Source organism: Pseudomonas jilinensis (genome assembly GCF_003586265.1).
GTDB lineage: Bacteria > Pseudomonadota > Gammaproteobacteria > Pseudomonadales > Pseudomonadaceae > Halopseudomonas > Halopseudomonas phragmitis.
In genome coordinates this window covers 1-113,586 of the sequence record NZ_QJSA01000012.1, presented here as the reverse complement: position 1 = coordinate 113,586, position 113,586 = coordinate 1, and the positions used below count along the sequence as shown (strand labels likewise).

Sequence of the window (113,586 nt, the reverse complement as noted above, 5' to 3'; positions counted from 1 at the left end):
ATCAACCCAGACCCGCATGACGAGCTGGAGGAGGCCTGGGAGTCGGTCATTCAGTTGCTGGTAGTGTTTGCCATTGCCTTTGTTCTGTCGCTGCTGGTAATCCAGCTTGGTCTGCGCCGTGGGCTGCGGGCCTACAACGAACTGCTCAGCGGCTTGCAGCAGATCCGTACCGGCGATCTGGATGCCCGGCTGATGCCCAGCCAGCAGCCCGAGCTCAACCATCTGGCCGAGCGTTTCAATGGCATGGCTGCCGCCTTGCAGCGGGCCGAGGCCAGCAACCGGCAACTGACCCATGCGCTGATGAATCTGCAGGAGCGCGAGCGTACCGAGCTGGCGCATACCCTGCACGACGACTTGGGCCAGTACCTGACCGGTATCCGTGCCCAAGCCTTCATGTTGCGCGAGGCCGCAGATCGCCCTGAGCATGTGCGCGATCACGCTGGACGCCTGTTGCAGGCCTGTGACGGCCTGCAACAGGGTTTTCGCCGACTGGTACGCGAGCTGCATCCGGTGGTGCTGGAGCGGTTGGGGTTGGAACAGGCGCTGCGTCAGCTGACCGAGCAGTGGCAGCATCAGCAGGTCATCGACTGCCATCTGGAACTGGATGAGGATCTGCCGGAACTGCAACCGCAGGCCCGAACCCATCTGTACCGGCTGTTGCAGGAGGCGCTCAACAATGTTGCCCGGCATGCTCAGGCTGATCAGGTCTGGGTACGCTTGCAGCGCCGAGGCGACAGTCTGCTGGTCAGCGTGCAGGACAATGGCTGCGGGCTGTCGGCTGAGCCTGAGTCGGGATTGGGGTTGCGTTCGATGCAGGAGCGTGCCCGTTGCCTGAATAGTCTGCTGCGGATCATTACCCGGCCTGGAGAGGGCCTGTTGCTCAACCTGAATATTCCTCTCAAGGGAGTACTCTGATGAACATTCTGTTGGTTGATGATCATGCCATTGTGCGCCAGGGTTACAGCAGCCTGTTGGCGATGATGCTGAGCCAGGCGCAGATCGAGGAGGCAACCAGTGGCGAGGATGCACTGGCGGCAGCCCAGCGGCAAGTGCCGGATCTGGTGATTCTGGATGTTGGCCTGCCGGGCATCAGCGGCATTGAAACCGCCCGCCGGTTGCTGCAACGCTGGCCGTCGCTGCGGATTCTGTTTTTCAGCATGCATGACGAGTTGCCGCTGGTGCGTCAGGCACTGGCGACCGGCGCTTTGGGATTCATCACCAAGAACGCGGCGCCGCAAGTGCTGCTGGAGGCGGTGCGCCGCTGTCTGGGCGGGCAGCGTTATATCGAACAGGAGCTGGCTACCCAACTGGCCTGTGCCGGCAGTGATGACCAGCTCGACCCACGCTTGCGGGAGATGACCCAGCGTGAGTTCGAGATCTTCGTCATGCTGGCCAAGGGCATGCCACCCAAGCAGATCGCCGAACGGCTGTGCATCAGCGGTAAAACCGTGTCGAACAATCTCACCGTGCTGAAGCAGAAACTGGCGGTCAGCTCACTGACCGAACTGGTGCACCTGGCCATCGATGCCGGAGTGATTCGGGTGCAGGCGGCGGGGTAGTTGCGGGGTTCGAGGTAGCGCCGGGGCGTTCAGGTCCAGCATCGCGCCGGCGCGCGACGCTCCCCGGACGGTCTGCGCAGAAGTAGTTAGCCTGGCCTAGGGGTGTCGCGCGCCGGCGCGACACAGAACGAGCAGGCAACGCCTCACTTACCCAACTGAGTCATCGGCAACTGCTTTTCCCAGTCGAACGGGCAGGCGGTGCAGCCGGTCATGTGCAGGTTCAGATAGGTGCCATAATGCAGTCGGGCACCGGTCATGTCGGCATTCTCCAGATTGGCGTGATTCATTTTCGACTCCTGCAGATTGGCATCGCGCAGATCGGCGCCGGCCAGATCGGTTTTCGGTAGCCAGGCCATCTCCAGATTGGCCGCGCGGAAGATCACCTTGTGCATGATCGATGAGCTGAAACGGGCGAACTCCAGGTTGGCGCCGGTGAAATCGGCGTCGTTGAAGCGGGCGTTCTGGGCGGTCAGATTCCAGCCCTGCACGCCGACAAAGCTGGCATTGCTGGCGTTGACGCCACGCATAGCGGTCTGTTGCAGGCTGGCGCGGTTGAGGTTGGCGCCGCGCAAATCGGCACCGTCAAGTCGAGCCTGATCGAGCCGGGCGTGACGCAGATCGGCATCACGCAGATCGGCACCAGTGAAATCAGCTTTGCGCAGATCCTGGTGGCGCAGGTCTGCACCGCGCAGATCCTTGCCAGCGCACTGGGTACCGGGCATCAGCAGGCAGCCGTTGATGGCTTCGGCATCAGCCTGATCGATATCGGCAAACTGGGCGCTGACCGGCAGGCTGCTCAGTGCCAGCAACATCAGAGGGTAGTTAAGGTTTGGCATGCTATGTCTCCTGTGACGACGCCCGGCGGGCCGGGCGCGTCATGTGGTGGTCAGCGTTTGGCGGTGGACTGGCTCCAGCCCGGCAGCTTGAAGACCCAGAACGAGCCACCCTGGGCGACCGGTTTGGTCAGCTCGGCCATATCGCCACCCCATAGCGGTACAGCGCCGCCATAACCGGTGGTCACGCCAATATACTGTTCACCATCCATCTCCCAGGTGATCGGCGGCGAGATGATTCCGGTGCCGGTCTGGAATTGCCACAGCTCATTGCCAGTCCGGGCGTCGAAGGCCTTGAAATAGCCGTCGCTGGTGCCGGTGAAGACCAGATTGCCGGCGGTGGCCAGCACCCCGGCCCACAGTGGCAGCGGTTCCTTATGCTCCCATTCGACCTTGCCGGTAGTGGGGTTCATTGCCCGCAGGATGCCAACGTGATCGTCATACAGGCGCTTGATCCGGAAGCCCATGCCCAGGTAGGCCGAGCCCTTGTTGTAGCTGACCTGCTCGGTCCAGTAGTCCTCTTTCCAGTGATTGGCCGGCACGTAGAACAGACCGGTGTCCTGACTGTAAGCCATGGGGTTCCAGTTTTTGCCACCCAGGAACGGCGGAGATACCTCGACTGCCTCACTGCGCTCCTGTCCGGGTAGCAGGCGGGGTGGGCGCTGGCCTTCGACTTCTACCGGGCGGCCGCTTTCCAGGTCGATGTGGCTGGCCCAGGTAATGCCGTCGACGAACGGGAAGGCGTTGACCAGTTTGCCATTGCTGCGATCGACTACGTAGAAGAACCCATTGCGGTCGGCGTGGGCGGTGGCCTTGATGGTCTTGCCCTTGGCGTCCTTGTAGTCGAACAGCACCAGCTCGTTGTTACCGGAGAAATCCCAGGCATCGTTGGGGGTGTGCTGATAGAACCACTTCACTTCACCGGTGGTCGGGTCAACACCGACCTGACCCGAAGTGTAGAGGCTGTCGTAGTCGGCCGGGTTGCCGTTTGGTGACGTTCTGGCCCAGCCGTTCCAGGGCGCGGGGTTGCCGGCGCCGACGATGATGGTGTTGGTTTCCGGGTCGAAACTGGCGCTCTGCCAGGGCGCGCCGCCACCGTGACTCCAGGCCTCGACCTTGCCGGTCGGTGAGTTGGGGTCGTCCGGCCAGCTCGGTGCTTTAATGTCGCCAGTCGGTGTGCTGTCCTTGCCGTTCAGCCGACCCATGTGGCCTTCAACGAAAGGCCGCATCCAGATTTCCTTGCCGGTGTCCGGATCGCGGGCAAACAGTTTGCCAATAATACCGAATTCATCGCCGGAGCTGCCATGGATCAGCAGGACCTTGCCGGTTTTCTTGTCTTTGACGATGGTCGGTGCGCCGGTCATGGTGTAGCCGGCGCGATGGTCGCCGAATTTCTCGCGCCAGACTACCCGGCCGGTGTCCTTGTTCAGGGCTACGATGCCGGCATCAAGGGTGCCGAAGAACACCTTGTCGCCATAGATGGCGGCGCCGCGGTTGACCACGTCACAGCATGGGCGGATGTCATCGGGCAGGCGGTGGGCGTAACTCCACAGGCGTTTGCCGGTCCGGGCGTCAATGGCGAAGATGCGCGAATAGGAGCCGGTAACGTAGATCACGCCGTCATGAACCAGGGCCTGGGATTCCTGGCCGCGCTGTTTTTCATCGCCAAAGGAGAAGGACCAGGCCGGGGTGAGCTGAAACACGTTGTCGGCATTGACCTGCTTAAGCGGGCTCCAGCGCTGGGCGCTGTTGCCCAGACCGTACATCAGTACGTCGTGGGTGGTCAGGTGATCGTTGGCAATGTCGTCCCAGGTCACCGGCTTGGCCAGAACGGCGCCGCTGGCCAGGCCCAGGCTGGTAGCAAGAATCAGGCTTCTGACGGCGTGGGCGACAGGCCTCGGGTTGTGCTGGTTTTTTGTTGTCATGGCATCTTTCCTGTTGGTTGAGCGGTCAGCGAATGCTGTGCCTCGCCTTCATCTTCGGGAGCGCGGCTCAATCAAGAAACGGAAAAACACCCGGTCTACGCAGGAAAATAACACTGGACGGCCAACCACCGGGGGAGGCTGATTTATCTACTACCAAGGAACTAAACCCCGACCACCAAAGCAGGATTGGGCTACTACCCGGGGCTTCCTACCATGCTCACGACACTTGAAAAAATTCCGTGAACCACACGGCCGCGAGGTGAGCAGTATGAATCATTACAAGAACCTTCTGAAAGTTTCCGCCCTGGGGCTGTGTCTGGCAGCCGGTCAGGCCTTCGCTCATGGTGATGTGACTCCCCAGCCGGTGGATACCAAGGGCCTGGAGAAGCTGGGTGATGAGTGGCATGAAAGCAATCCCTACCGCGAGCCGCATCCGGATCATGATCTGGCGGTGCGGATCGGGGCTTCAGCCTATAACCAGAACTGTGCAGCCTGCCATGGCCTGGAGGGTATTTCCGGCGGCATGACCCCGGACCTGCGCTACCTTGAGGTCGGTGATTACGGCGACGAGTGGTACAAGGAGCGGGTAATCAACGGTGCAGTGCGCGATGGCCGGGTATATATGCCGAAAATGGCCGATATCCTCAGTCAGGAAGCCCTGTGGGCCATTCGGACCTGGCTGGAAACCGTTGCCGTGGAGCAATAAGTCATGAACCTGCGGCGATGCTGGTTGTGGCTGTGCCTGTTGGTATGTCTGCCGGCACAGGCGCTGAACATTACCCATATCCGCGAATATGACGAGATCATCGAGTCGGGTGTGCTGCGGGTAGCCCTGTATCAGGACTTCCCGCCGTACAGCTTCATGGATGGTGATACCCCTCGCGGCGTCGATGTCGAGCTGGCTCAGGCGTTGGCCGATGGCCTTGGCACCCGGCTGGAGATCCAGTGGATGCTCGCTGACGAGAGCATCGATGGTGACTTTCGCAATCATTTGTGGCGTGGTCACTACCTGCGTCCCGGGCAAGTTGCCGACGTGATGCTGAGGGTGCCCAATGACCGGGCCTTCAGCAGCAAGCGTGATGACCTGGGGCATCCGGCGTTCGAGCTGGTGCACATGTTTGGCCCTTACCAGCGCGAGCGTTGGCAGGCTGCCTACGACCCGCGCAGGATCGATGAGGTCAAGAGCATCTCGGTGTTCCAGTACCATCCGATCGGGGTCGAGGAAGACACCGTGCCGTCGTTCTACCTGACCACCGTGATGAACGGTCAGCTCAGCAAGATGACTCGCCACTATCGCAGTGTTCGTGCGGCTTTCCAGGCCATGATTGATGGTGAAGTGCATGCGGTCATGGGGACCCAGGCCGAGATCGACTGGCTGTTGGCCCAGCACCCTGATGCCGGCATGCAACTGACCGAGAATGCCTATCCCAGCATGGGCAAGCAGGTCTGGGATCTGGGTATGGCGGTGCATGAAGCCAACCGCCAGCTAGCTTATGCGCTGGCAGATGTGGCCGAGGAAATGATTCTCGATGGCCGCATGGCGGAACTCTATGCGCGCCACGGCCTGCGCTATATGCGGCCCGGGCTGTACGAGGACATTTGAACCTATCGTTAGTGTGACTTGGGCTTTATTTGCCGCCGGCTTGCGTATTCACCTCCTCACGCAAGCCGGTTTTTTTTGCCTGCTATTCAGCCGCTCTGGCTGGTGGCTCCCAGCTCGGTACTGCTACCAAGTGATGAGATAAATCACCCCTGGGTTGAATTGTTGCCAAGCCCCTTGCGGCGAAGAATCACAGCCAGAAGCAGGAAAATTTCCCGTTTCGCCGCTGACATGAACAACACACAACAATCACTCAGAGGTAGCAGCAATGACACAACGTGTACGCTCGCCCTTCATCCTCACCGCCTTGGTGAGTGCCATGACTTTCTCTGGCATGGCCGCCGCCAACGTGACCGATGAAGACATCCTGACGGATGCCACTACCACCCACCAGATCGTCACCAATGGCATGGGCCTGCAGGGCCAGCGTTACAGCCCGCTGACCGCGCTCAACGCCAGCAACGTCGACCAACTGCAACCGGTCTGGGCGTTTTCTCTGGGTGGTGAAAAACAACGCGGCCAGCAAGCCCAGCCGATGATCAAGGACGGGGTGATGTATATCACTGGTTCCTATTCGCGGGTATTTGCCGTGGACGCCAAGACCGGCCGCAAGCTGTGGCAATACGACCACCGCCTGCCCGATGGCATCATGCCTTGCTGTGACGTGATCAACCGCGGTGTTGCCCTGTACGGTGACCTGGTGATCTTCGGTACTCTGGATGCGCGTCTGGTTGCCCTGAACAAGGACACTGGCCGGGTGGTCTGGCGCAAGACCGTGGAAGACTACAAGGCCGGTTACTCGATTACCGCCGCACCACTGATCATCAACGGCAAGCTGATCACCGGGGTATCCGGTGGCGAGTTCGGGGTAGTCGGCAAGATCGAGGCCTATGATCCGACCAACGGCGAACTGCTGTGGACCCGTCCGACCGTGGAAGGTCACATGGGTTATGTCTACAAGGACGGCAAGGCGGTTGAAGCTGGTATCTCCGGCGGTCAGGCCAACAAGACCTGGCCGGGCGACCTGTGGAAGACCGGCGGCTCGGCACCCTGGCTGGGCGGCTATTACGATCCGGAAACCAACCTGCTGCTGTTCGGTACTGGTAACCCGGCTCCCTGGAACTCGCACATGCGCCGCGGTGACAACCTGTACTCTGCCTCGCGTCTGGCACTCGACCCGGATACCGGTGAGATCAAGTGGCACTTCCAGACCACCCCGAACGACGGCTGGGATTATGACGGTGTCAACGAGCTGATTTCGTTCAACTACCGCGATGGTCGCAAGGAAGTGAAAGCCGCTGCCACCGCCGACCGTAACGGGTTCTTCTACGTCCTGGATCGTACTAACGGCAAGTTCATTCGCGGCTTCCCATTCGTTGACAAGATCACCTGGGCCAAGGGGTTGGATCGCAATGGCCGGCCGGTGTTCGATGACAGCAACCGTCCAGGTGCGCCGACTGCCGAGGGCGAAGCCGGCCGGACTGTATTCAGCGCGCCAGCGTTCCTGGGTGGCAAGAACTGGATGCCGATGTCCTACAGCCAGCAGACCGGGCTGTTCTATGTGCCTTCCAACGAGTGGGGCATGGACATCTGGAACGAAGGCACCGCTTACAAGAAAGGCGCCGCCTATCTGGGTGCGGGCTTTACCATCAAGCCGCTGCATGACGACTACATCGGTGTCCTGCGTGCCATCGACCCGGTTCAGGGCAAGGAAATCTGGCGCGTGAAGAACCCGGCACCGCTGTGGGGTGGGGTACTGAGCACAGCCGGCAACCTGGTATTTACCGGTAACCCGGAAGGCTACCTGATGGCGTTCAACGCCCAGAACGGCGAGAAACTCTGGGAGTTCAACACCGGTTCCGGGGTTATCGGCTCGCCGGTGACCTGGGAAATGGACGGCGAACAGTATGTATCTGTCCTGTCCGGCTGGGGTGGCGCGGTACCGCTGTGGGGAGGCCAGGTGGCCGAGCGGGTGAAGGACTTCAACCAGGGCGGCATGCTCTGGACCTTCAAACTGCCGAAATCGGCGGCCGTGGCCCAGCGTTGATCTGAAGTAAAACTGCTCCTGTTGTTTTTGGGGCCGGCTTGCCGGCCCCTTTTTTGTGTCTGGCCAAAAGGCTTATTGGCCGTTATCACTGACTGTGTTCGATGATGACGCAACGCCCAAGGGCCGCTAGGCTGGATGCAAACAACAATGACAATGGGAGTTGTCCATGCGTCTTCGTCCTCTGGCTCTGTGTGTGTTGCTGTCCAGTTTTTCCACTCCGCTTCTGGCCCAATCGCCAGCCTTGCCCAGTCCCGATAGAGTGCGTCTGGACCGCCTGCAACTGATGCAGGGCTTCCCGCCACCGGCTGAGCGTCAGGTTACCGCGGCCAATTTTCTGTCTCAGTACCCGAATGTTCGTTGGGCCTTCCACCATATGCGCGAGCTGTTGCCCAGTCGCAATATTGCCCGCGGTGCAGGGCCGGTATCCGAGCTGCCAGTTGGTGAGGACTGGCGTGAGCGGATCGAGGCGCTGCGTTTTACCGGACCCGATGGCAATGAACTGAGCTTTATCGAATACCTGACCGACAGCTACGCCGATTCGACCCTGGTCATGAAGGACGGCAAGGTTATTTACGAGACCTATCACCAGGGCCAGACCGCCCATCTGCCGCACCAGCTGTGGTCGGTGACCAAGTCCTTTACCGGCCTGATTGCCAGCATGTTGATCGAGGAAGGTCTGATCAAGGCAGATGCGCAGGTGACCGATTATCTGCCGGAACTGGAAGGCAGCGGCTGGCAGGGCGCGACCGTGCAGCAGGTGCTGAACATGACCGCTGACATCGATTACAGCGAAATTTACGGTGATGAGCGCTCCGATGTGCTGCAGTACGCCGTGGCCGCCGGTATGGTTCCCGCTCCGGCCGATTATCAGGGGGCCCGTGAACTGTACAGTTACCTGCCCACGATCGGCGCCGCCGGTGAGCATGGCCAGGGCTTTATCTACCGCACCGTGCACACCGAAGTGCTGGGCTGGCTGGTACGGCGGGCTAGTGGTCAGCGCCTGTCCGATCTGATCAGCGAGCGGATCTGGCAACCACTGGGGGCCGAACAGGACGCCTACATGCTGCTGGATCGGCATGGGACCGGCTGGGCCGGGGCCGGGATGAATGCCACGCTGCGCGATCTGGCCCGCTTCGGCGAAATGATGCGCAACGAGGGGCGCTTCAACGGTCGGCAGATCGTCAGTAGCAGTGTGGTGCGCAGCATTCTTGAAGGTGCTGATCGGGAAGCCTTCAAGGCCTCGGGTCGGGATTTCCAGCCGGGTTATTCCTATCGCAACCAGTGGTGGATCAGCCACAACGCCGATGGCGGCTATGAAGCGCTGGGGGTGCATGGGCAGATGATTCACGTCAATCCGACGGTGGGCCTGGTAGTGGTGCGCCTGTCATCCCACCCGATAGCCAGCAGCGGTTACACCTTCCCGACTACTCGTCCGGCGATGATGGCGTTGGCGGATTTGTTGCGCTGAGGCGCTGTCGTGCCCGCGCAGCAGAGATTGGACCTACTCCAGTTCGTCCAGCATCTCGCGCGGGACGTCGCGGCGGTGAGCCAGGCTGGTATCGCCGGTGTCGGGGTGGAATACGATCAACACCTCACGCCGTTCCAGCATGGTGCGCAGACGGGCGACGCGCTGTTCCAGCGTGTCGTCATAGCCGTTGTCGGTGCCGTCGCGGGTGACGAAATCCTCCAGCAGACGCTGTAGGGTATCGGCTTCGAGCATTTGATAGGGAATCAGCATGGTCTACTTCTCGGATGATGCCATGGTCGGTTTAGTCATAGATGATACACTGCCGGGCCAGTTATTCAGGTATGCCCTAAGCCCGCTTTGTCATGATCACCGATCCGTTTTTCTATCTCTGTGCCGTTCCCGCCGTCCTGCTATACGGTCTTGCCAAGGGTGGGTTTGGCGGCAATATCTCGATTCTGTCGGTACCGCTGATGGCCCTGGTGGTTTCGCCGCAGGTGGCAGCGGCCATTCTGCTGCCGATTCTCTGTGCCATGGACCTGATGGCTCTGCGGACCTTTCGTGGCCGCTGGGATGCGGTCAATCTGCGGATCATCATTCCGGCGTCGTTGGCTGGCGTGGTGATTGGCGCGCTGACGTTCCGGATGCTCAATGATGCGCACATCCAGATCATCATTGGCGTCATCGCACTGGCCTTCACCCTCAATATCTGGTTGCGCCGCGGCGAGCCGCCCAAGCGTGGACCGAGCAGGGCCCGTGGCGGTTTCTGGGGTGCAGTAGCCGGCTTCACCAGTTTCGGGATTCATGCCGGTGGGCCGCCGATCAATGTTTACCTGCTGCCACAGAAATTGGAAAAGACCATTCTGATGGGCACCATCGCGGTGTTCTTCGCCATCACCAACCTGGCCAAGGTGCCGGCCTATATCTATCTTGGCCAGTTCAATACCGCCAACCTGCTGACCGCGCTGGTACTGCTGCCGTTAGCGCCAATCGGAGTGCGACTGGGCTTTTGGCTGCTGCAACGCAGCAATGAAAAGCTGATCTATCAGTTGTGCTACATCTTCCTGTTCCTGACCGGCGGCAAGCTGTTGTATGAGGGCGTGACGGCTCTGGTTTAATACCTCAAGTCTGACCCGCACGGCCTCGTCCGCGAATCAGTTCGCGCAGCAAAAACCGGCTTGGGTGTACTGCTTCGGCCAGGTCGCGGGGCAGGGGCAGGGGTTCATCACAGATCCAGGCCGCCACCAGCTCGCCACTCAAGGGCGCGCTGATCAGCCCGCGTGAACCATGCGCTGCGTTGACATGCAGCCCGGCCAGCCAGGGCGCGCCTGCTGTCGGCTGGCGTGAGGCGTCTTTGGCCAGTTCGACATAGCGTTCACGGAAAACTTCGGCATCCACCAACGGACCAATGACCGGCAGATAGTCCGGAGTCGTGCAGCGCAGCGCGGCCCGCGCCGGCAGGCTGGCGGGGTCGAGTTGTTCGGTCTGGAGGCTGGTCGCCAGGGCCGGGGAAAGCTGCTGCAGCAGCTCCAGATTGCTTTCGGTCTCCTCCTGGCTGGGCTCGGTGTCCAGCCGGTCGAAGCGGAAGCTGGCACCGACGTGATGCTCGCCCAGCCGGGCTGGTGAAACGTAGCCTTCGGCGCAGAGCACGGTGCGCAATGCCTGGCTTGCGGTTGTGGCTGGCAGATGAGTGACTTGCCCACGAATGGCCTTGAGTGGCAGGTGCGCACTGGGTGCCAGACGCAGGCTGTCGGCAGCGCCGCAGATCACGACCTGAGGCGCAATGGCCAGTATCTTCCCTTCATGGTCAAGCGCCTGCCAGCCGTGTTCGCTGGCGGCAAGGCTCAGCGCCTGATGGTGGGCCAGCAACTGAATGTTTGGATGCTGTAACAGCGCCTGACACAGGCTCGGCGGATTGACCCAGCCGCCGCCTTCGAACCACAGCCCGCCACTGGGCGTTGCTACCCCGGCCAGTTGGCTGGCCTGGGCCTGGTCGACCAGTCTGAGCAGTGTATCGGGCCAGCCCAGATCGGCCAGCGCCTGCTGGCGCTGGGCTTCCTTGTCACTGGTTGGCAATTGCAGAACACCGCAGGACTGCCACTGCCGGCCGTCCTGTTCAAGCAGTTCATGCAGTACCCGCAGGGCGTAGGCGTAGCTGCTCAGGACAAACCGTGACAGCGGTGTTTGATGCGCCGACAGCTTGCAATAGAGAATCCCCTGAGGGTTGCCCGAGGCCTCCTGTGCCGGCTCGGCATGGCGTTCCAGCACAGTGACCTGCCAGCCGCGCCGGGCCAGGGCAAACGCCGTGGCACAGCCAGCCAGGCCCGCGCCGATCACCAGCGCCTGGCGCTGAGGCAGGCTGGGAGCAGCCGGTCGGGCATACCAAGGGGCTTGCCAGGCCGCGCTGGCTGAGCCAGCAAACTTGCCCGCGAGCATTTCTCGCTTGCGGCCATAGCCTTTAACCTTGCGCATGACAAAGCCGGCGTCCTGCAGGCCACGGCGTACAGCACCGACGCTGGTGAAGGTTGCCAGTGTCGCTCCCGGGCGCGACAGCCGGGCCATCTGGGCATAGAGCGCTGGTTGCCACATGTCCGGATTCTTGGCCGGGGCGAAGCCGTCGAGGAACCAGGCGTCAACGCTGGCGTCGAGCAGCGGCAGGCTGTCCAGCAGGTCGCCGATCAGTAGGGTCAGGGTGATCCGCCCCTGATCAAGCTGAAACTGGTGCCAGCCGGGTGTCAGGTCGCTGTACTGAGCCAGCAACTGCTCTGACCAGAGCGCCAGCTCCGGCCACAGTACTGCGGCGCGCTGCATATCCGCTGCGCTCAGGGGGTATTTTTCGGTACTGACAAAATGCAGGTGGGTATCTGGCGGGGCGGACTGATCCCATAGCTGCCAGGCACAGAGAAAATTGAGGCCAGTACCAAAACCGGTCTCGGCAATGCAGAAGCGCTCGCCAGCCCTGAGCTTCTCCCAGCGTTCGGCCAGTTGGTTGTTGGCCAGAAACACATGCCGGGTTTCTTCCAGGCCTGATTCGCGTGAGAAATACACGTCGTCGAACTGGCTGGAATAGGGCTGGCCATCATCGGACCAGACCAAATCGGCAAAAGGCTTTGAGGGGTTCACGGTTACTCCGGCACAAAATAAAGCGCCATTTTAACCGTGAACCTCAACAGCGTCTTTCAATGGATATTTGGCAGGATCAACAGCAGTCCGGTTGCCAGAAAAATCAGCGTAATGGTGGGCAATTTGCCCTTGATAAGTTGTTTCATAGTGGGTGCCTTCTTATTTTTAGCAGTGACCTTGTGGGTTCCTTGCCACGTTCCGTCATTGGTGTGATGGAACGATTCGTCGTCGATGACCTTGTACGCTGCTCGTATACGGCTGGTCACAGATTCGGACCATAGTTTTCGCGGTCCTTTCACTGATGTTAGCCCCGTTGTGGGCTGGTAATTAGACAATTTGGCTACAACAGATTTCAGACTAGTTGCCATGCACTATGAGCAGTGGCCGCAGGTGGAGAAACTGTGATGTGGGTCACGTTGTGCGCCCGGTATTTGGCTGGAATGCCATCTTGCCGCCCTCAATCCGCCAGCTGTTCGGTGCGCGCCGCCATGATCAGGTCGTTGCGATGCAGGCCGCCGAGGAAGTGGGTCCACCAGCTTACCGTGACCTTGCCCCACTCGGTCAGCAGTGCCGGGTGGTGGCCGGTTTGTTCGGCCAGCTCGCCGATCCGGTTGGTCAACGCCAGCGCTTGGGCGAAATCCTTGAGCTTGTAGGTTTTTTCGATTCTGGGAATGCCATCGACCTGACGCAGGGTCCAGCCGGGCAGTCGTTCGAGCAGTTCATCGATCTGCTCCTGAGTGAGCAGCACGGCAGCGGCATCACTCATGTTCAGGGGTTCGTCAGCCAGCGCGAGCATGGTTGTTTACCTCATACAAAGTCATTTCTCAGAGCATAGGTCATTCTGGTGTTGCGTGTGATTGCCCCAAAATGGTGCGATCAGTGGTCGCAGCCGTTATCATGGTCGCTTTTTTGGGGGCGTGCATGGGGCGTACAGGTTTTCGCTGGCTGCTGAGCGGGATCGGCTGGACTCCCGACAGTACCAGCTACCAGGAAAAACTGATCTCCGCTGTTGGTGCCACCCTGGCATTGCTGCTGGTCTACTGGATCACCCATCAGGCACTGGGCGGTGATACCGCACTGTGGGTGACCGGTTCAATGGGGGCGACCACGGTGCTGGTTTTCGCCATGCCGCACGGGATGTTGTCGCAGCCCTGGTCGGTGGTGGGTGGTCATCTGGTTTCTGCCGCGGTAGGTGTAGCCTGCGCCACCTGGCTGCCGTTGGGAGCCTGGGTTGCGGCGCTGGCGGTTGGTGCCAGTATTTTCCTGATGATGGTTTTACGTTGCCTGCATCCACCGGGTGGGGCAACGGCGATGATTGCGGTGCTCGGCGGCCCAGCTATCCAGCAGGCCGGTTTCGGTTTTCTGCTATACCCGATTCTTCTCGATGCGCTGGTAATCGTGGCAGCCGCGCTGCTGTTCAATAATCTGTTTCACTGGCGTCGCTATCCGCTGGCACTGGCTCGTTATCAGGTGCAGCGCACACCGGGGATTGCTCCGGAGGACTTTCACTATGCCCTGCGGCAGATGAACGCTTATGTCGATATCGAGTTCGATGACCTGCTACATCTGGTCGAGCTGGCCAACGAACATGCCAAAAGCCACGGGGTGAGTGAGGCCGATCTGGTCGAGTCAGGCTGCTACAGCAATGGCCTGCCGGGCAGCAATTGGGCGGTGCGCCAGATATTGTTCATTCTGCCACGCCGGCCCGGTCGCAGTGGCCGGGTACGCTATCGGGTGGTGGCCGGCAATGGGCTGGGAGCCGAGGGTATTTGCCGGTTGTCCGAGTTTGCTCTTTGGGCGCGCTATCGGGTTGAGCGCGCCGACGATGGCTGGCATCGGATCAAGGGGGTAGATCCGGCCGATCACGGGCGCTCCTGAGGCTCAGGAGCGCAGCTGCGGCAAGTCGCGAAACAGCTCCAGCGCCTCGGGGTTGGCCAGTGCCTCGGTGTTTTTCACCGCCCGGCCATGGACTACGTTGCGTACCGCCAGCTCGACAATCTTGCCGCTCAGGGTGCGTGGAATGTCGGCCACCGCCACGATGCGCGCCGGTACATGGCGCGGCGTGGTGTGGCGGCGGATCTGCTGGCGGATGCGCTCGCGCAATGGTTCATCCAGCGTCAGGCCGTCACGCAGGCGCACGAACAGCACCACCCGGACATCGCCCTGCCAGTCCTGACCGATGGCCAGGGATTCCAGCACTTCGTCGATCTTTTCCACCTGGCGATAGATTTCCGCCGTACCGATGCGCACGCCGCCGGGATTGAGCACTGCATCCGAGCGGCCATGAATCACCAGCCCGCCATGTTCGGTCACCTCGGCATAATCGCCATGGGCCCAGACGCCCGGGAAGCGCTCGAAGTAGGCAGCGCGGAATTTACTGCCGTCAGCATCGTTCCAGAATCCCACCGGCATGGAGGGGAAATGCCGGGTACAGACCAGTTCACCCTTGCCCTGGCTCAGCGGCTGGCCGGCGTCGTCCCAGACCTCGACTGCCATGCCCAGGCCCTTGCATTGCAGCTCACCGCGCCACACCGGCAGGGTAGGGTTGCCCAGGGCGAAGCAGGAAACAATGTCAGTGCCACCGGAAATCGAGGCCAGACACAGGTCGGTCTTGAACTCGCGGTAGACATAATCGAAACCCTCGTGGGCCAGCGGTGAACCGGTCGAGAGGACTGTCCTGAGCCGCTCCAGACGATGACTCTGGCCGGGACGTACACCGGCCTTCTCCAGTGCCGCCAGGTACTTGGCGCTGGTGCCGAATACGCTGATGCCTTCGGCATCGATCAGGTCGATCAGACGCTCGGCTCCGGGGTGAAAGGGCGAGCCATCGAACAGCACCAGGGTGGCGCCCAGCGCCAATCCTGAAACCAGCCAGTTCCACATCATCCAGCCGCAGGTGGAGAAGTAGAACAGGGTATCCTCGGCGTCCAGGTCGGTATGCAGACCGAGTTCCTTGAGATGTTGCAGCAAGGTGCCGCCCACACCATGCACGATGCATTTGGGTACTCCGGTGGTGCCGCTGGAGTAGAGAATGTATAGCGGCTGCTCGAACGCTACCGGAGTGAAGTCAGGCTCACCGCCGGGCTGGTAGAAGTCCTGCCACAGGCTGACGGCGGCGCGGGTGTGAAACTCGTCAGCACGGGTCTGTGCGCGGGCGTAGGGCACGACCAGCAACTGCTGCAAATCCGGCAACTGGGCGAGAATCTCGTTGAGCTTGGCGCTAACATCCTGGGTCTTGCCGGCGTAACGGTAGCCGGCACAGGCAATCAGGACCTTGGGCCGGATCTGGCCGAAACGGTCAATCACGCCCTGGGTACCGAAGTCCGGCGAGCAGGATGACCAGGTGGCGCCGAGACTGGCCGTGGCGAGCATGCCGACCACGGTTTGCCAGGTATTGGGCATGAACGCCGCCACCCGGTCGCCGACCCCGACGCCGATGGCCTTGAGCCGCTGTTGCAGCCCGGCAACTTCGGCGGCCAGACCAGCGTAGCTGAGCACCTCGCGGCTGCCGTCTTCGGCCACTGCGACCAGCGCCGGATGCTGGTCGCGGCGGCGCAGCAGGTGCTCTGCGAAGTTCAGGGTGGCGCCAGGGAACCAGCGTGCATCGGGCATCAATGGGCCTTCTTCAAGCGCCTGCGCAGCTGGCTGGTGGAAATTCACAGCGAAGAAATCGGTGATCGCCTGCCAGAACGCGGCCCGTGACTCGATGCTCCAGGCATGCAGGGCCGGGTAATCGCTCAGTTGCAGGTTGTGGCGCTGATTGACGAAGTGGCGAAACGCGGTCATCCGGCTGGCCGCAACCCGTTCGCTGCTGGGGGTCCATAGTGGCGCGTTCAAGGCGATCTCCTAAGCAGGTTCCTCAGGCTTTGGCCAGCCAGGCGCGGGCTACCCGTGAGCCGTTGGGTTTGTCCAATACCGCGCAGATCCGCTGGCCGGCGGCAATCAGGCGGTCCAGGTCAATACCGGTGTCGATACCCAGGCCATTGAGCAGGTAGAGCACATCCTCGGTGGCGACATTGCCGGTGGCGCCCTTGGCGTAGGGGCAGCCGCCCAGCCCGGCGACCGAGCTGTCGAACACGCTGATGCCTTCGAGCAGGCTGGCGTAGATGTTCGCCAGGGCCTGACCGTAGGTGTCGTGGAAGTGTCCGGCCAGCTGTTCGCGGGAAATGTCACGGGCGGCGATATCGAACAGCCGGCGAGTAGCGCCGGCGGTGCCCACGCCAATGGTGTCGCCGAGCGAAACTTCATAGCAGCCCATGGTGATCAGCTCGCGGGCGATGCTGCTGACCTGTTCGGGGGCGACTTCGCCGTCGTAAGGGCAACCGAGTACGCAGGAGATATAGCCGCGTACGCGGATGTCATGGGCCTTGGCCGCGGCCATAACCGGGGCAAAGCGCTCCAGGCTTTCGCTGATCGAGCAGTTGATGTTCTTCTGCGAAAACGCCTCGGAGGCGGCCGCGAACACCGCAACCTCTTTGACCCCGGCAGCTAGCGCCGCCTCGAAACCTTTCAGGTTCGGGGTCAGAGCGCTGTAGTTGACGCCGGGGCGCTGCGTGATGGCGGCGAATACTTCGGCCGAGCCGGCCATCTGCGGTACCCACTTGGGTGAGACGAAGCTGCCCACTTCAATACTGGAAAGACCGGCGGCGCTCAGGTCATCGACCAGTCGGACTTTGTCGGCCACGCTGATCGGTTGCTGTTCGTTCTGCAGCCCGTCACGCGGGCCGACTTCGACCAGGCGGACGTGCTGGGGTAGGGACTGGGTCATGGGGTTCCTGATAGTTGTAGGTTCATAGTTCTAGTGTTTCGCATAAGCGGCGCACAGGGAAGGGGCACAGCACACCCGCCCCCTGGATTGCCGCACCGCTGCGCGGCTCGCAATGACGGTTTGGGGTGGAGGGTAGGGCACGGTGTATTGGTTCCACTGCGTCATTGCGAGGGCCACCGGCCCGTGGCAATCCAGAAAGCGCTGGGCACTCAGTCATCCCCCAGCTCCACCAACGGCTCACCTTCACTCACCAACTGCCCCTCGGCGCAATATACCGCCTGCACGGTGCCAGCCTGCGGGGCCCGGATGCTGTGTTCCATTTTCATCGCTTCGAGAATCACCAGCGTGGCCCCGGCCTCGACCTGATCGCCTGGGTTGACCAGCAGTTTGACGATGCTGCCGTTCATTGGCGCACTCAGGTCTCCGGGATGCTGATGCCGTTCGGCGGCTGCCAGAGCATCGACCTCGGCAAGCTGATACAGCTCTGCGTGCCAATCCAGATAGAGGTGCCGGTCCTGGCGTAGCACGCGATAACGTTGGCCGTCGTCAGTGATCAGCCAATTGCCCTCCAGTCGGCTGTGCAACCCTGGCATCACCCGGCGCTGCTGATTGCGGCACTGCAGATGCAGGGCTTGGGTGCAGGGCAGGCCGGCGCGCCAGCCGCTCCGGGCGGACCAGGGTGAGTAGGGGTCATCCGGTCGGGTCTCGGCGGGCAGGGTCAGCAACCAGGCGTCAGCGGCCAGCGCCCAGAAGTTGTCTGGCAAGTCCGTGGCGGCTGGCAGCAGTTCGGCCTGATGGCGTGGGATGAAATCGGTGTCCAGTTCACAGGCGGCGAAGGCTGGATGCGCGAGCACCCGCCGCAGAAAGGCCAGGTTGGTGCTGACGCCGCCAACCAGAGTTTCATCGAGCATGGCCAGCAACCGGCGGCGGGCCTGTTCGCGGTCTTCGCCCCAGGCGATCAGCTTGCCCAGCATCGGGTCGTACCAGGGCGAGATACTGTCACCTTCGCTCACGCCGCTATCAATACGCCGGCCTGGGCCGGGGGACGCTTCACGGTAAAGCTCCAGGGTACCGGTCGACGGCAGAAACTCGTTGGCCGGATCTTCGGCGTACAGGCGCACTTCGATGGCATGACCGTTCAGCGGCACCTGCTCCTGGCTCAGGGGCAGGGGGTCGCCGCTGGCGATGCGCAGTTGCCAGTCAACCAGATCCAGACCGGTAATGGCCTCGGTGACCGGGTGTTCTACCTGCAACCGGGTGTTCATCTCCATGAAGAAAAAATCGCCGCGCTGATCCAGCAGAAACTCGACGGTGCCAGCCCCGACATAACCAATGGCCTGGGCCGCGCGTACTGCCGCCTGGCCCATGGCCTGGCGCTGCTCGGGGCTGAGGCCGGGAGCCGGGGCTTCTTCCACCACTTTCTGGTGACGGCGCTGGATCGAGCAGTCGCGCTCGTTGAGATACAGGCAGTGGCCATGCTGGTCGGCGAATACCTGGATTTCCACATGCCGCGGCTTGAGCAGGTATTTTTCCACCAGCATGCGGGCATCGCCAAAGGCCGCCTGGGCTTCGCGCTGGGCTGAGGCCAGGGCCTGCTCCAGTTCGGCTTCGCGTTCGACTACCTTCATGCCTTTGCCACCGCCCCCGGCGGCGGCCTTGAGCAATACCGGGTAACCGATGTGGGCGGCTTCGGCGCGAAATCGCTGCAGGCTCTGCTCGTCGCCGTGATAACCGGGCACCAGTGGCACTCCGGCCTCTGCCATCAGGGCCTTGGCCGCTGATTTGCTGCCCATGGCTTCAATTGCGCTGGCTGGCGGGCCGATGAAAATCAGTCCGGCCTGTTCGCAGGCGCGGGCGAAACCGGCGTTTTCCGAGACAAAGCCATAGCCAGGGTGGATGGCTTCAGCCCCACTGGCCCGGGCCGCCTCGATCAGGGCTGTGCTGCGCAGGTAGCTATCGGCGGGTTTGGCTCCACCCAGGCTGATGGCGCGGTCGGCCTCACGGACATGGCGGGCATTGCGGTCGCTGTCGCTGTGGACGGCTACTGTGGTGATGCCCAGCGCCCGGGCGGTGCGAATGATCCGGCAGGCGATCTCGCCACGGTTGGCGATCAGCAGGGTTTGGATCATGGGGACTCCTTGACCAACGATACCGTTGGGATGAGCAAGCCATTAGGGGAAGAGGCCGTGGTGCTGGGGTAGCAGCGCTCCGCGAGCGCGAATGACGGCGTTGAGGGGGCTGGCGGAGTCTGTTCGCGGCCGCAGGCCGCTCCTACCGGGGGGCGGGGGATGCTCTCCGGTGCGTTCGGGGAGCGGACCATACCGTCACTGCGCGTAGCATAGCAACGACGAGACATCCCACCGTCATTGCGAGGGCCAATGGCCCGTGGCAATCCATGCGCCGGCCCCAGCAGAACCGTACCCTGGATTGCCGCGCCGCTACGCGGCTCGCAATGACGGTTTGCGTGGAGGCTAAAGTATCGGCACGGGCTCTTTACCCCGTCACTGCGCGGGGCACAGCGACGACGAGACACCCCATCGTCATTGCGAGGAGCGTAGCGACGTGGCAATCCAGACTGGCGCACGCTCATGACTGCTGCCACCGTGGCGGGCGTTTTTCCAGAAACGCCTTGAGCCCTTCCTGACCTTCGGGGCTGACTCTGATGCGGGCTATGGCCTCCTCGGTATAACGGCGTAGCGCCGGTGACAGTTCGCCATGCTTAACCTCCCGCAGCAGCGCCTTGGTACTGCGCAGCGCGGCCGGGCTGTTGAGCAGCAGGTTGTCGGTCCAGCGTTGCACTTCAGCTTCCAGCTCCGCGGCAGGGTGACACTCAGCCAGCAGCCCCAGCTCGCGGGCGGTTTCACCGCTGAAGCGTTCGGCGCTCAGGGCGTAGCGGCGCATGGCACGCTCGCCAATGGCCTTGACCACGAACGGGCTGATCACTGCCGGGGTTAGGCCAATACGCACTTCCGACAGGCAGAACTGACTGTCCGGGGTGCCGATGGCCATGTCACAGCAACCGATCAGCCCCAGCGCCCCACCATAGGCGGCGCCTTGCACCACGGCCAGGGTCGGGACCGGCAACTGCTCAAGGCGGGCCATGACGTCGGCCAGCTCTTGGGCATCCTCCAGGTTGGCGTTGTAATCAAGCGCGGCGGCGGCCCGCATCCATTCCAGGTCGGCCCCGGCGCAAAAATGCTTGCCACGGGCGCGCAGCAGCATGAAGCGCACCGCGTCGTGCTGCTGCACGCAATCAAAGGCCCGCAGCAGCTCAGCAATCATCTCGGCATTGAAGGCATTGTTCTTCTCTGGCCGGTTGAGCCACAGGGTCGCCACGCCACGCGGGCTGAAGTCGAGTTCGAGGGTGTTGAAGGTGGTCATGCGCTGTCTCGCTCGTTAGCTTTACATCCGGAAGACCCCGAACCGGGTCGGCTCGATCGGCGCACTGAGCGCTGCTGACAGGGCCAGGCCCAGGACCTCACGGGTTTGCGCCGGGTCGATGACCCCATCGTCCCAGAGCCTGGCGCTGGAGTAGTAGGGGTGGCCTTGGTGTTCATACTGGTCGAGGATCGGTTGGCGAATCGCGGCGTCCTGTTCGCTGCTGAAGCTTTCGCCGGCGCGTTCGGTCTGCTCGCGCTTGACCTGGGCGAGCACACCGGCGGCCTGTTCGCCACCCATGACCGAGATCCGCGCATTGGGCCACATCCACAAAAATCGCGGGTCGTAGGCGCGCCCGCACATGCCGTAATTGCCGGCACCGAAACTGCCGCCAATGATCACCGTGAATTTCGGCACCTGGGCGCAGGCCACGGCGGTGACCAGCTTGGCGCCATGCTTGGCGATGCCGCCTGCTTCGTATTTTTGGCCGACCATGAAGCCGGTGATGTTCTGCAAAAACAGCAGCGGGATGCCGCGCTGGCAGGCCAGTTCGATGAAGTGCGCACCTTTCTGGGCAGACTCGCTGAACAGGATGCCATTGTTGGCCAGAATCGCGACCGGGTAGCCGTGCAGGTGGGCGAATCCACAGACCAGGGTGGCTCCGTACAGCGCCTTGAATTCATCGAACTGACTGTCGTCGACCAGCCGGGCAATCACTTCACGAACGTCGAACGGCTGGCGGCTATCGCTGGGGATCACGCCGTACAGTTCTTCGACCGGGTAGCGCGGCGGGCGAGGGGGCTGCACCTGCAACTGACCCTGCTTGCGCCAGTTGAGGTTGGCGATGCAGCGCCGGGCCAGCGCCAGAGCGTGTTCATCGTTCTCGGCGTAATGGTCGGCCACCCCGGAGGTCTTGCAGTGCACGTCAGCCCCGCCCAGTTCTTCGGCGCTGACCACCTCGCCGGTAGCTGCTTTGACCAGTGGCGGGCCGGCGAGAAAAATGGTCGCCTGGTTGCGGACCATGATCGCCTCGTCGGCCATGGCCGGCACGTAGGCTCCGCCGGCGGTGCAGGAACCCATGACCACGGCAATCTGTGGGATGCCGGCGGCACTCAGATTGGCCTGATTGAAGAAAATCCGGCCAAAGTGCTCGCGGTCAGGGAACACCTCGTCCTGGCGCGGCAGGTTGGCGCCACCGGAATCGACCAGATAGATGCATGGCAGGCGGTTCTCGCGGGCAATCGCCTGGGCGCGCAGGTGCTTTTTCACGGTCAGCGGGTAGTAGGTGCCGCCCTTGACCGTGGCATCGTTGGCGACGATGAGGCACTCGACCCCCGAAACCCGACCGATACCGGCGATCAGCCCGGCAGCCGGCACCTGCTCGTCGTAGACCTCATGGGCGGCCAGCGGCGCGATTTCCAGAAACGGCGAGCCGGGATCAAGCAGGGTGTCGATGCGCTGGCGCGGCAGCAACTTGCCGCGTTCCAGATGGCGCTGCTGAGCTTTGGCGCCGCCGCCTTCAGCGATTTGTGCCAGTTGCAATCGCAGGTCCGCGACCAGCGCCTGCATGGCGCTGCTGTTGCTGGCGAACTCGGTAGCGTGCCGGTTCAGATACGAAGCGAGTATGGTCATGGCCGGCTCCGGGCTTCAGCGGGTCTCATTGAACAGTTCCCGGCCAATCAGCATGCGCCGGATCTCGCTGGTGCCGGCGCCGATCTCATAGAGTTTGGCATCGCGCAGCAGACGTCCACAGGGGTAGTCGTTGATGTAACCGTTGCCGCCGAGAATCTGGATCGCATCCAGCGCCATGCGGGTGGCTGCTTCTGCGCTGTAGAGGATTACCCCGGCGGCATCCTTGCGGGTAGCGTCGCCGCGATCACAGGCCTGGGCGACTGCATAGAGATAGGCGCGGCTGGCGTTGAGCTGGGTATACATGTCGGCGACCTTGCCCTGGATCAACTGGAACTCGCCAATGCTCTGACCGAACTGCTGGCGGTCGTGGATATAAGGCACCACCACATCCAGACAGGCCTGCATGATGCCGGTTGGGCCGCCAGACAGCACCACGCGCTCGTAGTCCAGCCCGCTCATCAGCACCTTGACCCCGCCGTTGAGCGCGCCCAGGACATTCTCGGCCGGCACTTCAACGTCGTCGAAGAACAACGGGCAGGTGTTGGAGCCGCGCATGCCCAGCTTGTCCAGCTTGTCGCCCCGGGAAAAGCCCTTGGCGCTACTCTCGACGATGAAGGCGGTGATGCCATGCGGACCCAGGTCTGGTTCGGTCTTGGCATAGATCACGTAGACATCGGCGTCCGGGCCATTGGTGATCCACATCTTGCTGCCGTTGAGCACGTAGTGGTCGCCGCGCTGTTCGGCCCGCAGTTTCATGCTGACCACATCGGAGCCGGCATTCGGCTCGCTCATCGCCAGCGCGCCGACCTGTTCGCCGCTGATCAGTTTGGGCAGGTAACGGGCTTTCTGTGCGGCTGTGCCATTACGGAAGATCTGGTTGACGCACAGGTTGGAGTGGGCCCCGTAGGACAGCGCTACCGAGGCCGAAGCCCGGCTGATTTCCTCCATGGCCACCACATGGGCCAGATAACCGAGCCCGGCGCCGCCGTACTCTTCGCTGACCGTGATGCCCAGCAGACCCAGGTCGCCAAATTTGCGCCACATGTCATGCGGAAAACTGTTGTCACGGTCGATCTGTGCCGCCCGTGGAGCCAGTTCGGCAGCCGCCAGGTGCTGGACCTGCTCGCGCAGCATGTCGATGGTTTCGCCCAGGGCGAAGTTGAGGCTGGGGTAGTACATGGCGGCTCCTGTGCTTGTAGTTGTCAGAGTTTTTTCCAGTACCGGTAATTTTGCTTACCTTTACGTTAACGTAAACCTGCTTGCGCCCAACGTCAATGGTTGTTGATAGGGAAACACTGATTAAAGCAGTTTCGGACACTCTCAAGGAATTGCACGGAGATTGATGCCTGGTCTGGGAAGCGTCGCGCGCCCGCGCGATGCTGGAACTGGCGGAAAGCACCGTGTTGCAGGATAGCTCTGTGTCGCGCCCGAGCGCGGACCGGGGCACGACACCCCCAGAGGATTACGCGTCCCTGAGGCGTTGCGCCCAGCCTGGGGTGGCGTCGCCAGGGTGTGTAGGCGATGGGAGCCAGCTGAAACGGGCTCAGGCGCTGGTCTGACCCCCAGCCAGTGCCGCCAGACAGCGCTCTTCAGCGGTGTCCAGCTCCAGTTGCATCTGCTGGATATCCAGCAGTTGCTGGGCCAGTTGCTGGCGTCGTTGGCTGATCTTGTGCAGGAAGGTTTCCAGCTGTTTGCGATTGCCATGGCTGGGGTCGTACAGCTCGATCAGCTCCTTGCACTCAGCCAGGGAAAAGCCGATTCTTTTGCCGCGCAGAATCAGCTTGAGCGTGACCTTGTCGCGTGGGCTGTAGATGCGCTCCTGGCCGCGCCGCTCGGGGCTGAGCATGCCCTGTTCCTCGTAGAAACGGATGGCGCGGGTGGTGATGTCCAGTTCGCGGGCCAGATCAGAAATGCTGTAGGTTTCGGGCATCGGTGCCTCGGGTAGCCAATGGGCTGCGAGCCCGGTCTATATTGACGTTAACGTAAGCTGGAAGCCGCTGCAGGTCAACCGCGTGGCACCCGTTCACCAAAGGTCTAATCCCGCTAAGACCTTGGTCGAATGGAACGGGAGGGGTGTGGCTACGACACTAGGGCCACAATTTTAAAACTCTCCCATGAGGTGCCCATGACCACCGAGACCTTGCATCCGGTATCCCCGGAGTTTGCCGCCAAGGCACTGATCAACGAGCAACGCTACCAGCAGATGTATCAGGCCTCTGTCAGCGATCCGGAGGCGTTCTGGGCCGAGCAGGCCAAGCGCATCGACTGGATGAAGCCGTTTTCCAAGGTCAAGCAGACCTCCTTCGATGACCACAACGTCGACATCAAGTGGTTTCTTGACGGGCACCTGAACGTCTCGGCCAACTGCCTGGACCGCCACCTGGAAACCCGTGGCGATCAGACCGCGATCATCTGGGAAGCCGACGAGCCGGGCCAGTCCAGGCACATCACCTACCGCCAACTGCACGAGCAGGTCTGCCGCTTCGCCAACGCGCTCAAGCACCAGGGTGTAGCCCAGGGCGACGTGGTGACCATCTACATGCCGATGATCCCCGAGGCCGCGGTGGCCATGCTGGCCTGTACCCGGATCGGCGCGATTCACTCGGTGGTGTTTGGTGGTTTCTCGCCCGAGGCACTGGCCGGCCGGATTCTCGACGGTCGCTCGAACGTAGTGATCACCGCTGACGAAGGCGTGCGGGCGGGTCGCAAGACCGGACTCAAGGCCAACGTCGATGAAGCCCTGACCCATCCCGAGATCAAGACCGTCGACAAGGTCATCGTGGTGCGCCATACCGGTGCCGATATCGCCTGGCACGATCACCGCGATCTGGATTACGCCGAACTGATGGCCGCCGCCGACGCCGAGTGCGCGCCGGAGCCGATGGACAGCGAAGACCCGCTGTTCATCCTCTACACCTCCGGCTCGACCGGTAAGCCCAAGGGCATTCTGCACACCACCGGCGGCTATCTGCTGTACGCCTCGCTGACCCACCAGTACGTGTTCGACTATCAGGACGGCGATGTCTACTGGTGTACCGCCGACATTGGCTGGGTCACTGGTCACAGCTACCTGATCTACGGCCCGCTGGCCAACGGGGCGACCACCCTGATGTTCGAGGGTGTACCGAACTACCCGGACGTGACCCGCATGGCTCAGGTCATCGACAGCCACAAGGTCAATATCCTCTATACCGCACCGACCGCCATTCGCTCGATGATGGCCCTGGGTGATGCCGCCATGCGCGGCGCCGATGGCAGCAGCCTGCGGGTGCTGGGCTCGGTCGGTGAACCGATCAACCCGGAAGCCTGGAACTGGTATCACCAGACCGTCGGCAAGGGCAACTGCCCGATCGTCGACACCTGGTGGCAGACCGAGACCGGCGGCATTCTGATCACCCCGCTGCCGGGCGCCACCGCGCTCAAGCCGGGCTCGGCCACTCGTCCGTTCTTTGGCGTACAGCCGGCATTGGTCGACAACGAAGGTCAGGTGCTCGAAGGCGCCACCGAAGGCAATCTGGTACTGCTGGATTCCTGGCCGGGGCAGTCGCGCTCGATCTTTGGCGACCATGACCGCTTTGTCGAAACCTACTTCAAGACCTTCAAGGGCACTTACTTCACCGGCGACGGCGCACGCCGCGACGAGGACGGCTACTACTGGATCACCGGCCGGGTCGATGACGTACTCAACGTCTCCGGGCACCGCATGGGCACCGCCGAAATCGAAAGTGCACTGGTCGCGCACAAGCAGGTGGCCGAAGCCGCAGTGGTGGGTATTGCCCACGACATCAAGGGCCAGGGCATCTACGTCTACGTAACCCTGAACTCCGGAGTCGAGCCCAGTGAAGCACTGCGTCTGGAACTGAAGAACTGGGTTCGCCGCGAGATTGGTCCGATTGCCTCGCCCGACTGCATCCAGTGGGCTCCAGGCCTGCCCAAGACCCGCTCGGGCAAGATCATGCGCCGCATCCTGCGCAAGATCGCCGCCAGCGAGTATGAAGGGCTCGGCGATATCTCCACCCTGGCCGACCCAAGCGTGGTCGAACAGTTGATCAACGAGCACAAGGCAATGATGTTGCAATCAGCGTGATGCTCTGCTCCCCCCGATAGCGGATATCTCCTGCTCTCGATTAGGCTGCCAACGCAAGAAGGCAGCCGTTTTTTTGCCCTGGATACGGGGTAAACCCACGCCCCTTGGCAACAACGTCCGTGCAAGGCACACTGATATCATTCAACGCCACCGGCACAGCTCAAAAACAGGGATGGTTGATTGCATGAACAAAATAGAGACGTCACGCGATTACACGATAGAACAATACGTGACTGCCTAGATGATTGATTTTGTTGGGGATTGTTTGAAAGTGGCCATCGGGGGAAGTGTGATCATAAAGAAGCGAATGATATGTGGTCATAAAGCCGTCGATCCATCCCAATGTTAATGGGCAGGAGCAAGTAAGTGGCAGCAGAAGATAAAGAAAGCTTCGTTCGTTGGCAAGGTATTACACGAGATTACTTTTCATCCGTCTCGAACCTTGTACTTGGGCTATCTATAGGCATTCTGGCATTTCTAGTTTCTAGTTTCTAGTTTCTGGTTTGGTTGGTACTCAGCCGACTAGCAAATGCATGCTTATTATCGCGACAGGCGCAATGGCCTCTTTGGCCATTTCAATTAGTCTAGCTGTTTGGTGTGCAATCAATCGCCTGAGAGATTTTCGTGCTACCACGCAAATTGCGAGATCCCGCTGGAAAGATGAACCGGTGAGCTCTACCCACCGGCAAGAAACCAAAGCGCTGGGAAACTTATCTTGGTGTCTGTTTTGGTGGCAGCTATTTCTGTTTGGTCTGGGCGCAGGCGGGGTAGCCATTACGGTTATCGTGCAAATGTGGTCATAGCTAATGCCCATTAACAAGGCCAGTCACAGCGACGTCTTTTTCGTTGCGGCTTCGCCTCCACTACAAAGCCGCGCGTGCTGGCGGCGTTAAATCAGTAGTGATACCGAGGCTGGGTGATAAGCAAAGCGTCACCTGCGACCTTGTAAACCAACCCGGCGTATGGGATGAGTGTTAAAGGTGCTGCTCTCAAGCTGTGCTGGTTTGTTGTTCCGCCGCAGTGGTGCGCTCTGTGGTATTCACGACTTTTATTTTTGATCCTGATCAAAATCAGAATTAATTGACTGAATTAATGTGAGTTCAACCCCTTCGATTGGAGTTGACCACATGAATTTTGCATACAGTGAACGGACCCAGGCGCTGATGACTCAGTTGCGTGGGTTCATGGAGCGCTACATCGTGCCGCGCATCCCCGAGTGGCACCGGGCGGTGGCGGCGGGTGACTATCCGCCGCCGTTTATGGCTGACCTCAAGGCCCTGGCCAGGGAAGAGGGGCTATGGAACCTGTTTCTGCCTGGGCTGCGCGAGGATGAGCCGGGGACTGGGCTGAGCAATCTGGAGTACGCTCCGCTGGCGGAAATCATGGGCCGGATTCACTGGGCTTCGGAAGTATTCAACTGCAATGCGCCGGATACCGGCAACATGGAGTTGCTGCACCTGTTTGCCACGGATGCGCAGTACCAGCGCTGGCTGCTGCCCTTGCTTAATGGTGAGATTCGCTCGGCCTTTGCCATGACCGAGCCGGATGTACCGTCCTCGGATGCCAGCAATATCCAGACGCTGATCCGCCGTGATGGCGATCACTATGTGATCAATGGGCGCAAGTGGTTCATCACCAATGCCGCTCATCCTGATTGCGCGTTTCTTATTGTAATGGGCAAGACCGACCCGGATGCGGATCGGCACCGCCAGCAGAGCATGGTGATCGTCCCGTTCGACACCCCCGGCGTTGAGTTGGTGCGCAATATTCCGGTGATGAACCACGTTTCGGCCGAAGGTCATTGTGAGCTGCTGCTGCGCAATGTTCGGGTGCCGGTCGAGAATCTGCTGGGCAATGAGGGGGATGGGTTCATGATGGCCCAGGCCCGGTTGGGGCCGGGGCGAGTCCATCACTGCATGCGTGCCATCGGGATGGCCGAGCTGGCGCTGGAACTGATGGTTGACCGGGCTCAGGAGCGCAAGACCTTTGGCCGCTATCTGCATCAGCATGGCAGCATCAGTGAGTGGGTCGCCCGTTCACGCATGGAGATTGAGCAGGCCAGGTTGCTGGTACTCAAGACCGCCTGGATGATCGATCAGGCCGGCGCGCGCAAGGCCCGCCGCGAAATTGCCATGATCAAGGCGGTGGTGCCGGCGATGTTGGGTGGTGTGGTTGATCGCGCCATGCAGGTATTCGGCGCCATGGGCCTGACCCCGGACACCCCCCTGGCCGATCTGTGGACCAGCGCCCGTTCACTGCGGATCGCCGATGGCCCGGACGAGGTACACCTGCGCAGTATTGCCCGGCTGGAGATTGATGACAGTGCCGAACGGCGTGGCTCCAGCAGCGATTACCTGACGCCGCCGGATGTGTTGCGGGTGAGCTGAGTTGGGGGCTCATTCGTGGGTTATGGATTGCCGCGCCGCTTCGCGGCTCGCAATGACGGTTGAGAGTGAGGGGGTAGAGCGCGGTGGGTCGGTTTTACTCCGTCATTGCGAGGGCCGAAGGCCCGTGGCAATCCATGTGTCCGGATGAGCAGAGCCGTCCCTTGGATTGCCGCGCCGCTTCGCGGCTCGCAATGACGGTTTAGGGTGAGGGGTGGAGTACGGTGCGTTGGTTCTACTCCGTCATTGCGAGGGCCGCAGGGCCGTGGCAATCCAGGTGTTCGGGTGAGCAGAGCCGTCCCTTGGATTGCCGCGCCGCTTCGCGGCTCGCGATGACGGTTTGGGGTGAGGGGTGGAGTACGGTGCGTTGGCTCTACTCTGTCATTGCGAGGGCCGCAGGGCCGTGGCAATCCAGGTAACCCCCTCGTTAGAGGTAATGCCCGGCCTGGGCGGTTGCGGTAGAGTAGAGGCATGACGACGTTACAGGAATCATCGATGCTTACTCACCTCGACAGCCAGGGCCGGGCCAATATGGTCGATGTCACCGACAAGGCGGTGACTTTCCGTGAAGCCGTGGCGCAAAGCCGGGTGCGCATGCTCCCGCAAACCCTGGAGCTGATCCAGACCGGCGGCCATCCCAAGGGGGATGTATTTGCCGTGGCCCGGATCGCCGGTATCCAGGCGGCCAAACGCACCCATGAACTGATCCCGCTGTGTCACCCGTTGCTGCTGACCGGGGTCAAGGTCGAACTGTTTGCCGAGGCGCCGGATGCGGTACGGATCGAGGCGCGCTGCAAACTGGCCGGTCAGACCGGGGTAGAGATGGAAGCCCTGACCGCCGCCAGTATCGCCGCACTGACCCTGTACGACATGTGCAAGGCGGTGGACAAGGGCATGGTGATCGAATCGACCCGGCTGCTCAGCAAGCACGGCGGCAAGAGTGGCGACTACCAGGCGGAGCCGGACTGATGCTGACCCTCAACTATTTCGCCCGTTACCGGGAAACCCTCAATTGTGATCAGGAGCAACTGCCCTGGTCGGCTGAACTCGATAGCGTTGCTGCGGTGCGTGACTTGCTGCTGGCCCGGGGTGAAGCCTGGCAGGTGCTGGCCGAACCGCGTCTGATGTGCGCTCGCAATCAGGAATTGTGTGGTTTGGATGAGCCTTTGGCCGATGGCGATGAAGTGGCGTTTTTTCCGCCGGTAACCGGAGGCTGATATGGCGATACGGGTGCAGACGGCCTGCTTCGATCCTGGCCAGTTACTCAACCAGTTGCATGCCGATCAGCTTGGGGTTGGTGCGGTGGTCGGGTTTGTTGGTTATGTGCGTGATTTCAATGACGGCCAGGAAGTGGCCGGCATGCTGCTTGAGCACTATCCAGGCATGACCGAAAAGGCGCTGGGCAAGATTGTCGATCTGGCCCGTGAGCGCTGGCCGCTGCTGACCGTTGAAGTGTTGCACCGGGTTGGACGCCTGGAGCCGGGTGAGCCAATCGTGTTTGTTGGCGTCAGCTCTGCTCACCGAGAGGCAGCTTTTGAGGCCTGTCATTTCATCATCGACTACCTCAAGACCCAGGCCCCATTCTGGAAAAAGGAAGACACCCCGGACGGCCCACGCTGGGTCGATGCCCGTGAGAGCGATGATGCGGCGTTGAAGCGCTGGGTTTGAGGTGGAGTGCTGTGTAGCTGCCTATGGATTGCCACGGGCCTGCGGCCCTCGCAATGACGGGGTTGGGCGGGGGCGGTGTGTGGTGGTTGGGTTTGTTACTCCCAAGCCGTCATTGCGAGCCGCGTAGCGGCGTGGCAATCCAGGGGTGTTGTTGATGCGCGCTTGGATTGCCACGGGCCTTCGGCCCTCGCAATGACGGGGTAGGTGGGGGCGGTGTGTGGTGGTTGGGGCTGTTACTCCCAGCCGTCATTGCGAGCCGCGTAGCGGCGTGGCAATCCAGGGGTGTTGTTGATGCGCGCTTGGATTGCCACGGGCCATTGGCCCTCGCAATGACGGGGTTGGGCGGGGGCGGTGTGTGGTGGTTGGGTTTGTTACTCCCAAGCCGTCATTGCGAGCCGTGTAGCGGCGTGGCAATCCAGGGGTGTTGTTGATGCGCGCTTGGATTGCCACGGGCCTTTGGCCCTCGCAATGACGGGGTTGGTGGGGGCGGGGTGTGGTGATTGGGTCCGTTACTCCCAGCCGTCATTGCGAGCCGTGTAACGGCGTGGCAATCCAGGGTTTCGCTGCCCCGGTTTTACAGGCTCGTATACAAATCGTTCCAGTGTGGGTTGCTTTCTTCGATCAGGCGGATTTTTCCTGCGCGGTTGCCGGCTTTTAGCTGTTTCTCTCGACTTATGGCTTCTGCCATTTGTTCATGTCTTTCATACCAGACCAGTTTGGTGAGTCCGTACCGGGAGGTGAAGCCGGGTACTGCTCCGGTTCGATGCTGCCAGACGCGGGCAGGTAGGTTGGAGGTGACGCCAACGTACAGTGTGCCGTTGGGTTTGTTGCTCATGATGTAGACACAGGGTTCCCTGATCATACGGCCATCCTTGGGGTGCTTTCGGGAGGGGCAGTGTTGCGCAGGTTTGATGGTGGGTGCAACCGGGGTGCGTATGAGGTGGCCTATGGATTGCCACGGACCTGAGGTCCTCGCAATGACGGGTAGGTGGAGGCGGTGTGTGGCGATTGGGGTTGTTACTCCCAAACTGTCATTGCGAGCCGCGTAGCGGCGTGGCAATCCAGGGTGGGGCTGGTGTGAGGGGGTAGGGTCATACCCCTCCAATGCTCCGGGTATGTACCTCCATTGGGCACTATCGGTCAGTGCTGATCAACTGCATGCTCAAAGCCAGACTTTCTAGGAGGTTTGGCTTATGGCCCACCTGGCTTCTCAGGCTTTTATTCCCTTGCGCATCGCTGTGCTGACGGTCAGCGATACCCGTACTCTGGAAACCGATGACTCCGGTCGCACTCTGGTTGAGCGCTTGCAGGCTGAAGGCCATGTGCTGGCTGACCGGCAATTGGTGATCGACGATATCTACCTGCTGCGGGCCCAGGTGTCGCAGTGGATTGCTGCGCCGGACGTTCAGGTGGTGCTGATCACCGGGGGGACCGGGTTTACTGCGCGGGATAATACACCCCAGGCCATCAGCCCGCTGCTGGACAAGAGCATGGATGGCTTTGGCGAGCTGTTTCGTCAGTTGTCGTTCCAGGAAATTGGTACTTCGACCGTGCAGTCCCGGGCGCTGGCCGGTTTTGCCAATGGCACGCTGGTGTGTTGTTTGCCGGGCTCGCCGGGTGCCTGTCGCACCGCATGGGATGGGATTCTGGCGCTGCAACTGGATAGCCGGACCCGACCGTGCAACGCGGTGCCGCACCTCAAGCCGATTGAACATCAGGCGGTATGCTGCGGGAGTCGGTCATGAGCCAATGCGACTGTACGACCAGCCAGCATCTGTTGCCGCTGGAAGTAGCGCTGGCCCAATTGCTCGAATGCATGCCGGACCCGCTGGTCAGCGAGCCGGTGGAGCTGCACCAGGCGCTTGGCCGGGTGCTGGCCATGGATCAGCACGCGTTGCTGGATGTGCCGGCCTGGGACAATAGTGCGATGGACGGTTACGCGCTGCGGGCCGGTGATCTGCCGGCTGCGGGTGGCTGGTTGCCGGTTCTGGGGCGGGTGGCGGCAGGTGATCAGGCTGATCTTCTGGCGCCGCAGACAGCGGTGCGGATCTTTACCGGTGCACCATTGCCACCTGGGGCCGATAGTGTCGTGCCGCAGGAACAGTGCCGGGTCGAAGGTGGGCAGGTTTTGCTGCCGGCATTGACGCCGGGTCAGCATGTTCGCCGTCAGGCTGAAGAATTGCGCTGTGGGGATCTGCTGGTGCCCAAAGGGCAGCGCTTGCGGGCTCAGGACATTGGTTTGCTGGCCAGTCATGGGCTGGCCCGGATACCGGTCTACCGGCGTCTGCGGGTCGCCTTGGTGAGCAGTGGCGATGAGCTGCGTGAGCCGGGGCAGCCGGTGGCCGGCGGGCAGATTTACGATGCCAATCGCTATACCTTGCTCAGTCTGTTGCAGGGCTGGGGGATGGAGGTGATCGATGGCGGATGTCTGGCCGATGATCTGGCGCTCACCCGCAACCGCCTGGCCGAACTGGCCGGGCAGGCTGACGTGCTGCTCAGTTCGGGTGGCGTCTCGGTTGGTGAGGAAGATCATCTGAAACTGGCAGTGCAGGATCTGGGCAGTCTGCAACTGTGGCGGCTGGCGATTCAACCGGGCAAGCCGCTGGCCTTTGGCGAGGTGGCCGGGACGCCGTGGATCGGTTTGCCGGGGAACCCGGTGGCGGTTCTGGTTACCGCATTGATGGTGGCGCGGCCCTGGTTGCTAAAGGCTCAGGGCTGCCTGACCGACGACCCCATGCCGTATTTGCTGCCGGCCGGTTTTGACTGGCCCAAGGCCCGGCCACGACGTCAGTTTCTGCGTGGCCGCCGCGAGTCCTGTGCAACTGGCCAACAGGCGGTGCTGCACGAGAACCAGGGCTCGGCCATGCTCAGCGCAGCCTGTTGGGCCACAGGGCTGGTGGAGATCGAGCCGGAGCGGACTCTGAAACAGGGAGATCTGGTGCGCTACTGGCCATTCGAGCAACTGCTTGTCTGACTCTGTTACATGTAACCTCAGCGAGGTGACAAACATGTCGTCTACATCTGAACACCCTTTGATCTACTCCTGTTCCGGCTGCTCCAATGTCGCGCAGTTGGCCAATAACCTGGCGCTGCGCCTGGATCGGGCCGGAGTGGCGGAAATGTCCTGTATTGCCGGCGTTGGTGGTGGCGTTGCGGCGCTGGTCAAGCTGGCCCGCTCCGGGCGTCCAATCGTCGCCATCGATGGCTGCCGGCTGCATTGCGTTAAAGCCTGTCTGGCTCGCTGCCAGGTGCAGCCGGATGAACACATCGTGCTGAGTGACCTGGGTTTGCGCAAACGCTTTGGCACGGACTGCACCCAGGAGCAGGCTGACCTGCTTGAGGACCGGCTGGTCGAGCAGGTCTGGGAGTTGAAGAACCGTATCGCCAGCGGCTGATCAGTTCAGGTGGTTTTCCACTACCCAGACCGCCGCTTCGGTGCGTGAGCGCATGCCCAGCTTGTTGAGCAGGCGTTTGACGTGGACCTTGACCGTACCTTCGGTGATATCCAGGCGGCGCGCGATCATCTTGTTGCTGTGGCCCTTGGCGATCAGCTTGAGCACATCCTTTTCCCGCTTGGTCAGCGACGCGGCTGAACTCGGCTGATGCTTGCTGGGGCGCTCACGAATGGCCTGGGCCAGCACCATGGTCAGGTCCGGGCTCAAGGCCAATTGACCGTGGGCGGCCTTGCGGATCTGCTCGACCAGGTGATCGGCGTCCATGTCCTTGAGCAGATAGCCGTCGGCCCCCTGGCGCAGGGCCTCAAGCACATGGCCGTGCTCGTCGGAAACGGTGAACATCACGATCCGGGCATCGCAGCCGGCATCGCGCAGTTGGCGGACGGTTTCGATGCCATCCATGCCGGGCATGTTCAGGTCCATCAAAATCAGGTCGGGCTCGTGCTGCTCGGCCAACTGCAGGGCTTCTGCGCCGCTGCCAGCTTCACCGATCGGTTGCAGGTCGTCTTCCAGTTCCAGCAGGTCACGCAAACCGCGGCGCATCATCGGATGGTCGTCGACCAACAGAATGCGGGTGATGTCCTCTTCACTCATTTCAGACTGACTCCTGTCTCAGGGGGATTCGTCGATAGTCGGGGGCAAAGCGCAACCAGACCCGGGTGCCGCCAGCTTCGCGTGGGTCGATGCTGACCTCGCCATGCAGACCTTCGGCACGTTCACGCAAAATGGTCAGCCCATAGTGACCGCTGGGGCTGACGCTGTCGCCAATGCCGATGCCGTTGTCCTCGATCTGGACATGGATCATGCCCTTGCGGTCCTGATACAGGCTCAGCCAGCACTGGCTGGCCCTGGCGTGTTTGAGCACGTTGCTCAGGGCTTCGCGCACCACCTGCAGGCAGTGGATTTCCTCGTTGGGGGTCAGCGGGCAGTGATCGAGCTGGTAGCTGAAATGAATGTCCAGCCCGGAGTTGCTGCTGAACTCTTCCACGGTGGCGTGCAGGGCTGGCTTGAGTCCGGGGGCGTTGACCTTGATACGGAAGGTGGTGAGCAGCTCGCGTAGTTGTCGATAGGCGGCATTCAATCCCTGTTCAATCTCGCCAGCGGTAGCGCTCAGGGTCTCGCTGTCGGCGCCACGTGCAGCCAGGCGCTTGAGTCGTGCCAGCTGCAGCTTCTGCGCCGACAGTGCCTGGGCCAGCGAGTCGTGCAGTTCGCGGGCGATGACTGCACGTTCTTCCATCAGCGCCATGCGTGCCTGTTGTTCGCCCTGACCAGCAAGGCTGAGTGAGGCGGCAAACAGGTCTGCCAGGGTGAGCATCAACTGTTCCTGCCAGGGTTGCAGTGCCTGATCGGCCGGATGCTCAACCCGCAGGGTGCCCAGCTCGCTGGCCCCGGAGCGCATGGCAAAGCTGATCAGCCGGTTGCCGTTGGCCAGCAGCCCCTGGTTGGCCTGCGCCGGGCAGGCTGCACACTGGGGGAGGTCGCAATAGTAGGGTGGCAGCATATCGAGCGAACTGATAGCGGTGTGACTGCCGGCTTCCCCGGGGCGGTTCAGGCACAGGCTGACCGGGCCACTGCCCAGCGCTTCCTGCACTTTGCTAAGCAACTGGCCCATCATCTGACCGGGGTCCTGGGGTTGGCTGTAGAGCATCTGCGCCCCGTTGAACAGCAGTTGCAGGCTGGTGTTGCTGCGTTGCAGCTCGGCGGTCTTGTCGCTGACTTTCTGCTCCATTTCAGCGTAGAGCTCAGCCAGCTCCTGACTCATCTGGTTGAGTGTGCGAGCCAGCAGACTCAGCTCGGTATCACCCGCGACCTCGACCCGGCTGCTGAAGTTGCCGCGTCCGATTTGCCGGGCCATGGCGGTCAGCGCGCGCAGCGGTGTCGCCAGGTTGTTGTGCAGGCGGTTGATCAGCAAAAAGGCGATCAACACGATGATGAACAGGGTGCCGACCTGCAGTACCCGAATCACCCCCAGTTTGCGTTCCGAGGCTTCCTGCAGGCTGCGCACGAAACCGTCCAGTTCCTGGGTAAAGGCATCCAGTTCGCTGAGATAACGCGCCAGATCGCGGGGCTGGTCGGCCAGTTGCGGGCGCATGGTATAGGCCCAATGGCTGACGATGGTGGCGTAGCGCTCCGGAAGCGGGCTGTTGGGGTGGCGGCGCACGGTCAGCAGTAGAGCCGGCGAGGTCAGGGTGTCGTCCAGCCGTTGCAGGCGTTCGGTCAGTCGCTCGTCATCGCCCTGGGTCGCAGTCAGGGCCAGACGGTAGGCCTGCATGCGCAGGCTGCCGGCCTGGTTGATGGCGGCGGCGTCACCTTCCAGGGCATCAGCCATGTACAGGTTGCCGAGCAGACTCAACACCGACACGCCGATGATCACCACAAACGCCAGCAACGTGTGGAACACCACTGAATGGCGGGGAGTGAGCGGGTCAGGCGGGGTGTTGGGCATGAGAGCTTGGCAGGTTCTGGCGGCAGGTAGAACCAATTGTGCGCCAGACGCCGATTTTTGCAATCACCGGCGGTAGGTATCTCCAATAAGCCGGGCTGCTGGCGGGCTACTCCCTATGTTGTGCAAGCATCTTGTAATTGTTTGATTTTAATGAGTTTATTTTGTCTTAAGTAGGTATCCAAAAAGAGGTACGAGCCAGATTTTGCCCGCCAGTGCGAAATGGTCGTGTTGATCCAGATCAAGTTTTGCCAGGCCACATCCCCTTAGCGTGCGAGCCATGGAGCCGGTATGGCCGGTCCCGACTTGCACCAGACAGAGGATGCGCCATGAGCATGATCAAGAAATGGGATGTGGAGGAACCGGTTTTCTGGGAATCCACCGGCAAGAAAATTGCCAACCGCAATCTATGGATTTCTATCCCAAGTCTGCTGATGGGGTTCGCCATCTGGCTGATGTGGGGCATTGTCACCGTTCAGATGATCAACCTGGGCTTTCCCTTTGCCCCGGCTGAACTGTTCACCCTGACCGCCATCGCCGGCCTGACCGGGGCGACCCTGCGGATTCCGGCCTCGTTCATGATTCGCATCGCTGGCGGTCGCAACACCATCTTTCTGACCACCGCGCTGTTGATGATCCCGGCTGCGGGTGCTGGCATGGCGCTGCAAAATCCCAATACGCCGTTGTGGGTGTTTCAGTTGCTGGCCTTTCTCTCGGGTATCGGCGGCGGCAACTTCGCCTGCTCGATGAGCAACATCAGCGGTTTCTTCCCGAAGAACCAGCAGGGTCTGGCCCTGGGCCTGAATGCCGGGCTGGGCAATTTCGGGGTGACCACCATGCAGATTCTGATTCCGCTGGTAATGACCGCCGGGGTGTTTGGAGCTTTTGCCGGTGGTTCCATGGTGCTGACCCAGGACAGCGGCACCTTGATCGGACGAATTCCGGCCGGGACTGAAACCTGGATTCAGAACGCCGGTTGGGTCTGGCTGGTGTTCCTGATTCCGCTGGCGTTTGCCGGCTGGTTCGGCATGAACAACCTTGAGCCAATTACCCCGAATCCGGGCAGCGCCCTGGGTGCCTTCGGCAAAATTCTTGGCCTGTACGGCGTGGGCTTCATTGCCGCTGCGGTGGGGCTGTATTTGTATCTGCCGGCTCCGGTGGGGCTGGGTGTACTCAATATGTGGCTGACCATGATCCTGATCATGGGACTGACCCTGGGCTTGTTGCGGCTGCTGCCGGGCAGCATTCAGCCGAACATCAAGCGCCAGTTCGCGATCTTCCGCGACAAGCACACCTGGTCGATGAGCGTGCTGTACATCCTCACCTTCGGCTCCTTCATCGGTTTCTCGATGGCGCTGCCGCTGTCAATCACGGTGATCTTCGGCTTCGTTACCGAGGCGGCAGCCGACGGCACTGTTACCCGGGTGGCCAACCCTAATGCGCCCAGCGCGCTGACCTATGCCTGGATTGGCCCGTTCATCGGTGCGCTGATCCGCCCGCTGGGCGGCTGGATCTCCGACAAGGTTGGCGGCTCGATTGTCACCCAGGTGATCTCGGTGGTGATGGTCGCAGCCTCGGTGGCGGTTGGCTACGTGCTGCAGCAGGCCTACAGCTCCAGCCAGCCTGAGCAGTACTTCTTCCTGTTCCTGGTGCTGTTCCTGGTGCTGTTCGCTGCCAGCGGCATTGGCAACGGTTCGACCTTTCGCACCATCGGCGTGATCTACGACCGCGAGAAGGCTGGCCCGGTACTGGGCTGGACCTCGGCGGTAGCCGCCTACGGCTCCTTCGTTGCCCCGATCGTGATTGGTGAACAGGTCAAGGCCGGCACCCCGGAGGTGGCCATGTACGGGTTCGCGGTGTTCTACGCCCTGTGCCTGGTACTCAACTGGTGGTTCTACCTGCGCCGCAACGCCTATGTGAAGAACCCCTGAGCGGAGACAGACCATGAGAATCATGATCGCTTACGACAACTCACGTAATTCCCGCAAGGCGCTGGATGCCACCATCGCCATGTTCAAGCCGCTCGACCCGCTGATCATCTTGATCGGCGTGGTTGAAGGCGCGTTGGACACCAGTGACGCCAGTTCCGAACTGTTCAATCAGCAGCGTGCCGAGTTTCAGGGCTTTCTGCGCGAAGCGGCCGAGCGGGTCGGTCAGGCCGGCCTTAATGCCGATGTGATTCTGGCCGAGGGCGACGCCCGCAAGATGATCCTCAAGGCCGCCGAACACAAGAAGCCCGACCTGCTGGTGATTGCCCGTCACAGCAACGAGCCGGACGGCGGCTTCATCTCGCGCTCGCTCAACCTGCTGGTCGATGAACTCGACTACATGACCTTTGGCAGTGTCAGTGCCTTCCTGGCGCGCCGGGCCCCGTGCCCGGTGCTGATCCAGGCTTGCCCCTGAGTTGCAAGGAGTAACGGAACATGAAAGTTGCTGATGTGTTCAAGTGGAAGAACCCGGAAATCAGGGCACTTCATCTGACCTGGATTGCTTTCTACATCACTTTCTTCGTCTGGTTCGGCATGGCGCCGCTGGCTTCGAGCATGCTGAAAAGCCTCGACTGGCTGACCCCGGACGATATCAAGCTGTTTGCCATCGCCAACGTGGCGCTGACGATCCCGGCGCGGATCATCGTCGGGATGGCGCTGGACCGTTGGGGGCCGCGCCGGGTGTTCTCGGTGCTGCTGGTGGTGATGGCGCTGCCGGCGCTGTTCTTCGCCTTTGGTGACAGCCGCGTACAACTGCTGGTATCACGCCTGGTGCTCAGCTCGATTGGCGCCAGTTTTGTGGTCGGTATCCACATGACCGCCATGTGGTTCAAGCCCAAGGACATCGGTTTTGCCGAAGGCTTCTATGCTGGTTGGGGCAACTTCGGTTCGGCTGCTGCAGCCATGAGCCTGCCGGCTATCGCGATCCATATCTTCGGCGGTCCGGAAGGCTGGCGCTGGGCGATTGCCAGCTCGGCGCTGATCATGGCGGCCTACGGGGTCTACTACTGGTTTGCGATTTCCGACGGCCCGCCCGGTACCGTGCATCACAAGCCGAAGAAGGCCAGTGCCATGGAGGTCAGTACCTGGGCCGACATGATCAAGCTGATTCTCTGGACCATCCCCATGGTCGGCGTGCTGGGCATCCTGGTCTGGCGGATTGAGGACATGGGCTACCTGTCAGCAACCGGCGCAACGATCTGCTACGTGGCTATTGCTCTGGTGGTGCTGTACCAGATCATCCAGATCCTGCGGGTCAACGTGCCGATCCTGAGGAAGGGCGTGCCGGAGGATGACAAGTATCCGTTCAACAGCGTCGCCGCGCTGAACTCCACCTATTTCGCCAACTTCGGTGCCGAACTGGCGGTGGTGTCGATGCTGCCGATGTTCTTCGAATTGACCTGGGGGCTGACTCCGACCACCGCCGGGATCATTGCCGCCTCGTTCGCCTTCGTCAATCTGGTTGCCCGGCCAATGGGCGGGCTGGTGTCCGACCGCCTGGGTAATCGCCGCTTCGTGATGCTGGCCTACATGTTCGGTATCGGTGTCGGCTTCCTGATGATGGGGCTGATGAACGAGAAGTGGCCGTTGCTGGTTGCCGTGGCGGTGACTGTGGCCTGTTCGGTATTCGTGCAGGGGGCTGAGGGCGCGACCTTCGGCATCATCCCCTCGATCAAGCGGCGCATCACCGGGCAAATCTCGGGGATGGCGGGCGCGTATGGCAATGTCGGGGCGGTCTGCTACCTTACTCTCTATACGTTCGTATCCCCGTCGCAGTTCTTCATGATCATTGCCGCCGGGGCCTTCATCAGCTTCGCCCTCTGTTTTGTCTGGCTCAAGGAACCTGAGGGGGCGTTCTCCGAGGAGTACTACGTGTCCTCGGTGGATCGTGAGCTTGAGGCCCTCCGTCAACAGGAAGTGACGATCAAATAAAGCAAAAAACGGCAGCAGTTCCGCTAGTAATCCCGATAGCCACTGAACGGCTTATCCGTTCGGAATGAGGAGAACCACCATGAGCCATCTGCTCGATCAACTGCGCTTCTTCAAGAAGAAGCAGGGCGAATTCGCTGACGGTCACGGCGAGACCCGCGAGGAGTCGCGTGACTGGGAGAACGTCTACCGTGCGCGTTGGCAGTACGACAAAATCGTCCGCTCGACCCACGGGGTCAACTGTACCGGGTCCTGTTCCTGGAAGATCTATGTCAAGAACGGCCTGATCACCTGGGAAACCCAGCAGACCGACTATCCGCGCACCCGTCCGGACCTGCCCAACCACGAGCCCCGTGGTTGTCCGCGCGGCGCCAGCTACAGCTGGTATATCTACAGCGCCAACCGGGTCAAGTATCCCAAGGTGCGCAAGTCGCTGCTCAAACTCTGGCGTGAGGCCCGGGCGGGCAAGACCCCGGTCGAGGCCTGGGCCAGTATTGTCGAGGATCCGGCCAAGTCCCGCTCGTACAAGAGCAAGCGTGGTCTGGGCGGCTTTGTGCGCTCCAGTTGGGAGGAAGTGACCGAGATCATCGCCGCTGCCAACGTCTATACCATCAAGCAGTACGGCCCGGATCGGGTGATTGGTTTCTCACCGATTCCGGCCATGTCGATGATCAGCTACGCCGCCGGCAGCCGTTACCTGTCGCTGATTGGCGGGGTGTGCATGAGCTTCTACGACTGGTACTGCGACCTGCCGCCGGCCTCGCCGATGGTCTGGGGCGAGCAGACCGACGTGCCGGAGTCGGCCGACTGGTACAACTCCAACTACATCATTGCCTGGGGTTCCAACGTACCGCAGACCCGGACCCCGGATGCGCACTTCTTCACTGAGGTGCGCTACAAGGGCACCAAGACCGTGGCGGTAACCCCGGACTACTCCGAGGTGGCCAAGCTCACCGACCTGTGGCTCAACCCCAAACAGGGCACCGATGCGGCGCTGGCCCAGGCCATGAACCATGTGATCCTCAAGGAATTTCACCTGGAGAAACCCAGCGCCTATTTCACCGACTATGTGCGCCGCTATACCGACCTGCCAATGCTGGTGTTGCTTGAGCCCCTGGCCGGCGGCTATCAGCCGACCCGGTTCCTGCGCGCCTCCGATCTGGATGGCAAGCTTGGCCAGGACAACAATCCCGAGTGGAAAACCGTGGCGGTTGACGGCCCGACCGGTGAGCTGGTGTCGCCGTTGGGTTCGATCGGCTATCGCTGGGGCGAGTCCGGCAAATGGAATATCGAGGCCCGTGAAGGGCGTGACGGCCGCGATGTCGAGTTGCAACTGTCACAGCTCGATGGCGGCGAAGCGGTCGAGGTGGCCTTCCCGTATTTTGGCGGCCAACTGCACGAGCATTTCCAGCACGTCGAGGGCGAGCAGATTCAGTTGCGCCGGGTGCCGGCCCGCAGCCTGACCCTGGGCGATGGCCGGGCGGTCAAGGTCGCCACGGTATTTGATATTCAGGCCGCCGGTCTGGGGATTGATCGTGGCCTGGGTGGTGGCAACGTTGCCAGCAGCTACGACGATGCCAGCGTACCTGGCACCCCGGCCTGGCAGGAACAGATCACCGGTGTTGCGCGTGAGAAAGTGATCCAGATCGCCCGCGAGTTCGCCGATACCGCCGACAAGACCCATGGCCGGTCGATGATTATCGTTGGCGCGGCGATGAACCACTGGTACCACATGGACATGAACTACCGCGGCCTGATCAACATGCTGATGTTGTGTGGCTGCGTGGGTCAGACCGGGGGTGGCTGGGCGCACTACGTCGGTCAGGAAAAACTGCGCCCGCAGTGTGGCTGGCTGCCACTGGCCTTCGGCCTGGACTGGAGCCGTCCGCCGCGGCAGATGAACAGCACCAGCTTCTTCTACAACCACAGTTCGCAGTGGCGCCACGAGAAGATGAGCATTCATGAGGTGCTCTCGCCGCTGGCTGACAAGAGCCAGTTCCCCGAGCACATGCTCGACTACAACATCCGCGCCGAGCGCGCCGGCTGGCTGCCCAGCGCGCCGCAGCTCAATCGCAACCCGCTGCAGATCTGCCGTGAGGCGGCAGCCAAAGGCCTGGAGCCGAAGGACTATGTACTGCAATCGTTGCAGGACGGCAGTCTGAAGTTCGCCTGTGAGCAGCCCGATAACCCAGATAACTTCCCGCGCAACCTGTTCATCTGGCGCTCCAACCTGCTGGGCAGCTCCGGCAAGGGCCATGAGTACATGCTCAAGTACCTGCTGGGCGCCGAGAAGCATGGCGTGCTCAACGAGGATCTGGGCAAGCGCGACGGCTTCAAGCCGCATGAGGCCGAGTGGGTCGATGAGGGTGCGATCGGCAAGCTGGATCTGGTCACTACGCTGGACTTCCGCATGTCCAGTACCTGCGTGTATTCGGACATCGTGCTGCCGACCGCCACCTGGTACGAAAAGGACGACCTCAACACCTCGGATATGCACCCGTTCATCCATCCGCTGTCGCAGGCGGCGGACCCGGCCTGGGAGTCGAAGTCGGACTGGGAAATCTACAAGGCCATCGCCAAGAAGTTTTCCCAGGTGGCCGAGGGTGTGCTTGGGGTCGAACAGGATCTGGTCACCGTGCCGCTGCTGCATGACAGCCCCGGCGAACTGGCTCAGCCGTTCGGTGGTACCGATTGGAAAACCGCAGGTGAAGCGCCGGTACCGGGCAAGAACTGCCCGAACATGATGGTGGTCGAGCGTGACTACCCCAACACCTACAAGAAGTTCACCTCGCTTGGGCCGTTGATGGACAAGCTGGGTAACGGTGGCAAGGGGATCGGCTGGAATACAGAGCATGAGGTCGAGTTCCTCGGCAAGCTCAACCATGTGGTGCAGGAAGAGGGTGTCAGCCAGGGCCGGCCACAGATCAATACTGCCATTGATGCTGCCGAAGTCGTGCTCAGCCTGGCACCCGAGACCAATGGTCATGTGGCGGTCAAGGCCTGGGCGGCACTGTCGAAATTCACCGGCCGCGATCACACCCATCTGGCACTGGCCAAGGAACACGAAGCGATCCGCTTCCGTGACATTCAGGCGCAGCCGCGCAAGATCATTTCCAGCCCGACCTGGTCTGGCCTGGAAGACGAGAAGGTCAGTTACAACGCCGGCTACACCAACGTCCACGAGCTGATTCCATGGCGCACCATCACCGGTCGTCAGCAGTTCTATCAGGATCACCCGTGGATGCAGGCGTTCGGTGAGCAGCTGATGAGTTATCGCCCGCCGATCAACACCCGCACCATTGAGTACGTCAAGGGCAAGAAGCCCAACGGCAATACCGAGATCGTGCTGAACTGGATCACCCCGCACCAGAAGTGGGGCATCCACAGCACCTACTCGGACAACCTGATCATGCTCACTCTCAGTCGGGGTGGGCCGATCATCTGGCTGTCGGAAATCGATGCCAAAAAAGCCGGTATCGAAGACAACGACTGGGTCGAGTGCTTCAACGCCAACGGTGCGCTGGTCGCCCGGGCGGTGGTCAGTCAACGGGTCAAGGAGGGCATGGTGATGATGTACCACGCCCAGGAGCGGATCGTGAACATGCCGGGCAGCGAAATGACCGGCACCCGTGGCGGTCACCACAACTCGGTCACCCGGGTGGTGCTCAAGCCGACTCACATGATCGGTGGTTATGCCCAGCAGGCCTATGGTTTCAACTACTACGGCACCGTGGGCTGCAACCGCGACGAGTTCGTTGTGGTACGCAAGATGAGCAAGGTCGACTGGCTGGATGGCCCCAATGGGGACGCTCTGCCGCAACCCTTGCCGCGTGATATCGACTGAGGAGACAGCCATGAAGATTCGTTCACAAGTGGGCATGGTGCTGAACCTGGACAAGTGCATTGGCTGCCATACCTGCTCGATTACCTGCAAGAACGTCTGGACCAGCCGTGAAGGCATGGAGTACGCCTGGTTCAACAACGTCGAGACCAAGCCAGGCATTGGCTATCCCAAGGAGTGGGAGAACCAGGACAAGTGGAAGGGCGGCTGGGTCCGCAACAAGGACGGCTCGATCAACCCGAAGATCGGTGGCAAGTTCCGGGTGCTGGCGAACATCTTCGCCAACCCCGACATGCCGACCATCGACGACTACTACGAGCCGTTCGATTTTGACTACCAGCATCTGCACACCGCACCCGAGTCGGCCCACCAGCCGACCGCCAGGCCGCGTTCGGCGATTTCCGGCCAGCGCATGGAGAAGATCGAATGGGGCCCGAACTGGGAAGAAATTCTTGGCACCGAATTCGCCAAACGGCGCAAGGACAAGAACTTCGACCAGGTCCAGGCCGACATCTATGGTGAGTATGAAAACACCTTCATGATGTACTTGCCGCGCCTGTGCGAGCACTGCCTGAACCCGGCCTGTGCGGCGGCCTGCCCGAGTGGCGCGATCTATAAGCGCGAAGAGGATGGCATCGTTCTGATCGACCAGGAAAAGTGCCGCGGCTGGCGCATGTGCATCAGCGGCTGCCCGTACAAGAAGATCTACTTCAACTGGAAGAGCGGCAAATCCGAGAAGTGCATTTTCTGTTACCCGCGGATCGAGTCGGGCATGCCGACCGTCTGCTCGGAAACCTGTGTTGGCCGGATTCGCTACCTCGGCGTACTGCTGTACGACGCCGACCGGATTCATGAGGTGGCCAGTACCCCGAACGAGCAGGACCTGTACCAGAAGCAACTGGAGATTTTCCTTGATCCGCATGATCCCAAGGTGATCAAGCAGGCGCTGGCCGATGGCGTGCCGATGTCGGTGATCGAGGCGGCGCAGCAATCGCCGGTGTACAAGCTGGCGGTGGACTGGAAGCTGGCGCTGCCGCTGCACCCGGAATACCGCACGCTGCCGATGGTCTGGTACGTGCCGCCGCTGTCGCCGATCCAGAACGCAGCCGAGGCCGGCAAGGTCGGGATGAACGGCATTCTGCCGGATGTCGACAGCCTGCGCATTCCGCTGCGCTATCTGGCCAACCTGCTGACTGCCGGTGATGAAGCGCCGGTCAAGCTGGCGCTCAAGCGTCTGCTGGCCATGCGCGTGTACAAGCGGGCCCAGCAGGTCGACGGGGTGGAAGACCTCAAGGCACTGCAAGAGGTGGGTCTGACCAAGGCGCTGGCCGAGGACATGTACCGCTATCTGGCGATTGCCAACTACGAGGACCGCTACGTGATTCCCACCGCGCACCGCGAAGAGGCGCTGAGCGAAGTCTTTGCCGAACGCAATGGCTGTGGCTTCAGCTTCGGCAGCGGCTGCAATGGCAGTTCCGAGGTCAACATGTTCGGTGGCAAGAAGGCCAGCCGCCGTGACGTGCTCAAGACCGTGCAGATCTGGGAGAACTGAACATGCGGATTCTCAAGGTAATTTCCCTGTTGCTCGATTACCCCGAGGCCGCCGTCCAGGCGGCCCGGGATGAGCTGAACCAAGCGATTGCCGCTGCCCGGGAGATCAGCCCGGCCCAGCGTCAGGCCTTGCAGGCGCTACTGGAACGTGTCGCCGGCCAGCCATTGCTGGACGTGCAGGAAGCCTGGACCGAGCTGTTCGAGCGTGGCCGCTACCTGTCGCTGTTGCTGTTCGAACATGTGCATGGCGAGTCGCGCGACCGTGGTCAGGCGATGGTTGATCTGATGGCCCAGTATGAGGCCGCCGGTTTTGCCATCGGGGTCAAGGAGCTGCCGGACTACATCCCGCTGTACCTGGAGTTTCTTGCCAGTCGAGAGGATCTGGAGGCCCGCGAAGGTCTGGCCGATGTACAGCACCTGCTGGCGCTGCTGGCTGCCCGGTTGGCCGAGCGTGAGTCGGACTATGCCGCCTGCTTGCAGGCGCTGTTGCAGATTGCCGGGTGTGAGCCGGAAACGGCCACCGCCGGTATCGAACCGGGCCAGCCCGATCACAGTCTGGAAGCACTCGACCGGGACTGGCAGGAAGAGGAAGTGACCTTCCTCAATGGCGACAGCCAGGGTGCCTGCGGCACCAGCCGGGCACCGGGCAAACCGCGCGAAGAGCAGGCGGTGCCGGTGCATTGGGTCGGGTTCAACGATAACGCCGTATCGGCCGGCAAGGCCTAGGAGGCAAGCATGTCAAACTTCAATTTTCTTCTGTTCGGCGTGTATCCCTACATTGCCCTGGCGGTGTTCGTGATCGGCAGTTGGGCGCGCTTCGATCTGTCGCAATACACCTGGAAGGCGCACTCCAGTCAGCTTATGCATGACAAGGGCCTGCGTTTGGCCAGCAACCTGTTCCATATCGGCATCCTGTTCATTCTGGCCGGGCACTTCGTTGGCCTGCTGATCCCGGAGGCGATTTATCACCATGTCATCAGCACCTCGAACAAGCAGTTGCTGGCGATGGTGTCGGGCGGGTTCTTCGGCATCCTGTGCCTGATCGGTCTGCTCATGCTGATTCACCGGCGCATGACCAACCCGAGGGTACGTGCCCAGTCGAGCTTCTCGGACATCATGATTCTCTGGGTGTTGCTGGCGCAACTGCTGCTGGGTCTGGCCACCATTCCGGCCTCGGCCGGACACATGGATGGCTCGGTGATGGTGTTGCTGGCCAACTGGGCACAGTACACCGTGACCTTCCAGCCGTTCCTGGCGGCTGCGTCGATCGAGCCGGTCAGCCTGGTCTACAAACTGCACGTGTTCCTCGGCCTGACGCTGTTCGTGCTGTTCCCCTTTACCCGGCTGGTGCACATCATCAGTGCCCCGGTGTGGTATCTGGGTCGCCGTTATCAGATCGTCCGTCAACGTGGTTGAGAGCCTGGTGCGTGCGGGGCAGTTACCCGCACGCTTTCAGACCCGTACAGGAGTAGAGCGATGAACAACGCTGCGATCATTGCCAGCAGTGAGCGTGCCGAGTGGCCGCAGGTCAGGGTCAACGGTATCGAGCTGGACCCCGAGGCGATTGCCCGGGAAATGCAGTATCACCCGGCCGAGAATCGTGAGGATGCGATTTATCTGGCTGCTCAGGCACTGGTGATTCGAGAGTTGCTGGACCAGCGGGCTGCCGAGTTGGGTGTGGAAGTACGGCCCGCTGCGGGTGAAACGGCCGAAGAGGCCCTGATTCGTGGCTTGCTGGAGCGCGAGGTGCAGGTGCCGGAAGCCGATGAGGCCAGCCTGCAACGTTTCTACCAGGCCAATCAGGCGCGCTATTGCAGCGCCCCACTGGTGGCGGCCAGTCATATCCTGCTGGCCGTGCCGGCCGAGGATGCGGTGGGGCGCAGCCAGCAGCGTGAAGTGGCGCTGCAGTTGATCAGTCAGTTGCAGGAAGCGCCCGAGCGGTTTGCCGAACTGAGCAAGCGGCATTCCGATTGCCCATCCAAAGAGCAGGGTGGGGCGCTGGGCCAGATCAGCCAGGGCCAGACCGTACCCGAGTTCGAGCGGCAGTTGCTGCGTCTGCCAGAAGGCTTGTCGGCGCAGCCACTGGAGTCGCGTTACGGCCTGCATATCGTCAGGGTCGATCAGCGTATTGATGGCCGCCAACTGCCCTATGAGCATGTTCGCGACAGCATCGCCCGGGAGCTGGGTGAGCGGGTCTGGCGCAAGGCGGTAGTACAGTATCTGGAAACCCTGATGGCTGAGGCCGAGATCAAAGGCATCGTTCTGCGTGCCGCTGATTCGCCACTGGTGCAATAGGAGGTCGTCATGACTGAGGCAGCGCTGATCGACGGCCTGAGCCGACGTATCGATTATCTGCGGCTGTCGGTGACCGACCGCTGCGACTTTCGCTGCGTCTACTGCATGGCCGAGGATATGACCTTTCTGCCACGCCAGCAGGTCTTGAGCCTGGAGGAGATTGAACGGCTGGCCCGGCTGTTCGTCGCCCGCGGGGTGAAAAAAATCCGCCTGACCGGCGGCGAGCCGCTGGTGCGTCAGGGCATTGTCGGGCTGTGTGAGCGCATCAGCGCGCTGCCCGGCTTGCGTGAACTGGTTATGACCAGCAACGGCTCGCAACTGGTCAAGCTGGCCCGGCCGTTGGCCGATGCCGGTGTCAAACGCCTCAACATCAGTCTCGATAGCCTCGACTCCGCCCGTTTTCGGGCGATCACCCGCACTGGCGAGCTGACGCAGGTGTTGGCCGGGATCGAGGCCGCGCGCAGTGCGGGTTTCGAGCGCATCAAGCTCAATGTGGTGGTGATGAAAGGGCGCAATGCCGACGAAGTCCCGGCGCTGGTCGACTACGCCCTGAGCCACGGGCTGGATATCAGTTTCATCGAGGAGATGCCACTGGGCGAAGTGGGCCGTTCACGCGCTGAGTCACTGTGCAGCAGCGATGAAGTCCGTGTCCGGATCGCTGAACGCTACAGTTTGCTCGACAGCACCGAAAGTACCGGTGGCCCGGCCCGTTATGTGCGGATAGCAGATTACCCGGACTCGCGTATCGGTTTCATCTCGCCGCACTCGCATAACTTCTGTGCCAGTTGCAATCGCGTGCGGCTGACTGCTGAAGGTCGACTGCTGCTGTGCCTGGGGCATGAAAACGCCATTGATCTGCGCGCGCTGGTGCGCCGCCACCCGACCACTGACGCACCGATTCATCAGGCCCTGGACCGGGCCATGCAGCTCAAACCGGCCCGTCACCAGTTCGAAGTGGATCAGGTACAGATTCTGCGGTTCATGAACGCCAGTGGTGGCTGACCGGCAAAGATCATCTCCCTTGGGGCCGCATCAGCGGCCCATTTTTTACCTCCTTCAGCCCGGCGCGGGTGCTCCGCGCCGGGCATAGAACCACCAGGTTATGGCAATGCAGCTGGCGTAGAACAGGATGAAGCCGATGAAGGCCGCGGCCACGCTGCCGGTGAGTTCAATGGAGCTGCCGTAGGCCTTGGGGATGAAGAAACCGCCATAGGCGGCAATCGCCGAGATGAAACCGATGACCGCCGCCGATTCACGGTTGGCGGCCTTCTGGGCCTCTTCGGCGCGTTCGTTGCCCAGCTCGCGCAGTAGCAGATCATGGAAAATCACCGGAACCATGCGGAAGGTCGAGCCGTTACCGATACCCGAGCAGACGAACAACAGCAGGAACATGGCAAAGAAGCCCCAGAAGCTGCCACTCCCTTGGTCGCTCGGCAGAAAGCTCAGCACACCGATGACCCCGCCGATCATGACCACGAAAGCCCATAGGGTGACCCGCGCGCCACCGAGCCTGTCTGCCATGGCGCCACCGACAGGGCGTACCAGAGCGCCAACCAGAGGTCCAAGGAAAGCATACTTGACCGGGTCCATTTCCGGGAATTGCATGCCAGCCAGCAACGGGAAGCCGGCGGCAAAACCGATGAAACTGCCGAACATGCCCATATACAGCCAGCACATCAGCCAGTTGTGCTGACGCTTGAAGATCACTGCCTGATCCTTGAAGCTGGCCTTGGCGTCGGCGATGTCGTTCATGCCGAACCAGGCGGCAAGAGCCGCGACCACGATCAGCGGCACCCAGATGAAGGCGGCGTTTTGCAGCCAGACCGGATTGCCAGCGTTGCTGCCCTCCTGAATGATCAGCGGCTCACCGGCCATGCCGCCGAAGACGCTGCTGGCAATGGCCAGCGGTGCCAGCAACTGCATGGCGGACACCCCGAGGTTGCCGAGCCCGGCGTTCATGCCCATGGCCGCACCCTTGTGTGCCTGCGGGTAGAAGAAGCTGATATTGGCCATGCTGGAGGCAAAATTGCCACCGCCAAAACCGCACAGCAAGGCCAGGATCAGCATGATCAGATAGGGCGTATCCGGATTCTGTACCGCCACCCCGATCCACAGGCAGGGCAACAGCAGGCTGGCGGTGGACAATGCCGTCCAGCGCCGACCACCGAAGATCGGCACCATGAAGCTGTAGAATATCCGTAAGGTAGCGCCGGACAGTGCCGGTAAGGCGGCCAGCCAAAACAACTGGTTGGCGCTGTAACTGAAGCCCAGGGCCGGCAGCTTTACTACCAGAATGCTCCAGATGGTCCAGACCGCGAAGGCCAGCAACAGGTTGGGGATCGAGATCCACAGGTTGCGAGTGGCGATGCGTCGCCCCGTTGTGTCCCAGAACTCTGGATCTTCCGGACGCCAGTCGTCCAGCACAAAGGCCTTGGGTGTGGCCAGCTCCGGCAGATCGGTCGAGACTTGTTGGGTTTGCCATTCGACCCGCTCGGCCCGGCGAATACTGTAGTGCATCCAGCCCAGTGCCGCAGCGACGATCAGAAACAGCAACATGAAGCTGCTTTGCCAGATGCCGATGACGTCATTGAGCATGCCGAAGGTCAGTGGCAGGCAAAAACCGCCCAGCCCCCCAACCATGCCGACCACCCCGCCAACCGCGCCGACATGCTTGGGATAGTAGACCGGAATATGTTTGAACACCGCCGCCTTGCCCAGCGACATGAAGAATCCGAGGATGAAGATCAGCACGGTGAAGGCATACAGGCTGATTTCAAGATGAAAGCGAACCTCGCCCTGAACGCCAGCGATGATGAAGTCGGTAGCCGGATAGCTGAGCACAAAGGTGCAGGCTACCGAAGCCAGAAAGGTCCAGTACATGACCTTGCGGGCGCCGTAGCGGTCTGACAGCACCCCGCCGAGAATGCGAAACAGCGAGGCAGGTACGGTATAAAGCGCGGCAATGATCCCGGCGGTCTTGATGTCGACTTTATATACGCCCATCAGATAGTGCGGCAGCCACAGGGCCAGGGCGACGAAGGCGCCAAACACGAAGAAGTAATACAGCGAGAAGCGCCAGACCCTGGGGTCGGCCAAGGGCGAGAGTTGCTCGAGCATTCCCGGCGCGCCTTGTTGTCTGCGTTCGGCGGCCAGAGGGTCTTCACGGGCGGCGAGCAAAAACACCACGCCCATGATGGCCAGGATCGCTGCATAGACCTGAGCCGTTCCCTGCCAGCCGAGGGCGACCAGCAGAAAGGGGGCGGCGAAGTTGGTGACCCCCGCGCCGACATTGCCGGCGCCGAAGATGCCCAGCGCCGTGCCTTGACGCTCGGGCTCGAACCAGGCGGCGGTGTAGGTCACGCCGACAATGAAGGCGCCCCCTGCCAGGCCTACACCCAGTGCGCCGAGCAGCAGCATGGGGTAATTCTGTGCATAGGTCAGCAGGTAGGTGCAGGCGGCGCTGGTCAGCATCAGCAGGCCGAATACCCAGCGGCCGCCATAGCGGTCGGTCCAGATCCCCAGAAACAGCCGGCTGATCGAACCGGTCAGTACTGGCGTGGCCATTAGCAGGCCGAGCTGGGTATCACTCAGGCCGAACTCGGTTTTCATGCTCAGGCCGATGATGGAAAACACCGTCCAGACCGCAAAGCACAACGTGAAGGCCAGGGTGGACAGGCCCAGAGCCTGATATTGCCGGCTCCGTGGCACAGGGGTGGGCAAGGCCATGAAGTTCTCCTTTCCTTCATTACACAGTCAGATATGAACGCCGTCAGGTCTAACTGTAGTAGAGGCAGGCGATCTATCCAGTGTGGCTGGAGGGCTCCGGCCGGGTCCAAAGCCACAGCGCGACGCACAGCAGGAAGGCCGGCAACAGCCAGCGCAGTAGTTGTGGTGCTGGCAGCAGCCAGATCATCAGCACGCTGCTGAGCATCAGGGTACTGGCCAGCCATTTGGCCCGGCGCGGAACAGCCCGGTGCTCGCGCCAGTTACGGATCAGCGGACCGTAATGCGGGTGGGCGAGCAGGCGGGCTTCCAGTTCTGGCCAGCCGCGAGCGCCAGCCCAGGCCGCTACCAGAAGAAAGGGCGTGGTCGGCAGGCCGGGCAGTACTACGCCCAGGGTAGCCAGGCCGAGACACAGGGAGGCCAGGGTGCGCCAAAACCAGAACATGGGTGGGGTTGGTTCTCCGGGTCAGGATCTGTCGCTGCAAAGTATAGGCTTTCCAGAGTCTGCTGGAACGTTCGAGCAGTCTCCCTGGGAGAATTCGTTAAGCAGCCGTGACAGGCTGGGAATCCGGATATGCCGGGCCTTGCTCTCGATCAGCCCGCGTTCGCGCAGGTTGGCCATGGCCCGTGACAGGGTTTCCGGCTTGATCGACAGCCGCGCGGCGATCAGACCCTTGGGCAGCATCAGGTCGATGGCGGCGCTGTCCTGCGAATGGTCCTTGACCTGGCCAGCCAGGTACAGGGCCAGGCGTTGAGTGGCATTTTGCAGCGTCAGATTTTCCAGTTCGTCCAGGCGTTGATGCAGGCGAATGCTCAGGTGGCCTAGCAGGTGCAGACAGGTTTGCGGGTTTTCCTGCAAGTGATGCAGCATCAGGCGGTTGGAGAAGGCGACCAGTTTGACCGCATCCAGGGTTTCGGCGCAGACCGGATAGACCGACTTGCGCATGAACATCACCGCTTCAGCAAAGGTGTGGCCCGGCTGGATGATTTCCACCACCTTTTCCTTGCCGTCGGCAGATATGCGGTACAGCTTGACGCGGCCCTCCAGCACCATGAAGAAACGCTCGGCAGGATCGCTCTGGCGCAGAATCTGCGCGTGGGAGTGATACTCACGGTAGTGAGCGTCGGCCAGCAGCTGGTCTTGCACTGCGGGGCTGAAATGAGCCAGCAGTGGGTGGTGGAGGACCTGCAGGCGCTGCGGTTTGCTGAGTGGCATGAGCGTTCCATCATCGAAGGCAGAGTTTCAGAGTAAATTCTTGACGGCCATCAAGCCATGCCCCCAAAGAGGTAACCGGTTCGCAGCTCAGCCTGGCTTTCCATCTGCACGTGGGGCCCAGAGCATGGGTGCGTAATGGCAGAGAAACAGGACAAAGGCTGCTGTCCAGCACAGGCTACTCAGCCAGAAACCGGCCAGCGGCTGACTGGGCGCCAGCCAGACGCGCAGTGGTACCGCCAGATTGAGCAGGGCGAAGGCCACTCCCATGCTGACGGGTGGCTGCAGCGGCCGGCCTGTGTGGCCGAGACTGACTCTGGCAATCATGGCCAGAATCATGCCGGCCATGGCCCCGATGGTCAGCAGATGCAGGCCCTGGCTGAAGCCGGGACGCCAGCCCAGATGCCAGAAGCCGTTGACCAGCAGGGCCAGCACCAGCCAGGCATAAGCCAGGTGCAGGGACCAGAGCAGCGGCACGTGCCAGATGCCCGGGTGATGCCAGCGCAGCAGGCGAATCAGGTGTCCCGCGGCCAACACCAGAAACAGTACGGCTTGCCAGGGAGCGGCAACCAGTCCGATACCGCTGAGTATCAACAGTGCCAGCAACAAGCCGCCGAGCAACAGGGCATGATCAAGCCAGGGCCAGGCCGTGACCTGGGCGTTCAGCCCCAGCCCGCGACTGGTGAAGAATGGGATGACCCGGCCACCGATCAGGCCGATCAGCGCGGCAATTAACCAGATGGCCGCCAGCGCGCCTTGGCGTTGCAGGCCGTGATCGCTGCGTTCCAGGCCGATCAGGCTGATCAGATTGCACAGTGTCAGCAGGCCGAGCACCAGCACGATCGGGTAATTGCGTACCTGACGCACTTGCCACAGACGCAGGCCAAGCACGATCGCCACGGCCGGCAGGAAGATCAGGTCCAGGGGGATCAGCAACCAGTTGGGCGCGCCGACCAGCCAGGCGAGGCGGGCAGCCAGCCACAGCCCGGCCAGGAGTGCCAGAGGACGCCCGGCCAGGCCAGCGATGCCGGTCCAGTTCTGCACGGCAGTCAGCAGAAAACCGGCCACAATGGCCACGGCGAAGCCGAAGGGCATTTCATGTCGGTGCCAGGCCAGCCAGCCACCGGCCGGCTGCCAGTCGATCAGGCCGAACAGGGCGGCGATCCACAAGGGGACCGCCAGTGCGGCGTACAGGCTGCCGGCCAGAAAAAAGGGGCGAAAGCCCAGACCGAATAGGGCCATGGAAATCTCCTTGCTATGGTTGCATGCTCGACCCTGGGGACGAGTGCGACAATATGTCCTTGGGGGTACCTCGGTAGCAGCCTTTATTCGGGAGGTACTTCTAGTAAGCTGAAACCAGCCATGGCCGACGGACCCGAACAATGACCTATCTGCTACTCAAGAGCCTGCATTTGCTGATGGCTATCGCCTTCATCGGCACACTGTTTTTCCAGGTTCTGATTCTCTGGCCTGCTGCGCGCGAACTGGAGCCAGCCAGCCGAACCAGACTAGCAGAGTTGCTGGGCCAGCGTGCGCGTCATGTCATCCATTGGGTGGCCTTGCTGCTGTATGGCGCGGGTATCGCCCTGGCCTGGCCCTATCGGCGGTTGCTGGCCGACCCGCTGGCGACCACCTTCGGCACGCTGCTGAGTCTTAAAATTCTGCTGGCGCTGCTGATCATCGGTCATTACGTGGCGTTGATCGTGTTGCGCCGCCGCCAGTTGATTGCCGAGCGCGGCATGCACTGGCTGAACGTCAGTCTGTTGCTGCATGCCGTGCTGCTGGTTATCTGTGCCAAGGCAATGTTCGTGCTGTAACGCCGGTCAGGCCTGGAACAGGATGTTGTTTTCCAGATGAATGTGTTGCATCAGGTCCTGGCGCAGTTCTTCCAACCCACGGTACAGCGCCTGCCAGGTGTTGCAGGCGCCGGGTGGCGGGGTGATGTCGTTGGTCAGGTTGATAACCCCTTCGAGCGCATCGCCATGCTGCTCATGCTCGAAGCGCATCACGCTGATGGGGCCGGAGGCCATGGCGGCATGCCCGCGGGCCAATAACGGGAACAGGATCTGCTCCTCTTTCAGCATGTGGCTTTCCAGTTCCTGAAGCATGGCGCACAGATGATCGGCCAGGCCGTTGGGGCACTCGGGCCGGTCACCATGTACCTGTTCGACCCGGCGGGCCAGGCGAATCAGTTCCGGCAGTTGCTCGCGGTGCCGGGCATGATAGCGATGCAGAATGTGATCAATCAGTTGCGCGGCACTGGCGCTGCTCCAGTCCTGGGCATCGCCGGGGCCGGCGCTCAGGCGCTGCAATTCATTGATCACGGCATCTGGCTCCAGGCCTTTGCGGGCACTGGCTTCGGCCAGGGTTCGATGACCATTGCAGCAGAAGTCCAGGCGGTAGTCGTGAAATACCTTGGTGGCGCCGGGAATACTGCGGGCCAGATCGCCCAAAGGGCTGTTGAGGTAGTCGATGTTCATGCACTTGCTCCGTTCAGTGGATCTAACTGAACCAAGGCAATCTCTGTGCCAGTATTTAACTTATTGATATTTATGGGTATTTTAATTTTTATGGTCATTATTACCCATCAAAAGTAGGGTTTATTTGACCGTCATAGGGTAAATTGAACCATGATCGACAAGCTGCTTTTACCTGACCTGGTTGCGGATCTGCCCGCTGCGGTACGTTTGCAGCGCCTGGTGCACGTATTGCGCGAGGCGTTTGCCTGTGGCGCGGTGGTGCTGCTACAGCGCGAAGATGACTGCCTGCGGCCTCTGGCGGCGGTGGGACTGGTGCAGGATGCGCTGGGCCGGCGTTTCGAGATTGCGCGCCATCCACGTCTGGCAGCCTTGCTGTCGCGCCGTGAGCCGACCTGGTTCGAGCCGGGCAGCCCGCTACCGGATCCCTATGACGGCTTGCTCGACGACAGCCCCGGTGCACCGCTGCCGGTACACGATTGCATGGGGGTCAGTCTGTATGTGGAAGGTGAGTTGTGGGGGGCTCTGACCTTTGACGCACTGCGTGCAGGCACCTTTGACGAACAGGCCAGGTTGCGTCTTCAGGAGTTGTTGCCGCTGGTTGAAGCGCTACTGCGGGTAACACGCCTGGAGCAGGAAAACCGGGCCTTGCGCCTGGACCGGGTGGCTGCGCCCGAGACGCTGCCTGGTCGCTTCGAGCATGGCATTGTCGGTCAGAGCCCGGCGCTTACCCGCTTGCTCGAGGAGCTGGCAGTGGTGGCCGATTCAGACTTGCCGGTACTGTTGAGTGGCGAAACCGGGGTGGGCAAGGAGTTGTTTGCCCATTGGCTGCATCGCCACTCGGCGCGTGCGGATAAGCCGTTGGTTCAGGTCAACTGTGCGGCGCTGCCGGAGTCGCTGGCCGAAAGCGAGCTGTTCGGTCATGTCAAAGGCGCATTCTCCGGGGCGGCCAACGATCGAAGTGGCCGATTCGATGCCGCTGACGGCGGCACCCTGTTTCTCGATGAGGTGGGTGAGTTGCCTCTGAGTGTCCAGGCCAAGCTGCTGAGAACCCTGCAAAATGGCGAAATTCAGCGTTTGGGCGCTGACCAGCCGCTGCGGGTTGATGTGCGTATCATCGCAGCCACCAACCGTAACCTGGCCGACTCGGTGGCCAAGGGCGACTTCAGGGCTGATCTTTATCACCGGCTTTCGGTCTACCCGGTGCCGATCCCGGCCTTGCGTGAGCGCGGTAATGACGTCCTGCTGCTGGCCGGGCGCTTTCTTGAACTCAACCGGGCGCGTCTGGGCGTACGTAGCCTGCGTCTGGCCAGCGATGCCGAGCAGGCGCTACTGGCCTATGACTGGCCCGGCAATGTGCGTGAGCTTGAGCATGTGATCAGCCGTGCAGCGATCCGGGCGCTTGGGCGTGAAGGCTCGCGCCAGGCCATGCTGGTCCTGGACGCGGCAGTATTGGATGTGCCGGCCAGTATCGCTCCGACGCTCAGGGACGAACGCAGTGCTGGCGCGGCTCCTGCGGGTGTGCAGCCCATGCGTATCAGCGTGGACAGTTGTCAGCGCGAGCAGATTCGCCGGGCACTGGCGGTGACCGATGGCAACTGGAGCGCCGCGGCGCGAATGCTGGATCTGGACCCGAGCAACCTGCACAAGCTGGCTCGGCGGCTGGGGCTGAAAAGCCTTGGTGAGTGACCGGTGGTCCAGGCAAGTGGTGCACCGTTGATATGCGTCAAGGTGTCGGCACGGCGCTGGCGGTAGGCTGTACGACATCAGAGTCATACATTCGGAGCGTCCTCCCATGTTCAATACCATCCGCTGGGATGCCGAACTCATCCGTCGTTACGATACCGCAGGGCCGCGCTATACCTCCTATCCTACCGCTGTGCAGTTTCATGATGGTGTTGAGCCTGCCGATCTGCTTCAGGCGCTGGAAGGCAGCCGCTTTGCGCGCCGGCCGCTGTCGCTGTACGTGCATGTGCCGTTCTGCGCCAACATCTGCTACTACTGCGCCTGCAACAAGGTCATTACCAAGGACCGCAGCCGCTCTCAGCCTTACCTCAAGAGCCTGTTCCGCGAGATCGAGCTGATCTCGGCCCATGCCGATCCGGACCAGCAGGTTGAACAACTGCATTTCGGCGGCGGCACGCCCACATTCCTTGGTCATGAGGAACTGCGTGGGCTGATGGCCAAGCTGCGGGCGCATTTCAACCTGCATGATGATGATATCGGCGACTACAGTATCGAGATCGACCCGCGCGAGGCGGACTGGTCGACCATGGGCATGTTGCGTGAAATTGGCTTCAACCGGGTCAGTTTCGGGGTCCAGGATCTGGATCCCGAAGTGCAGCGGGCGGTCAACCGGCTGCAAAGCCCTGAACAGACCCAGGCGGTAATGGATGCGGCGCGCACACTGGAATACCGCTCGATCAACATCGATCTGATCTACGGCCTGCCCAAGCAGAGCCCGGAGAGTTTTGCCAAGACCGTGGAGGCGATCATCGCGCTCAAGCCGGATCGGTTGTCGGTATTCAACTACGCTCATCTGCCCGAACGTTTTCCGCCGCAGCGGCGGATCAACGCGGCCGATCTGCCCAGCCCCGAAGCCAAGCTGCAGATGCTGGAAACCAGCATCCGGCAGTTGACCGATGCCGGCTACCGGTATATCGGCATGGACCATTTTGCCTTACCCGACGATTCCCTGAGCCTGGCCCAGGAATCGGGTGAGCTGCAGCGCAACTTCCAGGGCTACACCACCCATGGCCACTGCGATTTGATCGGTCTGGGAGTTTCATCCATCAGTCAGATCGGTGATCTGTATTGCCAGAACACGGCCGACATCAAGGTTTATCAGGACAGCCTTGATCAGGACCGGCTGGCGACCCGGCGCGGCTTAAGCTGCAATGCTGACGACCGGCTGCGCCGGGCCGTGATCGGCCAGCTCATTTGTCATTTCAAACTGCGTTTCAGCGATATCGAGCGGCGTTTTGGCATCGACTTTCAGAGCTATTTTGCCGATTGCTGGCCGATTCTTCAGCAAATGCACCGTGATGGCCTGATCCGGCTGGATGTCGACAACATCGAAGTATTGCCAGCCGGACGACTGCTGGTGCGCTCGGTGTGCATGGTGTTTGACGCCTACCAGCAGGTTGATGGTAATCAGCGGTTTTCGCGGATTATTTAGCTCCGGCATCGTCATGGCGAGTCGCGTAGCGGTGTGGCCATCCATGAGTGTGCATGGATCACCACACGGCTAGGCCGCTGGTAATGACGAGTGGCTGGTCGTGCCCGTTGCAAAATCGGGTGGCTTGGGGTATTGATATGCAACCAGTTGCATAAATATTCCAACAACAGGAGCCGCCCATGTCATCCAATACCCTTGCTCCGGCTGCCCAGGCCACCCTTGATACCTGGCACCGGATTCTCGAACGTAATGCAATGGAAGAGCTGGACCCGTTGCTGGCCGATGACATCGTGTTTCGCTCGCCGGTAGCCCATACCCCCTATCCAGGGCGAGCGGCCATCAAGCTGGTACTCAAAAACGTCAATCAGGTTTTCGAGAATTTCCGCTATCATCGCAGCTTCGTCAGTGACTGCGGCTCCAGCGTAGTTCTGGAGTTCAGTGCCGAGGTCAACGGCAAGGCGCTCAAGGGCATCGACATGCTGCGTTTCGATGACCAGGGCAAGATTCTTGAATTCGAAGTCATGGTACGGCCGCTGAGCGGACTGCAGGCACTGGGTGCGGAAATGGCCCGGCGCATGGAGCCCTACAAGGCGATTCTGGCTGGCCAGGCCTGATCAATTTCCACCTGTTTCCGGAGGCTTCATGGCTCTTCCCGCAATTCTGCAAAATCTGTCGTTGCCGGCGGTCTGCTCGCCGCTGTTCATCATTTCCAACCCTGATCTGGTAATTGCCCAGTGCAAGGCCGGGGTGGTTGGCTCGTTCCCGGCGCTCAATGCGCGTCCCGGACCGGTGCTGGAAGAGTGGCTGGAGCGCATTACTCGCGAGCTGGACGAATACAACGCGCAAAACCCGGACAAACCGGCCGCGCCGTTTGCGGTCAACCAGATCGTGCACAAGTCCAATGACCGGCTGGAGCACGACCTGGCGCTGTGCGAGAAGTACAAGGTGCCGATCATCATCACCTCGCTGGGTGCCCGTGAGGATCTGAATCAGCGGGTTCACGCCTATGGTGGCATCGTGCTGCACGACATCATCAACAACAAGTTCGCCAAGAAGGCCATCGAGAAAGGCGCCGATGGCCTGATCGCGGTAGCCGCCGGTGCCGGCGGGCATGCCGGTACCCAGTCGCCGTTCGCGCTGATCCAGGAAATTCGCGAGTGGTTCGACGGCCCGCTGCTGCTGTCCGGCTCGATTGCCAACGGCAATGCGGTGCTGGCAGCCCAGGCCGCCGGGGCCGATCTGGCCTACATCGGCTCAGCCTTCATTGCCACTGAAGAAGCCCATGCCGACCAGGCCTACAAGGACATGATCGTTGCCAGTAGCGCCGAGGACATCGTCTACTCCAACCTCTTCACCGGGGTACACGGCAACTACCTGCGCCAGAGCATCGTCAACAGCGGTCTGGATCCGGAGAGCCTGCCTGAGTCGGATCCGTCGAAGATGAGCTTTGGTTCCGGCGGCAGCAGCAAGTCCAAGGCCTGGCGCGATATCTGGGGGGCTGGTCAAGGGGTTGGTGCAGTCAAGGAAGTAGTGCCGGCGGCACAACTGGTTGAGCGGCTCAAGCGCGAGTATCAGGCCGCGCGGGAACGTCTGGCGCTGTAATCCTATGGCTGGTTTTGGCGCAGCAGGGGCAAAACCTGCTGCGCCCAGGCCAGCCAGTTTTCCTCGGTCATGATGCCCTTGCGCAAAATGGCATATTGCAGTTGTTGGGCCCTGCTCAGATTGGCGGCGGCAAAGTCGCGCTGCTCGATTTCGCGGTAAACCTCCAGCCGTGCCTGATGCTGCTCAATCAGTTGCTGCAGCTCGGCGTCCAGCCCCAGCGGACCTATTACAGCTTCAGCTCGCAGTTTTACCAGCAAATCCTGGGTATTGTTCAGTGACAGCTCCGGGCTGCGCGCCCAGCGAATCAACTCTTCACGTCCGTCCGGTAGCACCCGGTAGACCTTGCGCCGGCGCTTGCCGCCATTGTCCTGCTCCTCGACCTGCACCCAGCCACTACGGGCCATGCGCGCCAGTTCACGGTAGATCTGCTGATGGCTGGCCTGCCAGAAATAGCCGATTGAGCGATCGAAGCGATTGGCCAGTTCATAGCCGGTTGAGGGCTGTTCCAGCAGGGAGGTAAGCAGGGCGTGTTGGATAGACATGAGCGCATTCTAGCCGGGGCCTGAAGGGTGTCAACGGATGCTTTAAGACCGCCACTCAGGTGAACTGTTATGGTCATCAGATCCGTTGCTGCTACTGGTAAGACCTGACTGGCATCGGCATACTCGCCCCATGACACTTGCCACTCAACGTATGCGAGTGCTCTGCGCCGGTATTTTCAGCTTATTGCTGACGCTCGGTGTGGCGCGCTTCGCCTACACTCCGCTGCTGCCGCTAATGCAGTCCCAGGCTGGCCTGGGGCTGGCTGATGCCGGTTGGCTGGCGGCGATCAACTATGTCGGTTATTTGTGTGGGGCACTGCTGGCCTCGCTGATCAGTGACCTGCGCCTGAAAGACCGGCTGTATCGCTGGGGCATTCTGGTCGCGATCCTCAGTACCCTGGTCATGGCGCTCAGCACCCAGCTGTGGGTCTGGGCGTTGTCGCGTTTTGTCGCTGGTCTGAGCAGCGCCGCCGGCATGTTGCTGGGCAGCGCACTGATTCTCAACTGGCTGATGCGTCATGGCTTGCGTAGTGAGCTGGGTATTCATTTCGCCGGCATTGGGCTGGGTATTGCCCTGTGTGCAGCGCTGGTTGGTCTGCTCGATCAATGGCTTGACTGGCGTGAGCAATGGCTGATGCTGACCCTGTTCGGGCTGTTGCTGGCGGTGCCGGCGCTGCGCTGGCTGCCGCCGCCGGATACCAGCGGCAAGACCACCACCGGTGCGGCGATGCCCGACAATCCGCCAAGCCGGCTGTATTTGCAGGTGTTCATGGCGGCGTATTTCTGTACCGGTGTGGGCTATGTGGTCAGTGCCACTTTCATTGTCGCCATCGTCGAGCAACTGCCGGGGCTGGGCGGGCGCGGCAATCTGGCTTTCCTGCTGCTTGGCATTGGTGCGGCTCCGGCTTGCATTCTCTGGGATCTGGTCGCGCGGCGTACGGGTGAGCTGAATGCCTTGATCCTGGCCGCGCTGCTGCAGGTGCTGGGTATCCTGTTGCCGGTGCTGCAGCACAGCCTGTGGGCAGCGCTGACCGGGGCCTGGCTGTTCGGCGCGACCTTCATCGGTATGGTCAGCCTGGTGCTGACCATGGCCGGGCGTTATTACCCGACACGCCCGGCGCGCATGATGGGGCGCATGACTCTGGCTTATGGCGTTGCGCAGATTATCGGCCCGGCTCTGGTCGGCGTGCTGGCCACCCGCTTTGGGGGCTACACCATCGGGCTCTGGTGCGCTGCGGCGGTAATGTTGCTGGGCGCTGTGCTGCTGGTGGGCCTGAAATGGGTCGAGCGGCGTGATGCATGCGTGACGGCTGTCTGCCCGGATTGAGGCTCGGCTGGCGCGTTGTAACAGGCGATCTACACTGGAGAACAGTGTTCTTCACGAAGGGAACTCGCCATGCGCAACAATCAGCCGGTCACTGACCGCGAAAGGACGTTCGACGCCAAACAGCGCCTGATTTCCGCCACCGACACCGTCGGCAAGATCGTTTACTGCAATGATGAATTCGTCGCCATCAGCGGCTTCAATCGCGAAGAATTGATCGGCAGCCCGCACAATATCGTCCGCCACCCGGACATGCCGCCTGCGGTCTACGAGAACATGTGGTCCTATCTCAAGGCCGGCAAGACCTGGATGGGCATCGTCAAGAACCGCTGCAAGAATGGCGACTACTACTGGGTCGAGGCCTATGTCACGCCGATTGTTGAGCAGGGCAAGGTCATCGGCTTTGAGTCGGTACGCACCCTGCCGGCTCGTGATCGGGTGCAGCGCGCCGAGGCACTCTACAAGCGGATTCGCAGTGGCAAGCCGGCCCACAGCCATGTATTGGAAACCCAGCATCTGCTGCAAAAACTGGTGCCGGCGCTGGTTGTTGCGCTGATTGCCTTGCTGGTGATCGGTTGGCGCGGTACCTGGCCGCTGGGAGCGGTAGCGGCGATTGCCGTATTGCTGGGTGGCTACCTGACCCTGTGGCTGTCAGAGCGGGCGGTAGCCGAGGCCATGCACAGTATTCCCAATGCGTTTGATAACGAGATCGCGGCACTGGCCTTTGCCAATGATGACGGCATGATCGGTCGCCTGCGCATGGTGCTGATCAGCGAGGCTGCGCGTATTCGCACAGCCCTGACGCGACTGTCCGATTATGCAGCGCAAACCAGCAGTGGTGCCAGTCAGGCCTGTAGCCTGGCGACCCGTACCACGGTGGCACTGGAGGCCCAGCGTCAGGAAGCGGACCAGGCGGCTACGGCGATGAACGAAATGGCGGCCTCCATTCATGAAGTCTCCAATCATGTGCAGCAGACCGCCGGCGAGGCTGAGAACGCCAGGCGACTGGTACGTGATGGTGCCCAAGTCGCCGAAACGACGTTGCGGGCGATTTCCGCCCTGGCCGAGACCGTCGAGCGCATCAATCAGGCCGCCGCCAGCGTGGCGGCGGAAACCGAACATATCAATACCGCCGCCAGTCTGATCCAGTCGATTGCCGACCAGACCAATTTGCTGGCGCTCAATGCCGCCATTGAGGCAGCAAGAGCCGGGGAGCAGGGCCGGGGATTCGCTGTGGTTGCCGATGAGGTGCGCGCTTTGGCCCAGAAAACCCGCGACTCGACCGAGTCGATCAAGTCGGTGATTGGCAATTTGCGTCAGCGTGCCCAGGAGGCTGTGGATGTAGCGCGCAGTGGTGATCTTGAGGCGGAGAAGGGGGTTGAGCAGGTAACCCTGACCCAGGAAGCTCTGCGTGGTATCGACGCGGTGATGGAACGCATCTCGCAGATGACTCAGCAGATGGCGGCCGCGGCGGAAGAGCAAAGTGCAGTCGCCGAAGATATCTCCGAGCAGATTAGCAGAATCGCCCAAGCCGCTGACCAGAGCCTGGAGATGGCCCGCGATACTGGTAATCGGGGGCAGTCACTGGAGCGTACGGCGGCCGATCTGCACAACCTGACGGACAGGTTCAACAGCTGAACCTGCCCGTCAATGTTTTCAGGGAATAGCCTCCAGTTGTTTCTTCAGTTCCTCGGCGCTGGGCCGCAACTGGCTCAGCCCTTGGCGGTTGCGCCGTTGACCGAGGAAATACAGGATCGGCGCGGCGATCAGGATTGACGAACTGGTGCCGATGACAATCCCGAACAGCATTGGCTGGGCAAAACTGGCCACCGCGCTGCCGCCGGCGATGGCCATCGGCAACAAGGCCAGGAAGGTGGTCACCGAAGTAAACAGCGTACGGGTCAGGGTCGAGGTGATGCTCTGGTTGAGCAACTCCAGTAATGGCTTGTCCGGTGTTTGTCGCAGGTTCTCCCGCACCCGGTCGAATACCACCACTTTGTCGTTGATCGAATAGCCGATCAAGGCCAGCAGCGCCGCTACCGCCGTCAGGTTGAACTCGATCCCGGTCAGGGCGAAGAAACCGATGGTTTTGGTCAGATCCAGGGCGATGGTCAGGGTTGCGGCCAGGGCGAAGTGATACTCGAAGCGTAGCCACAGATAACCGAGCATCCCGGCGCCGGCGAGTAGCACGGCAAGAATACTGGCCTGGCTGAAGTCTCCGCTGACCCTGGGGCCGACCATCTCCACCCGAGGGAAACTGGCCTGGTCGCTGAGACTCTGGACGGTGCTTTTCAGGGTGTCGACCGGTGCGCCGCTGGCCACCTGCTCGGCACTCGTTTGCGGCAGCCGGACCAGATAGTGCCCGCCATCGCCGAACTCCTGAATTGCTACCTGGCCCAGCCCTTGCTGCTGCAGGGCAGTGCGTAGCTGGTCTACCGCTGTTCCCGGCGCGTTGACCTCAACCACAGTACCGCCGCTGAAATCGATCCCGTAGTTGAGCCCGGGTTTGACGAACAGCACAACCGAAGCCAGAGACAGCAGCAGTGACAGGCCAATCCCGAAAAAGCGTCCGCGCATCACATTCAGCGGCCGACCGTTGAACCAGTCCAGCAGCCGCATGCCTGACATTACCAACGGCCGGCGACCAAGCTTGCGCACCCGCCACTCCATCAGCAGCCGGGTTACGGCAATGGCGGTGAACATTGAGGTCAAAAGACCAATGCCGATAGTTACGGCAAAACCGCGCACCGGTCCGCTGCCGAACATGAACAGCAGGCTGACGGCGATCAGGGTGGTCACGTTGGAGTCGAGAATGGTGGCGTAGGCGCGGTCGAAGCCTTCACGCAGGGCCAGCATCGCCGACTTGCCGCGCCGGGCCTCTTCGCGGATGCGTTCATTGATCAGAATATTGGCGTCCACCGCCATGCCGATGCTGAGGATAATCCCGGCTATGCCTGGCAGCGTCAGGGTCGCACCGAGCAGGGTCAGAGCGCCAAAAACCAATCCGACATTGACTGCCAGGCCGGCGCAGGCGATCAGGCCCCAGCGGCCATAGATCGCCAGCATGAAGCCGATCACTAAAGCCGCGCCGAGTAGTCCGGTGCTGATGCCCATGGAGATGGCATCACTGCCCAGGTCCGGGCCAACAGTGCGCTCCTCGATCACTTTCAGCGGGGCAGGCAAGGCGCCGGCACGCAGCAGCAATGCCAGGTTGCTGGCTTCGCTGGAAGTAAAGTTGCCACTGATTTCGCCACTGCCACCGGCGATCACGCTGCGAATCACCGGGGCAGTGATGACCTGCTCATCCAGCACGATGGCCAGCGGTCGGCCGATATTACGCTGGGTCAGATCGGCGAAGCGTCGGGCGCCGTCCTTGTCGAGCTTAAAAGTAACCACCGGTTGGCCGCTGTCAGGGTTGAACGCCAGTTGGGCATCGCTGATGTGTTTGCCTTCCAGTGCTACCCGTTGCTCCAGCCGATAGGAACTGCCTTCGGCATCGCCCGCTACAATCATGACCGGGCCGTTGGGGCGCTCGCCATCGACCACCCAGTGGAAGGTCATTTTGGCGGTGGTGCCGAGCAGTTCGCGGATCTGGCTGGGGTCGGCCACGCCCGGCATCTGCACCAGAATGCCGTCGTTGCCCTGACGGGTGATGCTGGGTTCGACCAGACCGCTTTCGTCCAGCCGGCGCCGTACTACCTCTAGGCTGCGCTCGACCGCGTCACTGGTCAGCGCCTGGCGCTGGGTAGCACTAAGTTCGCTGCCCTGGGCCTTTTCGGCATTGATCAGCAATTCCTGGGTATCGACTTCCAGCAACAGATGCGAGCCACCACTCAGATCCAGCCCCAGGGCCAGGGTGTTGTCGGTGTACCAGGCCGGTAGCCGCTGTGACAGCTGTGTCGGCAGGATGTTGGGCATGGCGCACAGCAGCCCAAACAGAATCAACAGACTGTAGATAACAGCCCGTGAAGACAATGATTTCATGACTAATCCTCGACGTTGGCGTCGTTTATTCGCGTAAAGGGGGTAAAACTGCGAGGATTAGACTGCTGGGGGCGCGCGTGGGGAGGGTCTTAGGTAGTGGGCCGCTGCCGGGAGGCTGGCGTGCTGGGTGACATAAGGGAAGCTGGCTCGATGGGCCGGTGCCGTCAGGATCAGGGCGGCAATCAGGGCCTGCTCTAGCAGGTCGGGCAAGCCATCACTTGTCGGGCTTGTGGACCGAGTGTCATTGATCAGCCGGATGTTGTCGGCATGCGAGGCAAAGAACAGTTGTTCGGCCTGGCTGACAAAGCCATTGCCAGCCCCAGCCTGCACGCCCAGAGCCGTGGCATTGAGCCCAAATAGCATGGCGCACAGCAACAGCCAGGCGAAAGCCAGCCTGGTCATCGACCGTTGCGGGACTGCTGTTATTTTGGGGCGGTCAGTTCGACCCAAAGCGTGGTTTGGCTCATATAGCATGCATCGATGTTAAGGGATTGGTGCGGATAAGGACAGTGCGTTGGCTTGCCATTGCTTAAATCGGCTGTGATTTCGGTACTTTCTCGACAGCTTCAATGAATGAATGCGCCTTCAGCATGGCAGTACATGCGCCGCCACTCTGTTGAAATTCTGGTGCTGTTTGACAGACATTCTCCTTTCAACCATTCCTTTGCAGCTTTGCGGCAGGTTCTGTATTCGATGGACCCTGCTCGGTAGTTACTGCAAAAGCTACTGTTATCGATTTGGCTATTTTGGTAGCTAAATGATGTGCGCCAGTAGGTGGTTCTTCCACGGGCGTCTTTCCATGGCATGGCAATAGTTGAGGATCTTCCATTTAGTCCCTGCGGTAGCCTCTGGCTCTGTCGTGGCGCTGCTGCTTCGGTCTGACGTGGCGCTTGAATCGTGTTGATATTGGTACGTGGCGCATAGTTGCTGTCATTGAAAACGGTTTTTCGCTCACCTTGCTTGGCCTGCGCTTGCCGGTCTCGTTCGACGTTTTGCCAGAATATTTCTTCGGCTGTTGGCTGGTTGGTGCTTGGCTTGCTAGGTACTTGTGCTGCTATTTGTTCAGGCTGTACAGGTGCTGGCTCTTGCTTCAGGCCCGCTGTGGGTGGCGCTATCTGCCGCTTTAGATGACCGGCCCATCCGTTCCTGTCGCCCATATAAATGATGCCACCTATCAAACTGATGGCCAGTATGGTCGAGATACCTATGGGGCTTTTGTTCTTTTGTTTCCGCACCCTGGTTGGTGCGTCATCAATGCTTGGTTTCAAGCTTTCGATTTGTCGTTTTAGATGCTCATCCATGTCCATTCCTTCGGGCGCTACCTTCCCTGTGATCAGCCATAGGGCGCGTTGTGGGTAGGTCTTCAAGGTCTTCAGCAAGGCCTGCTAATGCTGAACATAGTGGAACAAAGCAGATGGATATGAAAGGTCTTGACCTTCAAAAGCTAGTCGGATGCCCGACTTTCTTTGATGCCTTGGCAGAAATTTGCCGAATGGATTGGCATGGGGAATAAATCCGCTTTTCGACACTTTATCGAAATCTAGCGATTTTTGAGCTGATAAGTTTTTAATATCAAGGAGTTACTGGAGCGGGTGAAGGGAATCGAACCCTCGTCGTAAGTCGGGTAGGGACACGACCTCACGGTCGCGTCCCCCCCTAAGAACCGGACGTGCAAGTTTCCCTGCATCCGGCTCAAGCAGCCGTTAAGCCTGGGTTTTAAGCCAGGCCGGCGGCCATTTTGTGCAGCCCCGTGCATGTATCTGCTTGTGGCAGTTCACATGAACGAGAGCCAGATTGGCGTCTTCATCACCGCCACCGTTGACCTTCCACACCTTGTGGTGAATATCCCACTTGGTTTGGAGATCAATCCTGTCGGTGCAAATCGGACATTTACCGAGTTGGGCCATCCACAGCCTGCTGGTTTTGGTTACAGCGTGTTCCGCCATCCATCTCCTGACCCTTCCTTCGAAATACTCCTCGAACTCAGGGTCATAAGGATTAGCCTCAGCACGTATTTTCAGATGCCTTGTGAGCCTGATACGTGACAGCAGAAACAGTTGGAACTGCCCATCGTTGAACACCCAATCGCGACCTCGGATTTTTGACCAGTAACGGTTCTTGATCCATCGTCGGCCTTTGCTTGGATGCCTTCTTTTCGCCCAGCGCCAAAGCAGTTGCCAGATCTTGTGGTCCAGTTTGGAGAAAATCCGAGATGAGGCTACATGTTTGTGATAGTAACCCCACCCCCGTAAGACGGGGATGAGCGCCGCAATCAACACCCCTTGTGAGGATGTGCGGTGCTTTCTCACGATATCTCTGACCTTTGCATAGATCCGCTTCTGACTATCCTTGGAAGGCGTCATGCTCCACTTGCTGTTGAACTTCCTGAACGTCCAGCCCAGAAAATCAAAACCTTCGCTGATGTGCGTTAGCCGTGTTTTCTGCTCGGACAGTTCAAGCCCTCGTTCCTTGAGGAATTGCCGGGTCAGGTGTTTAGCCTTCTCCAGCTCTTCTACCTTCGTCGCCGTGACAATGAAGTCATCGGCGTACCGCACGAAGTTCACTTTGCTGCGTCGAGGAAAGTGCTCCTTGAGCATTTTCTCCAAGCCATCCAGTGCCATGTTCGACAGCACCGGGGAGATGATTCCCCCCTGTGGTGTGCCCGCCTCCGTGGGGAAAAGCGTACGCATATCGACGAATCCTGCCTTGAGCCATTGCTTCAGGACCTTCCTGTCGAGAGGAATGTTCTTCAGCAGCCACTCGTGACTGATGTTGTCGAAACATCCGCGAATATCTGCCTCCATGATCCACTGTGGTGAGTGCGGACGAGACAATGCATTACAACACTGCATCATTGCATCCTGGGTGGATCGGTGAGGTCTGAAACCGTAGGAGTTCAGATCCGCCGTGGTTTCCGAGACGGGCTCGAGGGCCAGCAGGTATAGCGCCTGCATGGCTCTGTCACGCATCGTTGGAATTCCGAGCGGTCGTTTACCACCATTGGCTTTCGGGATATGTATTCTGCGTAAGGGTTTTGCCTTGTACCCCTTGCTATCCAGGGTTCTCAGCGCAGCCCACTTCGCTTCTGGCGTAGACCACAATTGCCCATCAACTCCTGGGGTTTTGTGGCCTCGATTTGCAGCTACTCGTTTGACGGCCAAAGCCTTCGCACTTGTAGATTTTGTAATCAGACGTTGTAACTGCCTGACTTTGCGCCAATCGCACTCCTTGGCTGCCTTCGCTATGCGTGCTTGCAATCTCCTGACCCGTGCGGACACAACTGACCACTCGATAGAGTGCCATTGGTGCCATTGGGGGGAGACGACATCACGTTTGAGCGTGTCCATATCTGCCTCCACTTATCAGAAAGTGGAGCGGGCGACGGGAATCGAACCCGCGTCATTTGGTTGGGAACCAAAAGCTCTACCATTGAGCTACGCCCGCCCATGAGAAACCCATGGGGTGAACACTATTCGACCCCAAAGGGCAGAATGCTCACCCTTTGGGTCGGTTTCGATATGCAAGCCTGTCTAGCGACAGACTACCTGATGGAAGTCAGCAGACTTTCGTCTCGGGGCGATCGTTGCATCCCCTATCCACACCATTACAGTGCGGCATTCGCTTTTTCCATCATCCTTTAACCGCTGCCACATCGCTTCGCCTTGCGGCTAACTAGTCTCCGAGGAGACATGACATCGGTCTTACCCTGTTCCGTGTCAGTAACACGAATCGGGAGAGTTCCATCTTAATGCCGGTGGTCACGTTGCCAACGTGGAGCAACCAAGCAATGCTCCAGCCGACCACTACCCCGAGGGGTCTGAGCCACTTACCACGTAAGCTCAGTAAGCTTGACGACACTTCGACGATGGTTCGCTTACGCTAACCCTTCGATTCAACCTAGCATCTCACTCGTTTGTGGAACGAGATCCTACATTGACCCTCACGGGTCAAAGCAGACCCTGAGGGGTGATTACATTGTCAGAGCGCTCAGCACCCAGTCGTTACCGACTACGCACCGCTCCTAGGTTACGGATGGTTGGACATCCGGTCCGCTACAGATCGAGATCTGCTGGACAATTACTCACACGGCTTACACCGCGGAAGATGACCGGCCCGAAAACCGGTCACCGCTAGTATGCTATTTTCTTCATGCTTGAGGTGATGAAGAGGCTAGCTACCTCCGCGACTCTCAGGTCGCACGCTTGGGAAGCTTCTGCTCTACCATTGAGCTACACCCGCTTGGGAGCGCTGCCGGAATTCGGCAGGCGCTCTTTTTACCAGAGTTGTGGCTGGCAGGGAAGGGGGCGCTAGAGTTTCGCGGCCACCTTCTGAAGCCGGCTGTAGCTTTCACGGCGCAGCGCCTGATCAAAGATGCTGCAGTTGACGATCAGTTCGTCGACCCCGGTCCGTTCCAGCAAGTCGCTTAACTGGTTGGCGACCGTAGCTTCATCACCCATCAGGGTGCCGGCCAGGGTCGAGAGGACCATGTGGCGCTCATGCGGCTGCCACAGGCTGTCGATGTCGGCAACGGGTGGCGGCAGTGGGCCGGGCTGGCCTCGGCGCAGGTTGAGAAAGGCCTGCTGGTGAGAACTGGCGAGGAACTGGGCCTGCTCGGTGCTTTCGGCGACGTAGGCATTGATGCCAAGCATGAAGTAGGGCTGTTGCAGATCTGGCGAGCTTTGGAAGTGGTCGCGATAGGCGTTCAACGCGGCGTACATATAGTCCGGTGAAAACTGTCCGGCGAAGGCAAAGGGCAGGCCCAGGCTGCCGGCCAGTTGGGCGCTGTAGGTGCTGGAGCCGAGCAGCCAGATGGGAATGTCCAGCCCGGCACCGGGAACTGCCTGCAGTCGCTGCCCAGGCTGGGACGGAGCGAACAGGGCTCGCAGCTCAGCCAGCATCTCGGGGAAATCTTCACCGTCGGCGCGACCGCGGCGCAAGGCTGCGGCTGTAGCCGGGTCGGTGCCGGGCGCGCGCCCCAGGCCCAGGTCGATACGGCCGGGGTACAGCGATTCCAGTGTGCCGAACTGTTCGGCGATCTGCAGCGGAGCATGGTTGGGCAGCATGATGCCGCCGGAACCGATGCGGATGCGTTCGGTGCTGGCCGCCAGGTAGCCCATGACCACCGAGGTGGCGGCCGAGGCAATGCCGGTCATGTTGTGATGTTCGGCTACCCAGTAGCGTTGAAAGCCTTCGTTCTCAGCATGGCGAGCCAGAGCCTGGGCGTTGCGCAGGGCCTGAGCCGGGGTTGAGCCCTGTACTATCGGGCACAAGTCGAGTACGGACAGGCGAACGGCGGAGGCGCTCATGAAAACTCCTGATTACGCGAACGGGATGCTCTATGCTAACGGTTGACGGGCTTGAGTCCAGTCCGGAATTGGAGGCGGGAAACGAAAATGCGTGTTTTGGCGATCATCCTGATCAGTCTGTTGGCGTTGTGGGGGTGTCGATCCGGGCCACCGGAGTCGCAGCCGCAGCCGCCGGATGGCAGCCTGTTTGTCGAACTGGGTGGGCTTGCCGGTATCAGTCGGGTGGTTGACGGGCTGTTGTTCCGGATTGCTGATGATCAGCGCATTGTGCATCACTTTGCTGAAGCAGACTTCGAGCGCTTACGTATCCAACTGATCGAGCAGCTGTGTACTGAAAGTGGCGGTCCCTGCCAATATCAAGGCGACAGCATGGCAGAAGCCCATGCCGGCATGAGTATCACCGAATCCGAGTTCCAGGCCATGCTCGAGGATCTGGCGGCGGCGATGGACGAGGAGGGAATTGCGCCAGCAACCCAGCGTCGTCTGCTGACCCGGTTGCGGCCGTTGGGCCGGGACATCATCGCCCGCTGATTCAGAGAGCCTCTATCCGGGTAATCAGTTCGGCTGACGGCATGCCGATGCTGGCACCCTGGGCGAAGTCGATGCCCAGATCCCGCACCTGCTTTAGCACTTGCGGACTGTGAACGAACTCGGCCACAGTCTGTATCCCCAGTTCCCGGGCAAAACGGACAATGCCGCGGGTCAGGGTCAAGGCGTTGGGGTCGCTGCCGAGTTGGCGGATCAGGCTGCCATCAATCTTGATCATGTCGACATTCAGGCGCAGCAGGTGCTCGAAGTTGGAGTAACCGGTGCCGAAGTCGTCAATCGCAATCCGGCAGCCCAGAGCTTTGGCCTGGTCGATGAACTGACGCACGGCGGTGTAGTTCTCGATCCCTTCGGACTCAAGGATCTCAAAGATGACCCGCCGGGCGATCTGGCTGTTCTGCAGGTGCTCAAGAATGAACCGGGTCAGGCCAGTATCCAGCAAGTCCTCGCAGGAGAGGTTGAGGGAAAACTCGTAGTCGTTGTTGGCAAAACGCTGGAAACACTGCTCGACCATGCTGCGGGTGATGAAGCGGTACAGGCGGATACGTTTGGAGACGGCCAGGAACTGGCCGGGGCTGACCGGCTCGCCATCGCCATCCAGCATCCGGGTCAGACACTCGAATTTCTCAATGCGGCCGCTTTTGAGCTCCATGATTGGCTGAAAGTACGGCACGATCCGTCCTTGCTCCAGAGCTAATTTGAGGCGGTTGGCCCAAGTCAGGTTGTGCTCGTAGGTTTCCCGGGCGCGGTGGGCCGGGTCATACACCACGAAGTGACGCTGATTGATCCGAGCCAGCTTCAACGCCATGTTGGCCGAGGTCAGCAACTGTTCGCCGCTGAGCAGGCTGCCGTCGGTTTGCCAACTGCTGGCCAGGCCAAGGCTGGCGTGTAGCGGGATATCCTGTCCTTGCCAGATCAGATTCAGGCCGCTGACGAAGTTCTGCAGCTCGGTCAGGCGTTGCTGCAAGGCCTGCGGGCCATGCTGTCCGGGCAACCAGATGGCGATTTCATCGGCTGGCATGCGGTAAAGCTGGCTGTTGTTCCAGCCAGGGACGCTATCGAGATATTCGCCCAGGGCTCTGGCCAGTTGGCGGATAACGTAGTCACCGCACTGATGACCATAAAAATCATTGATCTCCTTGAACGCATCAAGATTAAGCAGGATCAGCGAGCCGGTCCCGCTTTGTTCGAGCTCTAGCAGCAACTTGGAGCGGTTGGGCAGGCGGGTCAGGCTGTCGGTATACAGAGTGTGCAGTTGGCGCAATGTGCCGGCGACCAGGTACAGAATCCAGCCCGACAGCAGCAGTAACACACTGCCGATCAGCAGGACGATACGCAGATTGCTCTGGCGCATGGGTGCCAGTACCGCATCGATCTCGACTTGCGGTACGCCGATGCCAAACACCATGCCGGCCTGGGTCAGGGAGAAGAACAGGGCGTAGTCTTCGTCGTCAACCACCAGGCTTAGGGTCTGCATTGGTGAGGCCAACTGGCGACTGGACATGCTTTCATCAAGCATCGGGGTGCCGAGTTGTTGGTGCAACTGGCTGGCGGTAATGGTATCCATCAGCCGCTGGGCGTGTTCGACGTCTTCGGCCTGAGCCAGGCTGGACAGGTTGCGGTTTTCGCTGTCGATCAGGAACGCAAAGGCGCCGGGGGTGACTTCCACCCGGCTCACCAGGCGAATGATCTGGTCGGCGCGCCAGTCGGTGGACGCCATGCCGATACGGGTCTGCTGGTCATCGTACATCAGGGTGCTAAGGCTGATGACCACATTGTTGATCTGGGCCTTGTAGTAGGCGGGTGTCCAGTTGAAACGTACGGTTTGATCATCAGGCTGGCCGGCAGGCTCAATGATGCGCTGATACCAGTCGCTGGTGTACCAGGAACTCAGGCTGCGCTGCACCTGAATCCGTTCGCCTTCGCGCCAGGCATACAGGGCAAAGGGGCTTTCGGTCAGCGTGGCTGGCTGAAACCACAGGCCGGCGGCAAAGGCCTCGGGAAAGTCGCCCAGGGCTTCGCGCAGGGTCTGATCAAGGATGCTGCGCGGGTTCGGTAGCACCCGTCGCTGGCGATACAGCAACTCGCCCAGATGAGCGAGTTCGGCGGTGTGCTGTTCCATTCGCTGGTGGTGAGCATTGATGCGGTCGAGGTTAGCGTAGAAGGTGTCGGCAATCTGGCGCTGACGCAGGTCCGACATGGCCTGCTGGGCAAACCCCAGGTTCAGGCTGGACATCAACCACATGCCGGCAATGAACAGCGCGACCAGCAGACCGAGGATCAGCATGATGCCGCGACGCACCGACCGCGCGCCGAGCATGATCAGGGACGCCTGCCGTTGAGGGTGGCCTGAATGCGAGCCTGGGCCAGGCGCAATTGTTCCTGGTTGAGTTGTCCGGTCAGTTGCTCGACTCGCGGTCGGGCGCGTTGCTCACCGTTGAGCAGGGCCAGGCTGTACCAGACATAAGCCTCCTGATTATCACTCGGCCCATCGATGCCTTGCGCATAGCTGTTGCCGAGCCGGTACTGGGCCTCGGCCGAACCCTGGTTGGCGGCGCGCTCAAGCCATTGCCGGCTCTTGCCGGGCCCGGCCAGCTCGCCGGTCTGATACAGCTCGGCCAGCAGCAATTGGGCCGGCAGATAATCCTGATTGGCGGCCAGGGTCAGCAGCCGCTGAGCCTTGTCTGGATCTGGCGTGGTGCCCTGGCCCTGGCGGTAGACCAGGGCTAAAGCATGGCGCGCCTCGGCCAGGCGTTGATTGGCGGCCCGCTCCAGCCAGATCAGCGCCTGGCGCTCATCCTGTTCCACGCCCAGTCCCTGCTGGTAAAACTGGCCGAGCAGCAGTTGCCCGGGTGCGTAACCCTGAGCGGCAGAGCGCTGGGCCCAGTCAAAGGCACTGGCATGCTCGTTGGCGGTGTGATACAGGCTGGCCAGGTGATGCTGGGCCTGGGCGTCGCCTTGTTCGGCTGGTGCCTGACAGCTTTGGCGTGCCTGTTGCAGATTGCGAATGGTAAACAGCAGATAGCAGTCGTTGGTTTGCTGGCGGCTGGGCGAGGGGCCAGCTTCGACCTGGGGTTGGACGGTGACGGGGCGTGGACGCTGCTGAGCGACCCGGGAGGCAAACTGTTTGACGTCATCGGGACAGGAGTATTGGTAGCCCTGGCGATAGCGGTTCAGATTGTCCTGATTAGCTGGGCGTTGCCGATAGCGAGCAGCCACTTCAGCGCAGCGGCGATCACGTTCATTGCTAACACGCTGGTGCTGGGCGGCGTAGTCCTCGTCTTGGGCGTGGGTTTCCAGGTAACGGGTCAGTGGGTCGATGTAAGGCTGGGCAAACAGGGCCTCGACTTCCGCCTGGCGCGCTTTTTCAGGTTGCGGGTCGTCGTTGAGCAGGCGCAGGAGCCTGTCTGTATTACTCCACCAGGCGCCGGATCTGTCGTCGGCATCCTGACGATCAGGTAATGACTCGCAGCCGGCAAGAGCCAGTGCAAGGGCACTCAGCAGCAGAACGGAATAGGTGCGCATGAACTCTCTTCTGGTACGGGCCAATGCGTCGATTGAGCAAACAGCCAACGGCAATAGCATAGCACCGGGCGCGGATTATTTAGAGTACTGCCAGGCTGGAACGGTTCTTGCGTATAGCCGTGTATTGGACGTTTTGCGTCAAATTATTGATGGGGAATCGCAAGGGCATGGCTGTAGATCGCGGACAACTGGTAACTTCCATGCGGGCCAATCTGGCAGGCCTGCGGCACGGCAATCTCGGCGTACCGTTCCTGCTGTTGGTCATCCTCGGCATGATGATGCTGCCGATGCCGCCGTTCCTGCTCGATGTGTTCTTCACCTTCAACATTGCGCTGGCGTTGGTGGTGCTGTTGGTCTGTGCCTATGCCTTGCGGCCGCTGGACTTTGCCGTGTTCCCGACCATCCTGCTGGTTGCCACGTTGCTGCGTTTGGCGCTGAACGTAGCCTCGACCCGGGTAGTGCTACTCAATGGCCATGAGGGTGGTGATGCTGCCGGTAAGGTGATCCAGGCCTTTGGCGAGGTGGTAATCGGCGGTAACTACGTAGTCGGTCTGGTGGTGTTCGCGATCCTCATGATCATCAACTTCGTGGTGGTCACCAAGGGGGCCGGGCGGATCTCCGAAGTCAGTGCGCGCTTCACCCTGGATGCTATGCCAGGCAAGCAGATGGCCATCGACGCTGACCTCAATGCCGGTTTGATTGATCAGGACGAGGCCCGGCGCCGGCGTCTGGAAGTCGCCCAGGAGGCCGACTTCTACGGCTCCATGGACGGTGCCAGCAAGTTCGTGCGCGGTGATGCGGTGGCTGGTTTGCTGATTCTGGCGATCAATATCATCGGCGGACTGGCGATCGGTATGGCCCAGCATGATCTGGCCTTCACCGACGCCGGGCGTATCTACGTGCTGCTGACCATCGGTGATGGCCTGGCCGCGCAGATTCCCTCGCTGCTGCTGTCCACCGCCGCGGCCATCATGGTCACCCGGGTATCGACCTCCGAAGACATGGGCGAACAGGTTCAGCGTCAAATGTTTGCCTCGCCCAAGGCGCTGACGATTGCGGCCGGGATCCTGATTGTCATGGGGCTGATTCCCGGCATGCCGCACATGTCCTTCCTCAGCCTGGGTGCGCTGGCAGCCGGCGCGGCCTACTGGATCGCCCAGCGTCAGAAGGTTAAGGCCCAGGAAGTGGCCGAAGTCGAGCGTCAGCAGGCTGAACTGCCCGCGGTGCAGCGCCCGGAAGCCAAGGAGCTGGGCTGGGATGATGTCACACCGGTCGACATGGTCGGGCTTGAGGTGGGTTACCGGCTGATTCCGCTGGTCGATCGCAACCAGGGTGGGCAGTTGCTGGCGCGGATCAAGGGTGTGCGCAAGAAGTTGTCCCAGGACCTGGGCTTCCTGATGCCTTCGGTGCATATCCGCGACAACCTTGACCTGGCTCCCAATGCCTATCGCATCACCTTGATGGGAGTCGGGGTGGCTGAGGCGGAAATCCATCCGGACCGCGAACTGGCGATCAATCCTGGTCAGGTGTTCGGCGAAATCAAGGGGATTGCCGGCAAAGATCCGGCCTTCGGCCTGGATGCAGTCTGGATCGAAGCGATGCAGAAGGATCAGGCTCAGGCATTGGGCTATACCGTGGTCGATGCCAGTACCGTGGTTGCCACCCATCTTAACCAGATCCTGCACAAGCATGCCCATGAGCTGATTGGCCATGAAGAGGTTCAGCAGTTGTTGCAGGTGCTGGCCAAGGCATCGCCCAAGCTGGCCGAAGAACTGGTGCCGGGGATCATTTCCCTGTCCGGGCTGCTCAAGGTGCTGCAAGGCTTGCTGCAGGAACAGGTGCCGGTTCGCGATATCCGCACCATCGCCGAGGCGATCGCCAATCAGTCGGGCAAGAGTCAAGATCCCGGCGCCTTGATTGGCGCCGTGCGTGTGGCCTTGTCGCGCTCCATCGTTCAAGGCCTCGTCGGGCTTGACTCCGAGCTGCCTGTCATCACTCTTGATCCCAAGTTGGAACAGATATTGCTTCAGAGCCTTCAGAAGGCAGGGCAGGGTGGCGACGAAGGGATTCTGCTGGAGCCGGGTATGGCCGAGAAGCTGCAACGCTCACTGGCCGACGCGGTGCAGCGTCAGGAAGTTCAGGGCAAGCCGGCGATTCTGCTGGTAGCCGGACAGATCCGCGGCATGATGGCCAAGTTTGTTCGCTACGCCACCCCAGGAGCCCATGTGCTGTCGTACCAGGAAATTCCTGACAGCAAGCAGGTGACCATCGTTTCCACGGTCGGTCAGAGTTGAGCCAACAATCTAGAGGTCAGCCATGAAGGTCAAACGTTTCTTTGCCGCCGATATGCGTCAGGCCATGAAGCTGGTACGCGAGGAGCTGGGGCCGGAAGCCGCCATCATTGCCAATCGTCGGGTGGCCGGCGGTATCGAGCTGACCGCTGCGCTGGATTATGAGGCGCCGCGTCTGACCCCGCCGACCCCAGGGCTGAGCCTGGAGCTGAAAAAGACCCAGGAGCGTATCGTCAATGCCCGGGCGCAACTGGAGTTGGGGGAGCGCCCCCAGGAGGCGCCCCGGGTCAATCGTCAATTATTCGGCGACAGCATGCTGCAGGCTGCCGAAGACGGCTCGCCAGTGGCGCGTGACCTGCTGGCCCGGCTCAAGCGCGAACGCGCTGAGCAGTCCGCGCCGGCGGCCGCCGAACCGCTCGATAGTCGCAATCCGGCGGCTGAAGACGCTGGCTTGAGTGCCATGCGGGCAGAACTTGCCGGTCTGCGCGAAATGCTTGAATCGCAGTTGGGCAGCCTGGCCTGGGGGCAGGTCAACCAGCACCAGCCGCGCCAGGCCAGTCTCTGGCGTAGACTGACCCAAATCGGGCTGCCGGCCGAGCTGTGCCAGGGCCTGCTGAATAAAGTTGCCGATGTGGCGGATAACCGTCAGGCCTGGCGGCTGCTGCTGGCCCATCTGGCCCACAGCATTCCGGTCGTGCGTGACGAGTTGATCGAGCAGGGCGGTGCCATTGCCCTGGTCGGACCGACCGGTGCCGGCAAAACCACCACGCTGGGCAAACTGGCCGCGCGTTATGTGCTCAAGCACGGCAGCCAGCATGTCGCCTTGGTAACCATGGATACCTATCGCATCGGCGCCCATGAGCAATTGCGCACCCTGGGACGGATTCTCAATGTGCCGGTGCGGGTCGTCGATGAGCAGAACAGTCTGAGCGAGGTGCTCGACGAATTTGCCGGCAAGCGTCTGGTGCTGATCGACACCGCCGGCCTGCAGGCCAATGATCCGCACCTGAACAATCAGCTCAGTGAGTTGGCAGCTCAGGGCCGTCAGGTGCGTACGCTGCTGGTATTGGCTGCCACCAGCCAGCATCGAGTACTCAAAGCTGCCTATCACACATACAAGCGTTGCGCGCTGTCAGGCTGTATTCTGACCAAGGTGGACGAAGCGGCCACGCTGGGTGAAGCATTGGGGCTGGCGATGGAGCACGGTTTACCGGTAGCCTATCTGGCCGATGGCCAGCGCATTCCCGATGACCTCAATCGGGCCGTGGGGCACCAACTGGTCAGCCGGGCTGTAAGCCTGGCTAGCAACGAAGCACCCGCAGATCAGGCTATGGCTGACGTTTTTGCCGGTATACTGCATAAACAACGCGCAAGTTGAGATTTTACTAAGGCAAGGTATACAACGAGATGGGAAGCAAACATCCGGTTCAAGTGATCGCAGTCACCGGCGGCAAGGGCGGGATCGGCAAGACCAATGTGTCGGTCAACCTCAGCCTGGCCCTGGCCGAGCTCGGGCGACGTGTGGTCCTGCTGGATGCCGACCTTGGCCTGGCCAATGTCGATGTGCTGTTGGGGCTCAAGCCGCGGGCTACCCTGGCTGACGTGCTGGAAGGCAGTTGTGATCTCAGGGATGTCATGATCCCCGGTCCTGGTGGAATACGGGTGGTACCGGCCGCTTCCGGCGTGTCGCACATGGTCCATCTTAATGCTCAGGAACATGCTGGCCTGATCCAGGCCTTCAGCGAAATTGGCGATGACCTGGATGTACTGATCGTCGATACCGCCGCCGGTATCAGCGATTCGGTACTGAGTTTCGTGCGCGCCGCCCAGGAAGTGCTGGTGGTAGTCTGTGACGAGCCGACCTCGATTACTGACGCCTATGCGCTGATCAAGCTGCTCAACCGTGATTTTGGCATGACCCGTTTCCGGGTTCTGGCCAATATGGTCAATACCCCACAGGAAGGTCGCACGGTGTTTGCTAAACTCACCAAGGTGACTGACCGCTTCCTGGATGTGGCTCTGCAGTACGTGGGGGCGGTGCCATTTGATGAGATGGTGCGCAAGGCGGTGCAGAAGCAGCGCGCAGTATATGACCTGTATCCCCGCAGCAAGGCCTCCATGGCGATTCGGGCGATTGCCCAGAAAGTCGATGGCTGGCCTTTGCCCGCCAATCCGCGCGGCCATCTGGAATTTTTCGTGGAGCGTCTGGTTCAGCAAGTCGGATCCGACGCATGACGGCACTGGCTGGTGGAGTGAGCATGTATACCCGCGCGCAGAGCACAGCCGAATATCAGGATCGACTGGTCGAGCAATTTGCTCCGCTGGTCAAACGTATTGCCTATCACCTGCTCGGTCGGTTGCCGGCCAGTGTGCAGGTTGAAGACTTGATGCAGGCCGGTATGATCGGCTTGCTCGAAGCCTCCCGCAAGTTTGATAACAGCAAGGGCGCCAGCTTTGAAACCTATGCCGGCATCCGCATTCGCGGGGCCATGCTGGATGAAGTGCGCAAGGGTGACTGGGCTCCGCGTTCGGTACACCGCAACACCCGCCTGGTCAGTGATGCGATCCGTTCGGTTGAGGCTCGTTTGGGGCGTGACGCTAAAGATAATGAAGTTGCTGCCGAACTTGAGATGAGTCTTGAGGAATATTACGCGATCCTCAACGATACCGCCGGCAGCAAGCTGTTCAGTTTTGACGATTTGCTTGAGTCTGGGGCGCCGACCGATGTTCAGGCCGAGGCTGAACCTCTGGGTGGGCTTCAGGATGAGCGCTTTCGGGTCGCCTTGATTAATGCGATCGAGGGATTGCCCGAGCGTGAGCGCCTATTGCTGTCGCTGTATTACGACGAGGAATTGAACCTCAAGGAAATCGGCGCCGTACTGGGGGTCAGTGAATCACGGGTCAGTCAGTTGCACAGCCAGTGCGCCGCTCGTCTGCGGGCCCGCCTGGCCGATTGGCGCGACGATTGATTTTATCGCCAGCATCCGGACAATGCGCCTGGGCCTGACGCAAGGCGGATGATAGCTGGCAATATGGGTTTTCAGTGTTTCCTTAGGTGGTTCGACAGGCTTGAACATGGCAACGGGTGAGCAGCGAGCGAGCCTGCATTTCCCCTGGTTTGTACGGAGGTCTACTTGGACAAGAACATGAAAATTCTCATCGTTGACGATTTTTCGACGATGAGGCGCATCATCAAGAATTTGTTGCGTGACCTGGGGTTTACCAACACGGCTGAAGCCGATGATGGCACCACGGCGTTGCCCATGCTGCAAAGTGGCAACTTCGACTTTCTGGTGACCGACTGGAATATGCCGGGCATGAGCGGCATTGACCTGCTGCGCGCAGTGCGGGCCGACGAGCGCCTCAAGCACCTGCCGGTGCTGATGGTTACCGCTGAAGCCAAACGCGACCAGATCATTGAAGCGGCTCAGGCCGGGGTCAACGGTTACGTGGTCAAGCCTTTTACCGCGCAAGCCTTGAAAGAGAAGATCGAGAAGATTTTCGAGCGCGTTCAGGCCAAATAACACAACCCGGGGTAAAGGTTATGGCGTTAAGTAAGGATCCCGGTCAGGAAACCGCCCAGGAATTCGAACATTCCCTCAAGGAAAATGCGCGGCAGCTGGTCAGCTACCTGGAGAATGGCGAGTTTGCCGAAGCCGTACTGGTCATCCATGCCATCAATCAGGCCCGTGACCGCGGTCTGTACCATGAGGTCGGCAAGCTCACCCGGGCGCTGCACAGTGCGATCGTCAATTTTCAGATCGACACCACCCATGCGCTCGAAGAAGGCAACGACAGCTCCAAGATCACCGATGCTTCCGACCATCTCGACTATGTGGTCAAGCTGACCGACAAGGCCGCCAACCGGACCATGGATCTGGTTGAGAGCAGCGCGCCGATTGTTTCTGAGCTTGGCCAGGAAGCGGCAACCCTGCGCGCCGACTGGGAGCGCCTGCAGCGCCGCGAGATCGCCGCCACCGAGTTCCGTGACCTGTACCGACGCATTGGCGATTTTCTGGCCAAGACCGAGCAATCCAGCAGTGCTGTTAGCTCGCAGCTCAACGAAATTCTGCTGGCCCAGGATTATCAGGACCTGACCGGTCAGGTGATCAAGCGGGTCATTACCCTGGTTCATGATGTCGAGGAAAGTCTGGTCAGCCTGGTGCGCATGGCTGGTCAGGTTGATCGAATTGCCGGTATTGAACACGGCGAAACGCGGGCAACACCGAAAAAAACATCCTCCAAGGGTGAAGGTCCGCAGATTCATGCCGATAAAAGGGAGGACGTGGTGTCTGGACAGGATGAGGTCGACGACCTTCTGTCCAGTCTTGGCTTCTAGGGGAGAGTAGGTGCATGAGTTTCGATGCGGATGAAGAGATTCTCCAGGATTTTCTGGTTGAGGCCGGCGAGATCCTCGAACAGTTGTCCGAACAGTTGGTCGAGCTGGAAAACCGCCCAGACGACATGGACCTGCTCAATGCCATTTTCCGTGGCTTTCATACCGTCAAGGGTGGTGCCGGATTTCTCCAGCTCGACCCCTTGGTAGCCTGTTGTCATATCGCCGAAAATGTTTTCGACATCCTGCGCAAGGGTGAGCGCCAGGTCGACGCTGAGTTGATGGATGTCGTGTTGCAGGCGCTGGATGCCGTCAATGCGATGTTTGCCCAGGTGCGCGAGCGTGATGAGCCAAGCCCTGCCGACCCCGGGTTGCTTGAAGCCCTCTCGCTGCTGGCGCAGCCGGCCAGCGCGGCGCCAGTCGCTGCCCCCGCGAGTGTTGAGTACTCCATTACTGAAACCGTGAGCGCCGGAGCCGACAGCGATGGCGATATCACCGATGACGAGTTCGAGCAGTTGCTCGACGCCTTGCAGTCGCCTGAAGAGTCGGAGACCGAATCGTCGGTTTCAGGTCAGGGTGACAATATTTCCGATGATGAATTCGAAGCCCTGCTGGATGAACTTCATGGTCCCGGCAAGGGGCCGGGTATTGATCAGGCCGCCGCGCAGAGCGCCCAGGCTGAAGTAGCAAATGACGAGATCAGTGATGACGAGTTCGAGGCGCTGCTGGATCAATTGCATGGCAAAGGTGCGGCTCCGGGCCTGAGTTCCGAGCCGGCTGCAGCGCCGGACGTGGTGGCGGCTGCTACAGCGGCGGTGAGCGCCGAGAGTGATGAAATCAGCGACGACGAATTCGAAGCACTGCTCGACCAGTTACACGGCAAGGGTGCAGCCCCCGGCAAGTCGGAGGCCGCCAACGGTGTTGCTGCAGCGCCGGCCAAGGCTGAAAGTTCGACTGACAAGCCGATTGAGCACAAGGCGCCGAAGGCGTCCGAGCCAGCTGCGGCCAAGGCTCAGCCTGCACCCAAAGCTGTCGCCAAAGCGCCTGCTGCCAAAGCCGAAAAGCCGCCAGCAGCTGCCGCCAAGGCCAGCGCACCGGCGCCTGCTGATGCTGCTGTGGATACCACTGTGCGGGTCGATACCGCCCGGCTTGATGACATCATGAACATGGTCGGTGAGCTGGTGTTGGTGCGTAACCGCCTGGTACGCCTGGGTTTGAGCAGCGGTGATGAAGAGCTAAGCAAGGCTGTCGGCAACCTCGATGTGGTCACTGCCGATCTGCAGATGTCGGTGATGAAGACTCGCATGCAGCCGATCAAGAAGGTATTTGGTCGCTTCCCTCGCGTGGTGCGTGATCTGGCGCGTAACCTGAAGAAGGAGATCAACCTTGAACTGATCGGCGAGGAAACCGATCTGGACAAGAACCTGGTTGAAGCGCTGGCCGACCCGCTGGTGCACCTGGTGCGCAACTCGGTTGATCATGGGATCGAATCGCCCGATGAGCGCGAGCAGGCCGGTAAACCGCGCACAGGTAAGGTAGTGCTGGCGGCCGAACAGGAAGGCGATCACATCCTGTTGACCATCACCGACGATGGCAAGGGTATGGACCCGGAAGTGCTACGGGCCAAAGCGGTAGAGAAGGGCATGATGGACAAGGATGCCGCCGACCGCCTGACTGATACCGAGTGCTTCAATCTGATCCTGGCGCCGGGGTTTTCGACCAAGACCGAAATTTCCGACGTTTCCGGTCGCGGGGTCGGGATGGATGTGGTCAAGACCAAGATTTCTCAGCTCAACGGCACCATCAATATCGAGTCGACCAAGGGCCAGGGTTCGCGGATCGCGATTAAGGTGCCGCTGACACTGGCGATCATGCCGACCCTGATGGTGATGCTGGGCAATCAGGCGTTTGCCCTGCCGCTGGTCAGCGTCAATGAAATCTATAGCCTGGATCTGTCACGCACCAATATTGTTGACGGCCAGGAAGTGATCATCGTCCGCGACAAGGCGCTGCCGCTGTTCTATCTCAAGCGCTGGCTGATGCCCGGCGTCGAGGAGAGCAGTGATCACACTGCTGCCAGCGTAGTGATAGTGTCGGTCGGCACCCAGCGGGTTGGCTTTGTGGTCGATCAACTGGTCGGACAGGAAGAAGTGGTGATCAAGCCGCTCGGACGGATGCTTCAGGGCACAGCCGGCATGGCCGGGGCAACCATCACCGGGGACGGACGCATTGCCCTGATCCTCGATGTTCCCAGTTTGCTCAAGCGTTACGCACGGCGGATCTAATAGCGCCCGAGCGGCCCTTTCAGCCGCCTGCGGGTGTGTACAGGTTTTCAGGAGAGTGTATGGCGGTCAAGGTTCTGGTGGTGGACGATTCAGGCTTCTTTCGCCGCCGGGTGACAGAGATCCTTGCGGGCGACCCGCAGATTCAGGTGGTCGGCACGGCCACCAATGGCAAGGAGGCCATCGAGCAGACCCAGGCGCTGCGCCCCGATGTCATCACCATGGATTATGAAATGCCGGTCTTGGATGGCATTTCCGCAGTCAAGCAGATCATGCAGCGCTGCCCAACACCGGTATTGATGTTTTCTTCGCTCACCTACGAGGGCGCACGGGTCAGCCTGGATGCGCTGGACGCCGGTGCAGCGGATTATCTGCCGAAAAATTTCGAAGACATTTCGCGCAACCCGGACAAGGTCCGGCAACTGCTGTGCGAGCGGGTACATGCCCTGGCGCGCACCAACCGGCGTTCGTTGGGTATTGCTCCGACGACGGTCAGTGCGCCGTCAGTCTCCAGTCGGCCATTGACCGGCAGTGCTCCGGCGCCTCGCAGTAGTGAGCCTCCAGCACCGCGCTCCAGCAGTCCGGCTCCGCGCAAGCGCAGCTACAAACTGGTGGCGATCGGCACTTCTACGGGGGGGCCGGTGGCCCTGCAAAAAGTCCTGACCCAGTTACCTGCCAGTTTTCCGGCGCCGCTGGTGCTGATTCAGCACATGCCGGCAGCGTTCACCAAGGCGTTTGCCGAACGCCTCGACAAGCTCTGCCGGATCAGTGTCAAGGAAGCTGAGGATGGCGACATCCTGCGCCCAGGGCTGGCGTTGCTGGCGCCGGGCGGCAAGCAAATGATGGTCGATGGCCGCGGCGCCATCCGAATCCTTCCCGGCGATGAGCGGCTCAACTACAAACCCTGTGTCGACGTAACCTTCGGGTCTGCCGCCAAGGCCTTTGGCGACAAGGTGCTGGCCGTGGTCCTGACTGGCATGGGCGCCGATGGTCGAGAAGGTGCACGGATGCTCAAGCAGGCCGGCAGCTCGGTCTGGGCCCAGGACGAGGCCAGTTGTGTTATCTACGGCATGCCGATGGCCGTGGCCAAGGCCAATCTGGCTGACGGTATCTACAGTCTCGACGACATCGGTCGTTATCTGGCAGAGATCGGCTAATGGATATTCTCAGCGTCATTGGCGTCATTCTGGCTTTTGTCGCCATCATCGGCGGCAACTACCTGGAAGGTGGGCATGCTGCGGCGCTGATCAACGGTCCGGCGGCGCTGATCGTCATCGGCGGCACCTTGGGCGCGGCCTTCATCCAGACACCACTGCCAGTGTACAAACGCTCGCTGGCGATTCTCGGCTGGATCTTCTTTCCGCCGACCAGTCGCCTGCAGCAGGGGATTACCCAGGTCATCAACTGGAGCAATGTGGCCCGCAAGGAAGGCTTGCTGGGGCTGGAAGGGGTGGCCGATACCGAACCCGACCTGTACGCCCGCAAGGGTTTGCAACTGCTGGTTGACGGCAGTGAGCCGGAGGCGCTGCGCAGCATTCTCGAAGTTGAGCTGATCACCCGGGAAAATCACGACCTGGCCGCTGCCAAGGTGTATGAGAGCATGGGTGGCTACTCGCCAACCATCGGTATCATTGGCGCGGTCATGGGGCTGATCCATGTGATGAGCAATCTGGCTGATCCTTCGGCGCTGGGTAGCGGCATCGCTGTGGCCTTTGTCGCAACCATCTACGGGGTGGCGCTGGCCAACCTGTTTCTGCTGCCGGTGGCCAACAAGCTCAAGTCGGTAGTGATGCAGCAATCACGCTACCGGGAAATGATCCTCGAAGGGCTGCTATCGATCGCCGAAGGGGAAAATCCGCGCTCAATCGAAATGAAGCTGGAAGGCTTCCTGGAGTAGCCCGATGCGCCGGCGACAGCATCAGGAGCACGAAAACCACGAGCGCTGGCTGGTCTCGTACGCAGACTTTATTACCCTGCTGTTCGCCTTTTTCGTGGTCATGTACTCGATTTCCTCGGTCAATGAAGGCAAGTACAAGGTGCTGTCTGACACGCTGGTGGGTGCCTTCAATCAGCCGCAGCGCTCTATCGAACCGATCCAGATCGGTGAGGAAATTCCGCGTGGCTTGCAACGCAGCGATACCCAGGGTATCAGTGGCGGCGATGCCGACAATCTTGTCGATCCGTTGGTGGACATCACCACGGCCATGCAGCAGGCCTTCGGTGATCTGATTCGTGCTGGTGATCTGGAAGTGCGTGGCAACGAACTGTGGATCGAGATCGAACTCAACTCCAGTTTGCTGTTTCCTAGTGGCGATGCACTGCCGACCGATGAAGCTTTTGGTCTGATCGAGCGGATCGCTGAGATCCTTGCGCCCTATGAGAATCCGATTCATGTCGAGGGCTTTACCGACAATCAGCCGATCCGCTCGCGCCTGTATCCGACCAACTGGGAGCTGTCCGCTGCCAGAGCCGCCAGCGTGGTGCGCATGCTCGGCAATGGTGGAGTAAACCCGGAACGGATGGCCGCAGTAGGCTATGGTGAATTCAAGCCGGTTGCCGACAACGGCACCGCTGCCGGCCGGCGAGCCAACCGGCGGGTGGTCTTGCTGGTTTCGCGCTATCTTGATCAGCGTCACCAGTCTTGGCAGGGTGATGCTCAGGATGCCGACGCCATGCGCCAGGCTCGGAGCCAGGCTGGCACGGGAACTGCACAGTAGCCCGAAACGCCCGCTTGGGTGTCAATCTATCGTCATTTGCAGTAACCACGGGTATCGGCAGTACCGCTACCCCGGGAGGAAAGGCATGAGAGTTTGGGCCGTGGCCAATCAGAAAGGCGGGGTGGGCAAGACCACTTCGGCGGTGGCGTTGGCTGGCCTGTTGGCAGACCAGGGGCAGCGCGTGCTGGTGGTCGATCTCGACCCGCACGGCTCGATGACCAGTTATTTTGGTCATGACCCGGACAATCTCACCAGCAGCGTATTCAATCTGTTTCAGCACAATGGTCAGGTTCCTGACGGTTTGGCCGAGGCGCTGTTGCTCAATACCTCCCACGAAAATATCCGCCTGATGCCCTCGAGCACCTCGCTGGCGACCCTGGAGCGCCAGTCGGCCGGGCAGGGTGGCTTTGGCCTGGTCATCTCCCGGGCCCTGGCCCAGCTTTGGGGTGACTATCAGTTCGCTATTATCGACAGCCCACCCTTGCTCGGGGTGTCGATGATCAATGCCCTGGCCGCCTGTGAGCAGTTGGTGATCCCGGTTCAGACCGAGTTTCTGGCACTCAAGGGCCTGGAGCGGATGGTCCATACCCTGAATATGGTCAATCGCTCGCGCAAACAGGAACTGCCCTATACCATTGTGCCGACCCTGTTCGACCGGCGTACCCAGGCTTCGCTGAATACCCTGAAACTGCTGCGCCGCGACTACGCTGATCATCTATGGCAAGCCTTCATTCCTATCGATACCAAACTGCGTGACGCCAGTCTGGCCGGGATGGTGCCGTCGCGGATGGATGCCAACGGTCGCGGAGTGCTGGCCTACCGGGCGTTATTGCGCTATCTGTTGGCGCAGTCGCTGCCGCGCAAGGAACAGGTAGCCTAATGTTGGGCCGATACTGGCCGATATGCTAAGTGACCCGACCCGATGATCGACATGGCGCAAGAGATGACTAAACCCCTACCGGTGCAGCAGTTCGTTCCCGAGCAGACGATCCAGTGCTATCTGGATTCGCTGTTGCAGGATGCTGCCCAGGAACTGGCTCTGGCTGAACAGCAGACTCAGGAGCTGGCACCGCCAGCCCAGCTTGAGGCCGCGCCGGTGGTGGTGCCTGCCGAACCGGAGCCTGAGCTTGAGCAGGAACTGCAAGTTGAAGCACTGGTAGAGCTCAGCACTGATGCTGAGCATGTGCCGCCAGTGCTTGAGCAGGCTGCCTGGCGCGAAGAGCCGTTCGAGGCGCTGCTGTTCGATGTTGGCGGTTTGACCCTGGCGGTGCCGCTGGTATCGCTCGGCAGTATTTATCCGCTGGAGGATGAAATCACTCCGTTGTTCGGCCAGCCGGACTGGTTCCTTGGTATCCTGCCGACCCAGGCGGGCAACCTCAAGGTGCTGGATACTGCCCGTTGGGTCATGCCCGAACGTTACGATCCAGCGCTGCGCGACGGCCTGCGCTTTGTAATTTCGGTGCAGGGCTATGACTGGGGTATGGCCGTGCATGGCGTTAGCAAGTCGATCCGGCTGACTCCCGAGCAGGTCAAATGGCGCTCCCAGCAGGGCAAGCGACCCTGGTTGGCCGGTACGGTGATTGAGCACATGTGCGCTCTGCTGGACGTTTCCGCCCTGGCCACGCTGATTAGTGCGCCAGGGACGCGTGCGCTGGCCAATAGCCGGTAGGAACATTAGGATGACATCAGACAACTACAGCCTGAGCATGGTCGCGCGGCTGAATCTCACATCAATCTAGACCGGGATACATGACAATGAAGAATACCGCCGCTCAGGGTGCCGAGGATCCGATTCTGCAATGGGTTACTTTCCGCCTGGATAACGAGACCTACGGCATCAACGTGATGCAGGTGCAGGAAGTACTACGTCATACCGAGATCGCCCCGGTTCCGGGTGCGCCGGCCTATGTGCTGGGGATCATCAATCTGCGGGGCAACGTGGTCACCGTGATCGATACCCGCCAGCGTTTTGGTCTGGGCTCGGCGCCGATCACCGACAACACCCGGATCGTCATCATTGAGGCCGACAAGCAGGTGGTTGGCATTTTGGTCGACAGCGTGGCCGAAGTGGTCTACCTGCGCCAGTCCGAGATCGAGACCGCACCTAATGTCGGGACCGACGAGTCGGCCAAGTTTATTCAAGGCGTGTGTAACAAGAACAACGAGCTGCTGATTCTGGTCGATCTGGAAAAGATGATGACCGAGGATGAGTGGGCCGAACTGCAAGGCTTCTGATCGGGATGATGACCTCCTGGGAGACGCTGCTGGCTGGGCTGTTGCTGGGCCTGTTGCTGGCTGGTCTGCTGGCTCTGGGCTGGGGGCTGCGGCGTCAGGGTCGGCGCCTGGCCGAGCAGGAGCAGGCGCTGCGTCAACGTCAGGAGCAGTTGGCGCGTGATCTGGCCAGCTTCCAGCAGGGCAGCATCCGCATGGGTGAGACTTTGCAGGAGGTCAGTCAGCAGCTCAAGCGCCTGGAAGACAAACAGCTCAAGTTTGAACAGCAGGACCCGCACACCATGCCCTACAACCAGGCCGCTCGGCTGGTGAGCATGGGCGCCAGTGTCGAAGATCTGACCCAATCCTGTGGTCTGTCCAAGGCTGAGGCCGAACTGGTCGTCAAATTGCACGCCGCCCGGCGGCACTGAAAGCCAGCACTGCGCGCCCTGCGCTACCCCTCAGCATCATCCCTATCGGGAAATACAAAACCTGCTGGAGCTTTCCCTTTGAGATGCCAGGCAAAGGCAATGATCTCGGCGATGGTGCGGTACAGCTCCTCGGGAATTTGCTCGCCCAGATCCATGCGTGCCAGGATTCGCACCAGGTCAGCGTTCTGGTAGATCGGCACTTCGTAGTCCATGGCCAGTTGCACGATCTGCTCGGCCAGCTCGCCTTCGCCCTTGGCCGTCAGCGTCGGGGCTTGTTCACCGTCGTAGAGCAGGGCGATGGCTTCCTTGGGGTCATGCATCAGGTCACCTCGTCGATCCAACGTTGCTGCAGACTTTGGCGTGGCTCCGGCGGCAGGCCGGCATGACAGCTCAGCTCGGCAACTTCCAGGCCCTTGCCGAGCAGCCGGGTACGCAAATGGCCCAGCTCCTGCTCCAGCAGCGCCAGGGTGAGCGGTTGCTCGGTCCAGAATTCACTGCTGACCCGCCCGGCCTTCAGGCGGCTGATGCAGTGCAGGGGGCCGAGCTGATCCAGGTCGAAGGCCAGCCGGATTTCCCATTGCGGCTGCAACTCCTGAGCCTTGCGATTTGGCGCCGGGTCGTCTCGCTGGATACGTACTTGCACATGCTGGAACTGCTGGCCGTCGCGCAGCGGGATATCCAGCTGCCAGACTGTCTGGCTGCTGCCGTCGGCAAAGCTCTGGGTCTGCCCCAGGCTCTGGAACTGCTGGTGCTGGATGCGAGCCAATAGGGCTGCGGTCAAGCGCAGCAGGCTGCCCAGATCAGGCGCTTCGGCCAGATTGCTCAGCACCCGGTTCGGGAGTGGAAACAGCCCAGGTCTGACTGCGGGCAGGGCTTGCCATGGCCCGGGTGGCGGCAGTAATGGTGGCAGATGTGCGCCGGGCAGCTGGCGTTGGATTTGGGTCAGCAGATTGAGCAGGGCCAGCTTCAGATCGCTGCCTGGCAGGGCGGGTGCATCGCTGGCCGGAGTCATGCTGGCCAGCAGGGGCAGCAGTTTGTTCAGCGGCGGGAGGTTGTCGCCCTTGCTGCCCAGAGCCGTGGCCAGACGGGCCAGATCGGCTTCGAGAAAGATCCCGCTTTGGCGGATGGCCCGGTTCACGCCGGCTTCGCTGTTCAGTTGCGAGAGGTTGCTGATCTGCTCCAGCACCTGGCGCATGGCCGGTTGCAGCTCGCGGCCAGCGGCTGGCGGCTGGGCACTCAGGTTTTCGAGCAGGCGCAGCAGGGGCGCGGCTGAACCCTGAGCCATGAAACTGTCGCGCAGCCCCTGCATCAGGCCGAGCTGAAGCTGCTGGGTCTGGCTGCCGACCACCCGCAGTTCCCCGGCGGCGCCAACCTGGGCGGTCAGCAGGCTGCCGGGTTCCAGGGCGCGGCTGCTGACCAGGCTCAGCAGGGCACCGCTGGCACCGCCCTGCAACAGGCGCACAAGCAGAGCGAAGCGGGCCTGCTCGGCTTGGGCCGGTAGTGGCTGCTGACTCAGCACCCGGGCCTGGATCAGACTGCCGGCCGGAAACAGCGCCGGATCAAGCCGGGTCAGAGGCGCAGTGACCTGGGCTGGCAGCAGGCTGGCCGTAGCGCGGGTCTGGCTGATCAACTGAATCAGTAGTTGGGCGCCTTCGGGAAGCGCCTGGCGACTGTTGGCCAGGATCTCGCGCGGTGGCTGGCCGGCGAGCGCGGCCAGTCGCAACAGCAGCTCGAAGTGGGCTCCCTTGGCCTCGCTTTTGAGTACCTGGGCCTGAAGTTCAACGCCGTTTGGCAACCCTTGTGCGTCAATCGGACGCAGCAGTTCCAGAGGCACTGCACCCGGGTTGCTGGTTTGTCCGCTTAGCCCGCTGGTTGGCGGGCTTGCGACCGTTGGAGGTAAACGAAAGTCAGGGCTCATGCTGCCACATGTTGATATAAATCAGAGGCCTCTGGTGAGAGGCTGTATGTATAATGGCCCCCGTTGACGCGGCCGTAGACAGTATAGCGGCTGCAGCGGGGCAAACATGAGGGTTGTCCTGTTTATCCGGGCCGATGCGGAGTAATGGTGAAACCACAGCCGATACAGGTAGAGCGACTGACGTGTGAACGCGACCATCGGGAGCTGTTCGCCGGGCTGAGTTTCGAACTGGCCGCTGGTGAAGTGTTGCAGGTAGCTGGGCCAAACGGTTCGGGCAAGACCAGCCTGCTGCGGATTCTGGCCGGGCTGATGCCGCCGGTAGCCGGTGATATTCGTTATGCCGGCGAGTCGATTTTGAGCGGTCGTGGCCGCGAGCGCTGGCGCCAGGACTTGCTGTACATCGGTCATGCCCCGGCGATCAAGGGCAGTCTGACCGCCGAGGAAAACCTGGCCTGGCTGTGTGCACTTGGCACTCCGGCCAGCCGTGAACAGATTTGGGCGGCCCTGGCCCAGGTTGGGCTCAAGGGCTTTGAGGATGTGCTGTGCCACAACCTCTCGGCCGGGCAGCAGCGCCGTGTGGCTTTGGCCCGGCTGTATTTGCAGCCACCGCCGGTGTGGATTCTGGATGAACCCTTTACCGCTATCGACAAGGCCGGTGTTGCTGCGCTGGAGCAGCACGTATTGGCCCATGCGGCGGCTGGAGGCCTGGTGGTGCTGACTACCCACCACAGCCTGGATCATCTGGATGCGGTTCGTTGCCTCGATCTGCAGCAGGTGGCCTGATGCGACGGATTGTCTGGTTGTTGTTTTGCCGTGAGTGGCGCCTGGCCTGGCGTCGCCCCGGGGACTTGCTGAACCCTCTGGTGTTCTTCGCCATCGTGATCAGCCTGTTTCCACTGGCGGTGGGGCCGGAGCCGAGCATGCTGCGGATCATGGCCCCTGGGGTGATCTGGGTCGCGGCACTGCTGGCGACCCTGCTGTCACTCGATGGTTTGTTTCGCAGTGATTACGAGGATGGATCACTGGAGCAGTGGGTGCTGTCCGCTCATCCGCTGACACTGATGGTATTGGTCAAGGTGGCGCATCATTGGCTGGTATCAGGCTTGGCGCTGGTGATTCTGGCGCCGTTGTTCGGCCTGATGCTGGCTCTGCCGCCGCAGGTGCTGCCGGTCTTGTGCCTGACCCTGCTGCTGGGTACCCCGGTGCTCAGTCTGCTGGGCGCGGTGGGGGCGGCTTTGACGGTCGGCCTCAAGGGCGGCGGGTTGTTGCTGGCATTGTTGATCATGCCCCTGTATATCCCGGTGCTGATTTTGGGTACTGGCGCGATGGATGCCGCACTGCAGGGCCTGCCGGTCATGGGCTATGCCCTGTGGCTGGGTTGCCTGGCGGTTCTGGCGCTGAGCCTGGCGCCGCTGGCGATTGCCGCTGGCCTGCGTATCGGGGTGAGTGAATGAGGTTGGAGACGCGATGAACTGGAGTTTTTTCCACAAGCTGGGTTCGCCCAAGTGGTTCTACGATATCAGCGGCCGCTGGCTGCCCTGGTTCGTGCTGGCCACCGTGCTGCTGCTCAGTGTTGGGATCGTCTGGGGATTGGCGTTCGCCCCACAGGATTATCAGCAGGGCAACAGCTTCCGGATTATCTATATTCATGTGCCGGCAGCCTTCGTCGCTCAATCCTGCTACATCATGCTGGCAGTGGCCGGTATCATTACTCTGGTCTGGCGGATGAAACTGGCTGACGTGGCGCTGCGCTGCGCTGCTCCTATCGGTGCCTGGATGACCTTCATTGCCCTGATCACCGGAGCCATCTGGGGCAAACCGACCTGGGGCACCTACTGGGTCTGGGATGCGCGCCTGACTTCAATGCTGATTCTGTTGTTTCTGTATTTTGGCATCATCGCTCTGGGCCAGGCGATCAGCAACCGCGATACCGCAGCCAAGGCCACGGCCGTGCTGGCCATTGTCGGGGTGGTCAATATCCCGATCATCAAATATTCGGTGGATTGGTGGAATACCCTGCACCAGCCCGCCACCTTCAAGGTCACCGCCAAGCCGGCCATGCCGATCGAGATGTGGTTCCCGCTGCTGCTGACAGTGCTCGGCTTCTATGCCCTGTTTACCGTCAGCCTGCTGATGCGCATGCGGGTTGAAACCCTGCGGCGCGAGGGCAAGACCCGCTGGGCGCGTGAAGCTCTGGAGAAAATGTCATGAGCGGTTTGTCTGAATTCTTGGCGATGGGTGGGCACGGCCCCTATGTCTGGTCGGCCTACGCCATCACCTTCGTGGTATTGGCGCTGAATGTGTTGGAGCCCTGGGTGGCGCGTCGGCGTCTGGTAAGTGAAGAGGCGCGTCGTCGGCGCCGGGAGGAGGTGTGATGCATCCGCAGCGAAAGAAACGTCTGGCGCTGATTCTGTTGGTCGTGTTGGGCGTTGGGGTAGCCGTAGGGTTGGCGTTGACCGCTCTGAAGCAGAACATCAATCTGTTCTATACCCCGACAGAAATTGCTGAGGGACAAGCCCCCCTGGATACTCGCATTCGCGCCGGCGGCATGGTCGTGGCCGGTAGCGTCAAACGGGCCAGCGACAGTCTGGATGTCGAATTTGCCGTAACCGATGGCAACAAGCAGGTGGTGATTGCCTACAGCGGGATTCTGCCCGACCTGTTCCGCGAGGGGCAGGGCATCGTCGCGCTGGGGCGGCTGAATGAAGGTCGCATGCTGGTCGCCGATGAGGTGCTGGCCAAGCACGATGAGGAATACATGCCGCCGGAAGTGGCGCAGGCGCTGGAACGCGTCAACCACATGTCCGTCAATGGCGCCTCGGCGTCCGGTTACTGAGTTGGAGGCAGGATGATTCCCGAACTTGGCCAGGTCGCCCTGATCATTGCATTGGCGCTGGCACTGCTACAATCGACGCTTCCTCTGTATGGCGCCTGGCGTGGCGATGCATTGACTATGAGCTTTGCCCAGCCGGCGGCGGTGGGGCAGTTTGTGTTCATTCTGCTGGCCTATATCTGTCTGACCCATGCCTTCATGGTCCATGACTTCAGCGTGACCTATGTGGCGCTGAACTCCAATAGCGCCTTGCCCTGGTACTACCGTTTCAGCGCGGTTTGGGCCGGGCATGAAGGCTCACTGCTGCTGTGGGCACTGATTCTGGCGAGCTGGACGTTTGCCGTGGCGATCTTCTCCCGTCACCTGCCACCGGAAATGCTCAGCCGGGTATTGGCCGTCATGGGTATGATCAGTGTCGGTTTCCTGCTGTTCACTCTGATGACCTCCAACCCCTTTGATCGGCAGTTGCCCTATCACCCGGTCGATGGCAAGGATCTCAACCCGCTGCTGCAGGACTTTGGCCTGATCGTCCACCCGCCGATGCTGTACATGGGTTACGTCGGCTTCTCGGTGGCCTTTGCTTTCGCCATCGCCGCTTTGCTCGGTGGCCGGCTGGATGCTGCCTGGGCGCGCTGGTCGCGGCCCTGGACCATTGTGGCCTGGGCGTTTCTGAGCCTGGGCATCGTGCTGGGCTCCTGGTGGGCCTATTATGAGCTGGGCTGGGGCGGCTGGTGGTTCTGGGACCCGGTTGAAAACGCTTCCTTCATGCCCTGGCTAGTTGGTACCGCGCTGATTCACTCGCTGGCGGTGACCGAAAAGCGCGGGGTGTTCAAGAGCTGGACCGTGCTGCTGGCGATTGCCGCCTTCTCGCTCAGCCTGCTGGGCACCTTCCTGGTGCGCTCGGGCGTGCTGACCTCGGTACACGCCTTTGCCACCGATCCGGAACGGGGGGTATTCATCCTTGGCTTCCTGCTGGTGGTGGTCGGTGGCTCGCTGCTGCTCTACGCCCTGCGGGCTCCTGTGGTCAAAAGCCAGATCGGCTTTGCCCTGTGGTCGCGGGAAACCTTTCTGCTGATCAATAACGTGATTCTGGTGGTCGCGGCGCTGATGGTACTGCTCGGTACTCTCTATCCGCTGGCGCTGGATGCGCTGACCGGCACCCTGGTCTCGGTCGGCCCGCCGTACTTCAATACGCTGTTCCTGCCACTGATGGCGATCCTGATGGTGGCTCTGGGCGTCGGTATGCTCAGCCGCTGGAAGGACACCCCGGTCAAGTGGCTGTTCAGCCAGCTCAAATGGGTCGCGATTCTGTCGGCCATCGGCGCGATTGTCCTGGCACTGTGGATTGCTGACCACTATGTCGCGGTGGGCAGCATGCTGCTGCTGGTGTTCTGGGTCACTGGCATGAGCCTGGTCGATATCCGCAACAAGACTCGCAACAAGGGCCTGGCCAAAGGTCTGCGTGCCTTGCCGCGCAGCTACTGGGGCATGATCCTGGCGCATCTGGGCATGGCTGTATGTGCGGTCGGTGTGGTCGGTGCCAGCCTGTTCGACAGCCAGCGTGACCTGCGTATGGCGCCGGGCGATCAGCTTGAGCTGGGCGGCTACCGCTTCGTCTATATCGAGCCCAGCCACCGCGAAGGCTCCAACTGGGTGTCCGACAAGGTGGTGCTGGAGGTATTCAAGGGTGAGCGCCGGATTACCACCCTGCGTCCCGAGAAGCGCCTGTACACCGTGCAGAACCAGCTCATGACCGAGGCGGCGATCCACGCCGGGTTCACCCGCGACCTGTTTGTCGCCATGGGTGAGCCGCTGGGCAATGACGCCTGGGCCATGCGTGTGCATATCAAGCCGTTTGTGCGCTGGATCTGGCTGGGCGGCCTGTTCATGACCTTCGGTGGGTTGCTGGCGGCCAGTGACAAACGCTACCGGCTCAAGCTGCGTGAACAGCGCACCCAGCCGGCCCAACCGGCCCAACCGGCCGGGGAGGTGATCTGATGCGCAGACTGATTTTGTTGGTGCCGCTGGTGCTTTTTGTGGCCGGTACCTTGTTCTTCTATCAAACCCTGAGAGAGCGGCAAGCCTCTGAAATACGCCAGAGCTCGATTGAGCTGCCGTCGCCGCTGATTGGCAAGCCGCTGCCAGCCTTCGAGCTGGAGGATGTCAAGGATGCCCAGCGGCGTATCACCGCCGCCGACCTCAAGGGGCCGGCGCTGGTCAACGTCTGGGCCACCTGGTGCGTGGCCTGCCGGGTCGAGCATCCGGTGCTCAACCGTCTGGCCGAGCAGGGCGTGGTCATCTACGGCATCAACTACAAGGACGACAACGCCTCCGCCCAGCGCTGGCTGCGCGATCTGCACGATCCCTACCAGATCAATGTCAGCGACCCGCAGGGGCGTCTCGGTCTGGATCTGGGTGTCTATGGCGCCCCCGAGACCTTCCTGATCGATGCTGACGGGATCATCCGCTACAAGTTCATCGGCGTGATCGATGACCGGGTCTGGGAGCGTGAGCTTGAACCGCGCTATCAGGCTCTGCTTGAGGGAGGCATCTGATGCGTAAGCTGCTCTGTGCGCTCGCCCTGTTGTGCGTCGGCGCCCTGGCCCATGCCGCCATCGACACCTACGATTTCGACAGCGAAGACCAGCGTCAACGTTTCTACCGGATCAGCAGCGAGCTGCGCTGCCCGCTGTGTCAGAACCAGAACATTGCCGATTCCAATGCGCCGATTGCCACTGACTTGCGCGGTGAAGTCTATCGGTTGCTGGATGAGGGTCGCACTGACAAGGAAATCGTCGAGCACATGGTGGCCCGCTATGGCGAGTTCGTTCGCTATCGGCCGGTCCTGACCGTGGAAACCATGGTGCTGTGGTTCGCCCCGGCGGTATTTCTATTGGCTGGTTTCGTCATTTTGCTGGTGATGGTACGCCGTCGCCAAAAGGCGCTGAACAACGCTCAGGCCAGTGAGCTGGACGAGCAAGAGCGTGAGCGCCTGCAAGCCCTGTTGGAGAAGAAGACCCGCGATGACTGATTTCTGGTTGTTCAGTGCCCTGCTGCTGGTGGCGGGGATAGTGGTTGTGCTCTGGCCGTTGTGGCAGCGCGGACGCCAGGCCACGGTTGATCGTACCGCGTTGAACGTTGCGCTGTTCGAGGAACGTCTGGCCGAACTGGAAGGTCAGCGCGGCGCCGGTGAAATTTCCGAAGAGCAATACCAGCAGACCCGTCAGGAAGCCAGTCGCCTGCTGCTGGAAGATACCGCCGAAGCCGATCAGCGCCAGCGCCCGCGCGTAGCCGGAACACCGGCTCTACTGGTGGTCGCCGCGATCCTCATGGTGCCGCTGGTACTGGTGCTCTACAGCAGTTGGGGTAACCCGGCTGGACTGGCTCTGTACCGTGAACTGCAGGAGCGCCCGCAGGTCGAGAGCCTGGAAGCGTTGATCGACCGGATGGAGCGGATTACCGAGGTCCAGCCGCAGAATGGTGAAGCCTGGTTCATGCTTGGTCGGGCTTACATGAATGCCCAGCAGCCGGAGCAGGCTGTCAGAGCCTTTGGCTTGAGTGTCGAGCGCCTGGGTGAGCGCCCGGAAGTGCTGGCCCAGTTGGCCCAGGCCCGCTACTTTGCTGCCGGCAACCAGCTCGATGCGCAATCGGTAGCAGCGCTGGACAAGGCGTTGGAAATGGAGCCGCGTGAGCCGACCGCCCTGGGCCTGTTGGGCATTGCCGCCTTCGAGTCGGCTGACTACAGCGGTGCTATCGCATATTGGGAACGCCTGCTGGCTGGCATGCCACCGGGTAGCAGTGGGGCCGAAGCGATTCAGGGTGGTATCGAGCGGGCTCGGCAGCGGCTGGGGCAGCCAGCTCCTGCCGTGGATGAAGTGGCCGAGCAGGCAGTGATCCGGGTGCGTCTGGAGATTGATCCGCAAATTGCGGCCGGTCTGGATGATGGCGCGGTAGTCTTTCTGTTCGCCCGCGACCCGAACGGGCCACCCATGCCGCTGGTTGCCAAGCGTTTCGCCATGGATGAGTTGCCTGCCGAGGTTGAGTTGAGCGCTGCCGACGCCATGCTGCCCGGAGTAACGCTCACCCCTGGTCAGTCACTGCAACTGGTGGCCCGGGTCTCGCCCGATGGCGATGCCTTGAGCGGCAGCCATCAGGGTCGTACCGATAATGTCGAAGTGGGCGCCCAGCAGCGGGTACTGGTCAAGGTCGACCAGCCGCTGTAACTACACCCATCCTCAATCGAGTCCTGTTTGCGCCGGCAGGCAATCGCCGGCGCTATGGGTATTTGCCTACATGGCGAATACCACTCCCATCAGTACATAGCTCAGCAACGTCACCAGCACGATACCAATCAGGTTCAGGGCAAAGCCGGCGCGGATCATGTCGCCGATATGCATGTGCCCGCTGGCGAACACGATGGCATTGGGTGGGGTCGCCACCGGCATCATGAACGCGCAACTGGCGGCAATCGCAGCCGGCACGGTGAACAGAATCGGCGAGACTCCCTGACCCATGGCCAGCGCCCCCAGCAGCGGCAGGAAGGCGGCTGCGGTGGCAGTATTGCTGGTCACCTCGGTGAGGAAAATGATAACCGCCGTTACCACCACGATCATCGCCAGCGCCGGCAGCATGCCAAGAATCGACAGGCTTTCGGCAATCCACTGGGCTAGCCCTGAGCTGGTGATCACGCCCGCCAGGGTCAGGCCGCCACCAAACAGCAGCAGCACGCCCCAGGGCATATCCTTGGCTGTTTCCCAGTCCATCAGAAAGGTCCGCTCACGCAGGCTGACCGGCACCAGAAACAGGATGATGGCCGCGGCGATGGCGATCACGGTATCGTTCAGCCAGGGCAGCAGGTTCTGCGACAGCAGCGGCTGAAAAATCCAGGCCATGGCGGTCAGGCTGAAGATCAGCGCCACCAGCTTTTCCGCCTTGCTCATGGCGCCCAGTTCGAGCAACTGCTGACGCAGCATCTCGCTGCTGTCGCTCTGGTCGCTGAGGCCGAACGGACGGCGGGTCAGCCACCACCAGATCGCCACCAGCATGCTCAGAGCCACCGGCACGCCGATCATCATCCACTGGGCGAAGCCGACATCGATACCCTGGTTGTCGCTCAGATAAGCAGCCAGCAGGGCATTGGGCGGCGTGCCGATCAAGGTGGCGATGCCGCCGACGCTGGCGGCATAGGCAATACCCAGCAACAGGGCCACGGCAAACCGACGTACCGACTCGCTGTCTTCCTGCTCCAGCAAAGTGATTACCGACAGTCCGATCGGCAGCATCATGATAGTGGTGGCGGTATTGCTCACCCACATGCTGAGAAAGGCCGTGGCCAGCATGAAACCGGCAATCTGGTTGCGCGGTTTGCTGCCGACGGCCAGCAACGTCGCCAGGGCAATGCGCTTGTGCAGGTTCCAGCGCTGCATCGCCAGCCCCAGCACGAAGCCACCCATAAACAGGAAGATGATCGGGTTGGCATAAGGGCCGGTGGCCTGGGCCACGCTGCCCAGGCCCAGTGCCGGAATCAGCGGAATGGGCAGCAGTGCGGTGGCCGGGATCGGGATCGCCTCGGTTGACCACCAGGTAGCCATCAACAGCATCAGGCCGGCAGTGTTCCAGGCGGCTTCGCTCATCCCCCCTGGTGCCGGCAGCAGCAGAGTGATCAGCAAAAACGCCGGGCCCAGCAACAGGCCGATGCGACGTGCGAGCGGAAGCCCTTGTGGGGCCGGTGGAGTCAGGGTCGCTGACATGGTGTGTTTCCTTTACTGTGGTAAATCAGAATTGAACTTCCGGCAAAGTCAGAGCCAACAGCGCTCCCAGCAAACCTATACCAGAGAGTAGCAACAACATGCCGGCCGCACCGATCAGACTGCTGAGCAGGCCGAACAGTCCGGTGGCCAGCAGGATCAGGCCAATAACGCTGTTGCCGACCGCCACGTAGTCGGTGCGCTTGTTGCCGCCGGCCATGTCCAGAACGTAGGTCTTGCGCCCGACCCGCACACCGCTGTGGGCGATACCGAGCACGAAGAACGCCAGAGGGAACAGCCAGGCATGCAGGCTGGCCGGCAGAGCAGCCCAGAGATGAATGGCGATCACCAGCGGACCAAGCAGGCTGGCCAGAAAGGCGGCATAGATCATGACCTGGCGGCTGGAACGGTCGGACAGGCTGCCCCAGACATAGGCGCTCAGGCTGCTGGCCAGTCCATTGGCGACCAGAAAGGCGCCCAGCATGCTCAGCCCGGTGCTCAGTTGCTGGCCGAGCAGCACGTAGTAGGGGGCCGATAGCGCCGAGCACAGCAGCAGCGCCCGGGTAATCACGAAACGCCGGAACGGCTGATCATGGCGTAGCAGGCTCAGGCTGCTCCAGGCCTTCTCGATGGCATTGCCGCCGCCGTCGGTGGCGCCGGGCGCTTCTTCGATGCGCTGATAAATCAGGGCCGCCAACAGCCAGAGCATCGCGGCGGCGATCAATAGTGCGGCGTAAAACAGCATGTCGTCATCGGCCGGGGGCCAGATCAGGCAGTACAGGCCAAACCCCAGTGCCAGCCAGCCGGACAGGCTGGTGGCCAGGCCGTTCATTCGCCCGCGCCGGGTTTTCGGTACGGTCTTGCCGATCACATCCTTGCTGGCTACCGAGCACAGTCCGCGGGCCAGGCTGAAGACAATCAGGCAGGCGATAATCAGCGTCCCGGCCAGGGTGCCCTCGGTCAGCCAGGCGGCCAGCCCCATGGCAACCAGCGCCGTAGCCTGGAGCAGGCTGCCCAGCACCCAGATGCCCTTGCGCCGGGCGTAGCGGCGGATGCGGGCGGCAATGAACAGTTGCGGCAGCATTGAGCCGGACTCGCGGATCGGCACCAGCCAGGCGATCAGTGCCACCGGCGCGCCGACCACACCCAGGAGCCAGGCCAGGATGGTCTTGGGGTTGGTCAGCGTATCGCCGAGGCTGGTCAGGGTGGTGGCGAACACCTGGCGGAAAAAATTCTGCGGCACATCGCTGCAGGCGCTGTCGGGGATGTCCTTGCAGACCCGGGCGTCTTCCTGCTCAATCAGCCGGTTGTAGAGGCTTTCCAGTTTGGGGTCGAGATTCATGTGGGGCGGGGTGACCGTGCCAGATAAAACCTCGAATTCTGCCGTAGCGCGGTTGCTTTGGCCACCTTTGTGGTCCAACAGTTGTCGCTGACCGGCATAGCAGGTAAAAATGCGTCTTTGTTGTCATTCACTGCATCACGATCAAGGACAGGCCGATCAATGCGACTCAAGTGCATCAAGCTGGCAGGCTTCAAATCCTTTGTCGATCCCACCACGGTCTACTTCCCGACCAACATGGGCGCAGTGGTTGGCCCCAATGGCTGCGGCAAATCCAACATTATCGATGCGGTGCGCTGGGTTATGGGTGAGAGCTCGGCCAAGAACCTGCGCGGCGAGTCGATGACCGATGTCATCTTCAATGGCTCCAACAGCCGCAAGCCGGTAGGCCAGGCCTCAATCGAGCTGGTATTCGATAATAGTGACGGCACGCTTCAGGGCGAGTACGCGGGATACAACGAAATCTCCATTCGCCGCAAGGTTACCCGCGAAGCCCAGAACCAATATTTTCTCAACGGCACCAAGTGCCGGCGCCGAGACATCACCGACATCTTCCTCGGCACCGGCCTTGGGCCACGCAGCTACTCGATCATCGAGCAGGGCATGATCTCCAAACTGATCGAGGCCAAGCCCGATGAACTGCGATTGTTTATCGAGGAAGCTGCCGGCATCTCCAAATACAAGGAGCGTCGGCGCGAAACCGAAAACCGTATCCGCCGCACCCATGAGAACCTGGCGCGCCTGACCGACTTGCGCGACGAGCTTGAGCGGCAACTGGCGCACCTGCATCGTCAGGCTCAGGCGGCAGAGAAGTACAAGGAATTCAAGGCCGAGGAGCGCCAGCTCAAGGCTCAGTTGCAGGCGCTGCGCTGGCAGACGCTGGACGCCCAGGCCGGCGAGCGTGAGCACCGGGTGCGGGATCTGGAGATTGCTCTGGAAGCCCTGATTGCCGAACAGCGCAATGCCGACAGCGAAATCGAAAAGCAGCGTGACCAGCACAGTGATCTGACCGAACGCTTCAATCAGGTACAGGCTCGTTATTACAGCGTTGGCGCCGATATCAGCCGGATCGAGCAGGCCCTGCAGTTCAATCGCGACCGCCAGCGCCAGTTGCACGAAGATATCGAGCAGGCCGAACAGGCTTGGCAGGAAGCGCAAAGTCACCTGACCCAGGACCAGGCGCTGCTCGCCGATCTGCACAACGAACTGGCGCAGATTGAGCCAGAGCTGGAAATGGCTGGCGCTGCCGACGAAGACACCACCAGCGCACTGCTGGCCGCCGAAGAGGCGATGCAGGCCTGGCAGACGGCCTGGGACCAGTTCAACCAGTCAGCCGCCACTCCGCGTCAGCAGGCCGAGGTCGAGCAGTCGCGCATTCGCCATCTGGAACAGGCTATCGAACGCCTTGGCGAACGCATCCAGCGGCTCGAAGATGAGCGCACGACGCTGGCCTCCGGACCGCTGGATGACGAACTGGCGGAACTGGCCGAACAACTGGCCGAACTGGATCTGCGCAGCGAAACCGAACAGCAGCAACTGGACGACCTGGGCGAGCGCCTGCGCCAGGAGCGCGACACCCTCAACGCGCTGAGCCAGGAACAGGATATCCGGCGCGGTGAGATTCAGCGCGGCAACGGCCGTCTGGCATCGCTGGAAGCCTTGCAGCAGGCAGCCCTGGACCATGGCCAGGGTGTGCGCCAATGGCTCGAGCAGCAGGGTCTGGGCCAGCTCAGTCAGCTGGCAGAACGGCTGCAGGTCGAGCCGGGTTGGGAACGCGCGGTTGAAACTGTGCTGGCCGATGACCTGCAGGCCGTCAGTCTGGATGATCTTGGCGCTTTAGCTGACAGCCTGGAAGGCTTCGATCAGGGCCATCTGCGCCTGATCGAACACCGCGCCCTGACTCAGGCGGGCAGCCCGCTTGAGGCCGCTTTGCTGAGCAAGGTAACCAGTACACTGGACCTGAGTCCCTGGTTGGCTCAGGTCGGCACGGTGGCCAGTCTCGATGAAGCCTTGGCCCGGCGTGGCAATTTGCAGGCCAATCAGTCGCTGATCACTGCCGACGGGCATTGGGTCGGACCCAACTGGCTCCGCCTGCGGCGCGGCGATGCCGGTGAGACCGGCGTTCTGGCCCGCCAGCAGGAAATCGAGCAACTGCAGCTTGAACTGGAAACCCAGGAAGCACGTTTGCAGGAGGCTGATGAACGGCTGAGTGGCCTGCGGGAACTGATTCGCAGCCTGGAGCAGCAGCGCGACAGTCTTCAGCAGGGACTGGCCCGACTGGGCCGCGAGCAGGGCGAACTCAAGGCCCAGTGGTCGGCCCGCCAGGTGCGTCTGGAGCAGATCAATGCCCGGCGTCAGCGCATTAATGATGACCTGGAAGACATCAAGGCCCAGCGCGCCGAAGAGCTTGAGCAGGTCGGTGAGGCACGTCTGAGCCTGCAGGAAGCGCTGGACCGAATGGCTGAAGATTCCAGCCAGCGTGAGAGCCTGCTGGCCCAGCGCGACCAGGTACGTGAGAACCTGGATCATGCCCGCCAGCACTCCCGCCAGCACAAGGACCGGGCCCATCAGTTGGCCCTGCGGGTCCAGTCGCTGCGGGCTCAGCAGGACTCTACCCAGCAGGGGCTCGATCGCCTCAACGCGCAGATCGAGCGTCTGGCCGAGCGGCGTGAACAATTGCGCATGACCCTGGAAGAAAGCCAGGCCCCGGAAGACGATCAACGCATTGAGCTGGAATCACTGCTGGAGCAGCGCATCAGTGTCGAGCAGGAACTGGCCCAGGCCCGCGAAGCGCTGGAGCTGGTCGACCAGCAGATGCGCGAGCAGGACCGCCGCCGCAGTCAGGCCGAACAGCAGGCCCAGGTACTGCGTACCCAGCTCGATGAGCAACGGCTGATCGCCCGCGATCTGCAGACCCGCCGTCAGGGCCTGCAGGAGCAACTGCTGGAGGCCGGCTATGATCTGCAAGGAGTTATCGCCAGCCTGCCAGAAGGCGCCGCCGAGGCCGACTGGGAACAGCAACTGGCCCAGCTTGACGCCCGCATCCAGCGTCTTGGCGCGATCAACCTGGCGGCGATCGACGAATATCAGCAGCAATCCGAGCGCAAACGCTACCTGGATGCCCAGAATGCCGACCTTGAAGAAGCGCTCAATACCCTGGAACAGGTGATCCGCAAGATCGACCGGGAAACCCGCAGCCGCTTCAAGGAGACCTTCGACAAGATCAATCATGGTTTGCAGTCGCTGTTCCCCAAGGTCTTTGGTGGCGGCCATGCCTACCTGGAGCTAACCGGCGACGACCTGCTTGATACTGGGGTGGCGATCATGGCCCGCCCACCGGGCAAGAAGAACAGCACCATCCACCTGCTGTCGGGTGGCGAAAAGGCCTTGACCGCCATCGCCCTGGTATTTTCGATCTTCCAGCTCAACCCGGCACCGTTCTGCATGCTCGACGAAGTCGATGCGCCACTCGACGACGCCAACGTCGGACGTTACGCGCGGATGGTCAAGGAGATGTCAGACCGGGTGCAATTCATTTACATTACCCATAACAAGATTGCGATGGAGATGGCCGACCAGTTGCTGGGTGTAACCATGCATGAACCTGGCTGCTCCAGGCTGGTCACAGTGAATGTGGAAGAGGCCGCCGCGTTGGCGGCAGTTTGAAGTTACGCGCGGGCATGATAGTGTCCGCCCATAGACACCGGTGAGGCGTCATAACGCCATTACTGGTACTGGATGAATACAACAGGAACAGGTTATTCATGGATTTTGGTTTGCGTGAGTGGCTCATCATCATCGGCCTTTTGGTGATCGCCGGCATTCTGTTCGATGGCTGGCGACGCATGGGTGGTCGATCTCGTATCCGCTTCAAATTGGAACGCAACCTCAAGGACTTGCCGGGGGACGACGGCAACGATGAATTGCTCGGCCCGCCGCGGGTCGTGGGGCAGCGTGAACGGGAGCGGGCCGAACCCTCGTTTGGTGATGATCCAGCGCTGCGCGAGGATCAGTTGGGCGAGCATGGCGAATGGCGCGAGCCTCAGCAGGTCGGGCTCGACCTGGAAGAACCGGCGCCCATGTTGCTTGATCCGGTTACTGATGAATCGCCGGCAGTGGCCAGAGCACAGTCAGCCAAACCGGCCGCGCAGTCTGCACCTGTACAAAAGACCCAGCCCAGCCCGCCCAAGGACCAGCCACCGGTAGAGGAGGTGCTGGTAATCAACGTGGTCTCGCGCGCTGAAGAAGGCTTTGCCGGCTCGGCGTTGATGCAGAGCATCATGGAAAGCGGCCTGCGTTTTGGCGAAATGGATATTTTCCACCGCCACGAAAGCATGAGCGGCAATGGCGATGTGCTGTTTTCCATGGCCAACGCCCTCAAGCCCGGAACCTTTGACCTGGACGAACTGGACAACAGCCATGTGCGTGCGGTGAGCTTCTTCATGGGCCTGCCGGGCCCACGCCACCCCAAACAGGCACTGGACCTGATGATCGCCGCCGCGCGCAAGCTGTCCCATGAGCTGGGTGGTGATCTGAAGGACGAGCAGCGCAGCGTGCTGACCGCTCAGACCATAGAGCATTACCGCCTGCGCATTGCCGAGTTTGAGCGTAAGCACTACGGCATGCGCCGCTAGGGAGCCTCTGCCTCTTCGGCCTGCACTGCATCGCGCCTGCAAGGCTCTCCTACCGTCCACACCCGGGTAGGAGCGGCCCGCGGCCGCGAATCAGCCCCATACCAGCCCGCACTTGCTACAATCACGCCTTCGATTCACGGCTGACTGACACTCATGACCCAGACCCCTGATCCGGCCCAGCGCGTCTTTGAATTGCGCGAACAGCTCGACGCCCACAACTATCGCTACTACGTGCTCGATGAGCCGAGCATCCCGGACGCTGAGTACGATCGCCTGTTCAACGAACTCAAGGCGCTGGAGGTGGACAATCCGCAATTGGTCACTCCGGACTCGCCGACTCAGCGAGTCGGTGGTGCCGCGTTGTCCGAGTTTGGCGAGGTGCGCCATGAAGTGCCCATGCTCAGTCTTGGCAACGCCTTCGAGGAAGACGATCTGCGTGCCTTCGACCGCCGTGTGCGTGAAGGCCTGGACCTGCCGGACGGTGATTTGTTCGGTGGTGGCGCCGAAGTTGATTACTGCTGCGAACCCAAGCTCGACGGTCTGGCCGTCAGCCTGCTGTACGAAAACGGTCATCTGGTGCGCGGTGCCACTCGCGGTGATGGCAGCACCGGCGAAGACATCAGCGTCAATGTCCGTACCATCCGCAATGTCCCGCTGAAACTGCGGGGCGAGGGCTGGCCAGCGGTGCTGGAAGTACGTGGCGAAGTATTCATGAGCAAGGCCGGCTTCGAGGCCCTGAATGAGCGCCAGCGTGAAGCCGGAGCCAAGACCTTTGCCAACCCGCGCAACGCCGCTGCCGGCTCGCTGCGCCAGCTCGATCCCAACATCACCGCCAACCGGCCGCTGGAGTTCTGCTGCTACGGCATCGGCAAGGTTGAGGGCGAGCTGGCCGACACCCAGATCGGTATTCTTGAGCAGTTGCGTGGCTGGGGCCTGGCGATCAGCCGTGAACTGAAGCTGGCGCACGGGGTAGAGCAATGCCTGGCCTATTACCGCGATATCGGCGAGCGCCGTGCCGGGTTGGGGTACGAGATCGACGGGGTGGTGTTCAAGGTCAACCAGTTGGCTTATCAGCGCGAGCTGGGCTTTCGCGCCCGTGAGCCGCGCTGGGCCATCGCCCATAAGTTTCCGGCGATGGAAGAGGTTACCGAACTGCTGGACGTTGAATTCCAGGTGGGCCGCACCGGTGCGGTCACCCCGGTAGCGCGTCTGAAACCGGTCCAGGTGGCTGGCGTTACCGTATCCAACGCCACCCTGCACAATATGGACGAAGTAGCGCGCCTGGGCCTGATGATCGGCGACAGCGTGATCATCCGCCGTGCCGGAGACGTGATCCCGCAGGTCATGCAGGTGGTTGTCGAGCGCCGCCCGGCCGATGCCCGGCCAGTAGTAATCCCCGAGCACTGCCCAGTGTGTGGCTCGGCGGTTGAGCGCACCCAACTGGTCAAGCGTGGCAAGGCTGGCCAGACCACCAGCGAAGGCTCGGTGTACCGCTGCGTCGGCCGCCTGACCTGCCAGGCCCAGCTCAAACAATCGATCATCCACTTCGTCTCGCGACGGGCCATGGACATCGACGGCCTGGGCGAAAAAATCGTTGAACAACTGGTGGATACCGGACTGGTCAGCTCGCCGGCTGATCTGTACCTGCTGACCTATGAACAGGTCATCGCCCTGGAGGGCTTTGCCGAGCTGTCGAGCAAGAACCTGCTGAGTTCAATCCAGGCCAGCAAGCAACCGACCCTGGCGCGCTTTATCTTCGCCCTCGGTATTCCCGATGTTGGTGAGGAAACCGCCAAGTTGCTGGCTCGTGCGCTCGGCTCGCTCGAGCGTATCAGCCAGGCGCTGCCCGAGGTGCTGGTGTACCTGCCGGATGTGGGGCTGGAAGTGGCCCACGAGATTCACAGCTTCTTTGCCGATGAGCACAACCGCACGGTGATTCGCCAACTGCTCGAACGTGGAGTCAGCTTGCAGGAAGAGGGCGCTATCGCCGCTGAATATGCCGCCAGCGTCAGCCTGGCCGAGTTTATCGAACGGCTCAACATTCCGGGTGTTGCCAAGACCGGCGCTGAGCGTTTGGCCAGCCGCTTTGGCAGCCTGGCAAAGCTGATGGACGCCGAATGGCTGGAACTCAAGCAGGTCGAACGCTTTACCGAAAAGGCCCAAAGCAGCCTGCGTGAGTGGTTCCGCAATGACGCCAAGCGCCGGCATGCCCTGGCCATCGAAGCGCAGCTACGCGAATTCGGCATGCACTGGGACAGCCCCAAGGCCGAGGCGGGTGAAGGGCAGCCGCTGGCCGGCCAGACCTGGGTGTTGACCGGCACCCTGGAAACCTTCTCCCGTGATGTGGCCAAGGAGCATCTGGAAAGTCTGGGGGCCAAGGTTGCCGGCAGCGTCTCGGCCAAGACCCATTGCGTGGTTGCTGGCCCGGGCGCCGGCAGCAAGCTGGCCAAGGCCGAACAGTTGGGGGTAACTGTGTGGAGCGAACAACAGTTGCTCGATCTGCTGGCCAGCCACGGCATCAGCGCGTGAACGCTCATGTGATCCTGGCCCCGATGGAAGGGCTGGTGGATGCGCCGATGCGCGACGTGCTGACCCGCATCGGCGGCATCGACTGGTGCGTCAGCGAGTTTATCCGTGTTACCGGCGGGCCGCTGCATCGCCCGGCCGTGCAACGCCTGGTGCCGGAAATGGACCATGGCTGGCAGACCCCAAACGGTACCCCGGTACGCGCCCAGCTGCTGGGCTCCGACCTGCGCTGGATGGCCTACAACGCCACGTTGCTGGCTGAACTTGGCGCGCCGGTGGTGGATCTGAACTTCGGCTGCCCGGCCAAGACCGTCAATCGCCACCGCGGCGGCGCCGTCCTGTTGCAGGAACCACAGATGCTGTTCGAGCTGACCCGCGCCGTGCGCGAGGCGGTGCCCGCCAGTGTGCCGGTTACCGCCAAGATGCGCCTGGGCTACAGCGATACCAGCCTGACCCTGGATTGTGCCAAGGCCCTGGCCGATGCCGGTGCCGCGGAAATCGTCGTGCATGGGCGGACCAAGACCGAAGGTTACAAGCCGCTGGTGCACTGGGACTGGATCGCCCGCGTGCGTGAGGCTGTCAGCGTGCCGGTGATTGCCAATGGCGAGGTCTGGACGCTGGAGGACTATCAACGCATTCGTCAGGACAGCGGCTGCGCACACGTCATGCTCGGGCGCGGGCTGGTGTCACGCCCTGACCTGGCCCTGCAGATTCGTCAATGGCAGGTCGGTGAACCAACCCAGCCGTTGGACTGGGCAAGCCTGCAGCCCTGGCTGCTCGAGTTTTACCGCCAGGTCCGCGAGCGGGTGGTTGACCGTCACGCCCCCGGGCGCTTCAAGCAGTGGCTGGGCATGCTCACTCGCGGCTACCCCGAAGCCCAGGCCCTGTTCGATCAGTTGCGACGGGAAACCAACGCCGATGCGGTAGGCTTAGCCTTGCAGCCAGAGGCTGTGAGATTGGCGGGCTGATCAAACAAAAGGTGGCATATCGGTCGAGTTTTAGCACTATCGCGGCAAATTTCCGGCCCAGGCGTTCACAGCCCGGGCCGGCAGCGTAGACTGGCAAATACAACAAACTTCCGGCAAGTGGAGCGGAATCGTGCCAGTTCAAGCTATGCAAACCATTGACTCACCACATGTTTTCTATCGCCGTGTGATCTTTGAGGTCAGCACCAGCGAATGCCGTGTGGCGATGGAAGACGAGCATCACTTCTTCGTCCTCAACATTGGTCATGACGGTCAACGCATCACCTCAGTCAGCAGTGACGCGCGGCGCACACCCTGGTCAATCTGCCCGCAGGCCGAACGCAAGTTGCAGGAGTTTGTTGGCCAGCCGCTGCGTCAGCGGATTGCGGTCAATCTGGCGGATATCGACGGCAAACAGCAATGCACCCACCAATATGATCTGCTGATGGTGGCGCTGTCTCAGGCGCTCAGACCGGGGCGGCGCGAATATGTCGCCAAGGTGGTGGGTGCCATGCACGAACATCGGCATGCCGAGCTGTTCCTTGATGGTGAAAAACTGCTCGACTGGCGCCTGCGCGGCACCAGGATCGAGAGTCAGGACGCCTTCGATCAGCGAGACCTGCGCACCCTCATGTCCTGGGCTGAAGCCAGCCTCGACGATCAAACCCTGGAAGCCTTATACGTGCAGCGCCGCGCCGTGATGGTGGCTGCCAGCAAGGGCTTCAATCTGGATATGATTGCCAACGCCGGCGTGGCCATGAAAGCCCGGGCCGGTGCCTGCTTCGTATTCCAGCCAGAACGCGCCGACAGCGCCCTGCGCATCATCGGCAGTACCCGCGGTGACGTACACCATGCCGATGATTTGCTCACCGAGTGGGGCAAAGCCCGCTAGGCTTGCTGTGTCACCGGCCGGCCCGGCACCACCCGTACAATGGCATTGAGCAACATCCCGTACAACGGCACGAACAACGCCATACTGATCGCCAGCTTGATCACATAATCAACCGTGGCAATCTCCACCCAGTTGGCTGCCATGAACGGATCACTGCTCTGCCAGAAAGCCACCGAGAAGAACAAATAGGTATCCAGCAGATTGCCCAGCACGGTCGAAGCCGCCGGCGCCACCCACCACTGGCGCAACCCGCGCAGGCGGTCGAACACCTGCACATCAAGCAACTGCCCCAGCGCATAGGCCAGGAAACTGGCCAGCGCGATGCGGAACACGAAACCATTGAACTCGCCCAGCGCCGCCAGCCCACCAAAGCGTCCGTCATGGAACAGCACCGACACCACATAGGATGCCACCAGCGCCGGCAGCATGACCCGGGCAATCACCCGTCGGGCAACACTTTTGCCCATCAGCCGGACACTCAGGTCGGTCGCCAGAAAGATAAACGGGAAGCTGAACGCGCCCCAGGTGGTATGCCAGCCGAACAGCGTGATCGGCAACTGCACCAGGTAGTTGCTGGCAATGATGATAAGAATGTGAAAAGCAACAAGACCGGCCACAACCTGTCGGTTGACCGATACGGGAATCAACGGCATATGATGTCCTTTTTGAATCAAATGGGGTGAGGGAACCCATTGCCACAGCCACCATGGCTGCGTGCGGCGTGCATTCTAGCGGTTTGTAGTAGGGAAGGGTAGGTTTGGCGGAGCAGCGCTGCTCCTAAGCCAAGCCATCATGCATTGCTGATCTCGATAAACCACTTGGGCTGCATGGCCTCAAAATCCTGGCGCACATTGGAAGGCAGGTAACTGGCCGAATCCAGCACCAAGGGATGACCATCGATGCGCTTGAACACAACCCAATGCCAGAAGTTCTTGCCGTCTTCCTGATGATGCTTGATAGACAGCAACGCCAGATCCGGCAATGCCTCCCAGCTATCAAACGGAATTTCATCCCTGGAGGTCTCAACCCCGGCGCTGGACAGCAGACGACGAACATACTGGGTATCTGACCACAGAGAGGTATCCGCGGCATGAATGCCCATGGCGTTGGCAATGGCTTTCATCTCTGCATAGGTTTTGCCAAGGATATTGGCCACCGATGCAATCCCGCAGCCTGTGACTTCTTCCTGTACTACCGGTTTATGCACGGATTGGCTCCTTAAACTGCCCTGTAATCCACATGCTGCAATACATTAACAAGCTTCCCAAAAGGATCGCGAACATAGAACCGGCGGACACCCCATGGCTCGCTTGCTGGCCCATATTCAATCTTGATGTTCGCGGTCTTCACGCGCTCCAATGCTGTTTCCAGGCAATCAACCTCTATGGAAAGGTCGGGAACCGGCGTGCCAGAACCACCCTCCGAAGCCACGCTTAGCTGCGTAGTCATCTTTTCGCCAGAGCTGTAGGTTCTTATCCAGCCATGATCCATCACCACGTCAAGCCCAAAAATAGCGGAATAGAAGCTCTCGGCTTCTGAGGGGGTAGCAGTGGCAATGTTGTAGACGATGCGTTTGACCTTCATCTGTTCCTCCCTGAGTTTGGTTACGTTTCAGTACCAGACCAACCCTTTATAGGGTGATTTCTCTAGCTCAGCATTGATGCCGATGATCATACGGCTGACCCAAAAACGCCGTGCCTGCGTTCGTTAGTCTTGGGCTGCGAATGCTTCATGGTACGACACTTCCGCTTCCGGAAATTTGTCTGTAAACGACAGTGCCTGAAAATACTCAGCAGGAACGCCGGGATAAGTCAGACCATCGACGGCCTTGAATCCGAAACGACCATAATAAGCAGGATCACCAAGTACTACACACCCAGCCGCACCCATTGCTTTAAGTGAGGCAAGGGAGCTTTTCATTAACTTGGAACCAATGCCGCGCCCTTGATGCTCGGGGAGAACAGATATTGGCCCAAGTCCGAACCAGCCTTCTGCACCGTTGGAAAGCGTAACTGGCGAAATAGCGACATGGCCGACTAAATCTCCGTCAGCCCTGGCAACCTGAGAGATTGTTAGCGCTCCAGCGCGGCGAAGAGCATCAACAATATATTGTTCGGTATGGCCAGTATGTGGAGCATTTAAAAACGCTTGCTCAGTAATCTGATGTATTTTTTCTGCATCACCGGAGCTTTCATTGCTAATTTGAATATCCAATCTCGACCTCTTGGGATAGTTAACGTCGTGCACAACGGCGGCAGCGAAGCTGACGTCCGGCGCCAACAGACGAGAATTGATGCACTTTGTTATGCAGTTTAATCACCGGATTCGACTGAAATATCAAAGTGTAGGACCTCTTCTCGCAGCCCAAGCTTGGTATATAGCGCGATTGCCGGCTCGTCTTCCACGCCGGTATCAGCCTGAACGAAAATGACATAGGCACCTCGATCAGCCGCTATCACTTTTAGCCTCTCAATCAAGGCCGTCGCTATTCCCTTTCTCCGGTGCTCCGATGACACAGCAAGGTCGTATATGTAGATCTCACTGCGCTCTTGCTCGAATTTTTTCAGTTCGTATGCTGCAATTCCACCGACAACATCTATACCTTCTAATGCTGCCAGCGCTATAAAAGAATCACCGCTGAGCAAACCTTTCAGATAGTCTGCACTTGGGCGTTTTTCAGTATAGGTGGGCATGTCCTTGAACGCTTCGCCGAAGCTTGTCGACAAAGCCATCATCAGGCCAACGTCATTTGACGTGAGTTGGCGAATTTCTACTAGCATCGACAGCTCCTAACTGCATAACGTTTGGTCAAGGGGCGGGCTTTAGCCCGTCCCGGCGAGCGGAGCGTGGACGTCCCCCGATGCAGTGGACACTCCTAGCCTATGATTAGAGCATAGGAGGAATGCTATGAGTAGCCAGCGTTACACCCCGGAATTCAAAGACGAAGCCAGATTCTCGAATGATTTCTGAAACTCCCAGCACGACCATCAATGACAGGAACAGCGGGGCCACTATAAGCCACACTGACTCTGAATCCAGGTCCGTGAAGTACTGGTCCTACCCACGAAAAATA

General features: G+C 60.9%; 98 protein-coding genes, 1 tRNA gene and 2 pseudogenes (1 of these 101 only partly in view). 62 read left to right on the top strand and 39 right to left on the bottom strand.

Annotated features, from left to right (window positions below; translation table 11 throughout):
- Together C2846_RS14025 and C2846_RS14020 are read left to right on the top strand one after the other, a co-directional pair.
- Nucleotides 1–915: the 3' portion of a HAMP domain-containing sensor histidine kinase gene (locus tag C2846_RS14025; protein WP_119701736.1), read on the top strand. Its footprint begins 357 nt before the window's first position; 915 of the gene's 1,272 nt are visible here — the last part of the coding sequence; the start codon falls outside the window, past its left edge; it ends in the stop codon at nt 913–915.
- Complete coding sequence (locus C2846_RS14020) at nt 915–1,559, top strand: response regulator (protein WP_119701735.1); 645 nt, start codon at nt 915–917, stop codon at nt 1,557–1,559. Before C2846_RS14025 ends, C2846_RS14020 begins: the two co-directional genes overlap by 1 nt.
- 143 nt (nt 1,560–1,702) lie before the next feature.
- Here the strand turns inward: C2846_RS14020 and C2846_RS14015 are convergent, their stop codons facing one another.
- Nucleotides 1,703–2,395 (bottom strand): pentapeptide repeat-containing protein, encoded by a 693-nt coding sequence (locus C2846_RS14015; RefSeq protein WP_119701734.1) that lies wholly within the window; start codon nt 2,393–2,395, stop codon nt 1,703–1,705.
- A gap of 50 nt (nt 2,396–2,445) precedes the next feature.
- Complete coding sequence (exaA, locus tag C2846_RS14010) at nt 2,446–4,317, bottom strand: quinoprotein ethanol dehydrogenase (RefSeq protein WP_119701733.1); 1,872 nt, start codon at nt 4,315–4,317, stop codon at nt 2,446–2,448.
- A 268-nt stretch (nt 4,318–4,585) separates the two neighbouring features.
- On the opposite strand from exaA, the gene pedF reads away from it, so the two are divergent.
- The 4 genes from pedF (at nt 4,586) to C2846_RS13990 (ending at nt 9,432) form a co-directional block, all read left to right on the top strand.
- Nucleotides 4,586–5,023, top strand: a complete 438-nt coding sequence (gene pedF, locus C2846_RS14005; RefSeq protein ID WP_080051200.1) for a cytochrome c-550 PedF — start codon at nt 4,586–4,588, stop codon at nt 5,021–5,023.
- Between the two features lie 3 nt (nt 5,024–5,026).
- The gene (locus C2846_RS14000; protein ID WP_119701732.1) at nt 5,027–5,920 is read left to right on the top strand and encodes a substrate-binding periplasmic protein; all 894 of its coding nucleotides are present in this window, start codon (nt 5,027–5,029) and stop codon (nt 5,918–5,920) included.
- Between the two features lie 265 nt (nt 5,921–6,185).
- Nucleotides 6,186–7,964, top strand: a complete 1,779-nt coding sequence (locus C2846_RS13995; RefSeq protein ID WP_080051198.1) for a PQQ-dependent methanol/ethanol family dehydrogenase — start codon at nt 6,186–6,188, stop codon at nt 7,962–7,964.
- 166 nt (nt 7,965–8,130) lie between these two features.
- The gene (locus tag C2846_RS13990) at nt 8,131–9,432 is read left to right on the top strand and encodes a serine hydrolase domain-containing protein (RefSeq protein ID WP_119701731.1); all 1,302 of its coding nucleotides are present in this window, start codon (nt 8,131–8,133) and stop codon (nt 9,430–9,432) included.
- Between the two features lie 33 nt (nt 9,433–9,465).
- Here C2846_RS13990 and C2846_RS13985 read toward each other — a convergent pair whose 3' ends face one another.
- Nucleotides 9,466–9,702: a YheU family protein gene (locus C2846_RS13985; protein WP_080051196.1), complete on the bottom strand. Its 237-nt coding sequence runs from the start codon at nt 9,700–9,702 to the stop codon at nt 9,466–9,468.
- A gap of 92 nt (nt 9,703–9,794) precedes the next feature.
- On the opposite strand from C2846_RS13985, the gene C2846_RS13980 reads away from it, so the two are divergent.
- A complete protein-coding gene (locus C2846_RS13980) occupies nt 9,795–10,547 on the top strand; it encodes a sulfite exporter TauE/SafE family protein (protein WP_119701730.1) in 753 nt (250 codons plus the stop codon).
- A gap of 4 nt (nt 10,548–10,551) precedes the next feature.
- Here the strand turns inward: C2846_RS13980 and mnmC are convergent, their stop codons facing one another.
- From mnmC to C2846_RS13970, 3 genes are all read right to left on the bottom strand, one after another.
- Nucleotides 10,552–12,552, bottom strand: coding sequence for a bifunctional tRNA (5-methylaminomethyl-2-thiouridine)(34)-methyltransferase MnmC2/FAD-dependent 5-carboxymethylaminomethyl-2-thiouridine(34) oxidoreductase MnmC1 (gene mnmC, locus C2846_RS13975; protein ID WP_119701729.1), 2,001 nt, complete (start codon nt 12,550–12,552; stop codon nt 10,552–10,554).
- Nucleotides 12,553–12,608: 56 nt separating this feature from the next.
- A complete protein-coding gene (locus C2846_RS18575; protein ID WP_131038222.1) occupies nt 12,609–12,818 on the bottom strand; it encodes a hypothetical protein in 210 nt (69 codons plus the stop codon).
- A gap of 191 nt (nt 12,819–13,009) precedes the next feature.
- On the bottom strand, nt 13,010–13,348 hold the full coding sequence (locus C2846_RS13970) for a 4a-hydroxytetrahydrobiopterin dehydratase (RefSeq protein WP_080051191.1): 339 nt from the start codon (nt 13,346–13,348) through the stop codon (nt 13,010–13,012).
- A 125-nt stretch (nt 13,349–13,473) separates the two neighbouring features.
- On the opposite strand from C2846_RS13970, the gene C2846_RS13965 reads away from it, so the two are divergent.
- Complete coding sequence (locus C2846_RS13965; protein ID WP_165443828.1) at nt 13,474–14,430, top strand: HPP family protein; 957 nt, start codon at nt 13,474–13,476, stop codon at nt 14,428–14,430.
- A 3-nt stretch (nt 14,431–14,433) separates the two neighbouring features.
- On the opposite strand, the gene C2846_RS13960 is transcribed toward C2846_RS13965, so the two are convergent.
- The 7 genes from C2846_RS13960 to C2846_RS13930 form a co-directional block, all read right to left on the bottom strand.
- Complete coding sequence (locus C2846_RS13960; RefSeq protein ID WP_119701728.1) at nt 14,434–16,389, bottom strand: acetoacetate--CoA ligase; 1,956 nt, start codon at nt 16,387–16,389, stop codon at nt 14,434–14,436.
- Nucleotides 16,390–16,411: 22 nt separating this feature from the next.
- Complete coding sequence (locus C2846_RS13955) at nt 16,412–17,320, bottom strand: hydroxymethylglutaryl-CoA lyase (RefSeq protein ID WP_119701727.1); 909 nt, start codon at nt 17,318–17,320, stop codon at nt 16,412–16,414.
- Nucleotides 17,321–17,529: 209 nt separating this feature from the next.
- On the bottom strand, nt 17,530–19,449 hold the full coding sequence (locus tag C2846_RS13950) for an acetyl/propionyl/methylcrotonyl-CoA carboxylase subunit alpha (RefSeq protein WP_119701726.1): 1,920 nt from the start codon (nt 19,447–19,449) through the stop codon (nt 17,530–17,532).
- A 457-nt stretch (nt 19,450–19,906) separates the two neighbouring features.
- Complete coding sequence (locus tag C2846_RS13945) at nt 19,907–20,701, bottom strand: gamma-carboxygeranoyl-CoA hydratase (protein WP_119701725.1); 795 nt, start codon at nt 20,699–20,701, stop codon at nt 19,907–19,909.
- A 21-nt stretch (nt 20,702–20,722) separates the two neighbouring features.
- A complete protein-coding gene (locus tag C2846_RS13940; RefSeq protein WP_119701724.1) occupies nt 20,723–22,330 on the bottom strand; it encodes a carboxyl transferase domain-containing protein in 1,608 nt (535 codons plus the stop codon).
- A 15-nt stretch (nt 22,331–22,345) separates the two neighbouring features.
- Nucleotides 22,346–23,509, bottom strand: a complete 1,164-nt coding sequence (locus tag C2846_RS13935) for an isovaleryl-CoA dehydrogenase (RefSeq protein WP_119701723.1) — start codon at nt 23,507–23,509, stop codon at nt 22,346–22,348.
- Between the two features lie 364 nt (nt 23,510–23,873).
- Nucleotides 23,874–24,260 (bottom strand): MerR family transcriptional regulator, encoded by a 387-nt coding sequence (locus C2846_RS13930; protein ID WP_119701722.1) that lies wholly within the window; start codon nt 24,258–24,260, stop codon nt 23,874–23,876.
- A gap of 195 nt (nt 24,261–24,455) precedes the next feature.
- Between C2846_RS13930 and acs the strand changes: the two genes are divergently transcribed.
- From acs to moaE, 5 genes are all read left to right on the top strand, one after another.
- Entirely contained in the window at nt 24,456–26,417 is a 1,962-nt protein-coding gene (gene acs / locus C2846_RS13925; protein ID WP_119701721.1) for an acetate--CoA ligase, read from the top strand.
- A gap of 1,127 nt (nt 26,418–27,544) precedes the next feature.
- On the top strand, nt 27,545–28,804 hold the full coding sequence (locus tag C2846_RS13915; protein ID WP_119701720.1) for an acyl-CoA dehydrogenase family protein: 1,260 nt from the start codon (nt 27,545–27,547) through the stop codon (nt 28,802–28,804).
- A gap of 492 nt (nt 28,805–29,296) precedes the next feature.
- Nucleotides 29,297–29,770: a cyclic pyranopterin monophosphate synthase MoaC gene (gene moaC / locus C2846_RS13910; protein ID WP_080051179.1), complete on the top strand. Its 474-nt coding sequence runs from the start codon at nt 29,297–29,299 to the stop codon at nt 29,768–29,770.
- Complete coding sequence (locus tag C2846_RS13905; RefSeq protein WP_080051178.1) at nt 29,770–30,018, top strand: MoaD/ThiS family protein; 249 nt, start codon at nt 29,770–29,772, stop codon at nt 30,016–30,018. Before moaC ends, C2846_RS13905 begins: the two co-directional genes overlap by 1 nt.
- Before the next feature lies 1 nt (nt 30,019).
- Nucleotides 30,020–30,469, top strand: coding sequence for a molybdopterin synthase catalytic subunit MoaE (gene moaE / locus C2846_RS13900; protein ID WP_119701719.1), 450 nt, complete (start codon nt 30,020–30,022; stop codon nt 30,467–30,469).
- A 574-nt stretch (nt 30,470–31,043) separates the two neighbouring features.
- Here moaE and C2846_RS13895 read toward each other — a convergent pair.
- Entirely contained in the window at nt 31,044–31,331 is a 288-nt protein-coding gene (locus C2846_RS13895; protein ID WP_205890222.1) for a GIY-YIG nuclease family protein, read from the bottom strand.
- 331 nt (nt 31,332–31,662) lie between these two features.
- On the opposite strand from C2846_RS13895, the gene moaB reads away from it, so the two are divergent.
- Genes moaB through C2846_RS13880 form a run of 3 tightly spaced genes read left to right on the top strand, consistent with a single transcriptional unit; the run spans nt 31,663 to nt 33,864 of the window.
- Nucleotides 31,663–32,214 carry a molybdenum cofactor biosynthesis protein B gene (gene moaB / locus C2846_RS13890; protein ID WP_119701718.1) on the top strand — a complete coding sequence of 184 codons (552 nt, stop codon included), beginning with the start codon at nt 31,663–31,665 and terminating at the stop codon, nt 32,212–32,214.
- Nucleotides 32,211–33,443, top strand: coding sequence for a molybdopterin molybdotransferase MoeA (locus tag C2846_RS13885; protein ID WP_119701717.1), 1,233 nt, complete (start codon nt 32,211–32,213; stop codon nt 33,441–33,443). Before moaB ends, C2846_RS13885 begins: the two co-directional genes overlap by 4 nt.
- A gap of 34 nt (nt 33,444–33,477) precedes the next feature.
- Nucleotides 33,478–33,864, top strand: a complete 387-nt coding sequence (locus C2846_RS13880; RefSeq protein ID WP_095623687.1) for a putative zinc-binding protein — start codon at nt 33,478–33,480, stop codon at nt 33,862–33,864.
- Here the strand turns inward: C2846_RS13880 and narL are convergent, their stop codons facing one another.
- Together narL and C2846_RS13870 are read right to left on the bottom strand one after the other, a co-directional pair.
- Nucleotides 33,865–34,518, bottom strand: a complete 654-nt coding sequence (narL, locus tag C2846_RS13875) for a two-component system response regulator NarL (RefSeq protein WP_119701716.1) — start codon at nt 34,516–34,518, stop codon at nt 33,865–33,867.
- 1 nt (nt 34,519) lies between these two features.
- On the bottom strand, nt 34,520–36,370 hold the full coding sequence (locus C2846_RS13870; protein ID WP_240638205.1) for a type IV pili methyl-accepting chemotaxis transducer N-terminal domain-containing protein: 1,851 nt from the start codon (nt 36,368–36,370) through the stop codon (nt 34,520–34,522).
- 326 nt (nt 36,371–36,696) lie between these two features.
- Here C2846_RS13870 and C2846_RS13865 point away from each other — a divergent pair, with 326 nt between their 5' ends.
- The 9 genes from C2846_RS13865 (at nt 36,697) to moaA (ending at nt 48,973) form a co-directional block, all read left to right on the top strand.
- Complete coding sequence (locus C2846_RS13865) at nt 36,697–38,298, top strand: MFS transporter (RefSeq protein ID WP_119701715.1); 1,602 nt, start codon at nt 36,697–36,699, stop codon at nt 38,296–38,298.
- Nucleotides 38,299–38,311: 13 nt separating this feature from the next.
- Nucleotides 38,312–38,770: a universal stress protein gene (locus tag C2846_RS13860; RefSeq protein ID WP_119701714.1), complete on the top strand. Its 459-nt coding sequence runs from the start codon at nt 38,312–38,314 to the stop codon at nt 38,768–38,770.
- Nucleotides 38,771–38,790: 20 nt separating this feature from the next.
- On the top strand, nt 38,791–40,287 hold the full coding sequence (locus C2846_RS13855) for an MFS transporter (protein ID WP_119701713.1): 1,497 nt from the start codon (nt 38,791–38,793) through the stop codon (nt 40,285–40,287).
- Between the two features lie 79 nt (nt 40,288–40,366).
- Complete coding sequence (locus C2846_RS13850) at nt 40,367–44,128, top strand: nitrate reductase subunit alpha (protein ID WP_119701712.1); 3,762 nt, start codon at nt 40,367–40,369, stop codon at nt 44,126–44,128.
- Between the two features lie 10 nt (nt 44,129–44,138).
- A complete protein-coding gene (gene narH / locus C2846_RS13845; protein ID WP_119701711.1) occupies nt 44,139–45,677 on the top strand; it encodes a nitrate reductase subunit beta in 1,539 nt (512 codons plus the stop codon).
- A gap of 2 nt (nt 45,678–45,679) precedes the next feature.
- Nucleotides 45,680–46,402 carry a nitrate reductase molybdenum cofactor assembly chaperone gene (gene narJ / locus C2846_RS13840; protein ID WP_119701710.1) on the top strand — a complete coding sequence of 241 codons (723 nt, stop codon included), beginning with the start codon at nt 45,680–45,682 and terminating at the stop codon, nt 46,400–46,402.
- Between the two features lie 9 nt (nt 46,403–46,411).
- Nucleotides 46,412–47,092: a respiratory nitrate reductase subunit gamma gene (gene narI, locus C2846_RS13835; protein WP_095623679.1), complete on the top strand. Its 681-nt coding sequence runs from the start codon at nt 46,412–46,414 to the stop codon at nt 47,090–47,092.
- 60 nt (nt 47,093–47,152) lie between these two features.
- The gene (locus C2846_RS13830) at nt 47,153–47,971 is read left to right on the top strand and encodes a peptidylprolyl isomerase (RefSeq protein WP_119701709.1); all 819 of its coding nucleotides are present in this window, start codon (nt 47,153–47,155) and stop codon (nt 47,969–47,971) included.
- A gap of 9 nt (nt 47,972–47,980) precedes the next feature.
- Nucleotides 47,981–48,973, top strand: a complete 993-nt coding sequence (moaA, locus tag C2846_RS13825) for a GTP 3',8-cyclase MoaA (RefSeq protein WP_119701708.1) — start codon at nt 47,981–47,983, stop codon at nt 48,971–48,973.
- 54 nt (nt 48,974–49,027) lie between these two features.
- On the opposite strand, the gene C2846_RS13820 is transcribed toward moaA, so the two are convergent.
- The 4 genes from C2846_RS13820 to C2846_RS13805 all read right to left on the bottom strand — a co-directional run bounded on the left by C2846_RS13820 (nt 49,028) and on the right by C2846_RS13805 (nt 54,149).
- On the bottom strand, nt 49,028–51,697 hold the full coding sequence (locus C2846_RS13820) for a nitrate/nitrite transporter (RefSeq protein WP_119701707.1): 2,670 nt from the start codon (nt 51,695–51,697) through the stop codon (nt 49,028–49,030).
- Nucleotides 51,698–51,770: 73 nt separating this feature from the next.
- Entirely contained in the window at nt 51,771–52,139 is a 369-nt protein-coding gene (locus C2846_RS13815; RefSeq protein WP_119701706.1) for a YbaN family protein, read from the bottom strand.
- A gap of 21 nt (nt 52,140–52,160) precedes the next feature.
- Nucleotides 52,161–52,910 carry a Crp/Fnr family transcriptional regulator gene (locus tag C2846_RS13810; protein ID WP_119701705.1) on the bottom strand — a complete coding sequence of 250 codons (750 nt, stop codon included), beginning with the start codon at nt 52,908–52,910 and terminating at the stop codon, nt 52,161–52,163.
- Nucleotides 52,911–52,997: 87 nt separating this feature from the next.
- A complete protein-coding gene (locus C2846_RS13805; RefSeq protein WP_119701704.1) occupies nt 52,998–54,149 on the bottom strand; it encodes an NnrS family protein in 1,152 nt (383 codons plus the stop codon).
- 140 nt (nt 54,150–54,289) lie between these two features.
- Here C2846_RS13805 and C2846_RS13795 point away from each other — a divergent pair, with 140 nt between their 5' ends.
- The gene (locus tag C2846_RS13795; RefSeq protein WP_119701703.1) at nt 54,290–54,724 is read left to right on the top strand and encodes a hypothetical protein; all 435 of its coding nucleotides are present in this window, start codon (nt 54,290–54,292) and stop codon (nt 54,722–54,724) included.
- Nucleotides 54,725–54,730: 6 nt separating this feature from the next.
- Here the strand turns inward: C2846_RS13795 and ytfE are convergent, their stop codons facing one another.
- The gene (ytfE, locus tag C2846_RS13790; RefSeq protein WP_119701702.1) at nt 54,731–55,387 is read right to left on the bottom strand and encodes an iron-sulfur cluster repair protein YtfE; all 657 of its coding nucleotides are present in this window, start codon (nt 55,385–55,387) and stop codon (nt 54,731–54,733) included.
- 150 nt (nt 55,388–55,537) lie between these two features.
- On the opposite strand from ytfE, the gene norR reads away from it, so the two are divergent.
- From norR to C2846_RS13770, 4 genes are all read left to right on the top strand, one after another.
- Entirely contained in the window at nt 55,538–57,073 is a 1,536-nt protein-coding gene (gene norR / locus C2846_RS13785) for a nitric oxide reductase transcriptional regulator NorR (RefSeq protein ID WP_119701701.1), read from the top strand.
- Nucleotides 57,074–57,179: 106 nt separating this feature from the next.
- A complete protein-coding gene (gene hemN, locus C2846_RS13780) occupies nt 57,180–58,562 on the top strand; it encodes an oxygen-independent coproporphyrinogen III oxidase (protein ID WP_119701700.1) in 1,383 nt (460 codons plus the stop codon).
- 179 nt (nt 58,563–58,741) lie between these two features.
- Complete coding sequence (locus C2846_RS13775) at nt 58,742–59,176, top strand: nuclear transport factor 2 family protein (RefSeq protein ID WP_080051154.1); 435 nt, start codon at nt 58,742–58,744, stop codon at nt 59,174–59,176.
- 28 nt (nt 59,177–59,204) lie between these two features.
- Nucleotides 59,205–60,164 carry an NAD(P)H-dependent flavin oxidoreductase gene (locus C2846_RS13770; protein WP_080051153.1) on the top strand — a complete coding sequence of 320 codons (960 nt, stop codon included), beginning with the start codon at nt 59,205–59,207 and terminating at the stop codon, nt 60,162–60,164.
- A 2-nt stretch (nt 60,165–60,166) separates the two neighbouring features.
- Here the strand turns inward: C2846_RS13770 and C2846_RS13765 are convergent, their stop codons facing one another.
- A complete protein-coding gene (locus C2846_RS13765) occupies nt 60,167–60,706 on the bottom strand; it encodes a PadR family transcriptional regulator (protein ID WP_119701699.1) in 540 nt (179 codons plus the stop codon).
- Nucleotides 60,707–60,836: 130 nt separating this feature from the next.
- On the opposite strand from C2846_RS13765, the gene C2846_RS13760 reads away from it, so the two are divergent.
- The 3 genes and pseudogenes from C2846_RS13760 to C2846_RS19175 all read left to right on the top strand — a co-directional run.
- Complete coding sequence (locus tag C2846_RS13760; RefSeq protein ID WP_119701698.1) at nt 60,837–62,033, top strand: YbfB/YjiJ family MFS transporter; 1,197 nt, start codon at nt 60,837–60,839, stop codon at nt 62,031–62,033.
- Between the two features lie 69 nt (nt 62,034–62,102).
- Nucleotides 62,103–62,432 (top strand): annotated as a pseudogene (locus tag C2846_RS19180) (PAS domain-containing protein); the annotation flags it as partial.
- 747 nt (nt 62,433–63,179) lie between these two features.
- A pseudogene (locus tag C2846_RS19175) lies at nt 63,180–63,668 on the top strand (methyl-accepting chemotaxis protein); the annotation flags it as partial.
- 18 nt (nt 63,669–63,686) lie between these two features.
- On the opposite strand, the gene secD reads toward C2846_RS19175, so the two are convergent.
- From secD to C2846_RS13725, 6 genes are all read right to left on the bottom strand, one after another.
- Nucleotides 63,687–66,014, bottom strand: a complete 2,328-nt coding sequence (secD, locus tag C2846_RS13750) for a protein translocase subunit SecD (protein ID WP_119701696.1) — start codon at nt 66,012–66,014, stop codon at nt 63,687–63,689.
- Nucleotides 66,015–66,071: 57 nt separating this feature from the next.
- Nucleotides 66,072–66,416, bottom strand: coding sequence for a hypothetical protein (locus C2846_RS13745; RefSeq protein WP_119701695.1), 345 nt, complete (start codon nt 66,414–66,416; stop codon nt 66,072–66,074).
- 164 nt (nt 66,417–66,580) lie between these two features.
- The gene (locus C2846_RS18570) at nt 66,581–67,315 is read right to left on the bottom strand and encodes a hypothetical protein (protein WP_131038221.1); all 735 of its coding nucleotides are present in this window, start codon (nt 67,313–67,315) and stop codon (nt 66,581–66,583) included.
- Nucleotides 67,316–67,717: 402 nt separating this feature from the next.
- Nucleotides 67,718–69,361, bottom strand: a complete 1,644-nt coding sequence (gene ltrA / locus C2846_RS13735; RefSeq protein ID WP_119701694.1) for a group II intron reverse transcriptase/maturase — start codon at nt 69,359–69,361, stop codon at nt 67,718–67,720.
- Nucleotides 69,362–69,384: 23 nt separating this feature from the next.
- A tRNA-Gly gene (locus tag C2846_RS13730) sits at nt 69,385–69,458 on the bottom strand.
- Nucleotides 69,459–70,321: 863 nt separating this feature from the next.
- Entirely contained in the window at nt 70,322–71,320 is a 999-nt protein-coding gene (locus C2846_RS13725; protein ID WP_080051121.1) for an LLM class flavin-dependent oxidoreductase, read from the bottom strand.
- 87 nt (nt 71,321–71,407) lie between these two features.
- On the opposite strand from C2846_RS13725, the gene C2846_RS13720 reads away from it, so the two are divergent.
- The gene (locus tag C2846_RS13720) at nt 71,408–71,851 is read left to right on the top strand and encodes a group I truncated hemoglobin (RefSeq protein ID WP_119701693.1); all 444 of its coding nucleotides are present in this window, start codon (nt 71,408–71,410) and stop codon (nt 71,849–71,851) included.
- Nucleotide 71,852: 1 nt separating this feature from the next.
- Here the strand turns inward: C2846_RS13720 and C2846_RS13715 are convergent, their stop codons facing one another.
- Together C2846_RS13715 and C2846_RS13710 are read right to left on the bottom strand one after the other, a co-directional pair.
- Nucleotides 71,853–74,186: a bifunctional diguanylate cyclase/phosphodiesterase gene (locus C2846_RS13715; RefSeq protein ID WP_119701692.1), complete on the bottom strand. Its 2,334-nt coding sequence runs from the start codon at nt 74,184–74,186 to the stop codon at nt 71,853–71,855.
- Nucleotides 74,187–74,188: 2 nt separating this feature from the next.
- Nucleotides 74,189–75,391 (bottom strand): tetratricopeptide repeat protein, encoded by a 1,203-nt coding sequence (locus tag C2846_RS13710; protein WP_165443827.1) that lies wholly within the window; start codon nt 75,389–75,391, stop codon nt 74,189–74,191.
- Between the two features lie 167 nt (nt 75,392–75,558).
- Here C2846_RS13710 and flhA point away from each other — a divergent pair, with 167 nt between their 5' ends.
- From flhA to C2846_RS13640, 14 genes are all read left to right on the top strand, one after another.
- Nucleotides 75,559–77,685, top strand: coding sequence for a flagellar biosynthesis protein FlhA (gene flhA, locus C2846_RS13705; RefSeq protein WP_095624583.1), 2,127 nt, complete (start codon nt 75,559–75,561; stop codon nt 77,683–77,685).
- A 22-nt stretch (nt 77,686–77,707) separates the two neighbouring features.
- Nucleotides 77,708–79,060 carry a flagellar biosynthesis GTPase FlhF gene (flhF, locus tag C2846_RS13700; RefSeq protein ID WP_119701690.1) on the top strand — a complete coding sequence of 451 codons (1,353 nt, stop codon included), beginning with the start codon at nt 77,708–77,710 and terminating at the stop codon, nt 79,058–79,060.
- A 29-nt stretch (nt 79,061–79,089) separates the two neighbouring features.
- Nucleotides 79,090–79,917, top strand: a complete 828-nt coding sequence (gene fleN / locus C2846_RS13695; RefSeq protein ID WP_119701689.1) for a flagellar synthesis regulator FleN — start codon at nt 79,090–79,092, stop codon at nt 79,915–79,917.
- Complete coding sequence (locus tag C2846_RS13690) at nt 79,914–80,651, top strand: RNA polymerase sigma factor FliA (protein WP_095624580.1); 738 nt, start codon at nt 79,914–79,916, stop codon at nt 80,649–80,651. The genes fleN and C2846_RS13690 overlap by 4 nt, the downstream gene beginning before the upstream one ends.
- A 177-nt stretch (nt 80,652–80,828) precedes the next feature.
- Nucleotides 80,829–81,206: a chemotaxis response regulator CheY gene (locus tag C2846_RS13685; protein ID WP_095624626.1), complete on the top strand. Its 378-nt coding sequence runs from the start codon at nt 80,829–80,831 to the stop codon at nt 81,204–81,206.
- Between the two features lie 20 nt (nt 81,207–81,226).
- Complete coding sequence (locus C2846_RS13680; RefSeq protein ID WP_080051112.1) at nt 81,227–82,021, top strand: protein phosphatase CheZ; 795 nt, start codon at nt 81,227–81,229, stop codon at nt 82,019–82,021.
- Nucleotides 82,022–82,035: 14 nt separating this feature from the next.
- The gene (locus C2846_RS13675) at nt 82,036–84,303 is read left to right on the top strand and encodes a chemotaxis protein CheA (RefSeq protein ID WP_119701688.1); all 2,268 of its coding nucleotides are present in this window, start codon (nt 82,036–82,038) and stop codon (nt 84,301–84,303) included.
- Between the two features lie 59 nt (nt 84,304–84,362).
- Nucleotides 84,363–85,457 carry a protein-glutamate methylesterase/protein-glutamine glutaminase gene (locus tag C2846_RS13670; RefSeq protein ID WP_119701687.1) on the top strand — a complete coding sequence of 365 codons (1,095 nt, stop codon included), beginning with the start codon at nt 84,363–84,365 and terminating at the stop codon, nt 85,455–85,457.
- Nucleotides 85,457–86,197, top strand: a complete 741-nt coding sequence (locus C2846_RS13665; RefSeq protein WP_080051109.1) for a flagellar motor protein — start codon at nt 85,457–85,459, stop codon at nt 86,195–86,197. The genes C2846_RS13670 and C2846_RS13665 overlap by 1 nt, the downstream gene beginning before the upstream one ends.
- Nucleotides 86,198–86,201: 4 nt before the next feature.
- The gene (gene motD, locus C2846_RS13660) at nt 86,202–87,017 is read left to right on the top strand and encodes a flagellar motor protein MotD (protein ID WP_080051108.1); all 816 of its coding nucleotides are present in this window, start codon (nt 86,202–86,204) and stop codon (nt 87,015–87,017) included.
- Nucleotides 87,018–87,102: 85 nt separating this feature from the next.
- A complete protein-coding gene (locus C2846_RS13655) occupies nt 87,103–87,897 on the top strand; it encodes a ParA family protein (RefSeq protein WP_080051107.1) in 795 nt (264 codons plus the stop codon).
- Between the two features lie 63 nt (nt 87,898–87,960).
- Entirely contained in the window at nt 87,961–88,686 is a 726-nt protein-coding gene (locus tag C2846_RS13650) for a CheW domain-containing protein (protein ID WP_080051769.1), read from the top strand.
- 86 nt (nt 88,687–88,772) lie between these two features.
- Nucleotides 88,773–89,252: a chemotaxis protein CheW gene (locus C2846_RS13645; RefSeq protein WP_080051106.1), complete on the top strand. Its 480-nt coding sequence runs from the start codon at nt 88,773–88,775 to the stop codon at nt 89,250–89,252.
- Nucleotides 89,253–89,257: 5 nt separating this feature from the next.
- Entirely contained in the window at nt 89,258–89,659 is a 402-nt protein-coding gene (locus C2846_RS13640; RefSeq protein WP_080051105.1) for a DUF2802 domain-containing protein, read from the top strand.
- 23 nt (nt 89,660–89,682) lie between these two features.
- Here the strand turns inward: C2846_RS13640 and C2846_RS13635 are convergent, their stop codons facing one another.
- Both C2846_RS13635 and fliK read right to left on the bottom strand, forming a co-directional pair.
- On the bottom strand, nt 89,683–89,979 hold the full coding sequence (locus C2846_RS13635; protein ID WP_080051104.1) for an EscU/YscU/HrcU family type III secretion system export apparatus switch protein: 297 nt from the start codon (nt 89,977–89,979) through the stop codon (nt 89,683–89,685).
- Nucleotides 89,979–91,493, bottom strand: coding sequence for a flagellar hook-length control protein FliK (gene fliK, locus C2846_RS13630; RefSeq protein ID WP_165443826.1), 1,515 nt, complete (start codon nt 91,491–91,493; stop codon nt 89,979–89,981). The genes C2846_RS13635 and fliK overlap by 1 nt, the downstream gene beginning before the upstream one ends.
- Nucleotides 91,494–91,721: 228 nt before the next feature.
- On the opposite strand from fliK, the gene ccmA reads away from it, so the two are divergent.
- From ccmA to ccmI, 9 genes are read left to right on the top strand one after another with little or no spacing between them, the layout of a single operon-like run.
- Nucleotides 91,722–92,360 carry a cytochrome c biogenesis heme-transporting ATPase CcmA gene (gene ccmA / locus C2846_RS13625; protein WP_119701685.1) on the top strand — a complete coding sequence of 213 codons (639 nt, stop codon included), beginning with the start codon at nt 91,722–91,724 and terminating at the stop codon, nt 92,358–92,360.
- Nucleotides 92,360–93,031 carry a heme exporter protein CcmB gene (gene ccmB, locus C2846_RS13620; RefSeq protein WP_080051101.1) on the top strand — a complete coding sequence of 224 codons (672 nt, stop codon included), beginning with the start codon at nt 92,360–92,362 and terminating at the stop codon, nt 93,029–93,031. Before ccmA ends, ccmB begins: the two co-directional genes overlap by 1 nt.
- Before the next feature lie 13 nt (nt 93,032–93,044).
- Nucleotides 93,045–93,788 (top strand): heme ABC transporter permease, encoded by a 744-nt coding sequence (locus C2846_RS13615; RefSeq protein ID WP_119701684.1) that lies wholly within the window; start codon nt 93,045–93,047, stop codon nt 93,786–93,788.
- Nucleotides 93,785–93,952: a heme exporter protein CcmD gene (gene ccmD, locus C2846_RS13610; protein ID WP_080051099.1), complete on the top strand. Its 168-nt coding sequence runs from the start codon at nt 93,785–93,787 to the stop codon at nt 93,950–93,952. The genes C2846_RS13615 and ccmD overlap by 4 nt, the downstream gene beginning before the upstream one ends.
- The gene (gene ccmE, locus C2846_RS13605; protein ID WP_080051098.1) at nt 93,952–94,413 is read left to right on the top strand and encodes a cytochrome c maturation protein CcmE; all 462 of its coding nucleotides are present in this window, start codon (nt 93,952–93,954) and stop codon (nt 94,411–94,413) included. Before ccmD ends, ccmE begins: the two co-directional genes overlap by 1 nt.
- Nucleotides 94,414–94,425: 12 nt before the next feature.
- Nucleotides 94,426–96,408 (top strand): heme lyase CcmF/NrfE family subunit, encoded by a 1,983-nt coding sequence (locus C2846_RS13600; RefSeq protein ID WP_119701683.1) that lies wholly within the window; start codon nt 94,426–94,428, stop codon nt 96,406–96,408.
- Nucleotides 96,408–96,965: a DsbE family thiol:disulfide interchange protein gene (locus C2846_RS13595; protein ID WP_119701682.1), complete on the top strand. Its 558-nt coding sequence runs from the start codon at nt 96,408–96,410 to the stop codon at nt 96,963–96,965. Before C2846_RS13600 ends, C2846_RS13595 begins: the two co-directional genes overlap by 1 nt.
- On the top strand, nt 96,965–97,441 hold the full coding sequence (locus C2846_RS13590) for a cytochrome c-type biogenesis protein (RefSeq protein WP_095624571.1): 477 nt from the start codon (nt 96,965–96,967) through the stop codon (nt 97,439–97,441). Before C2846_RS13595 ends, C2846_RS13590 begins: the two co-directional genes overlap by 1 nt.
- Nucleotides 97,434–98,633 carry a c-type cytochrome biogenesis protein CcmI gene (gene ccmI, locus C2846_RS13585; protein ID WP_119701681.1) on the top strand — a complete coding sequence of 400 codons (1,200 nt, stop codon included), beginning with the start codon at nt 97,434–97,436 and terminating at the stop codon, nt 98,631–98,633. Before C2846_RS13590 ends, ccmI begins: the two co-directional genes overlap by 8 nt.
- A 66-nt stretch (nt 98,634–98,699) precedes the next feature.
- Here the strand turns inward: ccmI and C2846_RS13580 are convergent, their stop codons facing one another.
- Nucleotides 98,700–100,160 (bottom strand): SLC13 family permease, encoded by a 1,461-nt coding sequence (locus tag C2846_RS13580; protein WP_080051093.1) that lies wholly within the window; start codon nt 100,158–100,160, stop codon nt 98,700–98,702.
- 25 nt (nt 100,161–100,185) lie between these two features.
- Nucleotides 100,186–101,499 (bottom strand): MFS transporter, encoded by a 1,314-nt coding sequence (locus C2846_RS13575; RefSeq protein WP_119701680.1) that lies wholly within the window; start codon nt 101,497–101,499, stop codon nt 100,186–100,188.
- Between the two features lie 159 nt (nt 101,500–101,658).
- On the opposite strand from C2846_RS13575, the gene smc reads away from it, so the two are divergent.
- The 5 genes from smc to C2846_RS13550 all read left to right on the top strand — a co-directional run bounded on the left by smc (nt 101,659) and on the right by C2846_RS13550 (nt 110,513).
- On the top strand, nt 101,659–105,162 hold the full coding sequence (gene smc / locus C2846_RS13570) for a chromosome segregation protein SMC (protein WP_119701679.1): 3,504 nt from the start codon (nt 101,659–101,661) through the stop codon (nt 105,160–105,162).
- Nucleotides 105,163–105,260: 98 nt separating this feature from the next.
- The gene (zipA, locus tag C2846_RS13565) at nt 105,261–106,130 is read left to right on the top strand and encodes a cell division protein ZipA (RefSeq protein ID WP_119701678.1); all 870 of its coding nucleotides are present in this window, start codon (nt 105,261–105,263) and stop codon (nt 106,128–106,130) included.
- 153 nt (nt 106,131–106,283) lie between these two features.
- Nucleotides 106,284–108,659, top strand: coding sequence for an NAD-dependent DNA ligase LigA (gene ligA / locus C2846_RS13560; protein WP_119701677.1), 2,376 nt, complete (start codon nt 106,284–106,286; stop codon nt 108,657–108,659).
- Between the two features lie 23 nt (nt 108,660–108,682).
- Nucleotides 108,683–109,624 carry a tRNA dihydrouridine synthase gene (locus C2846_RS13555; protein ID WP_119701752.1) on the top strand — a complete coding sequence of 314 codons (942 nt, stop codon included), beginning with the start codon at nt 108,683–108,685 and terminating at the stop codon, nt 109,622–109,624.
- 130 nt (nt 109,625–109,754) lie between these two features.
- Nucleotides 109,755–110,513, top strand: a complete 759-nt coding sequence (locus tag C2846_RS13550; protein WP_131038220.1) for a DUF2889 domain-containing protein — start codon at nt 109,755–109,757, stop codon at nt 110,511–110,513.
- Here C2846_RS13550 and C2846_RS13545 read toward each other — a convergent pair.
- From C2846_RS13545 to C2846_RS13525, 5 genes are all read right to left on the bottom strand, one after another.
- Nucleotides 110,510–111,166 (bottom strand): 7-cyano-7-deazaguanine/7-aminomethyl-7-deazaguanine transporter, encoded by a 657-nt coding sequence (locus C2846_RS13545; RefSeq protein ID WP_119701675.1) that lies wholly within the window; start codon nt 111,164–111,166, stop codon nt 110,510–110,512. The two genes, C2846_RS13550 and C2846_RS13545, sit on opposite strands and share 4 nt — an antisense overlap.
- 137 nt (nt 111,167–111,303) lie before the next feature.
- A complete protein-coding gene (locus C2846_RS13540; RefSeq protein ID WP_119701674.1) occupies nt 111,304–111,720 on the bottom strand; it encodes a hypothetical protein in 417 nt (138 codons plus the stop codon).
- Between the two features lie 11 nt (nt 111,721–111,731).
- The gene (locus C2846_RS13535; RefSeq protein ID WP_119701673.1) at nt 111,732–112,097 is read right to left on the bottom strand and encodes a VOC family protein; all 366 of its coding nucleotides are present in this window, start codon (nt 112,095–112,097) and stop codon (nt 111,732–111,734) included.
- 123 nt (nt 112,098–112,220) lie between these two features.
- Nucleotides 112,221–112,727, bottom strand: a complete 507-nt coding sequence (locus tag C2846_RS13530) for a GNAT family N-acetyltransferase (RefSeq protein ID WP_119701672.1) — start codon at nt 112,725–112,727, stop codon at nt 112,221–112,223.
- 98 nt (nt 112,728–112,825) lie between these two features.
- On the bottom strand, nt 112,826–113,293 hold the full coding sequence (locus C2846_RS13525; RefSeq protein ID WP_119701671.1) for an AAC(3)-I family aminoglycoside N-acetyltransferase: 468 nt from the start codon (nt 113,291–113,293) through the stop codon (nt 112,826–112,828).
- Nucleotides 113,294–113,586 lie beyond the last annotated feature (293 nt).

What these genes read in the sequence shown, in the direction of transcription:
- C2846_RS14020 (WP_119701735.1), top strand. Translation starts at nt 915, where the DNA reads ATGAACATTCTGTTGGTTGATGATCATGCCATTGTGCGCCAGGGTTAC.
- C2846_RS14015 (WP_119701734.1), bottom strand. Translation starts at nt 2,395, where the DNA reads ATGCCAAACCTTAACTACCCTCTGATGTTGCTGGCACTGAGCAGCCTG.
- exaA (WP_119701733.1), bottom strand. Translation starts at nt 4,317, where the DNA reads ATGACAACAAAAAACCAGCACAACCCGAGGCCTGTCGCCCACGCCGTC.
- pedF (WP_080051200.1), top strand. Translation starts at nt 4,586, where the DNA reads ATGAATCATTACAAGAACCTTCTGAAAGTTTCCGCCCTGGGGCTGTGT.
- C2846_RS14000 (WP_119701732.1), top strand. Translation starts at nt 5,027, where the DNA reads ATGAACCTGCGGCGATGCTGGTTGTGGCTGTGCCTGTTGGTATGTCTG.
- C2846_RS13995 (WP_080051198.1), top strand. Translation starts at nt 6,186, where the DNA reads ATGACACAACGTGTACGCTCGCCCTTCATCCTCACCGCCTTGGTGAGT.
- C2846_RS13990 (WP_119701731.1), top strand. Translation starts at nt 8,131, where the DNA reads ATGCGTCTTCGTCCTCTGGCTCTGTGTGTGTTGCTGTCCAGTTTTTCC.
- C2846_RS13985 (WP_080051196.1), bottom strand. Translation starts at nt 9,702, where the DNA reads ATGCTGATTCCCTATCAAATGCTCGAAGCCGATACCCTACAGCGTCTG.
- C2846_RS13980 (WP_119701730.1), top strand. Translation starts at nt 9,795, where the DNA reads ATGATCACCGATCCGTTTTTCTATCTCTGTGCCGTTCCCGCCGTCCTG.
- C2846_RS13970 (WP_080051191.1), bottom strand. Translation starts at nt 13,348, where the DNA reads ATGCTCGCGCTGGCTGACGAACCCCTGAACATGAGTGATGCCGCTGCC.
- C2846_RS13965 (WP_165443828.1), top strand. Translation starts at nt 13,474, where the DNA reads ATGGGGCGTACAGGTTTTCGCTGGCTGCTGAGCGGGATCGGCTGGACT.
- C2846_RS13955 (WP_119701727.1), bottom strand. Translation starts at nt 17,320, where the DNA reads ATGACCCAGTCCCTACCCCAGCACGTCCGCCTGGTCGAAGTCGGCCCG.
- C2846_RS13950 (WP_119701726.1), bottom strand. Translation starts at nt 19,449, where the DNA reads ATGATCCAAACCCTGCTGATCGCCAACCGTGGCGAGATCGCCTGCCGG.
- C2846_RS13945 (WP_119701725.1), bottom strand. Translation starts at nt 20,701, where the DNA reads ATGACCACCTTCAACACCCTCGAACTCGACTTCAGCCCGCGTGGCGTG.
- C2846_RS13940 (WP_119701724.1), bottom strand. Translation starts at nt 22,330, where the DNA reads ATGACCATACTCGCTTCGTATCTGAACCGGCACGCTACCGAGTTCGCC.
- C2846_RS13935 (WP_119701723.1), bottom strand. Translation starts at nt 23,509, where the DNA reads ATGTACTACCCCAGCCTCAACTTCGCCCTGGGCGAAACCATCGACATG.
- C2846_RS13930 (WP_119701722.1), bottom strand. Translation starts at nt 24,260, where the DNA reads ATGCCCGAAACCTACAGCATTTCTGATCTGGCCCGCGAACTGGACATC.
- acs (WP_119701721.1), top strand. Translation starts at nt 24,456, where the DNA reads ATGACCACCGAGACCTTGCATCCGGTATCCCCGGAGTTTGCCGCCAAG.
- C2846_RS13915 (WP_119701720.1), top strand. Translation starts at nt 27,545, where the DNA reads ATGAATTTTGCATACAGTGAACGGACCCAGGCGCTGATGACTCAGTTG.
- moaC (WP_080051179.1), top strand. Translation starts at nt 29,297, where the DNA reads ATGCTTACTCACCTCGACAGCCAGGGCCGGGCCAATATGGTCGATGTC.
- C2846_RS13905 (WP_080051178.1), top strand. Translation starts at nt 29,770, where the DNA reads ATGCTGACCCTCAACTATTTCGCCCGTTACCGGGAAACCCTCAATTGT.
- moaE (WP_119701719.1), top strand. Translation starts at nt 30,020, where the DNA reads ATGGCGATACGGGTGCAGACGGCCTGCTTCGATCCTGGCCAGTTACTC.
- C2846_RS13895 (WP_205890222.1), bottom strand. Translation starts at nt 31,331, where the DNA reads ATGATCAGGGAACCCTGTGTCTACATCATGAGCAACAAACCCAACGGC.
- moaB (WP_119701718.1), top strand. Translation starts at nt 31,663, where the DNA reads ATGGCCCACCTGGCTTCTCAGGCTTTTATTCCCTTGCGCATCGCTGTG.
- C2846_RS13885 (WP_119701717.1), top strand. Translation starts at nt 32,211, where the DNA reads ATGAGCCAATGCGACTGTACGACCAGCCAGCATCTGTTGCCGCTGGAA.
- C2846_RS13880 (WP_095623687.1), top strand. Translation starts at nt 33,478, where the DNA reads ATGTCGTCTACATCTGAACACCCTTTGATCTACTCCTGTTCCGGCTGC.
- narL (WP_119701716.1), bottom strand. Translation starts at nt 34,518, where the DNA reads ATGAGTGAAGAGGACATCACCCGCATTCTGTTGGTCGACGACCATCCG.
- C2846_RS13870 (WP_240638205.1), bottom strand. Translation starts at nt 36,370, where the DNA reads ATGCCCAACACCCCGCCTGACCCGCTCACTCCCCGCCATTCAGTGGTG.
- C2846_RS13865 (WP_119701715.1), top strand. Translation starts at nt 36,697, where the DNA reads ATGAGCATGATCAAGAAATGGGATGTGGAGGAACCGGTTTTCTGGGAA.
- C2846_RS13860 (WP_119701714.1), top strand. Translation starts at nt 38,312, where the DNA reads ATGAGAATCATGATCGCTTACGACAACTCACGTAATTCCCGCAAGGCG.
- C2846_RS13855 (WP_119701713.1), top strand. Translation starts at nt 38,791, where the DNA reads ATGAAAGTTGCTGATGTGTTCAAGTGGAAGAACCCGGAAATCAGGGCA.
- C2846_RS13850 (WP_119701712.1), top strand. Translation starts at nt 40,367, where the DNA reads ATGAGCCATCTGCTCGATCAACTGCGCTTCTTCAAGAAGAAGCAGGGC.
- narH (WP_119701711.1), top strand. Translation starts at nt 44,139, where the DNA reads ATGAAGATTCGTTCACAAGTGGGCATGGTGCTGAACCTGGACAAGTGC.
- narJ (WP_119701710.1), top strand. Translation starts at nt 45,680, where the DNA reads ATGCGGATTCTCAAGGTAATTTCCCTGTTGCTCGATTACCCCGAGGCC.
- narI (WP_095623679.1), top strand. Translation starts at nt 46,412, where the DNA reads ATGTCAAACTTCAATTTTCTTCTGTTCGGCGTGTATCCCTACATTGCC.
- C2846_RS13830 (WP_119701709.1), top strand. Translation starts at nt 47,153, where the DNA reads ATGAACAACGCTGCGATCATTGCCAGCAGTGAGCGTGCCGAGTGGCCG.
- moaA (WP_119701708.1), top strand. Translation starts at nt 47,981, where the DNA reads ATGACTGAGGCAGCGCTGATCGACGGCCTGAGCCGACGTATCGATTAT.
- C2846_RS13820 (WP_119701707.1), bottom strand. Translation starts at nt 51,697, where the DNA reads ATGGCCTTGCCCACCCCTGTGCCACGGAGCCGGCAATATCAGGCTCTG.
- C2846_RS13815 (WP_119701706.1), bottom strand. Translation starts at nt 52,139, where the DNA reads ATGTTCTGGTTTTGGCGCACCCTGGCCTCCCTGTGTCTCGGCCTGGCT.
- C2846_RS13810 (WP_119701705.1), bottom strand. Translation starts at nt 52,910, where the DNA reads ATGCCACTCAGCAAACCGCAGCGCCTGCAGGTCCTCCACCACCCACTG.
- C2846_RS13805 (WP_119701704.1), bottom strand. Translation starts at nt 54,149, where the DNA reads ATGGCCCTATTCGGTCTGGGCTTTCGCCCCTTTTTTCTGGCCGGCAGC.
- C2846_RS13795 (WP_119701703.1), top strand. Translation starts at nt 54,290, where the DNA reads ATGACCTATCTGCTACTCAAGAGCCTGCATTTGCTGATGGCTATCGCC.
- ytfE (WP_119701702.1), bottom strand. Translation starts at nt 55,387, where the DNA reads ATGAACATCGACTACCTCAACAGCCCTTTGGGCGATCTGGCCCGCAGT.
- norR (WP_119701701.1), top strand. Translation starts at nt 55,538, where the DNA reads ATGATCGACAAGCTGCTTTTACCTGACCTGGTTGCGGATCTGCCCGCT.
- hemN (WP_119701700.1), top strand. Translation starts at nt 57,180, where the DNA reads ATGTTCAATACCATCCGCTGGGATGCCGAACTCATCCGTCGTTACGAT.
- C2846_RS13775 (WP_080051154.1), top strand. Translation starts at nt 58,742, where the DNA reads ATGTCATCCAATACCCTTGCTCCGGCTGCCCAGGCCACCCTTGATACC.
- C2846_RS13770 (WP_080051153.1), top strand. Translation starts at nt 59,205, where the DNA reads ATGGCTCTTCCCGCAATTCTGCAAAATCTGTCGTTGCCGGCGGTCTGC.
- C2846_RS13765 (WP_119701699.1), bottom strand. Translation starts at nt 60,706, where the DNA reads ATGTCTATCCAACACGCCCTGCTTACCTCCCTGCTGGAACAGCCCTCA.
- C2846_RS13760 (WP_119701698.1), top strand. Translation starts at nt 60,837, where the DNA reads ATGACACTTGCCACTCAACGTATGCGAGTGCTCTGCGCCGGTATTTTC.
- secD (WP_119701696.1), bottom strand. Translation starts at nt 66,014, where the DNA reads ATGAAATCATTGTCTTCACGGGCTGTTATCTACAGTCTGTTGATTCTG.
- C2846_RS13745 (WP_119701695.1), bottom strand. Translation starts at nt 66,416, where the DNA reads ATGACCAGGCTGGCTTTCGCCTGGCTGTTGCTGTGCGCCATGCTATTT.
- C2846_RS18570 (WP_131038221.1), bottom strand. Translation starts at nt 67,315, where the DNA reads ATGGATGAGCATCTAAAACGACAAATCGAAAGCTTGAAACCAAGCATT.
- ltrA (WP_119701694.1), bottom strand. Translation starts at nt 69,361, where the DNA reads ATGGACACGCTCAAACGTGATGTCGTCTCCCCCCAATGGCACCAATGG.
- C2846_RS13725 (WP_080051121.1), bottom strand. Translation starts at nt 71,320, where the DNA reads ATGAGCGCCTCCGCCGTTCGCCTGTCCGTACTCGACTTGTGCCCGATA.
- C2846_RS13720 (WP_119701693.1), top strand. Translation starts at nt 71,408, where the DNA reads ATGCGTGTTTTGGCGATCATCCTGATCAGTCTGTTGGCGTTGTGGGGG.
- C2846_RS13715 (WP_119701692.1), bottom strand. Translation starts at nt 74,186, where the DNA reads ATGCTCGGCGCGCGGTCGGTGCGTCGCGGCATCATGCTGATCCTCGGT.
- C2846_RS13710 (WP_165443827.1), bottom strand. Translation starts at nt 75,391, where the DNA reads ATGCGCACCTATTCCGTTCTGCTGCTGAGTGCCCTTGCACTGGCTCTT.
- flhA (WP_095624583.1), top strand. Translation starts at nt 75,559, where the DNA reads ATGGCTGTAGATCGCGGACAACTGGTAACTTCCATGCGGGCCAATCTG.
- flhF (WP_119701690.1), top strand. Translation starts at nt 77,708, where the DNA reads ATGAAGGTCAAACGTTTCTTTGCCGCCGATATGCGTCAGGCCATGAAG.
- fleN (WP_119701689.1), top strand. Translation starts at nt 79,090, where the DNA reads ATGGGAAGCAAACATCCGGTTCAAGTGATCGCAGTCACCGGCGGCAAG.
- C2846_RS13690 (WP_095624580.1), top strand. Translation starts at nt 79,914, where the DNA reads ATGACGGCACTGGCTGGTGGAGTGAGCATGTATACCCGCGCGCAGAGC.
- C2846_RS13685 (WP_095624626.1), top strand. Translation starts at nt 80,829, where the DNA reads ATGAAAATTCTCATCGTTGACGATTTTTCGACGATGAGGCGCATCATC.
- C2846_RS13680 (WP_080051112.1), top strand. Translation starts at nt 81,227, where the DNA reads ATGGCGTTAAGTAAGGATCCCGGTCAGGAAACCGCCCAGGAATTCGAA.
- C2846_RS13675 (WP_119701688.1), top strand. Translation starts at nt 82,036, where the DNA reads ATGAGTTTCGATGCGGATGAAGAGATTCTCCAGGATTTTCTGGTTGAG.
- C2846_RS13670 (WP_119701687.1), top strand. Translation starts at nt 84,363, where the DNA reads ATGGCGGTCAAGGTTCTGGTGGTGGACGATTCAGGCTTCTTTCGCCGC.
- C2846_RS13665 (WP_080051109.1), top strand. Translation starts at nt 85,457, where the DNA reads ATGGATATTCTCAGCGTCATTGGCGTCATTCTGGCTTTTGTCGCCATC.
- motD (WP_080051108.1), top strand. Translation starts at nt 86,202, where the DNA reads ATGCGCCGGCGACAGCATCAGGAGCACGAAAACCACGAGCGCTGGCTG.
- C2846_RS13655 (WP_080051107.1), top strand. Translation starts at nt 87,103, where the DNA reads ATGAGAGTTTGGGCCGTGGCCAATCAGAAAGGCGGGGTGGGCAAGACC.
- C2846_RS13650 (WP_080051769.1), top strand. Translation starts at nt 87,961, where the DNA reads ATGACTAAACCCCTACCGGTGCAGCAGTTCGTTCCCGAGCAGACGATC.
- C2846_RS13645 (WP_080051106.1), top strand. Translation starts at nt 88,773, where the DNA reads ATGAAGAATACCGCCGCTCAGGGTGCCGAGGATCCGATTCTGCAATGG.
- C2846_RS13640 (WP_080051105.1), top strand. Translation starts at nt 89,258, where the DNA reads ATGATGACCTCCTGGGAGACGCTGCTGGCTGGGCTGTTGCTGGGCCTG.
- C2846_RS13635 (WP_080051104.1), bottom strand. Translation starts at nt 89,979, where the DNA reads ATGCATGACCCCAAGGAAGCCATCGCCCTGCTCTACGACGGTGAACAA.
- ccmA (WP_119701685.1), top strand. Translation starts at nt 91,722, where the DNA reads ATGGTGAAACCACAGCCGATACAGGTAGAGCGACTGACGTGTGAACGC.
- ccmB (WP_080051101.1), top strand. Translation starts at nt 92,360, where the DNA reads ATGCGACGGATTGTCTGGTTGTTGTTTTGCCGTGAGTGGCGCCTGGCC.
- C2846_RS13615 (WP_119701684.1), top strand. Translation starts at nt 93,045, where the DNA reads ATGAACTGGAGTTTTTTCCACAAGCTGGGTTCGCCCAAGTGGTTCTAC.
- ccmD (WP_080051099.1), top strand. Translation starts at nt 93,785, where the DNA reads ATGAGCGGTTTGTCTGAATTCTTGGCGATGGGTGGGCACGGCCCCTAT.
- ccmE (WP_080051098.1), top strand. Translation starts at nt 93,952, where the DNA reads ATGCATCCGCAGCGAAAGAAACGTCTGGCGCTGATTCTGTTGGTCGTG.
- C2846_RS13600 (WP_119701683.1), top strand. Translation starts at nt 94,426, where the DNA reads ATGATTCCCGAACTTGGCCAGGTCGCCCTGATCATTGCATTGGCGCTG.
- C2846_RS13595 (WP_119701682.1), top strand. Translation starts at nt 96,408, where the DNA reads ATGCGCAGACTGATTTTGTTGGTGCCGCTGGTGCTTTTTGTGGCCGGT.
- C2846_RS13590 (WP_095624571.1), top strand. Translation starts at nt 96,965, where the DNA reads ATGCGTAAGCTGCTCTGTGCGCTCGCCCTGTTGTGCGTCGGCGCCCTG.
- ccmI (WP_119701681.1), top strand. Translation starts at nt 97,434, where the DNA reads ATGACTGATTTCTGGTTGTTCAGTGCCCTGCTGCTGGTGGCGGGGATA.
- C2846_RS13580 (WP_080051093.1), bottom strand. Translation starts at nt 100,160, where the DNA reads ATGTCAGCGACCCTGACTCCACCGGCCCCACAAGGGCTTCCGCTCGCA.
- C2846_RS13575 (WP_119701680.1), bottom strand. Translation starts at nt 101,499, where the DNA reads ATGAATCTCGACCCCAAACTGGAAAGCCTCTACAACCGGCTGATTGAG.
- smc (WP_119701679.1), top strand. Translation starts at nt 101,659, where the DNA reads ATGCGACTCAAGTGCATCAAGCTGGCAGGCTTCAAATCCTTTGTCGAT.
- zipA (WP_119701678.1), top strand. Translation starts at nt 105,261, where the DNA reads ATGGATTTTGGTTTGCGTGAGTGGCTCATCATCATCGGCCTTTTGGTG.
- ligA (WP_119701677.1), top strand. Translation starts at nt 106,284, where the DNA reads ATGACCCAGACCCCTGATCCGGCCCAGCGCGTCTTTGAATTGCGCGAA.
- C2846_RS13555 (WP_119701752.1), top strand. Translation starts at nt 108,683, where the DNA reads ATGGAAGGGCTGGTGGATGCGCCGATGCGCGACGTGCTGACCCGCATC.
- C2846_RS13545 (WP_119701675.1), bottom strand. Translation starts at nt 111,166, where the DNA reads ATGCCGTTGATTCCCGTATCGGTCAACCGACAGGTTGTGGCCGGTCTT.
- C2846_RS13535 (WP_119701673.1), bottom strand. Translation starts at nt 112,097, where the DNA reads ATGAAGGTCAAACGCATCGTCTACAACATTGCCACTGCTACCCCCTCA.
- C2846_RS13525 (WP_119701671.1), bottom strand. Translation starts at nt 113,293, where the DNA reads ATGCTAGTAGAAATTCGCCAACTCACGTCAAATGACGTTGGCCTGATG.